Here is a 115,343-nt window from a genome sequence, read left to right as displayed (position 1 = left end):
TCGGCTTAAGCACATATAGTCTGTCCCAGGCAATCAAGGCCGGGGATATGGATGTACTCGATGCCATCCAGTGGATCGCCGACAACGGCGGGGAGCACGTGGAGATTTCGACGTTCGGTTCTGATCTGGCTGACACTCCTGAGCTGATCCCCGCCATCGTGCAGAAGGCGAAGGATGCGGGTATCGATATTTCCAACTACTGCATCAGCGCCAATTTCATCAGTCCGGCCAGCGGCAATTACGCGCAGGAAATCGAACGAGTCAAGAAGCATGTTGACATTGCTGAGCAGTTGGGCGTAAAAACAATGCGCCATGATGTCGCGTTCCGGCCGAAAGAGGAAAGCACCGAGCGCCAATATACGGAAGACTTTGAAAAATTGGTGAATGCAGTCCGAATCGTCGCGGATCATGCTATGCAATATGGCATAACGACCAGCATTGAGAATCACGGCTTTTATATCCAGTCCAGCGACCGGGTTCAACGCTTGATAAATGCAGTTGACAGGCCCAATTATAAGACAACACTGGATATCGGGAACTTTATGTGCGTGGACGAGGATCCCGCAGCCGCAGTAAAGAAAAATCTTCCTTATGCATCCATTGTCCATCTCAAGGATTTTTATCTTCGTCCGGCGTATAAGAATCCCGGCGAGGGCTGGTTCCAGACATTGAGCGGCAATTATCTCCGTGGTGCAATCGTTGGTCAAGGCGACATCGATATGTTTGAGGTGATCAGGCTACTGAAAGCTTCTGGCTATGACGGTTATATCTCCATCGAGTTCGAAGGTATGGAGGATTGTCGGAAAGGCTCGAGAATCGGCATCGAAAACGCAAAGCGGTTATGGGCGGAAGCCTAGAATTTTATAGGAGAGGATGTTTACAAGATGGCGGTTAAAGTAGCAGTAGTAGGCGTAGGCGGTATCGGCGCGGATCATTTGCAGCATCTGTACGACAGCAAGAAGGCGGACCTTGTTGCGATTTGTGACATTGCGAAGGCCAATGCCGACAAAGCGGCCGGGAAATACGGCGTAAAGGCATATACGAATGTTGACGAAATGCTTGAGAAAGAACCGCTTGACGCAGTCTTTCTCTGCATTCCGCCTTTTGCGCATGGAGATATGGAAGAGAAGGTTGCGGCAAAGGGGATCAACCTGTTTGTTGAAAAGCCGGTTGGCCTTGACTTGAATACCGTAAGAAGAAAGCAGCAGGTTTTAGAGAAATCCGGTATTATCGTGGGTACTGGCTATTGTCTTCGCTACCTGGACACCGTTGCCCAAGCAAGGGAATATTTGAAGGACAAAAAAATTGCGATGGTTCGCGCACATCGTTTCGGCGGTCTCGTGCCTGTCCCTTGGTGGATCGATATCACAAAGTCGGGCGGCCAGCTGGTTGAGCAAACGACGCATAACCTTGACCTGATTCGCTATATTGCGGGCGACATCGTTAAGGTATCAGCCGATATGGCATTGCGCGTAATGGATGACGTCGCGAACATCAGCATACCTGACGTGTATTCCGTCAATTTCGTTCTGGAATCCGGTGCGATAGGCCATCTCGATACGTCTTTCGTTGACCAGCCTGACGGACGCTCAAGCCTTGAAGTCATTGGCCGTGGCTGGCGCGTGATTATCGACTGGTCGGCGCTCACGATTATGGAGAACGGCAAAACCATGACAATAAAAAGCACTACGAACTTCTATAAGGCACAGGATGAAGCATTCCTGGAAGCGATTATCACTGGCGACCGCAGCCTCATTCTGGCTCCTTACGAGGAGGGCATCAAGACGCTTGCGGTAACGCTTGCAGCCCATCAATCTGCCGATTCCGGAGAGTCTGTAAGAATTGGATCACAAGCTGGATGACAATATCACTTCTTATATAGCAGTGATTCTAGCTTGCAGAGAAAGCCTATGTTTTTCCGGGCTTTCTTTTTTTTATTATAGGGGCTTGATTTATAAAGCTAAGAGGATCGAAACCAATGTGAGGAAGAATTTATCTTGTCCTTTATCGTGATCAATGACATTTCGCATAAGGAAACGGTCCGGAGAGCTTGGAGGAGTCCGCTGAAATCGACGGCAGCAGCCATTTTCGGACGCTGCTCGGTATTATGCTGCCTTTATCGCTCCCGGTTATCACGACACTCAGCCTGTTCTATGCGGTGGGCCGCTGGAACGGATTTACTGACACGCTGTTGTATATCAACAGCCCGGAGCTTTATCCACTGCAGCTGAAGCTGTATCAGCTCATCCAGAACAATATGATATCAGACCTTCTGCAGATTGGAAGGGGCTCAGATGGCGACCGTCGTGCCGGAAAGTCTGAAGGCGGCCAGCGTCATTTTTGCCACGGTGCCGATTTTGCTGGTTTACCCGTGGCTGCAGCGTTACTTCGTAAGCGGTGTGATGCTCGGCGCCGTGAAGGGGTAAAGACGGGGATGCGTGCAGGTTTTAAGCAAGGGGGCGCTTGCAGTCCGGAGAAATTTCAGATACTCTTAAAAATTGTAGCATTCTAGTATCGCCTAAGGGCGGAAAATGATGGCTGAGGAAAGATAGGGAGGACTAATGAACATTTACGATAAGCTGGTCTCCATCAATGACCATTGGGTACAAGACGGAATGGATCATCAAGTGCTCGACGGCGAAAGCCGGTTTTACGGGGGAGTCACCGATCCCGTGAACGGCATCGCTTGGCCGAGTCACGGCGGAACGCCGATGGTCATGGCTATTTGGGCATCCGCACTCATTAATGAGCAATCCCGGTTCTATCATGATCGCGGGCTGTTGTTGCGGCTGGAGCTTAGTGCCCGGTACATGCTGAGTTTCCAGCATGAGGACGGAACGATTTCGCCGCCATGGACGAATATGCACTCGCCTCCGGATACCGCATTCGTCGTGAGCGGCCTGGCACAGGTCTACGAGCTGCTTGCCGCCCATGCGTGGGAGCCTGCGCGCCAAGCGGCGGAGGATATCCGGACCTTTCTGGAGCGGACCATCCCGGCCCTGCTTACGGGAGGCTGCCACACTCCGAATCACCGCTGGGTCATTACCGCTGCTCTGGGATTTATGTACAAGCTGACGGGGCAGCCCGAACTGAAGGAGAGGGCGGAGCAGTGGCTCGCGGAAGGGATCGACTGCACGGAAGACGGGGAGTGGACGGAGCGGAGCAACGGCATTTATAACGCCGTAAGCGATATCGTCCTTTTTTATGCGGCGGAGCTATTCAACCTGCCGGATCTGCTGGAACCCGTGCGGAAGAATTTACGGATGATGGCGCATATGATTCATCCCGACGGCGAAGTTGTGACGGATTTTTCCGGCCGTCAGGATTTTGGCAGCATATACAGCATGGGAACCTATTTTCTAATCGCCAAGCTGATGGCGAACCGCGACGGCGATCCGTTGTTTGCCGCAATAGCCGGGCTTGCGGGCGAAGCGCTGACGCATCCCGGGGGACTGCCCAATAACGCACTGATCGGTTTTCTGCGTTACCCGGAGCTTCGCAATTGTCCGGTCCAGCCTGCAGAGATGCCGGACAACTACCGGGTCGTCATAAATGGCAGCTTTCCACGCGAGCTTTACCTAAGCAGGATGGATGGGGCAGGACACGGCGGCCGAATCTATCACAGCCGGCTGCATCCCGACTTCGGCGCTCCCGTCGCCAGACATCGGAGCGGAGCGACAAGTGCGACGGTTATGACCGAAACGAACTCGTTTTTTGCGCTGCGGCATGGGGCGGCGCGGCTGCTTGCCGTGCAAATTGCAGCGTCCTTCGAGCCGGGCTTCGTCAAGCTGAAGCGGATGGAGTATCTGGAGCGCGGCTACCGGTTAACGGCGACCGAGAAGAAGGGGTATTACGGCCCCGTTGCGAAACAGCATTTGCCGGAAACCGCGCGCGGGCCAGTCAGTCCCTGGTATTTGCTGCCCCATCATTTACGGGAAGTTACGCACGAACAGCAGCATCATGTCGAGGTAGAGCTAACGGAAACCGAACAAGGCTGGCGCATTCGCATCCACTGCGGGCAGCCGGAAATTTTAATGACGCAAATCTCTTTCGTGTTCGGCAAGGAAGGCGTGTTATCCGGGGATAGTCTTTCGTCGGCAGCGACAGGAACCCTGTTTTGGGAAAAAGGTACGGCCCGTTTAACCGCCGGAAACGATTGGATCGAGGTGGATGGAGGGGCGCACGATCACCGGGCCAAGGTGCTTAGCAATACAAGTTATCCGACGGATTGCCAGACCCTGATCGTTAATCTATTGACGCCGTATGACAAGACGTTCGATATCCGGCTGTCGCCCGGTAACAGTCATGACGGCAAACGAGAGGAATGAGGACATGACAGCCTATATGGAGGCGCGCGAAAGCGCGCGGTACTGGTTCGGCGACGATGAGCGCCGCATCCTGGAGGTGCTGGCAGGACGTTACGCCGGCGCAAATCCTCCCGTGCCCTTCGCGCTGCGCGCTTTTGCCAAATCAGGCATGCTGCAAACGGAGGACGGGCTTTACGATATGGATTTTTCCGCCAAGCTGCCCGAAGCGGCTATCGGCGACTACGCATACGCATACGGGCTGGTATGGAGTGACGATGAACGATCGCTCGACGGTGTCATCGAACCGCTCGGTCCTGTAATGCTGTACGTCAATGAAGAGCGCCTGTACCGGTCCAGTGCGGTAGACGAGATGAAGCCGGGCGAGCAGGTCATTGTGCCGCTTGCGCTGCGCAAGGGCTGGAACGCCTTCCTGGTGGAGGCGCGCAAGACGGCTGCCGGCTTCGGCTGCCTCTTTGGGTCAGACGAGGCGAAGGTGCGCATTATGCAGGTGCTGGCTCCCTTTGCGGACAGGACCGGGAGTGCGGGCTGGGTTTTCACGGAAGCTGTGAAAAACCGATTATTCGGGAGCGAGAACGGTTTTCCCGATTTCAAGCGGGCCGAAGAAGAAACCGGCCTGTGCTGGCAGCCACGGACCAGGTGGACAGCGGAGGAAGCGGAGCGGCCGAACTTCGAGCGATTGTTCGGACTTCCCGTTCAACCTTCCGCGGCTTACGGCTGGAGCCGGTTGCAAGTGCCGGCTGCAGAAGAGTCGCTAATGCTGGAGGGCCATGCCCTGGGGCCGACCGTCATATGGCTGGACGATTTGAGGGTAGTCGAGCTGGAGTCGGGCGGCACTTACCGGGTCCGGGTGTCCGCTGTGTCCGGAGCGCACCGGCTGCTCGTGCGCAGCGTAAGCGGCCCGGACGGCTGGGGTTTTGAATGCAGCGCTTATGCCGGCGGGAGACTGCTGCCGCTGGCGCTGCCGGCCGTCGTCCACGGAAGCGAAGGCGCATGGCTGTATGCCGGACCGCTGGATCCTGCGGTGGAGCCGGATCCGGCGGCGCTTTGCACGATGTCCGGGCTTCATCCGGCTGTCGACTCCGAAGGCCGCGCTGCCGGTCATTCGTACTGGCTGGTCGATGCACCGCAAACAAGGGTGAGGCCTTATTATGAGAACGCCATGCTGAGCAACAAATGGACGACGGGCAGCGCAACCAATTACGGGCGCTGGGACTACCCGCTTGGGGTAACGATGTATGGGCTGCTACGGACCGCCCGCGAGCTTGACCGGAAGGATTTGTCTGATTACGCACTCGGCCATATCCGCAGCTGTACGGAAATGTATGACTATTCGATATGGGACAGGGACGAATACGGTTTTCCTTCCGTGAACCACCAGCTCGTCTTAATCCGAATGCTGGATAACTGCGGCTCGTTCGGGTCGGCGATGCTTGAGGCTTATCTGCAGACGGGAGAGGACAGCTTCCGCCGCATCGCCGACGTTATCGCCGATTTCATGCTCCGGAAGCTGGAACGCCGGCCGGATGGAGCGTTTTACCGGCAGTGCCCGGGAGAATACGCGGCCGATACGATGTGGGCGGACGACTTGTTCATGAGCGCCCCGTTCCTGACGCGTTATGCAATAACAACCGGCAAGCGCGAAGCGCTGGATGAAGCGGCCAGACAGTTCCTGCTGTATAAGAGCTACCTGTTCATGGAGCCGGAAGGCGTCATGTCGCATGTGTTCGACTTTAAATACGCCAAGGCGACGCGCGTGCCTTGGGGCCGCGGCAACGGCTGGTGCCTGTTCTCCCTGTCTGAGCTGTTGGAGAAGCTTCCCGACGATCACCAGAACCGGGGAGTGCTGCTTCTTATGTTCCGCGAGCTGTGCGCTGGCATTTCGGCGCTTCAGGCGGATTCGGGCTTATGGCATCAGGTGCTTAATTTGCCTGAAGCCTATGAGGAAGCCTCCTGTACCGCGATGTTCGCGTATGCGTTCGCCAGGGGCGTGCGTTTCGGCTGGCTGGAAGAGAAAGAGGTCTATGCGGCTGCCGCCCATAAAGCCTGGCATGGCCTGACCGGCGGAGTGATCGACCGGCAGGGCAACGTGCACGGGGTATGCAGCGGGTCGCGGTATTCGTTCTCCCCGGACTATTACATGCACGACTTGCGTACGGTCGTGAACGACAACCACGGCATCGGCATTATGATGCTGGCGGGGGTGGAGATCTGCAGGCTGAATAACGCTGCTGCGGATCAGTCCAGCTCTCCCGCGCAGGAATAGAATCCGCAGCAGAGTGGGGTTAGTAAAAAAAAAGGTTGCCGGAGAATCGGCAGCCTTTTTGCGTTGACGGGTCAGTACGTATAGGCAAGCCAATCCTCTCATCGTAAGCATCGAAAATTCCGACTGCGATCTCGTGCTGCAAACCCATTTTACCGGGGCGCCCGTTTTTGTTTAAACGCCAAATTATTCGTTTCACAGGAGGTTTATGGAAGGAAGGGTTCCTCGTCCAACTCTTTCAAAAGCTCCGGCCGCAGCCGATCTTTCCAATCGTTCAGAAACATTTGCTTGTTGAAACTGTCAGGTTTATCTTCCCAGTACGAGCATGTGTCGCGGGCCATTCTGGCAAAATTGAGCTCCATTTCACGGTTGGCGATCCGCTCCGAGGTGCGATAGTCGTCCATTAGCTCCTCGGCCCATTTTCTTCCGAACTGATGATGCGTCACTTCGTCGGCCCAGTCGAAATCCACACATTGCGCAAAAAGCTTCACGACCTCGTTGTCTGTTTTCTCCGCTGCCGCTTTCAGCATTCTCGCTTCCTTCGGCATCCCGTCTTTTCTCATGGCACTGCCTTCAATGCCGATCGACAGCCAAATGTAAGAATTGGCTACCGGCTTCATCATATGCGGGTCATAGTCGCCTTTGAACTGCGGCATCGAATACCAGTCGTATCCGCCCAGGTCAAGCACAGCCTGACCGAATAATGTGTGTCTGGTTTCATCCCAGCAATGACGCGCCAGATCCTCATAGAATGACCATGGCATGTTGTTTTGCAGCACCATCGTCGCTGCGCAAAGCTCAGCCGCCCCCAGCTCCTCCTGCCGCGTTCGTACATTTGCAATGATCCTCGCCAGCCCCGGCTCCGTCGGCGGGTTCGCCACGCCTGTTCTGCCAAGGGTATCCCCGCCCATTCGTGGATCTCTGACAGCCCGCAAGGGCATGTTGTACTTCTGCTGCGAACGTTTCCTGTCCGGCACGCTCTCGGCTTGCTTCAACGCCCGGCCTTCAAAACCACCGACTTGCGCCAGCAGCTTGCGCAGCTCATCGCAGAACACCGCAGCCGTACTTTCATCATCCGTTATTATGGAATAGGTCTCCCGATGCGCGGAGAAAAAGGCGGCATCCTCCAGAAGCGCCGGACGAATGGCCTCTCCCCATGCCGTCTGCTCGTCCAGATCAGAAAGCACCTGTTTAATTGCGCGAAGGGTAGGATAATCAACCAGCGGTTGGGTATCCTGCGCATACTGCCGCAGCAACCTGCTGAGCTCCGGCCTTACGACGGCGTATATGCCTGTCCACAGCTCGTAATCGGATCGTGCCATTAACAGCTCGTCGAAGAACAAGGCCAGCCACGGATCAGGATCCTTCAGCTGCTGAACATTGGGACTTCGCAGTTCAGAAGCCCGCTTCATAAATAACCCGGCTGCATGAGAGTCCTCGAACAGGTGCCGGGCAAGGCCAGCCTTAAAATGCCAATTCATCCGGGCAGGCATATGCGCAGCCCCAACCATCATTAAGCGTCGATAAATATAGGCCAGTCTCTTCATCAGGCGGGCGCTTTCATCCACACCATACTTTCCGATTTTTTGCGCTTCGCTTATTCCCGTATAGACATACATTTTACAACCTCCTTATAGAAACGAATCTTCAGCTTGATTTTAACAAGCGGCTTCTTATCCGGAAATAAGCTGTTTGTCGCCTGCTGTTCCAAAAGGAACTTCATACGCCAAGGCGGAGAAACCGTTCTCTGATCGAACTGATTTTATAACAAAAAGTTCATTATGATACGTTAAAACTATCGAAATGATCAAAAATTATTAAAAAAGTAATTGACTTGAACATTATACTGAGTATTATTAGTCGTATAAACACATTCACTAGCTGGAGCTTTAATTACGTGCGGAGTTGGATTATGACTGGCGAATCGAAAAAGGGGGAGGTGCATAGTTGATCATCGTCACGGCAAGAGGCGGTAAGGATACTTTTTCGCCGAAAGGTTAACGAGATTGGTCTGCCCATGTATCCCGATGAGGCGCGGAGCATCTGATATTTTTTTTCCGCTTTGATCATCCCTGTACGGGATGGCGTGCGGACCCATAAGCCGATGTACAATTAGAACGTTTACCGACAGTCGCAGCTGTCAGCATGACGAGCAATGCTCCTGAAAATGTAAGCGTTATTTCACATCTTTTATAAAATGGAGGTCTGTGAGAATGAAGCGTATCATCGGCGGATGTTTGACGGTATTGCTGGTTTGTATGTGCGTGTGGGGATGCGCGGGTTCCGGCTCCGGCACGAATGACGGCCCGACGGCTGACGGGGGAGGAAGCGACGCGGGAGCTGCGGCCAAAACCGTGCAGCTCACCTATTGGATGCATCAAAACGATGCCTTTGTACCCGCGAACAAGAAGCTTGTTGCGGATTTCGAGAAAGCCAATCCCGATATCTCGATCAAAGTGGAGGTATTCCCCTATGACGATTACGTTCAAAAAATCCGTACATCCTATATCGGCAACGCCGCACCGGATGTCGCTCAGGTATTCGGCACATGGGTTACTCCGCTTGCGAAGGCGGGATTACTGGCTGAAGTCCCGAATGGCGGCGATCTGTTGGCTAACTATTATCCGGCGGCAACCGGAGCCTATACGGTCGACGGAAAACTGTATGGCGTGCCGCAGGAGTTTAACCTCGGAAACGGCGGAATCCTGGTGAATACAGACTATATGCAGAAGGCTGGAGTTCAGGTACCTGCAACCTGGAGTGAGCTGGTCGATGCCGCCAGGAAAATGACAGAATATGATGCCAACAATGAGATTAAGGTACGGGGCTTCGATTTTGTATCGAGCGATTCCATCACGTTCCTGTTCCTGTCCATGATCCTCCAGCAGGGGGCAACGTATTGGACAGATGACGATATGATCAATTTTTCCACCCCGGAGGCAGTCCATGCATTTACCGAAATGCGCAATCTGATCACGGAAGACAAGGTTACCGATACGAAGCTGCTCGGCGGCAAGCTTTCGATCTTCGATTATTTTTTTAAAGGCCAGACAGCTATGGATTTTGACGGTCCATGGGTCATACCATCCGGGATCGCCACCTACGGCGATACTGTGAAATTCGATTATGTACCGATGCCTTCATTTACGGATCAACCCCCGTATTTTGCAGCTGAATCCGGCTGGGGGGAAGTGATTTCCGCCAAAAGTAAAAATATCGAAGCGGCCTCGAAATTCGTTCAATTCCTTACAACCAACGAGAACAATAATTATTGGAATACGCAAACCGGCACACTTCCCCCTTCGAAAGACCAGCTGACCGACCAGTTCATCCAAAGCAATCCCCTCGTCAAGCCTTCCCTGAATGCCATGCAGTTCGGGCAATGGATCGGACCTGTCGAGAATACTGATTATCTCAAAAAGGTATTGGTCGACGCATTGGTAGCCGTCGTCAAAGGCGATTCGGTGGAAACCACACTGAAAAAAGCGGAAACCGACGTCAACAAGAACATTGTCAAGGAAAGAAAATAAACAGGCGATGAGGGGATATGTCCATTTCGTCGGTCGTATTCCTTCATGAACCTGCCAGGGGGGAAGCAGTTGAATCCATTGAGAGCGGATGCGATGCCGGGCGTACAGCTACAAAAGAGGCCGAGTCTGCAGAAAAGAAAAATGAACCGTTTCGTGTGGACCACCCTTACGCCTATACTGATCTTGTTTCTCGTCTTTTCATTTTTTCCTATTCTATACGGGTTTTATTTATCTTTAAGCGAATACGATCCACTGGCAGGTACCGCAGATTTTATCGGACTCGAAAATTTCCGAAGCATATTCCACGATTCGCTTTTCTTGAAATCGATCGGGACCACGTTTATGTTTGTAGCCATTGCCGTACCTGCCAATATTGTCATAACGCTGCTTATTTCGCTGGCAATCAACAGCCTGAAGAATGGGAGTCTCCAGGGACTGTTCCGCTCGGTGTTTTTTATTCCGGTCATTTCTCCAATCGTAGGTTCGGCGCTCGTGTGGTCGATGATGTACAGTTACCCCAATGGCTTGTTCAACAAAATCGCCGGTCTGCTTGGCGGGCATGAACAGTATTGGCTGACAGGTGCGGGAACAGCTCTGATATCCGTGATTATTATGACATTGTGGTCGGACATCGGCTACAACACGATTCTGTTCATAGCGGGGCTGAATACCATTCCGGATATGTTCTACGACTCGGCGAAACTGGAAGGTGCCGGGAACATTCGTATTTTTTTTACGATTACTCTTCCTCTGCTCAGCAGAACGACCTTATTCGTCACCATCATGACGCTGTTTTCCTATTTTCAGGAGTTTACGCGATTTCAAATCATGACCGGAGGCGGACCGGAGAATAAGACAAGGCTGATTTCCCTGGAAATTTATGATACGGCTTTTAAATATTATGACATGTCCAGCGCTTCCGCGATGGCTGTCGTATTGTTTGCGATTATGCTCGTCGTGACCATTATCCAACTAAAAGTCGGCAAAAGCCGCTGGGAATATTGAGGGTGATACGATGAACCGGAAAAATACAAGATTCAATGCACGGGGGACGCTGACCGTTTGTGTAATGGGGGTATTATCCGCCATCATGCTGCTGCCATTCGTCTGGATGCTGTCGCTGGCCTTCAAGAGCAATACCGAAATTATATCCGGGTTTTCGATTATACCGCATCAATGGAGTTCAGATGGTTTCCGAAGCGTGCTTGAAAAGGGCAGCATGGTCTTGTACTGGTTCAGGAACAGCCTGATCGTTACAGTCTCGATTACTGCTCTTGCCGTCAGCACCAGCGCGATTGCCGGTTATTTGTTCGCAAAATTTCAATTTAAGGCGAAAACCGCCATCTTCTTGCTGTTACTGTCGGGGATGATGGTTCCTTTTCAGGTCACGATGATTCCCGTCTTTCTTCTAATGAAGGAGCTCAATTTGCTCAACAGCATTTGGGCGTTGATTTTGCCGGCGATTGTCAGTCCATTCGGTATATTTCTAAGCAGACAGTTCATCGAGGTCGTTCCCACGGAAGTGATGGAAGCGGCAAGAATCGACGGAGCGGGCGAATACCGGACCTTCTTCCGCATTATTATTCCGCAGATATTACCGATTCTGTCCGCTCTGTCTGTATTTCTGTTCATTCAGTACTGGAATGATTATTTATGGCCGCTGATCATATTAAATGAACAGAAGAAAATGACACTTTCACTCGGACTGCAATATTTCGGCAACATGAACGCCACTGATTATGCCGGAACGATGTTTATGGCACTGATTATTATGGCACCTATCATCATTCTGTTTCTGTGTTTCCAGAAGCAGTTTATTAAAGGCATAACACTCACGGGGATGAAATGACGATGATGCGATACAGCGAATAAGATAGGAGCGAGCAGATGAACAGAAAAAAAATGGTGCTGATCGGCGCGGGCAGTGCTGTCTTCACTCAGGGCCTTGTGGCCGATCTTATTATGACGGAGGGATTGGGCACTTGGGAGGTCGCTTTGGTTGATACGGATCCGGCAGCTCTAAAAGCTATAACGGGCCTCGTATCCCGGATGATTGCGGCCAAAGAGGCTGATATTTCCGTTCATTCCGCAAGCGACCGGCGGGATGTGCTTAAGGGAGCCGACGTTGTTGTAACGACAATTGCCGTTGGCGGCCGAAGAGCATGGGAGAAGGATGTCTTTATTCCTCGCAAATATGGAATTTATCAGCCGGTCGGAGATACGACGATGCCCGGAGGCATTTCCCGTGCCCTGCGGATGATTCCTGCAATGATACAAATTGCCGAGGATATCAAGAAATTGTGCCCGGATGCTTATTTCTTCAATTATTCCAATCCGATGACTCCGGTTTGTCAGGCGATACGCAGCGAACTGGACATTCCCGTAATCGGTTTATGCCATGGTGTGCTTCATGTGGAGCATCACATCGGACGCTTGCTTGGGCGCGAGCCCGGGACAATCCGTTCGCTTGGAGCGGGACTGAATCACTTGACGTTTCTATATGACCTGAGGGCCGGTGGGGAAGATTTGCACCCCGAATTGACTGCCAAAAGCAAAGAAGGCCTCAACAAACTGGCTCAAGGCCAGACGGGCGGCAAAGCATTAAAGGAGAGTGGTGGAAAGGAGCATCATGTGCCTGAAATCGCCGACAATCCTTTTACATGGTCTCTGTATTTAAAATATGGGGCCGTTCCTGCTGTTCTGGACCGCCATATTGCGGAGTTTTTTCCGGCTGCCTTTCCCCGAGGCTCCTATTACGGCGGGACACTGGGCGTAGACGCTATTTCTTTTGAAGGCGTTATCGCCCAGGGCGACGAAGTCTATCGGGAGATGACGGAACAGGCACAGGGAATAGTGCCGATAGACAATAAGCTATTCAACCGGTCTGAAGGCGAGCATGAGCAGCTGCTGGACATTTTGCGTTCCCTTTACCTGGACCAGCGCAAGCTGTTTTCCGTAAATTTGCCCAATTGCGGCGCGGTACCGGGTCTGCCTGATCACGCCGTGCTGGAACTCCCGGCCCTGGCAGCTGGACGGGGCTTTTTACCGGTAACTCTGCCGGATTTCCCCGCTGCGCTGGCAGACTTGCTGCAGAAGCGAATCGCCGTAGTGGACATGACGGTTGAGGCGGCACTGACGGGCAGCTCTAATGCTTTCAAACAGGCCTTGCTGCTTGACGGATCGGTGGAGGATGAGAGAATGGCGGATCAATTGGGAGAAGAACTGCTGGAGGCGCATCGTGCGTATTTGCCGCAGTTTTTTGGACAACGCGACAGTGTCTGATAGAGAAGGGGCGGCCTTATGCCGTCCCTTCGTTCTATAAGCTGAGGAGAAAATGTGATGCCAATCAGGATAAAGCGCTGAGGTCCCTTGGGGCCTTTCAGTCCTCCATATCACCAATTACATCCACCTTGTAATGATCCGTATCGCCGAGAAGCCGCCGGTTAAGGTAAGTCTGCCGAAAAGCAGTCGGCGAAGCGCCGACCAGACTGTGAAATACCTTGGTAAAGTGACTTGCATTGACAAAGCCCAGCCGCAGGGCAATATCCTTAATGCTGTCATTCGGATATTGAAGAATATCCATTTTGCTCTGAAGCACCTTAAGCCGCATATAGTATTCTTTTGCTGTCATCTGGAATCTCCGACGGAACAAGCGGCTTAGATGCTGTCTGGACACTCCCAGTTCTTCGGCGAATTTAGCGATTTCCACATTGTCGTATACGGCTGCTTTGAACGCTGCTGTTGCCTTGTCAATCAACCGGTTCCGACTGCAGTCATTGAGAAGCTGCTTATGCTTGAACTGCAGGAAGAACTCCACAACGATTCCATACAGGGCAACGGAAGACCGCTCTAATATAAACGGGGAATCAATATATTCCAGAATGGACATCACCCGCAGATGGATATCCGGGTAATTCCTGTCCTGAATTGCGGTATTGCTGTTGTGAGGCGGAAGCCCGTACAGCGCAGGGAGGCTGTCCATCAGGAAACCGTTGAAGGATATCCAGGAAACATGATATCCCTGTTCGGAAGCAACGTATTCGTGTTCCACATTCGGCTTTATATAGAAGACGGTGCCAGATATAAGCCGGCAGGGGAGCCTGTTAATGTTTACGATGCCTTCTCCCTGGGAACAGCACACGATTTGATGAAATGGCCAGCAGAATGACTCGGTCTGCATTATTTTCTGTGTTCCGCAATCCACAATAGCGAGCGGCATACGGGAATCGTCAACCGTCGAGGCAAGCCGGAGTATGATGGCTGACACCTCCTTTTTAATTGTAATTATAACGCACTTGATTGCTGGCGGTCTTTGATAATGTTTCTGAATTCAGGATAGGAATAACCATCCTATAAAAAAAATGGCACCATCAAACAGGCATGAATATGCAAGTTTAACGGTGCTTCTGGTTAATCGGACGATATTTCCGGTAAGACAGGGACGTCCAATCGTTAAGGTGATTAAATAAAGTGAATGCCCGCTTCCCGATAGTGGCGGGCGATTTCGGGCGCTACCCCGTCGTCCGTTATTATACCGTTTACATTGGTAAAATCGTTGATGACAAAGATCGAGTTGTTATTAAATTTGGTGTGGTCGGCCACGATATAGTTTTGCAGTGATTTTTGCATCATGACCCGGTTCGTTTCCGCCTCCATTTCGTTGAATGTGGTAATCCCCCTCGTGAGAGACACGCCATCGACTCCCACAAACGTTTTTTGAATGATGAGCCGGTTCAGCGTGCCATCGGCTAACGGTCCTGATAACTCGTAGCTTTGTGTATTAATTGTTCCACCTGTCACAATTAGCCGCAGCCCCTGAATTCCGATCAGCTCGTAGGCGATATTAATCGCGTTCGTTACGATGGTCAGGCCTTCAAATTGGCCCAGACGCTTTGCGATGAAGTAATTCGTCGTGCCGCCAGTCAAGCCGATGATATCATGATCCCGAATAAGACTCAGCGCTTTTTCGGCGATTTGTTTTTTTTCTTCCGTGTTGATCTCCAATTTTTTGAAGAATGGAGTTTCCATTTTCATAATTTCCAACACAGCTCCACCAAGTGTGCGGATACATTTTTTTTCATTTTCCAGCACCTCGAGGTCGCGGCGCACTGTCACTTCGGAAACGGAAAATTGCTTCACGACTTCGCCGACCTGGATCGAGCCCTTATCCTTTAACTGTTCCATTATCCAGCTACGTCTTGCATCTATTTTGCCCATATGATACCCCCATCTGAAAAATACGCAAAACACACATCACTATACATCCTACCACAATGGCAAGCGTTTTATAAAATTTATTTTTTCGCGACGAACTTTTTTTGTCCGTTAAGATCTAAAATATAAATAAAAACGATCAAATTGATAAAAAAATACGTATAAAACGATTTACACATTCATAAATAGGTGATATATTGACTTTGATGATCGTTTGAACTTACTGTCATCAGACATTACTTGGAGGTGAAGTCATGGAATCGAAGAAAGTAACGCAAGACCAGCAGGTGACGGAATCGTTGCTGCGGGCAGGGGATACCTTGACGTACAAGGAAATCGGCGAGCAGTCGGATGCCGTCGAAACGGCATACCACGCTGCTCTTCAATCCCGCGACTGGGTGGTGCGTTATCTTCAAGCAGATGTGGAACAGGCCATTTTCATCGGGTCTGGTTCCTCGTATTATCAGGCCCAGGCGATGGCGGCTGTTTATCGGGCATGGCTGAAGCGGCCTGCCAGCAGCCTCCCGTCCTCGGAATTGCTGCTAGTGAGGGATCAATCGGCGGTGGAAGGAAAATCTGCTATTGTATTCGGCGTTTCCCGTTCAGGTGAATCGACAGAGGTATTGCAGGCTTTGCAAGAGGCACAGTCGATAGCCGGCTGGGTTACGGCGGGTGTGACCTGTTATCAGGACAGCGGTATGGCACGGATGGCATCCTGCCTTGTCTCCGATAAAGGCAAGGAGCAGAGTACGGTCATGACCAAATCCTTAAGCAGCATGGTAATGGCAATGCAATCCGCGATTGCCGCCGCTTCGGGACAGCCGCTTTATGGGGAAGAATTGGAACGGACAGTCAGTGAGGTCAGTGGTGTCGTCGACAAGGCGAAGCGGCTGGCGTCAGATATCATTCAATCACAGATATTCAATAAAACGTTAATTCTCGGCATGGGAGCCTTGTCAGGGATTGCCCAGGAGGGCTGCCTCAAGCTGAAAGAGATGGCAAACGTATGGACGGAAAGCTTTGGGACGCTGGAGTTCCGGCACGGACCGAAGGCGATTGTGGATAAAGGAACCTGCGTGATCCTGCTGCTGTCCGAGCGGGCACGGGAACAGGAATTGAAGGTTGCCGCTGAAATGAAGGATTACGGTGCCTATATCATCCTTGTAACCGCATCTGCAGGGGCAGATACGGCATTCGCAGATCAAGTGCTGGAGATCGGTTTGCCGGATGTATCCGACGAATCCCGCATCATCCTGTATCTCCCCTTTCTTCAATACTACGGAACATTTACAGCCATAAAACTCGGACTCAATCCGGATTATCCCAAAAATCTGACGCAGGTTGTCATTCTCTAAACGAAAGGGGAGTTGATCCGTGCCGCTCGTATCATCGACAGCCCTTCTCCGCAAAGCGCGGGCGGAAGGGTACTGCATACCGGCCTTTAACGTTCATACTCTGGAAATGCTCCAGGCCGTGACGGAAGCAGCTGAAGAGCTCAATTCGCCGGTCATCCTGCAATCGACCACTGGAACCGTCAAGCATCTCGGGGCGGAATATATCGCTGCCGCCGCTAGGACCGCCGCAGAGCTTTCCGCGGTGCCGATCGTCCTTCATCTGGATCACTGCAGCGACTTCGGCATAATAGCCCGATGTGTAAGAGCGGGTTATACCTCCGTGATGATCGACGCTTCCATGCATCCATTCGAGGAAAATGTGCGGCAGACGCGCAAGGTCGTGGAATTGGCGGATGCTGTCGGCATTAATGTGGAGGCGGAGCTCGGCAAAATCGGCGGCGTGGAAGACCATATTTCTGTCGGGGAGGACGAGGCAATGCTGGCAGACCCCGAGGAATGCGTGCGATTCGTGGAACAGACGAGCGTTCATACGATCGCTCCGGCTATTGGAACAGCGCACGGTCTGTATAAAGGCGCTCCGAATATCGATTTTAACCGGATAAGCGCGATCGCCGGAAGCATTGGAGCCCCGCTCGTTCTTCATGGCGGATCCGGCATCCCGGATGATCAGGTGCGCAGATGCATCCAGTTGGGAATGGCTAAAATGAATATTGCTACCGAGCTTCGGATTGTGTTTACCAAAGCAATCAAGGCTGTATTGGACAGAGATCCGGGTGAAAACGATCCCCGGCAGTACATGAAGCCTGCCAAGGAAGCGACAAAGCTGTTTGTAAAGGAAAAAATCCTGTTATGCGGTTCTGACGGCAGAGCGGGAAGGTGAACAGGCATGCTAGTTACCGTAACGTTAAACCCGGCGGTAGACAGGAGATTGTATGTTCCGCAGCTGACGCACGGCCGCATCCAGCGTGCCGTTTCCGCGCATGCCAGTGCGGGGGGCAAAGGGCTGAATGTGGCCCGGGTCATCCGTCAATTGGGTGAGGACGTCGTGGCGACAGGATTTCTGGGAGGATGGAACGGCGAATGGATCAGGCGAAGACTCGAGCAGGACGGTATTTCCTGCTGCTTCACCCCGATAGCCGGAGAGACCAGGATCTGCCTGAATATGATCGATCAATCCGACGGCTCATCTACAGAAGTTCTGGAACCCGGACCCGAGGTGACGGAAGACGAAATGGCAGCACTCCTGGATCGAGTCGGACAGCTTTGTGCGCCGGACACGTGGTTGGTGGTATCGGGAAGCCTCCCCGGCCAGTGTCCGCCCGACTATTATGGTCGATTGATCGGCATTGCCGCATCCCGGGGGGCGCGGGTCATACTCGATTCGAGCGGAGCGGCACTGAAAGCGGGTATTCTTGCCGGTCCTTATGCGATTAAACCGAACGAAGAGGAATTTCTGCAGCTTACCGGAGCGGAACGTTTCTCGAAGGAGTCGCTGGCGTCATTGGCAGATGACCTGCAAAGGAGAGGCGTCCGGCATACGATTGTTTCCCTGGGTGCGGAAGGGTGCACGGCGGTGCTCGACGGCTGCCTATTCAAGGCGATGCCTCCGAAGGTCAAAGCCGTGAATCCCGTCGGCAGCGGCGACTCCTTCATTGCCGGTCTGGTCGTTGCCTGGCAGAGGGGAGCAAGCGACTCTGAAGCGCTGCGCTTTGCATCAGCCGTCGGAGCGGCCAACGCATTGTCGGAAGCGACAGGCGATGTCCTCTATCAGGATATCGAGAGGCTCTGTGAAAGGGTCTCAGTCAGCCGGTTGTAAATGAAAACTTCCGTGTCGCGGGCTGTTTGCGAGGAGATGGGAAAATGATCAGGACGGTCTTTGTATTGGGAGAATTGAATGTGGATGCCATTATATCCGGCAGCTCTGTTCAGCCGGAGCCGAACAAGGAAAAATTCGTGGATGATTTTTCGCTTACGCTTGGCTCATCATCGGCCATTACGGCATGCAGATTGGCCCAGTTGGGATTGAACGTTTATTTCGTATCCGTAGTTGGAAATGACGATTTCGGTATGTATTGCATCGAGCGTCTGAAATATTTTGGCGTAAATACGGAGTTTGTGAGGATCGATCCGCAGGAGAAAACGGGGGTGACCATTTCCCTCTCTACACCAACGGATCGCGCCCTGCTTACATTTATGGGATCCATCTGCAAGCTGGAGAAGACGCTGGTGCCCGATTCCATATTTGAACAGGCCGATCATCTGCATTTCGGCTCCTTATATCTGCAGCTTGGCATGCAGCGGGAATGGGCAGCCTTATTCGCGAAAGCGAAGGAGTGCGGCATCACGACGAGCTTCGACACCGGATGGGATCCGCAGGAGCAGTGGAAGCGGCCGCTTATCAACGAGCTGCTGTGCGTGACGGATCTGTTCCTTCCGAGCAAGGAAGAAGTGCTTCACATCTATGACTGCTCCGATCTGGCTGAACTGGCCGAAGCGATCCCGATACGGTACGGGAGCGTCGTGGTCAAGTGCGGCAGGCAGGGAGCGCGAATGCTGACGCCGGAAGGAGAGTGGCACCATGTGCCTGGCTTTGATGTTGCGGCTGTCGATATGACGGGAGCCGGGGACTCGTTCAATGCCGGAATTATTTTCAGTTTTCTGGAGGGAAAGCCGCCTCGCGAGCAGTTGATCTTCGGCAATGCATGCGGTGCACTCTCCACTCAAGGAATCGGAGGTACCGGAGGAATGGTGGACGTCCGGCAAGCCAGGGAGTTAATTACAAGTCAACGCATGGAATAAAACAGGGGAAGGGTGATGGAATATGATCAAGCTGTCGATTATAGGAGCGGGCAGTTTTTTTACAGAAAAGCTGGTTATCGACATTCTGAATATTGAAGGCCTCGACGACGGTGAAATCGCACTGGTTGATGTTGATGCGAAGCGGTTGGAGATGGCCCGGAAGCTTACGGAAAGGGCCGTTCAGTTAATGGGGAAGAGGTTCAAGGTGTCTGCTTCCGTTAACCGCAGAGAGGTTATTTCCGGCAGCAGATTTGTCATTAACCAGATTGAGGTTGCCGGTCTGCGGACCGTACGCAATGAGTTTGAAATTCCGTTGAAATACGGTGTCAAGCAGTGTATCGGGGATACGATGGGACCGGGAGGATTGTTCAAGATTTTACGGACGGTTCCGGCCTGGCTCGAAATCCTGAAGGATATCGAGGAACTTTGTCCGGAGGCGCTAATTTTAAATTATACGAACCCGATGTCCGCCGTCACGTTGTCCACTGTTAAAGCTGCTAATATTCCGGTTGTCGGGTTGTGCCATTCCATCCAGCATACATCAAGGCAACTGGCGGACTATCTGGAGGTACCGTATGAGGAGCTGAAGTGGAGGGCTGGCGGCATCAATCACATGTCCTGGTTCGTGGAATTAAGCCGGGACGGAAGGGACCTGTACCCTGAACTGAAGGAGCGGGCGGAGAAGCCGGAATTTCTGGCCAAGGATCCCGTAAGATTGGATTTCATGAAATACGGAGGGGCCTTTGTTTCGGAATCGAGCGGACATTTCTCCGAATACTTGCCGTATTATCGTAAACGTCAGGAATTGATTGATCGGCATTGTGGAGAGCGCTATCTGGGCGAGACCGGCTTCTACGCCAATAATTGGCCGGAGTGGCGGCGCAAATCCGACGAAGCGATCTTTAACAAGGTGGAAGGAAAGGAAGAGATGTCCCTCACCTCCAGCCACGAATATGCCGCTGTAATTATCGAAGCGATCCTGAAGCACGAGCCGAAAGTCATTTACGGAAACGTGTTGAACCGTTCGCTTATTGAGAATTTGCCAACAGACGGGATCGTCGAGGTCGCCTGCCTGGTCGACCGGAACGGTGTCCAGCCCGCCGTCTTCGGCAGGCTGCCCGAGCACCTGGCTGCTTTATGCCGCAGCAACATGGCTTTCTTCGATTTGGCGGTAGATGCGGTACTGAAGAACAGCAGGGAAATGGCCTATCATGCTTTGCTGATCGATCCGCTTACTGCGGCGGTTTGTTCGCCTTCCGAAATCAAGAGCATGTTTGATGAGCTGTATGAGGCCGATAAGCCTTATATCCCCAATCTTAAATAATCATTGAAGGCCTGGTGTGTTTCTGAATCGATTGGAGTAAATGCTTCCCGTTTGCGGTCTTGCAATGAAAACGCATGATGGAATGTTGACCTGCTTGTTACGCCCATATTCTACCGGGAAAGGCAGTGGCGTTATGAGGGATGTGTATATCGGAGTAGATATCGGCGGCACCAACACGGTCATCGGCTTGTTCGACCAGGATCTGAAATTGCAGGCAAGAAAATCGTTTCGGACCTCGCTGCCGCATTTTCCGAACAAAACGGACAATCCGAAAGCATTCATGGACGAACTTGCCGGGGAGATTCTCCGGTTGATTCGAGATACCGATTATGGAGCCAGATTGGCCGGGGCGGGCATGGGAGTGCCCGGCAGGGTCGATCCGGTGAACGGTATCGCCCTGGCTGCGTCAAATCTGGCCTGGTTCAATGTTCCTATCGCTGCGGAAATGTCAGAAAGGCTTGGCGCCCCCGTGCGGATCGATAATGACGTGCGTATCTACACGCTGGGAGAAATTATGGCGGGGGCCGCCAAAGGCAGCAGAAGCGTCATCGGTGTGACACTTGGCACAGGATTGGCGGCAGGTATTATGGTAGAAGGCAAAATGCTGGGAGGAAACGATTGGTTTGCAGGCGAGCTTGGCCATGATCCTGTCCCGGGTCAAAACGAACGCTGTAATTGCGGCGGGTACGGATGCCTTGAAACGATAGCATCGGCCACGGGAATTGCCCGTTTGGGCGCGGAGGCGGCGGAAAAAGGAAATACCTCGCTTCATTCGTTAAATCGTAAAATTACCGCAATTGATGTATACCAGGCCGCAGCCTCCGGAGATTCAGCAGCCGTTGACATCTTTCGGTTCGTTGGAACAACCCTCGGCAACAAATTAATGACTGCGATTTATCTGTTAAATCCGGAAACGATTATTATCGGCGGCGGAGCATCTGCGGCTGGTGAATTGCTGCTCAGGCCCATAAGAGAAACGATTAACGCAAAGTATAAGTTTAACATTAAGCCCCCGATCACTATCGCTGCCCTTGGGGATTCCGCCGGTTTGTACGGCGGCGTTCATTATGCACGGAGCTGGAGCGGCGAGTAAAGAAAGGAGGAGTATCTGTAATGGATAATTCGCTTGTGGTATGGATAAATGCCGAACTGTACACACCCGAAGGTGTCATTAAGCAGGGGAGAATGCTGATCGATGGGGAAGGGAGGATCAGGGCCACAGGAGGGCCTGAATTGAGTTACGGAGAAAATGTACGTATTTTTGATGCTGAAGGGTTAAAGATTGTACCGGGGTTTATCGATGTGCATATTCATGGAGGCAATGGCTTTCATGTGATGGGGGGAACGTACGAGGATCTGGACGGGATCAGCAAATTTCACGCCCGCCATGGAACGACTTCCTTCCTTGCGACGACCACAACGGCATCGAATGAAAGGCTTACAAAGGCGCTGGAGTGTTCGGCCGAAGCGGTGCAAAGAGGCGTATCGGGAGCCGAAATCCTCGGCATTCATCTGGAGGGGCCTTTCCTGAACGTGAAGAGGAGAGGGGCGCAAAGCAAAGATGAAATCCGCAATCCTGCCGTTTGGGAAATCGAGCATTATATAGGGTCCGCCAATCAGCTGATCAGGCTTGTCACGCTGGCGCCTGAAGTGGAGGGCGGGAAGGAAGCCGTCCGGCATTTTCTGGAGCGTGGAGTCACAGTATCCGCAGGCCATTCGGATGCGACTTATGAACAGACTGTGGCATTCATTGGTCAGGGCGTGAACCATACGACACACCATTTTAACGGCATGAGACCTTTCCATCACCGGGAGCCGGGTCTGGCTGGCGCGGGATTGATGTGTCCGGAGCTGACAACCGAGCTGATCGCGGATGGTATTCACGTACACCCTGCGGCGGTAAAATTGTTGTTTGACGTCAAATCTCCCATGAACGTGTGTATGATTACGGATGCGGTAACCTGCTGCGGATTGCCGGATGGCGAATACGGCGAGGTCGTCATGACCGCCGGCCAGATCTATTTGAAAGACGGCACGAGTCTGGCAGGAAGCTCGCTCACGATGATTCAAGCATTGAAAAATGTCATATCATACACCGGTTTGCCTATGGAACAAATATTGCCTTCCTTAACCCGTGTCCCCGCCCGTCAAATCCGTATGGATCACCGAAAAGGCACGTTGGAAAGCGGGAAAGACGCCGATTTCCTTGTCATGGACCATGAATTGAATATTGTATCGACGTTTGTTGTCGGCCGTGAAGTCTATCGGTCAAACGCCGGCGTATATAAGCATGGGAATTGAGATCATTAATATTTTCAGAAAAGTCAATTAACTTACATAAAAAATCGGCATAAATAAAAATTGACCATCCCAAAAAATGGAGGATGATAGAGCATGATTAAAGCAGCCTTGCTTGGTGCGGGCAGCAGAGGTATGTTCGCCTATGCTTCCTACGCGCTCAGAAGACCACTGGAAATCCAGTTTGTGGCGGTGGCGGAACCAAATGAAGAACGCAGAAAACGTTTTGCCGCCGAACATAATATTCCTGAAAATATGCAATTCGCTTCCTGGGAAGCTCTGCTGGCCCAACCGCAAATTTGCGATACACTTCTTATTTGCACGCAGGACAGAGATCATTTCCACCCGACTATGAAAGCGCTTGAAGCCGGATACCACATCCTGCTTGAAAAGCCGATGTCTCCTGATCCGTGGGAGGCGATTCAAATGGCGGAAGAAGCGAAGCGGCGGCAGCGCATCATGACGGTATGTCACATATCAAGATATTCGACCTTTTTCAGTGCGGTCAAGAAGCTGGTGGACGAGGGCAGGATCGGCAGAACGATGACGGTGCAATGGACTGAAAACGTAGGCTACTGGCATCAGGCGCACAGCTTTGTCAGAGGGAACTGGAGAAATTCGGTCGAATCGAGTCCGATGCTGCTGCAAAAATGCTGCCATGATATGGATATGCTTCAATGGTTGATCGGCGGTCATGTGAAAAGCGTGTCCTCTTACGGATCGCTCTCTTATTTCAAAGAAGAGAACGCGCCGGAGGGGTCCACGGCGAGATGCACGGACGGTTGCCGGGTTGAACATGAATGCGATTATTCCGCATTGAAATTGTATCTGACCGATAAGGATACATGGCCGGCGAGAGTCGTCAGTTTGACTAACAGCATGGAAGCGCGCTTGAAAGCGCTGCAGGATGGTCCTTACGGACGTTGCGTGTACAGGTGCGATAACGATGTAGTTGACCACCAGGTTGTCAATTTGTTGTTTGACAATGAAGTGACGGTTGCGTTCACAATGACGGCATTCACCCACGATGTCAGCCGCTCATTCAAAATTATGGGAACCAAAGGCGAACTTAGAGGCCACTCAGGGAAAAACGAAATTGAAATTATTTATTTTAACGGCAGAAAGGAAACGGTTCGCCCTGCTGAGGTCGAGGGCGGGCACGGCGGAGCGGATACGATGATCATGCAAGGCTTCATTCGGCAGGTAGAGGATAAACAAATCGAGGGAATGACCTCCGGTATGGAGTCCGCCAGAAGCCATCTCATCGTATTTGCGGCGGAAGAGTCAAGAAATACAGGCAAAACCGTCATTATGGATGACTATGTCAGCATGCTGAAGCAAAAAGGGGAGGCTGCAGCCTCGGGAGAGCTCCATAATGAAGTTTGATGCGATGCACCACCCCTATCCGTCCAAGCGGGTCACATTGTACGGAAAGCATGGAATGGTAGCAACCTCACAATCGCTGGCAGCCCAGGCAGGCCTTGATATATTGAAAAAAGGCGGGAACGCCGTCGATGCGGCGATTGCAACAGCTGCTTGTATGATCGTAGTGGAACCGACCTCCAATGGTTTAGGCGGAGATGCGTTTGCCATTATATACATGAATGGCAGGCTGCATGGGCTCAATTCAAGCGGGTTTGCACCTGCTGGAATATCGATCGACGCGGTAAAAGCGCTTGGACATGAACGCATGCCCGCCGTTGGTTGGCTGCCTGTAACCGTACCCGGAATTCCGGCATCTTGGGCTGAATTATCGAGAAAGTTCGGAAAACTCCCGTTCTCCGAGCTTCTCGAGCCTGCTATTGCCTATGCAGACGAAGGATATCCGGTTGCACCTGATCTTGCCCGGGAATGGCGGCGCTATTATGACAGGTATGTGGATCAATTGAAGGGTGAAGAGTTCAAGGAATGGTTCCGCATTTACTCACCGGAGGGTAGACCGCCGGGCGCCGGCGAAGTATGGAGGTCTCCCGATCATGCCAGATCGCTTGCGGCAATCGCGGAAACCGGAGCGCGGGCCTTCTACGAAGGAGACCTGGCCGATCAGATCGATTTTTATTCCCGCAAGCAGGGCGGCTTTATCCGGAAACAGGATCTGGAGGCATTTGCTCCGCAGTGGGTCGACCCCATTTCGATTAATTACCGTGGGTACGATATTTGGGAGCTCCCGCCAAACGGACAGGGTCTGATTCCTCTGATCGCCTTGAATATTCTAAAAGGCTTCGAATTCAGCGACCGGGATTCCATAGCCGTATACCACAAGCAAATCGAAGCGATCAAACTGGCATTCTCGGACGGTGTGGAGTATATTACCGATCCGGATAAAATGAAGGTTTCCGTTCAAGATTTATTGTCAGACTCGTATGCGGATGAAAGGAGAAAGTGGATTGGACGGGAAGCGCTGACACCGTTGCCAGGGCAGCTGCCGAAAGGCGGGACCATCTATTTGTGCACGGCGGATGGAGAAGGCAACATGGTGTCGTTCATTCAGAGCAACGCCGATGGATTCGGTTCCGGCGTGGTTGTCCCGGGAACGGGAATCGCCTTGCAGAACCGCGGTTCGAGTTATTCGCTTGACCCATCCAAAGCAAATTGTCTGGAGCCGGGCAAAAAATCGTTTCATACGATCATTCCCGGTTTTATCACGAAAAACAATGATGCGATTGGCCCTTTTGGCGTTATGGGAGGCTATATGCAGCCGCAGGGCCACGTACAGGTAGTATCGAGTCTTGTCGATTTCGGATTATCCCCTCAAGCGGCCTTGGACGCGCCAAGATGGCAATGGCTTCATGATAAGACGGTCAAGCTGGAACGCGGATTTCCCGAGCCAATCGCTCTTTCGCTGTTGCGAAAGGGACACGATATTCAATGGGCCGTCGACCAGTATTCTTTTGGCAAAGGGCAGATCATTCTCAGAAACAATGAAGGCGTGCTGGCCGGCGCCACGGAACCGCGTTCGGACGGCATTGTCGCAGCCTGGTAAATGAAATAAACAGTTTTACTGAAGAAGTGCATATGAGGCTTAGAGAAGCTATTCGAAAGTCTAGTTCGGTATTCATATTAAACTCGTATAGGAGGATATGTATGAAAAAGTTGTATTTCGTGCTGATAGCGGCTCTAATGGTATTTGTTACAGCTTGCTCCAGTGGTGGCAATGGCAATTCCGGCGGAACAGACGGCAATGCGGGGGGGACAGATGCGGACACTGGTAATGCAGATGCTTCAGGAACCCAGCCATCCGGTAAACAGGTAGAGCTTCGATATGCGATCTGGGATAAAAACCAGGAGCCTGCAATGCAGGAGATCATCAAGAAATTCAACGAGGCGAATCCGAATATTAAAGTAACGGTGGAGGTTACGCCCTTTGAGCAGTACTGGACGAAACTCGAAACCTCAGCAGCAGGCAAGAGCCTCCCCGATCTTTTCTGGATGAACCCGGCAAACTTCCTGAAATATGCGAGCAATGGCCAGCTTTCTCCAATCAGCGATAAAATCGAAGCCGATCAAATGGATATGACCAACTATCCGCAATCCTTGATCGATCTGTATACTTTCGATGGCAATGTATACTCGTTCCCCAAAGATTTGGACACCATTGGCTTATGGTACAACAAAGTAATGTTTGACGAAGCGGGCATTCCATACCCGGACGATACCTGGGACTGGAACAAATTGCTGGAAGCGGCGCAGAAGCTCACGGACCCTGCAAAGGGCGTTTACGGTTTTGCCGCTCCGAATGATCAACAACAGGTCATGTATAACTTCATTTTCCAAAATGAAGGGCATGTCATTTCCGGGGACAAAAAGTCGTTGGGCTACAACGAGCCTGAATCGATTGAGGCGATGCAATTCCTGAATGATCTTGTTCTGAAGTACAAGGTGTCCCCAACGCTTCAGCAGATGACGGACAATACGACAAATGTGCTTTTTGAGTCGGGTAAAGTGGCGATGATCACCGCCGGTTCCTGGAACCAGATCGAGTTCGCTCAGAATGAATATACAAAGGACAAAGTTGACGTTGCTCCACTGCCCAAAGGCAAGAAAAAAGCGACTGTCATCAACGGTTTGGGCAACGTAATAGCAGCGAACACCAAACATCCCGAGGAAGCATGGTTATTCTCGAAATTCCTCGGATCGAAAGAAGCGGCCGATATTCAAGCGGAGTCGGGGGCGGTAATTCCCGCATTTAATGGAACTCAGGGTCCGTTTGTGAGCTCAAATCCCAGCTTCAATCTGCAGGTCTTCGTCGATGCAATGGAGTACTCCGTTCCTTATCCGATATCTATCGAAACGCGCAAATGGCAGCAGTTTGAGATCGATTACTTCAAGCGGGCATGGGCTGGTGAAATTTCGGTCGAGGAAGCTGCTAAATTAGTGACGGAAGAAGGCAACAAAGTGCTTGCGGAAGAGCAGTAACCAAGCGCACCATGCCGCAGTATCGGCTGCAGCTGCAGCCGATACTGCCATTAGGAGGAATGTCAATGAGCGTGGCAGGATCGAGTGCTCCGATGCAATCGGCCGTCCCCCTTAAACAAACGAAGAGCAAGGGTATGAGCAGGATGCGCCGCAATGATTATTTCTGGGCTTATGTCATGATAGCCCCTACGATGATCGGTACAGGTATTTTCAGTATTTGGCCATTGATTCAAACCTTCTATCTCAGCTTTACAAAGTGGGACGCCTTTGGAACTTACAATTGGACGGGCACGGAGAACTATCAACGTATGGCGAGCGACCCGGAATTATGGTCTTCTCTGAAGAATACGCTGGTTTTCACCGTCTGTACGGTGCCGGTCAGTCTTATTATCTCGACGATTATTGCGATTCTATTAAACCAAAAGATCCGTGCGATACCATTATATAGAACGCTGTATTTCCTGCCAGTGGTAACGATGCCCGCTGCCGTAGCCATGGTGTGGAAATGGCTGTATAACGCGGACTTCGGATTGTTGAATTATGTGCTGGGCTTCTTTACCAGCGTGCATGTTGGATGGGTTTCCGATCCGTCGATCGCATTATATTCCATTGCGGTTGTTTCGGTTTGGGGGGGCATCGGGTATAATATGATCATTTTGATTTCCGGACTTCAGGGCATATCTTCTTCCTTTTACGAAGCGGCTTCCATAGACGGCGCAAGTACCATGACCAGATTGTTCCGCATCACGCTGCCTCTTTTGACGCCTACTTTTTTCTTTCTGACCATCACATCGCTGATCGGTTCGCTTCAGGTTTTTGAATTGATTTTCATGATGATCGGACCGAACAGCATCGCTATCGACGCGACGCAAACGATCGTGTATTACTTTTATGAAACAGCTTTCCTGGATAATGACAAAGGCTATGCAACGGCAGTCGCCTTGCTATTATTCATGATCATTTTATTGGTAACCGTCATTCAGTTTATCTTCCAAAAAAAATGGGTCCATTACGAATAGGAAGGGGGTCGAAAATGGTGCATACGAAAAAACGATTTAGTATGAGGCTCACCGCTGTTCATATTATCCTCGTGATCGGAGCGGTGATCATGATCACGCCGTTTGTCTGGATGGTGCTCACATCGGTGAAAACGATGGGAGAAGCTACTCGAGTTCCGCCGGTCATCTTTCCCAAGGCCATACAGTGGAAAAATTATCTCGGTGTTTTCGATACTCTTCCTTTTCTCTCTTTCTACTGGAATACCGTTGCTACGACGGTCGCAAAGACATTCGCACAGCTGGTATTCTGCTCTTTGGCCGCATACGCATTTGCGCGCATTGAATTTCCATTAAAAAATGTACTGTTTATCTTGTTATTGTCAATATTGATGGTGCCCAATCAAGCTTACTTGATTCCGCAATATTTGATCATGGTGAAATTTGATTGGCTTAATACATTAACCGCACTGATCGTTCCGGGATTGACAAGCGCCTTTGGAACCTTCCTGCTCCGCCAATTTTTTCAGGCAATGCCCAAAGAGCTGGAAGAGGCGGCAAAAATCGATGGATGCAGCCATTTTAGAATCTACTTAAAAATATTGCTGCCACTTGCAAAACCGGGCCTGATCGCGCTGGCCATCATGACCGCGCTCTGGTCCTGGAGCGATTTGATGTGGCCGCTTATCGTCAATAGCTCTCCGGGGAAAATGCCCCTTTCCGCCGGTCTGGCTTCGCTTCAAGGACAATATCTGACAGACTATCCGCTTCTCATGGCAGGATCATTGCTTGCGACACTGCCGATGATTCTCATGTTTATCTTCTTGCAGCGTTACTTCGTTGAAGGTATTGCACTTACAGGAACAAAAGGCTAATCAAAAACGTCTCAAAAAGCCATGATCTCATGATCATGGCTTTTTGAGATATGGAAGGAGTGATGATGCTTTCGATCTCCTATATCATAAATCTGTTCTTCTAATTAATTAGACGTAATGAACGATGTCTTCCATATACCACAAACTTCCATGGTCTCCATGATCGAATGAATGATGGAAACACTCTTTCTTAAACCGGACCACGATCCGTTTGAAATATAAACGGACTTTGGTCCGGATGTCAAGACTTATATTTGGCAATCCAAAATAGGCAACATGATCCCATTCCAGATAATATATTATGGGGAAGGGAAGGGAACACCTTTAAACGGAACTTAATTTGATCGGGAATAAGGCTGCCAGAAAATAAAGGATTAGCTCGTGTTAATTATAGTAACGTAAATAGAGTAAGGTTAGGGGCGTCCTTTTTCTTTTTCTTTTTCATGAGCACTTGCTCGAACGCGAATGAAGCATGATAAAATCAGGCCCCCAGCACAAACTGGCGGCCTGATTTTATTTTGGAAACATTTATGGGACCCATTGACATAGTTATAAACGTAATAGTAATATTATAACTATGAATAACAAATCCAATAAGTCCCAACGATCATCACTTGCGTTAGCCGTTCTTGCCCAGCTGGCCGAGGAGCCTATGCACCCCTACAGAATGCAGCAACTGATCAAAGAAAGAGGAAAGGATGAGGTTATTAACGTCCGTCAGCGTACGAGTATTTATCAGACCATTGAACGCCTGCTGAGGGATGGGCTCATTGCGGTTCGAGGAACCTTAAGTGATGGAGGACGTCCTGATCGAACCGTTTATGAATTGACCGAGGAGGGAAGGAAAGTATCGAAGGATTGGCTTCGGGAGATGCTTTCGGTTCAATCTCAAGAATATCTGGATTTTCCTGCAGCCATCTCTTTCCTCACCCTTCTGACACCGGAAGACGTTCAGCGGCAATTCGAGAAAAGGGAGGTCGCGCTTCAGGAAGCCATCCAACGCATAGATTCGCAGCTTCTGAAGTACAAGACGACCGTTCCTAGATTGTTCATGCTGGAGGTTGAGCATAACCGTGCCGTGCTCGGGGCTGAACTTGAATGGTTGCACGGAGTCATCGAAGATTTTCGCATAGGCGAACTTTTCTGGAACGAGGAATGGATACGCGAAATAGCGGAGCGGCTGAAGAATCAAGAATAACATCGTAGGGATAAACATACGAATTTATGCGTTGCAAATTAGACAATTTCTGAGGAGGCATTATGAATGATGAGTGCAGCCCCTATTCAATCGAGTCCAGCGACGATGGAGCCCCCCTATAAAGTCGGCTCGGTAACCTCCAGTGATGGAACCGCGATCGGTTATCGCCAATTTGGTCAAGGACCGGGCATAGTGGTGGTGCATGGCGCCAATTTATCTTCGCAAAACTTCATGCAGCTCGCGGAGCGGCTGGCCGATGCGTTCACGGTCTACGTACCTGACCGCCGAGGGCGGGGTCTTAGCGGACCCTTCAACGAAGATTACGATATCCGGAAGGAAGTCGAAGATGTGGAGGCGCTCTTTACTCGAACAGGCGCCTGCCATGTTTTCGGGATCAGCTCGGGGGGGCTCATCGCGCTCGAAGCAGCGCTCGCCTTGCCCGCTATTCGCAGGGTCGCCCTCTATGAACCCGCGCTGTTGATGAACACGGAGCGGACGGAATGGCTGACTCGTTATGACCAAGAGATCGCTCAAGGTAGGACTGCCGCCGCTCTCGTCACTTGCTTGAAAGGATTACAACTGGGCGGAGCGGTGCTTAATGCCATCCCTCGCTGGCTACTCGAGTCCATGACGAACAAAATGATGGATAACGAGGACAAGAAGGCGAAGAAAGGAGACGTAACGATGAGAATGCTGGCTCCTACGCTTCATTATGACGGACGGCTGCTCGTTGAGATGACCGGCAAGCTGGACCGATTTAAGGCTTTGAGCGCAGAAACGCTGTTACTCGGCGGTAGTAAAGGCTTGTCGTACCTAAAGCCTGCGCTCGACGCTTTGGAAAAAGTGCTGCCTCAGGCCAAACGGATGGAATTGTCCGGACTTGATCACGGCGGAGCGTGCGACGTCAGCAATACCAATCGAGGCGGCAAGCCGGAATTGGTGGCACAGGAGTTAAGGCGATTCTTTGCCTCATAAAGAATACGATGGTTTACGATTCTGAAATAGGAGCAGGCGCCACGGCGACCTGCTCCTTGTCATTGAAGTAACGGGCCGATAATAAAGTCATTAAACGAATATTTATAAGGATATTAATACATTAAAGCAGGTTAGAATTATATGAAAAAGAGTAGATGTTGCATATGTACTTCTCTACGATGAGATTGGCGAGCATATATTAATGGTAAAAAATAAAGGAGATAAATCTTCTTGCTACTCACTCCCTGGAGGAGCGGTGAAACAGGGCGAAACATTACAACAGGCTGCTATTCGGGAAGTTAAAGAAGAAACCGGATTAGAGGTTGAATTAGATGGTATCTTAACAGTTGCGTACTCCCATCGTACCGAGGGTGTTCGTTTTTTTGCAAAGTGGAAATTTAACGCTCTACAGAAATGCTAACGGGGACGATAGTTAAATATAAAGGGTTCCGCATATTAGACTTGACTAATATGCGGAAGCCTTTATTATGACTGAAATTTATAAATTTAGGTCTTGATAAACCGTGGGAATAAAGTTCTGCACCAGGCTCGGCGTTAAGCCAATTGGAAGAATAATGCAACAAATCGCTTCCAGTTTACGTCATTAATATGACTGGGGATCGATATGAAGGACATGTTTAGCGATGTTTAATTTAGTGTTGTTCAGTTTCTGGTTGTAATCCGAATTCGAGGAGGCGATCCAAGTGATGAAAATCCAAATAAGCAAGCTGGCAATTGTTCCGGCTTTGCTGGTGATTCTTACTGCCTGCAGCTCAGATCAGGCCGGAAACAAGGTTGTCACTCAAGAGCCCGGAAACACCACAACGGTCATTGACGATGCCGGCGAAGAAGCAGGCGTGAATGATGTTTCCGTGGAAAAAGTTGATCACTATGAGAATATAGCCATCTCCGACTGGATGGATGATGAAACGGTCGTTATTTCAAAAGAAAACGAAGACTTGGCCAAAATGAGCCTGGAAGAGCTGTCGGATTCCTATCCCAGAAGCCTGTATCTGTACCATCTGGATACCAAACAATACGAGTTGTTAAAAGAACAGGAAAATGTGTTCCTGGGTGAAGCTGTCTTATCGTCCGGCAAGAAGCATCTGCTGTATAGCGAATACTCATTAGGCGATCCCGTCTACCACGTGATGGACCTGGATACTTTGGAATCATACGGCATCACGGGCGATCCAATCGCAGGGGCCCTTAGCGCCAATTGGGCTGATGAGAAAACGGTTATTGGCCCTGCCTACAGCGGCGGTGCCTTTACGGCAAGCACCTCCGGGGAGATTGCGGCTGTGGCTGGGTTAAGCGGGGAAGCTTTGTTTATTGTCCAAAAAATGAAGGATAAGATTTATTACAATACCAATTCCGATGAATCTTTGCAGGCTCTGGATCTGAATACGAAGGAAAAGGCAAGTTTGAATCTTGATCATGTTTATGGCTTATTCCCGTCGCCGGAAGGAAATCAAATGCTGGTGCTGCAAAATAACGACCCCAAACAAACGATGATCCTTTGCGATGCAGACGGGGGAAATCGAACAATCATTGCGGAAGGTACGGAGCTTGGCGGCGTTTCATGGTCGCCGGATCAACGGATGATTGCCTACAGCCTGACAGCCAATGTGAACGGTACAGCCGTTAAAGGCCTGTATCTATATGATCTGTTAGCCGATAAGTCCACCCAGATCGCGGATAATATCGAAAATCTGACAACCTCTTGGAGCCCTTCAGGCAGAGAACTGGCATTTACCGAATGGAGCGGGGACCGGTATAGCAGCAGCATCGTCCATTTAACGTATTCGCTGCAGAATTAATGACAAACGAAGAAGGACTTAAAAGAGAGGGAGTGATATAAGCTTTGAAATTAAAAAAAATCACGATATTCCGTTTCATTTCATTGTCAACATTTTTACTTGCAGCTATTGGCTTTTTTGTAGATGCCTTTTTTATATTTGATAACCAGAAATTTAACAACTGGGGATTGAAATCGACTCTTATTTTACCTCCGGCAGGTATTGTTCTTTGTATTCTTTCGCTAAGAAAAACAACATCCAAATTAGACCGTATTTTATTGGTGCTTAATATAATTGCTTTCTTTCTTATTTTTATCACTTTGTATATTGGAAGTATGTTAGATTTTTTTATTCATGAATTTTAATAAAAATCCACGTTTATGTCTGGGTATGTATCGATCAAGATGAAGTGCGGCGGCGAATTGGAAATGTTTATACGAGGGATTGAAAACATTTATTTCGAAATTCGTTAAACATAAGGGTGAGAAAAACATATAATTTCCATTTGTTGGATCATCTCTCTTTGAATATATTACAATATTAGCATTTAAGTTATTAGTTGTATATAACAAATTGTTTGCTATATTACGCAGCAGGGCGGATGGGTCATTGTAATACATTATGGTGGAGAGAGGACGATCAAATAATCTGGATATAAATGTTATCTGTTCCACCAACTGCGTAAAGTTCAGATCATAATGCTGATGGGATGTGGCAGGATCTCTTGTTCATCGAACCGTGAACAGCCGGAAGCAGTTCTAGTTTGGAAGGACCGGGAATATAATCCTTTTCAAGACCAATGTCCTATTTTTGAATTGTTATAGGTCAAATATCCATATAGTCATGTCGAATTAAATCGTATATTGTCTAATATGTTAATACTTGACAGTAGTTTAATCAAGCATTAAGATATGGCATATGATTAAGGTAAATATGGAAGTTCTATGTTCTATTATCTACCATATTAATGTTAGATTTATATTTTTCAGATGTTTTGATGACTAATTATTTTATTTCCTTTACCGTTAGGGGGATTATAGTGAATGAAGAATTATTGAGAATTGAACATCTGACAACCTCCTTCCGCATTTCAGATGATTATTATGCAGCCGTAGACGATGTATCCCTGACGGTGAGGAAGAATGAAATTCTGGCGATTGTAGGCGAGTCCGGTTCAGGCAAGAGCGCGCTGGCCTTTTCGATTATGGGCCTGCATACGAGGGCGAGGATCGAGGGGAGTATTTTTTACAAAGGACAAGATATTGCTCATCTTCCTCCTTCCAAGCTGAATCAGCTGCGCGGCAATGAGCTGGGCATGATCTTTCAGGACCCCTTATCGGCCTTAAATCCGCTCATGGTTGTCGGCTCCCAGATCGACGAGGTCATTCTCCTCCATCATCCGAAATGTTCAGTTAAGGAAAGAAAACGCAAGGTTATTGACCTGCTGGCGAAAGTGGGCATCCCCCGTCCGGAGCATACCTACGGGCTGTTTCCCCATGAGTTGTCCGGCGGAATGCGGCAGCGGATCGTAATCGCCATCGCGATTGCGAACGAACCAAAGCTGCTGGTTGCCGATGAACCGACAACGGCCCTTGATGTCACCATACAATTACAAATTCTTGAGCTCATTAAACGGTTAAAAGAGGACAGTGAGGCAGGAGTAGTTCTGATTACCCATGATTTGGGCGTGGTTGCCGAAATGGCGGACCGCGTGGCGGTCATGTATGCCGGACAAATTGTCGAGATCGCCGATATTTACACCCTCCTTTCTGATGCCCGCCATCCTTATACAAGGTCGCTGCTCCAGTCTATACCTTCCGCTGGAGAAGCGAAATCGAAGCTCCATGTTATTCAAGGGATTGTTCCGCCCCTGCAAAATCTTCCCCGTCAGGGCTGCCGCTTTCGAACGCGAATCCCCTGGATCGCTGAATCTGCGCATGAGGAGCAGCCCGGCATGCATGAGATCGAGCCAGGTCATTTTGTAAGATGCACCTGCTACAAGAGCTTTCACTTCCCCAATCATAAAGAGGAGGGTTCTCATCATGCCATTACTTGAGGTAAGGGATTTAAAGGTCCATTTTCCGGTGCGCGGCGGGATTTTCAACCGAAAGCTTCGATCGATTAAAGCGGTGGACAGTATCCATCTGTCCATTGAACAGGGGAATACTTATGGCCTTGTCGGCGAGTCGGGCTCCGGGAAAACAACGACTGGCCGTGCGATTATCGGTTTAAATCCTATTACTTCAGGAACGGTTCTCTTCGAAGGACAACCCATCTTTGGGGGCGGGCTGCGAAGCCATCCCGGCTTCCGCAAGGACATTCAAATGATTTTTCAAGATCCTTACTCCTCTTTAAACCCCAGGAAGCGCGTTCTCGATATTGTCGCCGAGCCGCTGCGTAATTTTGAGAAGCTGTCTGCGCAGGAAGAGAAGCGCCAGGTGCAGCAGCTGTTGGAGCAGGTCGGCTTAAGCACGGAAATGATACATAAATATCCGCATCAATTCTCAGGAGGCCAACGGCAGCGAATCGGCATTGCAAGAGCGATCGCTTTGAAGCCAAAGCTCATTATAGCCGATGAACCGGTCTCGGCGCTTGACGTATCCGTACAGGCACAGGTGCTTAATTTTCTGCAGGATATTCAGAAGCAATTAAAGCTTACCTATTTATTGATAAGTCATGATCTGGGGATTATCAGGCATATGTGTGATCATATCGGAATTATGTACAAGGGCCGCTGCGTCGAGCAGGGCACGACGGCAGATATTTTTGAGAATCCGCAGCATATTTATACAAAACGCCTTATAACGGCAATACCGGATATGGATCCCTCGAAGCGGGAGCGGCTGTATCAGTTTCGTCAGGCCGTAAAGGCGGAATATGAGCAGGCCTATGACCAATATTTTGATGCGGACGGCTTGGCGTTCCCGTTACGGCCCATTTCAGATACGCATCTGGCGGCTTTGCCTGAGAAGGGGTGACGGCGATGTGGAAGACTACGGCGCGAAGATTGATCATTATGGTTCCCCAAATTTTATTGTTGAGCATTCTCGTCTTCCTGCTCGCGAAAGCGATGCCGGGAGATGCGCTGACAGGCTTACTTGATCCAAGTATCGATCCGGCGGCGCTGGATGCACAGAGGGAGAGGCTCGGCCTCAATAATCCATGGTATGTTCAGTATTGGGATTGGATCGTAAAGGCGCTGCAAGGCGATTTCGGACAGTCCTTCCGCTTTAAAATGCCGGTCTCCGACTTAATCGGGCAGCGGATGATGAACACGATTTGGTTATCTCTCCTTACCCTTGTGCTTACCTATCTAATTGCGATTCCGCTCGGCATTATAAGCGGCCGTTATCATGATACCTGGGCCGACCGTACGATTACGGGCTATACCTACTTGGGCTTTGCGGCTCCGCTTTTTATTTTCGGGCTATTGATGCTGTGGCTGTTCGGTTTTCATTTCGGCTGGTTCCCGACCGAAGGGAGCGTCACGCCCGGCACTGCTCCGGACACCCTTGCGTATGCGATGAGCAGAGTTTATCATATTCTGCTTCCGGCTTTATCCATGGCGTTAATTACAACGGTTGCGACCGTACAGTATTTGCGAAGCGAAATCATTGATACGAAGCAGAAGGATTTCATTATAACCGCCCGAGCGAAAGGGGCTTCGGAGTCCCGCGTCTATAACCGGCATATTTTACGCAACTCGTTATTGCCGATCGCCGCTTTTTTCGGCTATGAAATTACCGGTCTGATCGGAGGTACGGTGTTCATTGAAAGTATCTTCAGTTATCCGGGAATGGGGCAGCTGTTCTTAAGCTCTATTTCCTTGAGGGATTTCAGCGTAGTTACAGCTGTAGTGTTATTATACGGCGCGGCTTCCATTATTGGCGCTTTACTTTCGGACATCATCTTAAGTTTCGTAGATCCGCGCATTCGAATTAAATAAGAACTCGGGACCATGAGGTGAATGGAATGGAACAGGCATATGCGAACAAACCGGCGCCACAGTTGGCACCTGCGCCGCAGGAAGTGGATAAGAGCCCGTCCAGCTGGAAAATTCTGTGGCGGGAAATCGTTCGGGATAAGGTAGCTTTCGCTTCACTGATTTTTCTGGGCGCTGTCATCTTGATCGTCTACGGCGTTTCCATTGTATTGGATCAAGAGCAAATCGTTACCGTAGATCTGTTCGCGCTGAATCAGCCGCCTTCCGCGGAATTCTGGCTGGGCACCGATTATGGCGGACGCGACGTGTTCGGCCAACTCATTATCGGGACCCGGAATTCCTTATCGATTGGCATTATCGTAACGCTGCTTACCGGATTGATCGGCATTCTGATCGGGCTGGCATCCGGCTACTTTGGGGGTTTTATCGATAACCTTTTTATGCGATTTGTGGATTTCTTTATGATCCTTCCCACCTTAATGGTCGTCATTGCATTCGTTACAGCCGTCCCAAATTACGGCATCGTTTCGTTCTCCCTTATTATGACCTCCTTCCTCTGGATGGGTATCGCCAGATTAATCCGTTCCAAAGCGCTGCAGGAAAGAGAGCTGGAGTATGTGCAAGCTTCGCGAACGGTGGGATCCTCGCATCTGAAGATTATGTTTTTGCAAGTGCTGCCCAATCTGAGCTCCATTATTATCGTTACGATGACCTTGAATCTGGCGGCCAATATCGGCTTGGAATCCGGCTTGTCCTTCCTGGGGTTCGGCTTCCCCGAAAGCACGCCCAGCCTGGGTACGTTGGTCAGCTACGCCACAAACCCGCAGACGCTGGAATTCAGATGGTGGATTTGGTTACCTGCATCGATACTGATTCTGGTGCTGATGCTTTGCATAAACAATGTCGGTCAAGCGTTAAAGCGCGCGACGGACGCAAGACAGAGGAAAGGGTAAAGAGGCATTCAATTTATTAGGAGGAGATCGTTTGAAGAAGAAACCAGGATTGACATGGTCAGTATTTATGCCGCTGCTTCTTGTGTTTACGCTAATGCTCGGCGCCTGCTCCAACAACGGGAGCAGTAATGAGACGAACACCCCATCAATGACGGAAGAGGAGGCCAGCACGGCTCCAACTGAAGGGGAGGCCAGCACGACTCCTGCTGAGAGTGAAAAGCCGGCTGAAGACGACGGCCTGTATTCGATTGATGATTTCAGCAAGGTGAAGAAAAATGAGGGCGAACCGATTAAAGGGGGTTCCATCACATTCGGTCTCGTGTCCGATACGCCATTTGAAGGGACGCTGAACTGGAATTTCTATTCCGGCGACCCGGACGCGCAGGTACTCAGTTGGTTTGACGAAGGGCTGCTGACCTGGGATGAGAGCTATGTGTATACGAATGACGGCGCAGCTACATATGAAGCGTCGGAAGACGGACGCACGTTTACGTTCACCATCAAAGACAATGTCAATTGGCAGGACGGCAAGCCGGTTACCGCCGAGGATTGGCTGTTCGCGCACGAGGTGATCGGCAATCCGAAATACGATGGTCCGCGTTACGATTCCAGCTTCACCAATATCGTCGGCATGACGGAATACCATGAAGGCAAAGCGAAAACGATCTCCGGCATTGAAGTGCTTAATGAGAAGCAGCTGAAGATTACGTATGTTCAATCTACACCTTCCCTATTAACCGGAGGGATTTGGAGCTATCCGCTTGCGAAACATATTTTCGGCAATATACCTGTCGAGAAAATTTCCTCATCGCCTGAAGTGCGTGAGAAACCGATTGGCTTCGGACCGTATAAGATCGAAAGCATCGTACCTGGCGAATCGGTCGTTTTTACCAAAAATCCGGATTACTGGCGCGGCGAGCCTGGCCTGGATAAAGTAGTCCTCAAGGTCATTAATCCGACCACCGTCATTCAGCAGCTGGAAAGCGGCGGAGTTGATCTCGTCGATTCCTTCCCGGTTGACCAGTACCCGGACAATGCGGATATGACAAACGTAGAGTTTCTGGGTACAATCGATCGTGCCTATACGTACATCGGCTTTAAGCTGGGGAAATGGGATGCGGCGGCAGGGAAGGTCGCTCCGGATGATAAGGCGAAAATGGCCGATGTGAATTTGCGGAAAGCGATGTGGCTTGCCGTAGACAATGATCAGGTGGGCAAACAGTTCTATCATGGTCTGCGCTGGAACGCCACGACACTGATTCCGCCTTCCCATCCGGAGTATCACGATGCCACAAATCCAGGCGTCAAATACGATCCGGAAGCGGCCAAAAAACTATTGGACGATGCCGGGTACAAACTAAACGGCGATTACCGAACCAATCCGGACGGAAGTGAACTGGTCATTAACTTCATTTCCATGACCGGCGGCGATATCGCAGAACCGTTAGCGCGTTACTATGTGCAATCGTGGAAAGCAATCGGATTAAACGTTCAGCTTGAAATGGTCGAATTCAACACCTTCTATGACCGGGTCGGCGCGAACGGCGAAGACGATCCGAAGGTAGATGTATTCCAGGGCGCATGGTCAGTAGGCATCGACGTTGATCCTTCAGGACTTTATGGACGCGACGCCATCTATAACTTCCCTCGGTTTGCGAATGAAGAACAGGATAAATTGCTTGCCGAAGGCATTTCCAAAGAAGCGTTCGACGTGGAGGTTCGCCAGGATATTTACAAGAAATGGCAGCAGTTGATGGTTGAGGAGATTCCTGTATTCCCGACACTCTATCGTGCTATACTCGTGCCGGTGAATAAGCGGATTCTCAATTATGCGATCGGGGATGGAACAGATGTCTATCTCTACCAGCTGGCCGTCTCGCAGGATAAACCGTTTGTAGATGGAAAGTAACAGGATGAAAGCAGGAAGCTTCTCTGAAAGTAGATCCATCTACTTTCGGAGAACTTACCACGTCAAGCAGGCAATTATATAATGAAATCACAAACAAGCCTTAGTCCGGTATTCCATCGGACTAAGGCTTGTTTGACTTCTTCTGATATTGCTGGCGGCAATAAAAGTAAATGTATCGTTATCTCGTCGAGGAATGACAAGAGCGATTTTGTGAAACGTATTTAGGGTATGGAGAGTATAAACAGGTAGATGAACAGGAGTTGATGCCGAGATGAAAATGAAGCTTGCGCTCTTTCTGGTGGCCATTGCGAGCCTGACGGGTTGTTCGGTGGTGGAGCAGATCGACCAGTCCGTGAACTATACAAGCGAAGCGACAACGTATGTGGATCAGGCTGCCGAGTTTGCCCGGGAGCTGCCCGACATGGCGCAGCAGACAGCGAACGATCCGGAGGTAAAGGAAAGGCTGGTGGCAGAGCTGGAAGCCATGAAGCAGCGGGTGGCGGATTTCAACGCACTGGAAGCACCTGCTATTGCTGAGGACCTCCATCCCAAGCTGCAGAATTACAACGCTGCGCTCCAGCAAGAGATCGATCAGATTTTGAACAGCTTGTTGAACGACAACCCGGCTGTACAGGCGGTTAAAGATTCCCAGATTGTTCAGACGCTGACTGAGATTACGCGGTTGATGGAGCAGATCAACAATTTAGGCGGGTAAGGCGGCCGGTTGATCCGGCCTCCTAATGAAATAGCAGCAAATCGAAAGCTCATATACAAATCAAAGAGGTGCATGTATGGCAATAGTTCGATTGGCTACTTTAGTCGATGTTGATGAACTTGTTCAAATGCGTTGGGAATTCTCAGAAGATGAGCACAGTAGTGGTATAGCGAGCTTTGAAGAGTTTCATAAAATTTGTAGCGAATTTTTGATAAAAGCGATAAAAGGCGGAGATTGGTACATTTGGATTGCAGAGGTTGAAAAAAATATAGTATCGCATATGTATTTGCAGCTAATACATAAAGTTCCGAGGCCTGGTAAGACTCCGGACCCTTATTTCGGCTATGTTACCAACGTCTATACTCGCCCCGATTTTAGAAGTCAAGGTATCGGTACCAAGATTCATATCGCTATGGAACAATGGTCAAAAGAGAATTATATAGAGTTTCTTATCCTTTGGCCTAGTAGCGAAAGTGTGCCGTTTTATTCAAGAAACGGCTTTTTTCGATGTGAAGAAGCCATGGAAAAGCATTGGTGATCCTCTTCTTCTCATTGATTCCGGTCGTGTTGAAGGTATGCTGAGTTTGACGCTTATGCGAATTCGTCCGGTGTCCGTGATACTCTTGCTGCCAGCCACTCCAGGGGAGTGGTTTTTTTCGTTGTGCAGGAAATGGTGCGGTGTGTAGAAATGGGGACAACTTGGCGAATAGGAAGCCGACAAAGAGCGACAAATGCCGATAGCAATTCCGATCATCGATGATGCGATCGCTGAAGAAACTGAAAGCTTCAGGATTCAGCTGCAAGCGACCGGAGAAGGGGACAGCATCTATATTCCGCCCAGGTACGAACACGAAGTGCTGATTCGGGACAATGAGACCACAAGCGTGGAGTTTACTGCGTCTACCGTCTACGAATTGGAAGAATCCAAAATCGTCAAGATCAAGCTTGTGCGGATGGGTTCTGCCGCAGGAACCGCTATCATCGAATATAATACCAAATCCGGGACAATCGAAGAAGGCGCCGATTTTAAAGGTTCGCACGGAGTTGTAGCATTCGCGGACGGAAAACGAGCAAGCTCATACAAATCCCACTCGTTGATGATTCATTGGTTGAATACAGGGAGAACTTTACGGTCAAGCTCGTCGATCCGGATCCCGAAGGCGGTGTGACTCCGGGGTCCAATGCGAAGACGCAAGTGGTTATATTCAATCAGGATCATTTGAACAAGACGCCAATGAACATACAGTTTGCGTCCGCTGCCATCTACGCATTGGAGGAATTTTAATTCTTTTTGTTATCCGAATGCGTTTCTTATGGTAGATTATATTTGATCATTCTATAGGGCACGCATGAATAGGAGGCAAAGGAATGGATTTGAAAGTCATGACCTTTAATCTTCGCATCAACGTCAAACAGGACGGTGCAAATGCATGGCCGAACCGCGTTTCGGAAGTGGTTGAGGTCATACATGAATCTCGTGCATCGATTATTTGCACGCAAGAAGGATCCTACGCGATGCTGAAGGAACTGGAAAAGCTGCTGCCGGATTATGCTTGGGTAGGAGAAGGGCGGCAAGGCGGGCAAGAAGACGAGCACAACGCAATATTTTACCTCCGAAGCAGCCTGGAAGTTTTACAAAGCGGTACTTTCGGGTTATCGGAGCATCCCGAACAGCTGGGCTATAGGAGTTGGAATACAGCCTGTCCGCGGATCTGTACATGGGTACAGCTCGGAATGCAAGGCGGGAAGCGCTTATATATATTCAACACCCATTTGGATCATGTGAGTTCGGAGGCGAGAACGAAAGGCATCCAGCTTATTATGCAGCGGATAGGCGGCTTATGCAGCGAGAAAGGAATTCATGCCGTCCTGGCAGGTGACTTTAACAGTCATCCTGAAAGCGATGTCATTACGATCTTAAATGAGACGAATCTGATCAATGTATACGCTGCTTTGAATGAGAGGCAGGTTGGCAGCACCTATCATGGCTTTGAGGGCGGCGAAATCGGAGAACCCATCGATTATATTTATGTCACGGAAGAGGTTCAAATTGCATCCGTCCTTATTAATCGCAAGAAGTATGAGGGCCGCTATCCTTCAGATCATTATCCGGTGGTTGCATCGTTAAGGCTGAGTTGAGGCTTCTATTCCGGAAAAAGGATCGAAAAGATAGCTATAAAATTGTCGGATGATAATCCAATATGGCGATAAGAACTCTTCTAATCCAGAGTTCTTTTTGGCATGCTCTTCAAAGCTCTTGAATTAGCCCAAACCATATGATCGCTATTTTCATATATTGTCATATGATGTCTCAGCAAACGGGGGTGTTTATGGTGGGGGATTATTCAACAAAACGGAAAAAAGCATCTATTAATATGATTGCGGTACCAAGCTTAATACAAGCTGGCGAATCCTCGACTCTTTCGGGACAAGTACTCGTGAAAGGGCGGGCTGCTGCCGGAATCGTCGTCATCTTCTCCGTACTCGACAGCACGCTTGGCGCCGTTATTCCTGGCATTACGATTACGGATTCCAAGGGCAAATTCACAGCCATATTCAAATCAGCTGTCACCAGTAACCAAGCTGCGTTCAAAGTTGCTTTCGTTTCCGCTGCGCTTCCTTCGTTTCCAGGTGTTTTCACCTCCAGCTCTATCGGCATTCTCGGAGCACGGGATCTAAAGAACAAGACACGCCGGACATGGCGGTCCTCTTCTTCCAAGTAATATGAATTTATAAGAGGCACGTCAGTGAGGAGCTTGCCGCGCGGCAACTCCTTTTTTCGTTTGTTGAAAGCAACGGACAGTTGCGTTGAATGTATCCATTTCACATTACTATTGCTACAATATTTCGCCTGGGATAATATGAACTTATCCTTTTAGAAAGCGAGTGATTATAATGAGAACCAATAAATCCGCTGGCCATGCATTGACATTCGAGGTGCGGAAGGGATAATAGCTTGCACTGATCCCTTCCGTGCAAATACCAAAATACGGAGGGACCTATATGTCTTTTAGTGTTGACAAAATAAATACCGATTTAGTGCGCAGGTTAATAAGCAAGCAATTTCCTCAATGGGCAGACTTACCTGTCAAGCCTGTTGAAAAAGGTGGATATGACAACTTTACATTTCATTTGGGCGATGAGATGAGTGTGAGGCTGCCAAGAGACGAAGGTCACGCTCCGCAGGTTGAGAAAGAAGCGCAATGGCTGCCAGAACTAAGACCTCATCTTTCGCTGCCTATTCCTGTTCCTCTGGCAAAAGGAAGGCCCGGCGAAGATTACCCCTTTTACTGGTCAGTTAACAGGTGGATTGACGGAGAAACCTTAAGGCATGACAACATTTCAGATATGAATGAATTTGCCGTAGATCTTTCTATGTTTATAAAGGAGCTTCAAAGAATCGACGCATCGAAAGGTCCTGCAGGTGGGGAGCATAACTATTTTAGAGGTTGTTCTCTAACTGTACTCAACGATTGGACTTTATCAGCCCTTGAAACTCTGGGGGGGCTAGCAGATGCAGAAAAGTGCCTGAAAATATGGCATCAAGCAACAGCATCCGAATGGACCAAAAAGCCTGTTTGGATTCACGGTGACATCAATCCAGGAAATCTTCTTGTCAAGAACGGCAAATTATCAAGTGTAATTGACTTTGGCATAATGGCAGTTGGCGATCCTGCAGTAGAATTAACCATGGCATGGACATTTTTTGATGACAAGAGCAGGAAAGTATTCCTTCAATCTACAGGCCTTGACATTGAAACGGAAAACAGGGCAAGAGGCTGGGCGTTATGGAAGGCACTAATAACGTACGCATGGGAGGATAAGGAATCCGTATCTGTAAGAGAAGCGAAGAAGGTTATCGATATTTTACTGAATGAATAGCAGATAGGTGTTGTGCCGAACGATCGTTTATTACGATAACCGGGCACGATAGTGGAGGAGCCTTGCCTGATGGCAGCTCCTTTTTTTTTTGTTCATTAAGGGGTCGGGCAGTCAATCGCTAATACATTATCTTCGAGTGTCCAGGCTAAAACTAAACCGCTGGCTGTAAGGAATTTACACCTTTGCAATCTTGCTGTCTTATTCCATATCCGTATAACACTTGAAAGGATTGTGATACATTAATTAAAAATTGATCAGGGAGAAGTGAAGCTGTTATGCATAAGGTAATCGAACCCAAAATTCTGTACTTTGGCTCCTCTGTCGTGCTTATTAGTACGATCAATGAAGACGGGACGCCTAATTTGGCACCTATGTCCTCAGCCTGGTGGCTCAATCAATCGTGTATGCTCGGGCTCAGCAGCAAGTCACAGACAGTTCAGAATTTGATCCGTGAACATGAGTGTGTGCTTAATCTGCCATCCATTGACTTGATTCCCGCGGTTGATCGGCTGACTCTGTTAACAGGCCGCAATCCGGTGCCAGAATCCAAAGCAATGAGGGGCTATCAGCATGAAGCAGATAAATTCGGTGTCGCAGGGTTAACCCGGCTTCCGTCACAAATCGTTCGCGCACCGCGCGTCAAAGAATGTCCCGTCCATATGGAAGCCAAGTTTGTGAAGCTGCATCCCTTCGAAGAACCAAGTTCCCTTGTCGCCATTGAAGTACGCATCGAAAAAGTTCATATCGAAGATGATCTTCTAATAGACGCAAACTCAAACGATGTCGATCCTTCGAAATGGAACCCGATGATTATGAATTTCTGTGAGTATTTCGGTCTTGGCGAGCAGCTTTCAACATCAAAATTAGCTCCGGTTTTCGGACCGGTGAGCTCAGTGAAGCGTGAATAAGACAATTGGCGAAATCAATATGCCAACAACAGCAGAAGTAGATTTGAAAAGATGCGCTCCGGTTCAAGAGTCAGATTCTGCACACAGTTTGACGAATGAGCTGCTTCGGCACGCGAAATCGAACAGACAACTGACCTGCCGACGTTATCCGTTCTCTGCCTGCCGCCGGCCCTCATGGATAATTGTCCGAATATCTTGCAGCGGCGAAAGCCCGAACAGTCTTTTATATTCACGGCTGAATTGCGTTGAGCTTTGATAACCGACGCGCAGCGCCGTTTCTGTCACATTGACCCCGTCAAGCAGCAGCCTGCGCGCCTCCTGAAGCCGAAGCCGCTTTTGATACTGCAATGGGGCCATAGCGGTTACTTCTTTGAATTTATAGTGCAAATTCGAAGCGCTCATATTCCCCAGCTCGGCCAGTTCCTCAATCGTGAAGGGGTTGTCGAAGTTGGCCTTGATCCAGTCAATCACTTTGCTGATGCCGGAAGCTTCCTGATGCAATAACATGTTATTATAAAAAAGCGCTCCATTTTCGCCGTCTAATAAACGGTAAATAATCTCTCGTTTTACCGCTGGAGCAAGGTAATTGGCCGCTCTGGCGTCAGACGACAGCCGGAGGAGCTTTTCAAAACCTTCATATACCTCCACGCTAGGCTTCCCTATAAAGATACCCGGCTTCAATCCTGTTTGCGGACGGGGAACCAAATCGGCTTCCGCAGCGACGGCGGCTACTTCTCCCGGAGTTAGTTCAATCCGTAAAGCCATGTATGGCGAATCAGCCGCAGCTTCCGTCACCTGTCCGTTGACCGGCATATCTACGCTTGCGGCCAGAAAGTCTCCCGCTTCATATTCAATCACCTTTGGGCCAATCTGCAGTTTCTTTCTTCCTTGTAAAACAATACAAAGGGATGGCTTGAGGACTCCATGAGATAACAAGGTAGGGCTGTTTTCCTTTAAAACAGTCAAAAAAGGGACCGTCGTCTGCATAATCCTCCCGCTGAAAGGAATTTGCATGCCTGCGACAAGCAGCCGGTTAAGGATCACCTTCACATCTGCCTGATTGTTATTCATTCCTTTGTCCCTCTTTCGTTTGTATTCTTAGGCAATATTTAAACATGGGAGAATAAGAAAAGCAATGAGTCTGATCGCTCGTTCTATGAACGGCTTTCTGCTGCATGTCCCTCCTCGTTCGACATTTCTTAATCTGCGATTCAGGATGATTAGGCAGAAAATCCGTATGAATGAACTATCGTTCCAAACGGGAATGCTACTATAATAACTTGTGTCAGGGAAAGATTAAGCAGCTTTTGATGAATCTCTCCCCGGCTATGTACGTTACGCTTTTGAGAACAAGGAGGCTATTCCAAATGAAGTACAAGCAACTTGGCAATACAGGTTTACTGGTTTCACGGCTCGCGTTGGGCGCCATGACCTTCAGCAGCGGCCAGGGGATATATAAATTTGTCGGTTCAGTCGGGCAAGAAGAAGCGGAGCAGATGGTAAAAAAGAGTGTGGATGCCGGCATCAACTTCTTTGATACAGCAGATGTTTATAGCGATGGCGAAAGCGAAATCACGCTTGGCCAATCGTTTCGCAACCTGGGGATAACGCGGAAAGATGTCGTAGTGGCTACCAAAGCAGCTATGCGGGTCGGACAGGGCCGGAACGATGTGGGAGCTTCAAGAGGCCATATCATGGATGCCGTGGATGCCAGCTTGAAGCGGCTGCAAATGGATTATATCGACCTTTATCAAATCCATCTCGATGATTTCTTGACTCCTGTTGAAGAAACCTTGCGGGCGCTGGATGATTTGGTTACACAAGGGAAAGTCCGGTACATTGGAGTATCCAACTGGCAGGCCTGGAAAATTGCAGATGCGCTAAGTATTTCGAAACATAAAAACATGGCCCGTTTTGAAACGCTTCAGGCTTATTATTCCCTCGCCGGCCGTGATCTGGAACGTGAGCTGGCACCGATGCTGGAAGCGAAAAAAATGGGTTTGCTGGTCTGGAGTCCGCTTGCGGGCGGTCTGCTGTCAGGCCGTTACGACCGTCATAACCAAAAGGCGGAAGATTCACGGCGGTCGGCGGCCGATTTTCCGATTGTGGACAAGGAGCGCGCCTGGAACATTATTGACACCCTTAAACCCATTGCGGAGGCGCATGAAACAACCCCGGCCGTCGTCGCTTTGGCGTGGCTGTTGACCAGACCCATCGTAACCTCCGTTCTTGTTGGCGCGAAGCGGCTTGACCAGCTTGAGGCAAATCTGGCTGCCGAGAATCTGGAGCTGACCGATGAAGAAATTCGGCTTCTCAATGAGGTAAGCGCACTTCCGCCCGAATATCCGGGATGGATGGTTGAATTCCAAAAAAATGGCAGGCTGGAACCTGTCGAGAGGCGTTTTGGTCCGCGGTAGACGCAGGAGATACAGCAATTGGCCGACTCCCGCCGGTTTCATCATTCGTTTGGTCTTCTAACAAGCGGAGTGGCGGAATTAATATCTCAAGGATTTAGTCGCAGATGGATTGCTGTCCGTCAATAGCAGGTTAATGCGGAAACGACGGGGAGATTGATTTCAGTACGGGCAGTTATACCTTGTAAGCATTCCTTTGTAAAGAGGGATGCTTTTTTTATTTAAAAAGAATATTTAAAATGGTAAAGCCAAATTAAATTTAATGGTAATGAAACGGGGAACAACACAATTTTAAGGCGGCTGTAATTCTCATTGAAACCCCGGTTCTTGCTTTGTGCATATTTTGGTGCCTGGGATAGCGAATTATGCAGCATCAGCTTTTTATTTATCCTCCATGTTCAAATAGCTGTCCTTTTGTTCCCGCAAGCTTAGGGTATCAGCGCCTGTTTATCTAAAATCGATCCAAATAGTCGGATGACATAAGCATTATCTCTTTAAAAGCCGCGTAAATCGCGGATTTTTTGCGTTATGGGATAAAGTTTTTGTCAAATTTGAATGACAAGAGCTCCTTAGCGTGGTGGTAACCTCTGCTTGTATTGGATTATGGGGCAATAAACATGAACACCCTCACCTCTAGGCACTTGCCCGCATAGTTTAATTACATGATCATTATGAGGAGGATATAAGCTTGTACAACAATTATCGAGATACGAACCAGAATCCTATTCAAACCTGCAACAGCATAATAGATGGTTGCTCCAGAAGAACCGGGTATATATCGTTTATAAATAGAGTAAGAGGGGTTTCGGATGAAAGAAGGCAATCTTTAGATACCTGGGATTATGCATTTCGTCAATTGGAAACCCAGGTGAAACAATTTCTCGCTTCCAGCCATAACCCTGTAGTTTTGAATCAATTGCTCCAAAAGAGCCAGTATTTAAATTATGAATTCAACCGGTTTCTTCAAACTCAGTCTTTTCATGGGTCAATTGAGAATATACAGCAGCAATTCGATCCCAATCAAATGTATGATCACAGTGGGAATAAGGTAATCCATGGACGTGAGACGGTCAACGGAGTTCGCCTCCACTATGTGACCGCTGGCTCCGGTGAACCCTTGCTGCTTGTGCATGGTGCACCAAAGACTTCGTTTTACTGGTATAAGCTGATCCCCCTATTGACTGATCGCTATACTGTCATTGCACCCGATGTTCGCGGTTTTGGAGACTCTGGAAGACCAAAGAGCGGCTATAGTATGGATAATATTGCAGATGATCTTGCACAGCTCATGGAAAAATTGGGCTATAATACGTATAAAGTGCATGGCGAAGACTGGGGTGCAGCTTTCTCTTATGCACTGGCGGCAAAATATCCGGACAGGGTGGAAAAGCTTTCTTTTTCCGAAATGATGTTACCGGGTCTCGGATTGGAAGATTGGTCCGTTTTAAAGCCTGAGAACGTTTATTCCAATCACTGGTTTTGGCATATCATCTTTTTTGCTGTGCCTGATGTCCCTGAGTTTTTAATCTCGGGTAAGGAAAGAGAATTTTGGGACAGATTGATGAGGGACGAGTGTTTGGATCCAAGTGCGATTTCAGAGGAGCTCCTTAATGAAGTCGTTCGCGGTTCTGCCGGTCCGGGAGGTCTGCGTCCCATATTCGAAGTGTATCGCAATGATTTTGAAAACATTGCTTTCGTTAAAAAGAACATGCAGCGAAAACTCACGATGCCTGTGATCGCAATAGGAGGTGAGTATTTCATGGATGGGGAAGTTCATCGCGTAGCCGGACTTGTCGCAGAAAACGTAACGCTGGCATCATTAGATTGTGGACATTGTCTGGCCTTGGAGTGTCCTGAACAATTGGCTGGTCTGCTTCGCAATTTTATGGGCTAGTACAGGTCCGATTATAATTGATCTAAGTCCGTCTCGCTAACTGGACACGCCTGTGAATGTTTATTGGATGGATAAGTATTCTACCCTAAGCTTCGGCTCCCCGTCGGCCATACCGGACTCGTATGATCCACTGTTTTGGTACCTGCCGTTTGAGTATCGAACAGTTCCTCGGGGATGGCCTGCACCTGCTGCTGAACTTCCATCAGACCTATCCCGCCATCTCGCTGTCCCTTCTGGAAACCATGAAAGTAACAGAACAAATTCTGGATCGAAGCATCGATGTCGGCGTAACCATTGGACCTGTTATCGATGAACGACTCACGTCAATTTCCCTGTTTCACGAGGAGTTCTCGTTGGCGGTCAGCATGAATGATCCCCTTGCCACGGAGCGCTTCATCCCCTTGGACAGGCTGCATGCCTTGAAGATGGTCATGTTCCCACCCGATCATCAATACCGCAAGCTGATTGACCGCTTTTGTATGGACAGAGGGTTCACTCTGCAGCCGCATATGGTGACGACGACGTTATCCTCCCTGCTCCCAGATGGTACAGAGCGGAGCTGGTGCCTGTGTTCTGCCGCGAATGCTGCTGAATAATCTTCACAATACGGGCATCAAAGTCGTGCACCTGAGGAATCCGACGTCCTTCTCAGGACATTTGTCTGATCTACTGCAGCGACAGATATGTCGGATACGCCATGCGCACGTTCATCAAGACTTTGAGAGCCTACATCGAGACCGCTATTATAAACATGTGGAAGTGAAACTAACACTGCTGGGCATTGCGTAGGGCTGAAGAGAAACGACGATCAAAAATAGGTATACTGTACTCTTAGTACAGCGCGGATTTCCAGTTCCCCCGGTTGGATCGGCGTCGGAACGGCTGCACCTTCTGCGAGCAGCGAGGCTTGAAAGGGAATAGGCGGTTCATTAACCCGTGTTTCCTCGGTTATTTTTACTGGGGTTCTAACCAAGGTTACACCTAACGTTCTTGCAATGGTGTTCGCTTTGCTTTCAGCATTTTGAATGGCAGTCGACAGAGCTTTGTTATAGTATATTTCGAGATTGGTTATGGTGAATTGTATGCTTGAGACGAAGTTGGCTCCGCTCTTGACAGCCGTATCGACAACAACTCCCGTCTGCTCAACTCTATCTATCATGATCTGAAGCAGATGCGTCACCCGGTAGCCTCTAAAAATTTGAGTTCCATCCTCATAGTCATACTGAATTTCAATACTGTAAGTGACCGTCTGCATTTGTTCTCTCGGAATGCTTAAGCTTAACATGGCGTTAATTACATTTGTTACGGCAGCGGCATTTTCACTTTGAGCGGTTTCAAGACTCGGACTTTCCGTTATTACGCCTAGAACAATAATGGCTCTGTTCGGAGCCGTTGAAACCCTTCCTTCCCCCGTAACCTCAATCAATGGCCGGTTATTGTGAGATAAGGGAGCAGCCGTCATAGCAGGTGAAGTCAGCGGATGAGAATAATACATAAGCGCATCAACCTTTCCCGTTCATTGGTATATATGTATTTATCAACGGTCGCGATGATTCCATCCCTTTTGAAGTTTCACGACGTGACTTCAATTAAGGGAGGCACGACAGCACAATGCCGAATGGCAGCCGCGCGGCAGCTATTCGTTACGCTAAAGAGTTCAGCATGGTATTTATTGGAATAGTTAATTGCGGCGAGCTGGAAAAGTTTCTTTCTGCATGCTTTGCCAGTTGTGACTAACCTTCTGCTGAAATTTATGCTAATCTATTGAAAGTATGAAGCGAGAGAATCCAGAAAAGGCGGGCATATGTCATGAAGCTTATGTTTCCACATGTAAATACAGCGGAAGAAATCACAGAGGTGGCACGATTGGCGGCGATAATATGGCGCGAATATTATGTATCCATTATTACAATCGAGCAGATTGACTACATGATTGAAAAGTTCCAATCGGTCCCAGCGATTACGGATCAGATCCAATATCAGGGCTATGAATATTACTCGATCCATCACAATGGCTCCGTAGTCGGATATATGTCGGTCAGAGAAGAAGAGGGCAAGCTCTTCCTGAGCAAGTTTTATATAGCCAGGGAGCACCGGGGACGCGGCTATGCCAGTCAAGCGTTGGTATTCCTGGAGCAGCTCTGCAAAGCCCGGAACCTAAGCTATATTTGGCTGACGGTCAATCGACATAACGAATCCAGTATCGCAGTATATGAGAAAAAAGGCTTCCGGACCGTGCGGGAACAAATTGCGGATATCGGGAATGGATTCATCATGGATGATTATATTATGAAAAAAGTAATTATGGTTCCATAAGCGAAAAGAATGCGATGCGCGAGTACAATATAATCAGAATCGAAAATAAATCTCATCTGATAAGAGGTCGATAATGAATAATTGGAAAGCGACTTTACTTTTAGTGACGGGCATTGGATTTTCAAATTTGGGCAATTGGATATATTTTGTAGCCATTAACATCAAGATTCTGGATCTTACGGGATCAGCAGCGGCTGTTGCTGGGTTGTTTGTGATTAAGCCGATCGCTCAATTATTTACGAACCTTTGGTCAGGCAGTATTATAGATCGAGTTAATGTAAGAAAGTTGATGATTTTCGTTGACGTTGTACGGGGATGTCTCGTTTTTATTATTCCGTTTCTTTCTTCGCTTTGGATGATATACGTGATTATCTTCATGATTGGCCTGTTCGGTTCGTTTTTTGGTCCAAGTTCATCAGTTTATATAACAAAGATTATGCCTGCAGAGGATCGTCAAAGACTGAACTCAATAATGAGTATGGTAAACTCAGGTGCATTTCTGCTTGGACCAGCGATTTCTGGATTGTTAATCATGACAGTGGATGCCGATTTTTGTATTATCTTTAATGCAATAAGTTTTATTGTCTGTGCTTTAATCATCTTTGTCTTACCCAATGTCAAAAAAACTCGGAACCGGTTAAGCCAATGACTAAGAAACTTCTTATTGAGGATTGGAAAGTCGTAGGAAGGTTTATTAGTACGGCAAAACTTTTTTTTATAATTTACGCACTGTTTCAACTTGCTATGATAATTGGCTATTCAGTCGATTCACAGGAAGCAACTTATATCCGATTACATTTGCAATTGTCGGTAAGTAATTATGGAACGATTATTAGTCTGACAGGCCTTGGAGCATTGGCAGGTTCATCTGTTGCTGCAATAATGGCTAAGAAAATATCTTACCGCTGGTATATGAGTGCTGGCACAGTACTTTCAACACTGTTTTATATCACTTTTTATGCTTCGTTTAATTTTATTTCTGCTGCTGTTTCTTTTGTGTTATTAGGTTTTTTTATGTCTTTTGCCGGTGCAGGTTATACCACTTTTGTTCAAAACCATGTCCCCGTTACAATTATGGGCAGGTTCTCAAGCTTAGCCGATGTTGCACAGGGCTTAATTCAAATTGTGTTGACTCTTATTATTGGTTTTATTGCGGAAATGATTTCATTACAATTCGTGTGCCTTATGGTATGTGGTTTGGCGCTGATATTCGGAATTATACTATTATTAAAAGTTCTTTTTGCTTCAAAGTCCGACTATTTTCATACTCAACACAGCGAAACTTTATAATGCGTTCACTTGAATAGAGAAGCAGGCAACGCACTTATAGTTTCATGGAATAGCCGAAGGCGGCAGTTATCCATTTTTATACGAAATAAAACGGGTCAGTTGCATAGACGCAGCTGTCCCGTTTTCCATTCAAACATGTTATTCAAAAACTTCTTTGCAAAAAAATAAAAAATAAATTGACATTGGAGTTGGCTCCAATGGTATCTTGAGTTCATGGAAAAACTTTATTCTATACAAGAGGTTTCGCGGATGCTTGGGATGACAAAGGATACGCTTCGGTATTATGACCGGATAGGAATCGTCTCCCCGTACCGGGAAGACAATCGGTACCGCAGGTATTCGAAGAACGATCTCATCGATTTGATGAATATTCAGATCATGCAGTATGCAGATTTTACTCTTGACGAGATCAGGGGGAAGTTTAGTTTCCGCGACATGGACAATATCGACCATGCTTACTGTGAGGAGGTTGCCGCTTTCCTCGACGCCAAGAACGCAGAAACGCGCAAGAAGATTGCTCATCTGGAAAAGGTCAGTCGGCTGCTCGATCTCGCAGCCGAAACGCTAAGGGACTTTAACAACGAAAGTGACCAGCGTCTGGCCAAGACCGTACGCGAGATTTACAAGGATATCCACAAGAACGAACCGGGAATATCCAAGGAAGGTTGTGATGAATATCAAGGTTAGGAATTTATATTATCTGACTGCAGGCGTCCTTGCGATGCTGTTTGCCGTCACGCACGCATGGAACGGGCAATCCTCTGAGCTGCCGATGCTCGACATTGAGGCGATATCCGTGGAAACCCGGACAGTATTCACGTATGTCTGGCACGTCATCACCGCGGAGAATCTGGTCTTCGGCCTCGCTTTCCTTGTCATGTCATTCCAGAACGAGCGATCAAAAACCCGCTTTGCCGCATGGATGATCTCGGCGATCCTGATCGTCCGACTGATGGTAATTCTTGGTGTAACAGCGTTGATTGACATATCGGGGCTTACGGCTGCGCTTATAGATTCGATCGCCATCGTAATCTATGTCGCCCTTATCATACTGGGCACAAGGATGAAGAAAAAGCAGTACGAGGGTCAGCAACCCCAGTAACAGAGATGTCCGAATTTTGAGATTTTCAAGTATTGTACTATGATAAACTTGATTCCATTTATTTGATTTCAGCGATGGTATGGGACAGTGCCCGTTACTCTAACCGTATACCTAAGGAGTGGTAGAAATGGCGCGTGTTTTATTTATTAATGGTGGATCAGAGGGACATATCAATCCAACGATTGGAGTTGTGCAGGAGCTTGTTTCGCGGGGCGAAGAGGTCGTGTACTTTTCTATAGAAGCTTTTCGGGAGCGTATTGAGCAGACGGGTGCCTCTGTACGAACATTTGACGATCAAAAATTTATCAAAGCCTTTATCTCGGGTGGGAGAGATTATTTGCTTGAACGAATCAACGGTCTTTTGCTTACGTCAGATATAGTAGTGCCAAGCGTTCTTGAACAGATCAAAGGAGAACACTTTGATTACATCATCCATGATTCCATGTTTGGTTGTGGACGTTTACTTGCTCAAATTCTTAAGCTTCCTGCAATCAGCTCTTGTACTTCTTTTGCGCAGACAAAAGGTTCATTCGATAAAATGCTGGAACAATTATCTATAAAAATCCCTACAGAAATCGTTAAACCTATTAATGATAAATTTCAAAGCCTGACGGCAATGGTGAAGGAAAAATATGGTGTGGAAATCCATTCTTCTTACGAAGTATTTTGTAATCCAGCGCCGCTTACAATCGTTTATACAACAAGGGAGTTTCAACCATATGGAGAAGCATTCGACCAAAGTTATAAATTTGTAGGCCCATCCATCTCTTCGCGATTCACTCAAGAAAACTTCGATTTAACTGCAATCAAGGGAACAAACCCCATTTACATTTCACTGGGTACAGTCTTTAATCAAGCAATTGATTTCTATAAGCTTTGTTTTGAGGCGTTTGGGAGCACTGATCATACTATTGTCATGTCTATTGGGAATAGAACCCAAATTTCTGATTTAGGGGAAATTCCTAATAACTTCATCGTAAAAAATTACGTTCCACAAACTGATGTACTGCAACAAACTAAATTATTCATTACACATGGTGGAATGAACAGCACCAATGAAGGTCTCTATTATGGGGTTCCGCTAATTGTAATCCCACAAAGCGCGGATCAGCCGATGATTGCCGGGCGAGTCGCCAATATCGGAGCAGGCATTGCATTACAAATGCAAAGCGTGACTGCAAATCAACTGCGTGAAGCCGTTGATCAAGTGTTAAGCCTCTCGTCCTTCAAGAGAGCTGTTGCAAATATAAGGGAATCCTTTCGAAAATCAGGGGGATATCATCAAGCGGTTGATGAGATCTTCGAATTTAAAAGTCAAAATCATATCTAAATGAGTCAATTTCACAAATCTTTTTCTCAAACAACAAATCGTAATTGCAGATGATTTGCCTAATTGCCGACATAGCAATCCAAAAGAAACTATTATATTCATTACATGTTACCATAAGCCAGAAACATAAATTATTGCAGACAGGTAATCAACTGCTAATAACAATATCCAAGGTATAGAAAGGGGTAAGGCATGGCCAATATCGAGCACTTGCAAACCGTACATGTTCCAGCGTCGAAGGTGTATGAAACTTTAACCACCGCTGAGGGACTGTCGGAAATATGGACCAATGAACTCATTATCAATAATCAAATTGGCTTTATTAATGAATTTCGGTTCGGCAGCAATGACATAACCAAGATGAGAATAGAGGAATTGATCACTAATAAAAAAGTCATGTGGCAGTGTTTAGATTCAGATCCAGAATGGATTGGTACGATTATTTCCTTTGATATTGAAGAGAAGAACGGGAAGTCTTATATTACTTTACGTCAAATGAACTGGAGAGAAGTAACGCCATTTTTTCGCTCTTGCAACTACAACTGGGCTATTTTTCTTTATAGTCTCAAATCCTACTGTGAAGAGGGGCATGGTCTACCCTATCATAAACGTAAGTTTTAATTACCTGCCCTTCAATGAAAACAGAACCATTTTTTAAAATAGAATTAAGCAGCTGAGGATTATATGGCATTCATGTTAAATCCATAAATAAGGGGAGTGGGTCAGATGTTGGAGCTGGAAAGAATTAGAGAAAAAATTATTGCTTTAAGTGAGTCGGATGCTAAAAGCATTTTGATGCTTACAGCCGCTAATTTACAAATGGTAGAGGAGAACAAAGGGGAATTCAAATGTGAGGACTGTGTTACTCAATTGATAAAATTATATAGAAGTATTCCTGATGTTTAAATGAAGAAGCAGGATTTGCTAATGAGCTTTTCCGGCGAGAGCATGATGATTCTTAAAATCCCATTTGACAAACAAGAGAATTTAATCTATTTTATATGCTATAGCATATGTTAATCGCTTATAGAGAAGAGGAGCAAATATAGACAAAAATAATGTGGAATTATATAATCTCACTGGTTTCCTTGTTCATCGTACAGACGTGAAAATGAATAATTTTTTCACAAAAAAGCTTAAAGAATATGAAGTAACTCCTGACCAATGGGGAATTATCTGTGTTCTTGACGGGGAAAGAGCAACGAGTCAGAAAGAGCTTGCCGAAGCCATTGACAGAGATCAAACCACTGTTGTAAGGATGATCTACTCCCTTGAAAAAAAAGAAATCGTAAAAAGAATACAAAATGATTCTGACAGACGTTCCCACAACTTGTTCCTTAGCGACAAAGGAATGGGTCTCAAAACAAAGCTTTTGCCGATTGTAATGGCTGCTCATGATTATGTAACCAAAAATTTGAGTAATGAGGAACTTCTCTTGTTGCATGCGCTCCTTGACAAACTGTATTCAAGCGTAAAATATGAGTAAGTGTTTATCCTTTTATCCGAGAATCCGAATTTTAATATCAGGTTACGCAGTAAGAAGTCTCATATATATGCTATAGCATATAAAAAGCGAATATTGAAAACTGGAAAGAGAGTGATTACGGATATGTTATTGATTATTTTAAAAGTTATATTGGGCATTTTCTTCATGTTTACAGGAACGAAAATAGTCTCTGGAAAAATGGCAAATGAGTTTAGACGATTTGGCCTTCCCTCCATATTTAATTTCTTAACAGGGTCTATTGAGATTGTATGCGCTATTGGGATGATTGCGGGAATATGGTTTCCAATCGCGGCGCTGTTAGCCGGAGTTCTGTTGGGAGCGACAATGCTTGCTGCAGCCTTTGTTCTGCTTGTGATCGCACGTGATCCATTTAAAAAAGCTATTCCATCTATAATATTGTGCCTGCTGTCTATTACGATTGCACTTTATCACTTTGATTTCTGATATTGAATCGGGAGATGTGGACGGCGGTATCTTCCAAGTATTGCAATCAGGGGGCGACTTCCGGAAACGGCAGTATCCCCTTGTACATGCGTACTGTGCTTTGATAGGCGCGTTTCATCCGCGTCAGTTCTCCCGCGTGAAATTCGTCCCGCTTTCCAATCGCTTCTTGAAGCGGCACGATGAGGCATTTCGCGGGTTTGCCATGCTTTGCGATGCTTACCCAGGTCGGTATTCCCTCTACGCCGGCTAGCCGGACGGAGCCATTGGAGTTTTTGCGAAGCTTGAGGCGAACGATGATGCCGGTCAGGGCGGCGTCCTTACGGTGCAGCCGGGTGGAGATAAAGTTGCCGAGCGAGTAGATGGCGAACCGTTTTCTCGTCCGTCCCCAGACGTCCTTCACAGTTCTGATCACCGCCGGCTGAAGGACATGCGGGTGCGAGCCCAGCACCACGTCCGCGCCGTGCTGGAACAGGAATTGGACCCACTCCTTCTGATTGGCGGCAGGGCTATGTTCATACTCGAATCCAAAGTGCATGCACACGATGATAAAATCAGCGGCGGCCTGCAACCGTCTCAGGTCGTTTTTTATTCTCGCGCGGTTGAGCTTTTTGACGCCAGCGGGCTGCCCCTTCGGTATAGGCATGCCGTTCGTGTCCCGCGTATACGACAGAATGCCGATACGGATGCCTTTGACATTCCGCACGCAGAGCCCCCGCGATTCCTGCGCGGTTCGATAGGTTCCGGCGTGGGCGAGGCCGTACTTGTCGAGCACATCCAGCGTCCTTTTGAGCCCGCGAACGCCGTAGTCCGCGCAATGGTTGTTGGCTGTAGCAAGCACATCGAAGCCGGCAGCCGACAGCGACTGCGCGAAGGCGTCAGGGCTTTTGAACAGCGGATTGCCGTTCTTCGGATTGCGCATTGTCTTCCGAAAGCCTGCATCTGGACCTCCTGCGAAGGTAGTCTCCAGATTGCCGATCGTAAGATGGGCATCCTGCAAATAATGGGCGACCGGTTCGAACATCCGCTCGAACTTGTAGTTTGCCCCTCCCTGATCGTCCGTGCCGCCCCCATGCCCGCCGATACGAAGCAACCGGTTGAGCAGCGGCTTCATTAAGAGATCACCGACTGCCGCAACGACAACCTCCTTTGACATCCCATCGTCCCCCGATCGATTAGGCTAAAATCCGTTATGCCAACATATGCTGACCGGGATGACTTGGTGTTTGGGGCCGATTTGGGAACGTAAACGGGACTTCAGCCGCCCCGTCAGCTGACGTTGTATCTGAGGGTGGGCATATCAAGAATGAAGAATCCATAGTGTAACAATCAAATCCACCTTGAATTCAGGTGGTTTTTTTGATATGGCCTCACAGCAAAACAAATCGATTCGGTATTTTCCTAGTCTATGAATCTATCGGCGCCCCTTTTCAGATAGAGATGGTATATATCCAAACCGTTGTTCTCTCACCGCATAAGATAGAGTATCAAGTCCAAAGGAGGTTGATGAAAGATGTCAATTGTAACTTATTCAACAGGTCCGGTAGAAAATGCGATCAATATCAGTACACTGCCGGGTGAATCCAGAACGTTTTTAGTAAAAGCGGTAAACAATGGCCTTTCCAGCGCAAGGGTTAAAATTCAATTGTTCCGTTTGAACGGAAAGAAGGTTTTAGTTGCTACAAGAACATTTACACTTGCTGCAGGATCATCCGACTACCGTGTATTAAACGTTGCTCAACTGTTTCAATTCGAAGTTCAAATCAAGACAGACAGCAAAAAAGTGCTTGTATCCGGATGGGGAAAAAATGCATCCGGACGGCTGGTAGCCGCTCACCGTTATACGCCAGAAGAATTCGCCAAAAAAGTAAACTAATCACTCTGCCGCAGACTCAACTTTAAAATGTCCATGCCCGCTTGCGGGCATGGACATTTTAGCTATAGTGTTCTCCAAAACCGGAACAACACTGTGAACTTGCCCTGAAAAACAGACAATTCAGGCGGGAGTGCTCCAGGCACTTCCGTTTTGTGCGTTTTAATTGACTATGAAATAATTTAATCACCCATTAAGCTTGTGACCGTGTATGTGCTTTGAATTTCGGCATATGGGATAGCAGACAAGCTCTGACACACTTCTAAAGCTCCTTCTATAAGCTGACTTCCATTGCCCAATCTTGCGTTCAGGTAAGATAAGAAAGTCCCCAGGCCTGCCATTTGTTGAATGAGAGGATTGGGGACAACAGTAAATCGTTTTATTATTATTCCAAATGCAAAATTTCAAACTCATCCTGAGCGAATGATTTCTCTGCATAATTTCCACCCCAGGTGCAGAGCGATCTCAAAATTGGCTCAAGCGATTGACAAAGTTCTGTAGTTGAATATTCGACTTTCGGAGGTACTTGATTGTACATTTTCCTACTGATGAGTCCACTCGCTTCTAATTCTCTAAGCGTTTGAATGAGCATTTTTTGAGTAATATTGGGTATCAGTCTCTTTAGCTCGCTCGTCCGTTTTGGGCCTTTTATCACATGGTATAAAATAAGCCCCTTCCATTTCCCTCCGATTACCTCCAAAGTAACCTCCAGGTCACAGTAATATGTTTTCATTTTTGAAATAACATCTCCCGATTACAGTTATCACTTTTTAATTACTATATAACAAAAAAGTGTGTACTTTGTTTATTATTACGATTAATTCATAATATCATTCGCTGGCGTACATGAATAGCTCTTACTGCCGCAATCATGTCGTACGTCGTACTGAATGCTTAATTTGGGACACTTCGAAACCTCGAATTTGTCAATTTGATTATGGCGATTAATGCGATCAACTGCTGGAATCAAATAGGAATTTCAACGGGCATGGTACCTGGAGAATATCAGCCGGCCGAACGCAAATAGCCGCAGCCGAAATCCCACACTTCGGTTTGAAGGGGGACTTGTCATTTTATGTTGGAGGACAATGTATGAGGAAACGTAAAGAATCCTTATGAAGCTGCTTATATTACTCAATTATCACTTTTAGGTGACTATATAACAAAAAAGTGTGTACTTTTATTCAGGTTACTTTTGATCCATAATAGCAACTATAAGAAGTTCAGTACCTTACCTTTTTTCGAAGGATAATGGCAAGCAGGACTTCCTATACGAAACTAAAATTATTCTTAAAGGAGAGTCATAATATGGGTAAGTTTGATGGTAAAGTAGCGGTTGTAACAGGAGGCACCAGCGGTATTGGTCTTGCAACAGCACAGCAATTTGCAAAAGAAGGCGCGCATGTTTTTATTACAGGCCGCAGACAAAGTGAACTGGATGCAGCGGTGAAGCAGGTTGGGAAGAATGTAACGGGAATTCAAGGCGATATTTCCAAGTTGGAAGATTTGGACAAGCTGTACGAGACCGTGAAGCAAGAGAAAGGACACTTGGATATCCTCGTTGCAAATGCGGGGTTGGGATCCTTGCTGCCACTGGGCGAAATTACAGAAGAGCAATATTACAAAACATTTGACGTCAATGTAAAAGGAACCATATTCACGGTTCAAAAGGCACTTCCCTTGTTTCCGGATAAGACAGGTTCGATTATTCTGACGGGGTCCACTGCTGGCGCAGCGGGGATGCCGGCGTTTAGTATCTATGGCGCATCGAAGGCGGCAATAAGACAGCTGATCCGCAGCTGGATTCTGGATCTGAAAGGGACAGGAATTCGTGTCAACGTCCTTAGTCCAGGAACCGTTCATACACCGGCTTACGATGACTTATTCGGAGCCGAGTTAAATAACTTCCTTGAACAGGCCAAGAATGAGATACCGCTAGGCAGAGTGGGGAAAGCCGAAGAAATCTCGAATGCCGTCATGTTCCTGGCCTCTAATGAAAGCAGCTATATAAATGGGATTGAATTATTCGTAGATGGCGGAGTTGCACAAATTTAATTCGGAATTATACCCTAAGATCTTTAATTGATGAAATGATATGATGGCATCCAGCTTTATCTTGCCAACATATTTGTAACAAAACCATCGCCCAAATTGGACGATGGTTTTGTTTGCTATGGAGCTATGGAGATTCACGACTTGTGACAAGATCATCCCGTTCTCTAGGGAAGTGCCTGATCCGGACGCGCTGCACCTGACCCTGATAAGCATGCGTTCCCATGACAAAAGCTTCGCACCACGCTCCTGAATGGGCAATTCGCGGGCTTTTCTGGAAGAGAACGAGAAACGGACACATGTTATGATGTTCAATGTTCATTTTTGAGAGAGGTATTCGCATGAGTTGCAAAGAGATCGCGCATAATATTTGAACCGTACGATTGACCGCTGAACTCCCGGCGTCCGGAATGCATCGGCATGAAGGTTCATCGAAAAAAATCCCTCCCGTTATTATGCAGGGACGTATTTTGATAGTGGAGCGAAAGCTGGTGGGCCGTTCGTTTCGGGCGACTAGGCAGTATGCACGACGGGCGCATTTTCCTCATCCGTCTCCGGCTTCTTCTGCAGGCGCGCTTTACCGAGGGTAAGGGCGATGATTGCGCCGGCGGCCATTACGAATAAGGCAAGGATGAAGCCGTGGGAGATGGCGTTTCCGATCGCATTTCTCATGAAGGCGAGCAGATCTGCCGGCATTTCCGATGCGCCGCGGAGGACCGTCTCCGGATTGGTCAGCGTCGCTGCCTGCTGGTCTGGGATTTGGAATTTGGCGATTGCCTCCTGCGAGGAGTTCTTCAGACTCGCATTGACGAGCACGGCCATGATGGAAGCGCCCATCACGCCGCCAATATTGCGCCAGAAGCCGACGACGGAGGAGGAGATGCCGATGTATTTCGTATCTACGGCCATCGCAACCGCGCTCTGGCCCATGCTCATCAGCGGTCCGATTACGCCGAGACCCAGCAGAATCATAATGCTGATGACCTGCCAATACGGCATATCCGGCGAGAGATTCATGAGCAGGAGAGAGGCGACGACGCCGAGCGCCATATTCACGAACATCACCGACCGGAAACGAAACTTGGCCGAGACGAAACCAGCCGCGATCGCGCCCCCGATCAGCGAGGCCATCATAGGCGTCAGGACGCCGTTGGAATTGGCCTTGCCAAGCACGCTTGTCGCGTAGAGCGGCAGGTACGTGATGGCTGAGAACATGATGAATCCCTGGCAGAAGCAAAGCAGGCTTGTGCCGAGCACCAGTCGATGCTTGAAGATGGAGAGGGGGAGCATCGGCTCTTCGGCTTTGGATTCCACCCGCAGGAATGAGACCGCGCCGATCGCACCGATTGCGAATAGTCCGATGATCTGCCAGGAGCTCCAGGCATAATCCTTGCCGCCAAGTTCCAGCGCGAGCAGGACGGAGACGGTCGTCATGATCAGCAGCACTGCGCCGAGATAATCGATCTTTGGCTTGCGCTCGGCCTTCGATTCGCGAAGGGAGAAGAGGAGCACGAGCATCGACGCGATACCGATCGGCAGGTTGACGTAAAAGCACCAGCGCCAGCTGAAATGCTCCGAGATCAGCGTCCCGAGCTGAGGTCCGGCGACGGACGACAGGCCGAATACGGCGCCCATGACCCCGGACAGTTTGGCTGCCTGCTTGGGGTCGCCGAACAAGGTGAAGATAATGGAGAACGAAATCGGGAATACAGAGCCAGAGCCGATGCCCTGAATAACGCGGAACCAGATCAGCTGATCAATCGTTTGCGCCATGCCGCAAAGAGCAGAGCCGATAAGGAATAAGGATATGCCAATCAGGTAAAACTTCTTGCGACCGAACAAATCGGACAGCTTGCCGAAAATCAGCATGGTGCTGGTGGCCGCAAGCATGTAGGCGGTAAATACCCACGAGATTTTCTCGAAGCCCCCGATGTTCTCGATGACTTTGTTGACGCTGGCGGAAACGATCGTATTATCCAGTGAAGCCATCAACAATCCTAACGCCATGGACAGGACGATCAGTCCCGTATGTTTCGAAGCTGTTGACATAGCAGTGCCACTCCTTCCAAGATTTAAGTCTTATTCCGATTCCGTCAGTTTCCGCAGGGCCTCATGCAGGGTTCGGGTTTTGGCCGCATTCAACTGGAACCCGATCTCGAGACATAGCGTCTTCGACGGCGGCATGCCTGGCGCGATATTCTGCTTCATGTGTCCCAGCACCTCGCCGGACGCCTCGGACTTGCGGATCTCGTCGCGAACCCAATCGGTCAGCGTATCCGTGTCCATATATTCCCCGAAAAACATCCGCACGAGGAAATCCGAACGGAAGCTGTCCTTCTCCATCGGCGATTCTAGAAAAGCTTGAAACTGCTGGCGTCCGGCATCGGTCAGCGAATACACGTTTTTATTCGGCCTCCCGTCCTGAATGACGTTTTCCTTGATGATATACCCCTGCGCCTCCAGCTTCGCGAGAGTCGGGTAGATCGTGCCAAAGCTGGCATCGAAAAAGAAAGACAGCGGCATCTCGAGCATTTGCTTGATTTCGTACCCGGACAGCGGCTGGCGGTGAAGCAAGCCCAATATGACATCTTGACTGTTCATTTTAATAATGGCCTCCCGGGGTATAGTTTGATGATGGATTCAATATATCAGGTCAACATATATCGAGTCAATATATAATTTGGTTATTGGTCTGCCATCGTCGAGGAGACATGAACGAACGGTTTAAAGGTTTAATAACCATTCAGGATCGTAGCCTTTTAACAAAAATAAACGCCAGGCCGCATAAATCACATGCGGTTTGGCGTTTATTTATACTATCTGCAGCATCTATCATCTTCATCATGAGCCGCTCTTTCTCCTTCAGCACTGATTAACAAGTAGGCCGGGGGAGGCTGTCACTCGCACCTTGAAGGTTGGTCGGAAAGTTGGAAGGCGTGTTCTTGGGGCTCGTAGTTTTCTTTGGTGGCAGCCTATTTGGTTATTTGGAGCGTGTTTATATCCGTTCAATGATGTCATGACAACAGAGTTGAGTACTCCAGTTATTCGATTATTTTATCTGCGCAGGCAGCTTTCTAAGTTAAAGAAAGAGAACGGAATCATACAACTTATTTGTGGGATCAAGTTCCTGTCAATTGCCAATGACAAAAACTTGATCCCATTTCCGATTTTGACAAGAATCTGATCTCATTCGCGATGGACGTCATAAATGGTCGTACTGGAAAAACAAGAGTTCTCCGAAGCAGCCACGTTTATTGACGGGAATCAATAGTGGATTTCACTATAATAACGTGAAAATCCTCGACGCGCAGTCCTGCAACTGCGACATGTCCAGGATTCAAGGGAGCCATTTTAAAATAATGGTTAAATTCTTGATTTTAATAACAGCTGTGCGTATTTATTCAATAAGTGTCCCATTTAAAACCATTAAACATTGTTGCTGCTAGCAAAATATTCACGGGTATCTTTGCGCGATTGAGGGGTTAATACGCGATCAAGCTCTTCATTCAACCAAGTTAGTGACTTTTTGCGCAGAAGATTGCGCATGCTATCTTCTGCTTCGAGCATAGTCAAGTTTATCACACAGGAAGAAGCTCGAGTGCATGCTGCATAGTCTTCATCACGGCATAGATAGCTATTATCTTTGATATTTTTACATTGAAAAATGGGCGCTGCACCTTCAACCGCTTCAACTACATCCCAAAAAGAAATATCCGCAGGAGACCTGGCTAATTTATAGCCTCCTTTTACACCAGGGACTGAGCTTACGATACCAGCTTTTGTTAATTTACTGAAAATCTTCGAAAGATAGGTCTCTGAAACACCTTGAAAAGCGGAAAGCTCTTTAATCCCGATCGTTGAATCAGGAGGAATATCAATTAGATAGACCAAGCAATGAAGTCCATATTCAACGCCAATACTATACTGCATACAAACACCTGCTTTCTGGATGAAAAAGTTGTTATTAATCATCTTAGGTTGATTTAAAACCCTTGTCAAATGAGGGTATTTGGGTATTTTGTGCTAAATGACCCATGATTTTTGGTTGACAGCCACAAGTGAAAGGTTTATATTGTGGATGAGGTTAATCGACGATAAACATTGTCAGCGTTATACTTCATAAAGCAGGATAAAATTTGTTGTTCACGGAGGAGATTACTATGAAGGTTAGATTAAATCATATGAGTGCAAGCCCAGGTGCTGTGCAAGCAATGATGAAACTGGAAGGGTTTATTAAGACGAGTGGGTTGGATGCAAATCTTTATGAATTAATTAAGATCAGAGCATCACAAATTAACGGGTGTGCTTATTGTATTGACATGCATACACGGGATTCACGGAAAATGGGCGAAACGGAGCAGCGGATTTATTTGCTTAACGCGTGGCGCGAAGCCCCCTTTTATTCCGACAAAGAAAGAGTGGTGCTTGAGCTTACGGAAGCTGTAACCCGTATTTCCGAGCAAGGCGTGCCGCAGGAATTGTATGAAAGAGTTCGGGCACATGTAGATGAGGCAGAATATGTGGCAATCATTATGGCAATCAATACCATTAATTCATGGAACCGAATCGCCATCTCCACGGGGATGTTCCCTGAAAAGGAGTAAAAGAGAAGTTTACTGAGAGTAGTAAAAGCTTTATAAAAAGCTCTTACAATTGGTCGTCCATCGAAGATAACGGCCGGTCTTCATGGTATACCTATGCAGTGAGCTCCGCTGAATAACGAGGAGGGAGCAATCATGTCAACTGTTTTATACGTGACCGCACATCCGCTGGATAAGAGTGCATCCCATAGTTTGTCCGTAGGCCATGAGTTTATCCAAGCCTACCGTGAAGCAAACCCTAACGATGAAGTTATTCATCTGGATCTATATAAAATGGATATCCCGCAGCTGGACGCTGAAGTATTACTTGGCTGGGAGCAATTGAAAAGCGGCAGTTCTTTTGATCAATTGAGCTCGGATTCTCAGGCTAAAGTGGCCCGTTTGAATGTACTGGTTGATCAATTTCTCGCCGCAGATAAAATCGTTGTCGTCAATCCTGTCTGGAATTTCTTGTTTCCACCCGTATTGAAGGCTTATATTGACGCCATATGCATACCCGGAAAGACAGTTAAACATACGCCAGAGGGCAAAATTGGTTTAGCGTCTGACAAAAAAATGCTTCATATCCAGGCTTCCGGCAGCGTGCTCTCCGAGGGAGCAATGGCAAGCTTCGAATTCAGCCACCGATATTTGACTGCTGTATCCAATTTCATAGGAATACCTTCAATTGAAGTTATTTATATCGAGGGCACGGGAGCTGCACCGGATCAAGCGCCTGCTATTAAAGAAAAAGCGATTCAACAAGCGCTCGAACTAGCCAAAAGCTTCTAAGCTAGCAGATTCATTTCTAATATGAAGTAAAAAAATAAACCGGAATCGGGTGTGACGAATGGTTCAAGTATCTCCAGTATCATGCCTGAAAAAACGTGAATTGGAAATTGTATCAATCGTTCCGGAGAGCCAGTCAGCTCACACAGAGGCATCATGAAATACATTTTATTTGTTTTAGCCGGGGCATGCAGCTTTGGTTTATTATCTACTTTTGTAAAGAAAGCTTATGATGCTGGTTTCAATGTCGGTGATGTCGTTGGCAGTCAAAACCTGTTCGGTGTGATTATGCTGTGGATATTGGTATTCGTGACCGCGAAATCTGCCAAGCAACCCGCTGCGTTGCATACATTTAAAGCAACAAGGCGTCAAGCGCTCTCGCTCATGGCCGTAGGAACGACAACAGGCTTAACGGGGATGCTTTACTATTCAGCGCTCCAGCATATTTCGGCTTCATTCGCGATTATTTTGTTGTTTCAATTTACATGGATGGGTATCCTGCTGGAAGCAGCAGTTGAACGCAAACGTCCTGGAAAAGATAAAATTTTATCGCTCGTCATCTTGTTTGCCGGGATTATTATGGCAAGCGGATATTTGGGCGGGAGCAAGGAAGCAGTATCCTGGATAGGTGTTCTTCTTGGCCTGTTGGCTGCTGTTACCTATGCGCTCTTCATTTGGTTTAGCGGGAAAACAGCCCAACAAGTCGATCCGATCATACGAAGCGCGATCATGCTGTCAGGCTCATTTATTCTCGCTATGTTGGTGTTTCCGCCGCATTTTCTTATAAATGGATCTTTGCACGATGGGCTTGTACCTTGGGCGCTGCTGCTGGCTCTCTTCGGTATTGTCATCCCGCCGCTGTTCTATGCCATCGGCGTACCGCGTGTTGGCGGCGGACTGGCTACTATCTTGAGTGCGGCTGAACTGCCGACGGCCGTCATGATGTCGTACGTCGTACTGAATGAGTCTGTCAGCTGGCTGCAGTGGCTTGGTGTGGGGATCACGATGTTCGGCATTGCCCTGCCTGAGTTTATGAAGCGCAAGAAGGGTCAATCCAAACATGTCGGCGCAATTACAAGTTCGTAATTATCGGTCTTTTCTCAAGAGGCGGACGCGAAATCGTAAAGGAATATTTGCGATCTAAAGCTGGCAGAATATTTACGATCATGGAATTGCAGCGTAAAAAGCGATGGACTTGTAAGAAAGGAATAAAGTACTAACTACGTTTACCACAAAAAAATGAAGGGGTGTAATGACACGTGGAAATGAGACTGAATTATATGAAAGTGCAGCCCGGTTCTTTACAAACACTTTTACAATTGGAAGGGTATGTGAAGAAGAGCGGTCTTGACCTCAAGCTGTGGGAGCTGATTAAAATTCGGGCCTCGCAAATTAATGGCTGCGCCTACTGCCTGGATATGCATACGAAAGATGCGCGTGCGATGGGGGAGACGGAGCAGCGATTGTATTTGCTCAATGCATGGCGGGAAGCCCCGTTCTATACAGACGCGGAGCGGGCCGCATTGGCATTAACGGAAGCGGTGACCAAAATTTCGGAGGCTGGCGTGCCGCAGGAATTGTATGAGCAAGTCCGCAAGCATTTCGACGAGGGCGAATTTGTCAATTTGATTATGGCGATTAATGCGATCAACTGCTGGAATCGAATGGGAATTTCAACGGGCATGGTGCCTGGAGAATATCAGCCGGCCGTACGCAAATAGCCGCAGGCGAAATCCCCGTACATCGACTATGTACGGGGATTGACTTTAATCAAAGACCTGCATTAGCCATGGTCTCCATTGCTTTATAGACTAAAGTTCACCTTAGCAAGATGAGACGAAGTATAAATTATTTATATTTAAGGGGAGGAAAAATGAGGTATAAAATACTTCTGTTTGATTTAGATGATACCTTGTTAGATTTCGGCGCTAATGAAACGGATTCGTTAACCAAATTGTTTCAGCATTACGGCTATACTTTATCGGATGAGTTGTTTCGAATATATAATGCCGTCAACAAACAACTATGGGCTGAATATGAAAATGGAAATATTGTATTGGATGATGTGCTGAACGCAAGATTTTCAGAAACGATGTTAAGACTGGGTAAAGCTGTGGATGGCATGGAATGGGAAAATCTGTATCGGGAGCTTTTGGGCAATGGAAGTCAGCTTATAGAAGGAGCTTTAGAAGTGTGTCAGAGCTTGTCCATATCCCATAGACTGTTTGTTATCACGAATGGTATAACCCAAACTCAGATCAAGCGCTTGAAGCAGTCAGGTTTGCATGAGTTCTTTGAAGACATTTTTGATTCTCAAAGCATTGGATTTCAAAAGCCATCAAAAGCGTTTTTCGATTACGTGAGAAGTCATATTAAAGATTTTAATATAAAGGAAGCACTTATTATCGGGGATTCATTAAATACCGATATAAAAGGCGGTCTTCAGTACGGAATTGATACCTGCTGGATCAACACAACGTCACAAAAAGGCAATGCCGAAATTCAAAGCACATACACGGTTACAAGCTTAGTGGAATTATTCGACATCTGTAACCAAAGCTAAAGATAGACAAAGCGGGATACTGGTAAGTTGCCAATAGGCTTTTTTGATCTGGTCACTGGCGTGCATCAGGTCCGTTTCGAGGTAGTCCTGCATCATATATTGGGTCAAAAATGATTGAAATCCATGTAAATCATTCAAACATCACAATTTTAAACCTATATAACAAATAAGTAAGTGCTACTATATAACAACTTTATGAATTATAATATCACAAGCAAGTTCATTTACTTGAAAATATGAAATCCAGCAGAATCGAACTGGTTATATGGTTTTTTATAACCATAAGTTGGACGATGAGCCAGACGAAAGATAACGACCAGGAGGAACAACAAGAGATGCATACTAATAACTCTTATAAGGTAACACCCCAGGAGCCGATTCCATCGGGCTTCGGCAAGCAAACAACGGCGAAGGAGGCACTCGGCGGACGCGACTTGAGTGGGAAGGTTGCCATCGTGACCGGCGGATACTCCGGACTCGGACTCGAAACAACCCGCGTTCTGGCGGAAGCCGGAGCTTCGGTTATCGTGCCTGCGCGCACCGCGGAGAAGGCCCGGGTTTCAATCGCCGCCATTCCGCGGGTGGAGCTGGAGGAGATGGATCTAATGGATCCGGCTTCAATCGACGCATTCGCGCAGCGGTTTCTTGATTCTGGGCGGTCCTTGGATATCCTCGTCAATAGCGCTGGCATCATGGTGCCTCCGCTGGTGCGCGACGCACGCGGCTACGAATCCCAATTTGCCACGAATCATCTGGGGCATTTCCAATTGACGGCGCGGCTCTGGCCAGCCTTGAAACAATCGGGAAGCGCGAGAGTCGTTTCGCTCTCTTCAGGGGCAGTCTTCTTTGGAGGCGTCAATTTCGACGATCCGAACTTCGAGCGGCGAGAGTATGACAAATGGAAAGCATACGGTGAGTCCAAGTCCGCCAACGCGCTGTTTGCCGTTGAGCTGGACAGGCAGGGTCATGCGCATGGCGTCCGTGCCTTCGCCGTCCATCCCGGCGTAATCAAGACCGACTTGGCTCGTTTTTTGTCGGACGAGGAGCTGCGTGCCATGGGGATTATAGATGATCAAGGACAGCCTGTTAATAATCCGTCCCTGGGATACAAGACGGTCGAACAGGGCGCTGCGACTAGCGTCTGGTGTGCAACCAGTACGCAACTGGATGGAAGAGGTGGCGTTTACTGCGAGAACGTCGATATCGCAACGGCAGTCCTGACGGACACTCCGGTAAGTTCGACAGTCTCGGGCGTGCCGCCATGGGCTATCGATCCCGCTTCCGCGAAACGGCTCTGGCAGCTCAGTGAAGAGATGACTGGTGTGAAGTTCACGAGCTGAGGGGAAATGTACCGGACGCGGAAGTAATCTTTGTAGAGCGCACATGTAAAACAACGCAATCCTATGGTGGTCAAGCTGTCGAGGAATCCTCGACAGCTTTTTATTGTTGTAACGGCATAATCACATCTGGAAATTCTAACTCCCATTACAGGGCGGGGCCTTTGAATCCTCGGACCATACAGCTCTTGATTCGTGCCGGAATTTCCATACGTTTGACTGGTGCGAGTCGTTAAGGTTCCATTTGGGTACGGGTGGAGGGTTGGATCACCTCGCTTCGCGAAAAAAATAAAACGATTGGAATGCCTGACTATTTTTGTCAGGGATAGAGGATTATAATCATTATGAGGATGAAAAAAATCCCAAGAGGAATGGGGGAAACGGCGATTCCGGACGCTTCAGGGAAAGAAGATTTGCACCGATGACAAAGGCAGAATATATGTGATTGATCTTCTCGATGCTTCGCTCGGGCAAGCCGATGACCGCCAAGCGGCCAGCGTCCTATAGTGATGTTAGCTGATATCTCACAAGAAGAAAGGGAGATGAACGATGAGTAAATACGCCATGTTCGGAAAATTGACGGCCCACCCGGGGAAACGGGAAGAACTCGCGAAGATGATGCTTGAATCCGGAGAAACGCTGAACGATATGGAGGGCTGTATCTATTATATTCTACATGCGGCTGAAGAAGATCCGGACGATCTGTGGATCACCGAGCTGTGGGAGAGTCAGGAGGCGCATGCCTTGTCTCTGAAGAACGAGAACGTGCTTGCGCTCATCGGACGCTGCCGGCATTTAATCGCCGGGGGGAGCGCCGTTAAGGTTCGGCCGCTCGGGGGTAAAGGGTTTTAAATCACGAGGTGTACTAAAAAACTATCGATGACCTGACCGAAGCGCCCGATGAGTCGGTTGCCGCCGAGCTGTCACGGGCAGCCTCGGAAGGATGGGAGGCTGGGACCTCATCCTTCAGACGCCGGAGGGCTGCGGGATTGAAGCCGACCCTGCCTGGGTTTGGATCCGTTAAGCATGAGGCCAGCAGATCGCTTGGCCTCATGCTTGACCGCATCACCTGATTGATGCTCGACGGCTTGCCCTTCTTCGACGGCGAGACCGAGCCCTGTATCAATGGGCGTATCCTGGCAGTTGGCGCATACTTTGGCGAGGCGAGCGATCGGCTTCCCGAAGGTCGACGATCCCCGTTCCGAGAATGACGAATTCGTCCCGGACTGATGCTGAAGATGAAAGTACATATGCCGGTTTACAAAAACATTGTCCGAATGAAGTCCGCGTAAACCGCGGGATTTTTTTGCTGGCGGATCAAGTTCTTATCATTTGGTGATGATAAGAATTCGATCCTATTCCCGTTTTGTGACAAGAACATTCTCTTGATTGCCGACAGTAACGGGGCATTAAGTTAGCGGGCTGTTCTTGCTGACAGCTGGTCAGAGGCATGGATCAATCCCCATTAAAAGCGGCTTTAAACATTGGTATCGCAGGCATGTGAAAAAAAAATGAACTCCATCGGTGACTTGTTCCGTATACCTATTGCGGACTAATCTGACTTTGTCGGCTCATAATACTTACAATGGTTGAAAAGGGGAGAATGTAAATTGGATTCATTGTGGTTGGAGTATGCGTGGGCACTACTAATACTTATCGGTTTGGAAGGATTGCTATCTGCTGACAATGCGCTCGTATTGGCTGTTATCGCGAAGCATTTGCCGGAGGACCAGAAGAAGAAAGCGATTAACTATGGGATCATTATGGCTTTTGTTTTCCGCTTCGCCGCTCTCTTTGCGATATCATTTATTGCGAACGTCTGGCAAATACAGGCGATCGGAGCTGCTTACCTTCTGTACCTCGGGTTAAAGCACATCATCAAAGCGCGTTTTGGCAAGGAAAATGAGAACATTCGCGAGGACATAAAGACAGATGCCGCAGGAAAAGGCTTCTGGCCAACCGTTGGAAAAATCGCACTTGCGGATCTCGCCTTTGCGATTGATTCCATTCTTGCTGCAGTAGCTCTGGCACTTGGTCTTCCGGATTCACCGCTTGGTGATTTCGGTGGTATGGACGGAGGAAAATTCCTGATTGTCGTGCTTGGCGGAATTGCCGGGCTCATCCTGATCAAATTCGCAGCCACATGGTTTGTAAAGCTGCTTGGTCAACGGCCAGCACTCGAGACCACGGCTTATGCGATCGTGGCATGGGTCGGCGTGAAGCTCGCAGTAATTACCCTGGCCCATGAAGATATCGGCGTGTTAGAGCATCATTTTCCGCATAGTACGGTCTGGACATCCATCTTCTATGTAGTGTTGGTTGCGATAGCCCTTTTCGGTTGGTTTGCGCCTTCGGCTAAAAAACAATCGCAGGCTGATCAGATCTAGGTTCAACACCCAGACTTCCCTTTCTATGCTGACAGGTGGCTATCCCTTAAGGGATGGCCATTTTGCATTTTGACTCTGGAGACAAACTCATACGATGACGGATTATAAAAATAATGACCTTAAAGAATTAAATAAAATTTAATACATTTATATAAATATATGGAATTTAATTAAAGCGTATGGTACGCCGATGTCACAAAAGGAATCGCAGCATCGTTATATGTTTGAACGCGGAAGCACACTGCAGCGAGCTTTGTCGAAGCTTTTTTTCATTACCCCAAATTTATCAAAAGGACGTGTTTTTTCATGTTGAACAGATTGAACTCTCTTTTTTCCACTAATCCCGAAATACCAGGAAAAAAAGTATTGTACATCACAGCTAATCCAAGCAGTGTTGAAGGCTCCTCAGTCTTTCCGTTGGTAAAGAGTTCCTGGATGCTTACCATGCTGCAAATCCCAACGATGATATTTTTCATATTGACCTGTTTCAGTCGGAAATTCCTTTTCTTGACAGCGAAGTGTTCGGCGCTTGGGGCAAACTGCAATCAGGTACTGCATTTGATCAACTAAACGCTTCCGAGCAAGCCAAAGTCGGCCGTCTGGGTGAACTGGTCGATCAATTCCTGGAAGCAGACAAATACATCTTTGTGAACCCGGTTTGGAACTTCTCTTACCCGCCAGTGCTTAAAGCGTACATCGACTCCATCTTTGTAGCAGGAAAAACATTCCACTATACAGCTGATGGGCCAGTTGGTCTGCTCACTGAGAAAAAAGCATTCCAAATCCAGGCAAGCGGCAGCGTATTGTCCGAAGGCGGATACGCAGGTTTCGAAATGGCTCACCGCCACCTTGATGCTGCATTGAAATTCCTGGGCGTACCAAGCTTCGAGGCCGTTTATGTAGAAGGGATGGCCGCACACTCCGATAAAACGCAAGAAATTAAAGACAAAGCGGTTGCGAAAGCCCGCGAAGCCGCAAAACATTTCTAAGACCAATCTTCTTGCGGCTTGGGGCGCATTTCAAGAAGAAACGGCGGCTTGATCAAGGAGTTCTAATTTTTTCATAATTGGAGCTCCTTCGAGTATAAAGTTGTCCTTGAAGACTTACTGTTGCAGCAGCGCGAACAATCTAATCGATACACCTTGATCTCCAAGGAGGCTGTCATGAAGAAGATCAGCATTTTAGGTTCGAGCGGTTCAATTGGCAAGTCTACGTTGGACGTGGTTAGAAAGCATCCGGATAGATTCAAAATAATCGGATTAGCCGCAAACCAAAGGATTGATGATGTAATCGAGCAGGCTCATGAATTTCACCCGACAATCGTGTCCGTAGGAAATCGCGAACTGGCGCGAAAAGTTAAAGCTCAGGTAGATGACTCCGTAATTGTTTGTTATGGAGAGAAGGGGCTGATTGATGTTGCGTGCTGTGAAGAGGCGGACCTGGTGATGAACTCTGTCACGGGAGCAGCAGGTATTATACCGACGATCAAGGCCCTTCATGCAGGAAAAGACGTGGCTATTGCCAATAAAGAAACATTGGTAGCAGCAGGCTGTGTAGTAACCAAACTGGCCAAGGAAAAGGGCTGTAAGCTTATACCTGTTGATAGTGAGCATTCCGCCATATATCAATGTTTGAATGGAGAGGCGAGAGATCACCTGTCAAGGCTGATTATCACAGCGTCGGGAGGAGCCTTCAGAGATTTAACCAAGCAGGAAATGACGGGATTGAGGGCCAGTGATGCCCTTCAGCATCCAAATTGGAGCATGGGAGAAAAAATAACGATCGATTGCGCCACATTGATGAATAAGGGCTTTGAGGTCATCGAGGCGCATTGGTTGTTTGAAGTCCCGTATGAGCAAATCGAAGTGTTGATACATCGGCAAAGTGTTATCCACTCTATGGTGGAATTCGTTGACGGATCTATTATTGCTCAAATGGGCATGCCCGATATGCGAGTGCCGATTCAATATGCGCTTGAATATCCCAATCGTCTTATAAGCGATTATCCCAAACTTGATTTATCCTTGATTTCACAACTCAATTTTGAAAAACCGGATATGGCCCGCTTCCCATGTTTGAGTTACGCCTTCGAAGCGGGGAAACAAGGGGGAACGTTGCCGGCTGTCTTGAATGCCGCGAATGAGGTCGTCAATTTTTCTTACCGCAGAAACGAAGCGTGTTTTTCGGATTTTGAAAAAATATTGGATGAGGTAATGTCGAGTCATCATAATATTCAAAATCCTCAATTAGAAGATATTCTTCATGCAGATGCCTGGGCAAGAGAAAAGGCGGAATTATTAATCAAGCGGCAAAGTTGACCCTATGCAAGGGAGAATTCTATTCCCAAACATCTGATGAATAGATGAATAATTGAAGTCTAATGTTTTATTTTGAAGACTTAATCGATAGAAATGGAGGAAGCATAAATGAAATCCAAACCTAATATCAACTCCATTCATTCGGAATCCAATTTTCCCGCCTGGCTGCTTCTCCTGGGAGTTGTTTTGATTGCGGCCAATTTACGCGCCCCGTTAACTTCGGTAGGTCCCTTAATAGGGACCATCCAGGAGGATTTAGGCATATCGTATACGTTGGCGGGCTTAATTACCACTCTTCCTCTAATCGCATTCGCTTTGATGTCGCCGTTTGCGCCGAAGATGGCCCGCAGATATGGAATATCCTCTGTTCTGTTTGGATCGATGCTCCTGCTGATTCTTGGCATTGTGCTGCGTTCAGCGTGGAATATCGGTTTTATGCTGATCGGGACGGTCTTTTTAGGTCTGGCAATAGCCATTTGCAATGTATTAATGCCAAGTCTGATCAAGGAAAAGTATCCTTTGAAAATCGGAATAATGATTGGCGTTTATCTGGTGGCGATGAATCTTGGCGGCGCTATTGCATCTGGAATTAGTGTGCCGATGGCCAACCAGACAGGTTTAGGCTGGAAGGGAGCTTTGGGTCTATGGGGACTTCTTGCTGTGATAGCCATTCTCTTATGGATTCCTCAACTGGGGCGCCAGCAAGAAAAAGCGAGGATAGCGACGTCGAGCCAAAAGCGGACGAATTTGTGGAAGTCCACTCTCGCCTGGCATGTGACACTTTTTATGGGGCTGCAATCCATGCTATTCTTTATCTTTATTTCATGGTTGCCAGAGATTCTCACAACCCAAGGGATAAGCTCGGACTACGCAGGGTGGATACTTTCGATTATGCAGCTCGCTTTGCTTCCCGTTACTTTTTTCGTGCCTATTTTGGCTAGGCGTATGAACAATCAAATCGGCATTATTTTCCTGACGGCAATCTTCTTCTTCGTTGGTATTGGGGGGCTGCTTTCCGGAAATCATCTGGTCATGCTTTGGGCTATTTTTATAGGAATCGGTGCAGGCTCTGCATTTAGTCTGGCGATGACATTATTCGGATTGCGAACTACAAACATGCATGACGCAACTGAATTATCCGGGATGGCTCAATCGGTAGGATATCTGTTGGCCGCGGCAGGACCTATACTTTTCGGTTATCTGCATGATTTGACCAACGGATGGAAGGTTCCGCTTATCGTGCTGCTCGTCATAACCATTCTAATGCTTATTTTTGGTATTGCTTCCGGTCGCAGCCGAGTAATCGAAGAGGAAAATCCATGAGCAAACCAACAGCGTTTACGTATGCTGTGAGGTCCCATCCATTTAATCAACAGTCTGTTGTTCGAGAGGTTCTGTTATGTTATGATTCAAACAGGAGATGATTAGATGAATTCGAAAATTTCATTTCATACCATAAGCCGTCCGAAGCTGGTGGATGATGTTGTTAATCAGCTGCAAAAGAAAATTTCCGATGGGGAGATTCAGCAGGGTAGTAAAATTCCCACAGAACCCGAATTGATGGAACAATTTGGTGTAGGCCGATCTACTGTACGCGAAGCGGTAAGAGTGTTGGTCCATGCCGGTTTACTGGAGAAGAAGCAAGGCTTTGGTACGTATTTAACGACAAATTCGGGCATTCAGGAGCCTTTGTCAAACCGGTTGCGCAGAGCAGAGATTTTGGAGGTTTATGAAGTACGTAAAATGCTGGAATTGGAAATTTCAAAATTAGCTGCAGAGCGCCGTGACGACAACGATCTCGCAAACATGCGCAGCGCATTGGACCAACGGTTGCAAGCATTGCAAAAGAGCGATATGGACGCCTATATAAATGCTGACATTTCCTTTCATTTGTCGATAGCAAAGGCAAGTAAAAATAGCGTTGCTGCAGATTTGTTTCAATCCTTCTCTTCTGTGCTTTCAGATGCGCTTCAAAAATTGGCTAAGGATCCGAATATCCACGATCCGCAGCATCCTGTTCATGAGAATTTATACCAGGCTATCAAGGATAAAGATGTGACTGCAGCGGCACATTGGACATTAAAAAATTTAGATAAAACGGTATTGCAGCTAAAAGCTTTTCTTCAACAGGAGTAAGCCGTTCTCTTGTATCCTGAAACATCAGATGATATCATGAATTTGGAATGGGTGGAATGGCAAGCCAAATTCATAATGAACGGGGCGGATAGACATTGTTTTCGTTCCGGGAGAGGGTGAAATGAAATCAAAGGAACTGTTTCGAGCTTGAATCGACCGAAATTGGTTGATGAGGTGGTTAAACAGCTTGCAAAGGAAAATTTCTGAAGGTGAAATGCAATACGGGCAGAAAATTCCGACTGAGCCTAAACTGATGGAACAATTCGGTGTAGGACGTTCGACTATCCGGGAAGCGGTAAGGGTTTTGGTTCATGCCGGGCTGCTTGAGAAAAAACAAGGATTCGGTACCTATTTGATTGCCAGGCCAGTTGTTCAGGAGCCATTACTCAACCGGCTTAGAAGAGCGGAGATTCTGGACGTGTATGAGGTAAGGAGAATGCTGGAGCTGGAGATTTCCGGATTGGCAGCTCTAAGGCGAGAAGACAAGGATATTGCGCAGATGAGAAGCGCATTGGATCAATGTATTCTGGCGTTGCATGCAGGGGACATGCGAAGTTATCTGAATGCAGATATTGCCTTTCATCTCTCTGTAGCTGTTGCCAGTAAAAACAGTATAGCGGCTGATTTATTTCGATCGCTTGCATCCATCATCCTGGATGCAAATACAATGCTGTATAAGAAGCATTTCTTTCATGAAAACCTATACCAGGCCATTAAGGATAAAAATGTGGACGAGGCTTTAAAATGGACGTTGAAGAATTTGAATGAAACCATTGATCAGCAGAAATAACCATTTGTTTATCACGCCTTTAAACATCAGATGATATCATGAATATTATGTTGCTGGCTTTTAATCTAATGAACACATTGTGCTAACTGCAGTTCATGATGGATGAAAGGGGGAATGCTCATGATCATCAAAGGCATTTCGGCATCACCAGGTATTGAGATAGGAAAAAGCTATATGTTGAATAAGGCTAAGTTAGCCGTTCCTCAATATACAATTTCTATTTCACAGATTGAGAATGAAGCGGCGCGGCTGCAGCGTGCGATTGATGCTGCGGCCGAAGAAATAAGACAGGATAAGCAAAAGGTCTTTTCCGTAATGGGAGCTGAACAGGCGGCTATATTCGATGCTTATCTCTCTTTATTGTATGACCCGGCTATTATTGCTGAAGTTGAGCAGCGCTTATCGAAAGAGCTGATGAATGTTGAATGGACTTACGAGCATGTGACGAGAGAGTTTTCAAATATTTTTGAAAAATTGGATGACGATTATATGAAAGAACGTGCTCCAGACGTGAGGGATCTTGCACAACGTGTCATACGGAAGCTCCTGGGTATTATGCCTGCGGCTAGTCATCGCCTGACACACCCGGTGATATTAATTGCGGACGAATTGGCGCCTTCGGATGTCGCACAACTAACGATTGACAAAGTTATGGGAGTCATATTGGAAACCGGCGGACTGACCTCGCATACTGTCATCATGATGCGTTCAAAAGGAATCCCCGTTATCGTGGGGGTTGAGGGAAGCGCACTGTCACATATAAGAGATGATGAGATGATTATTGTAGACGGAGATAAGGGAGAGGTTTGTATTGAACCAACCCAAGAGGAATGGTGTAAGTATCTTGGCTACATTGATGGAAAACATGTGTTAGAACAACGATTAGACTTAACGAGAAAAAAACCGGCTCAAACCCTGGATGGGCAGGTCATCAAGCTTTCCGCAAATATTAGTATGCCTGATGAAATCGTGGAGGCTCTTGAATTGGGGGTAGACGGGATTGGGCTTTTTCGTACAGAGTATCTCTTCATGGATCGCTATGCCCCGCCATCTGAGGAAGAACAGTTTATCATATATCGCAATGCGATCCAATCTTTGCAAGGAAAGCCCCTTGTGTTCCGGATAATGGACATTGGCGGGGATAAGCAAGTCCGCTTTTATTCCTTTCCCCTGGAGGAAAACCCTTCACTTGGCTACCGTGGCATACGATTTTGTCTGGGGGAGCCTGATTTACTGGAGACCCAATTACGGGCGATCCTGCGGGCCAGCATGTATGGAAAAGTGAAGGTCTTATATCCGATGATCTCATCCTTACAACAAATACGCGCAGTTAAGGTATTCATGAAGGAAGTGGAGGCACAACTCCTGAAAGAGGGGATGGCATACGACCCGCATCTGGAAATTGGCATGATGATTGAAGTTCCTGCAGCAGCCCTGCTGGCTGATTTGTTCGCACATGAAGTGGATTTTTTCAGCATTGGGACGAATGATCTGATTCAATTCACATTAGCTGTGGATCGCATGAATGATAAAATAGCCACCTCGCATGATCCGTATCATCCGGCAGTCATCCGTCTGGTTAAACGAGCATTGGATACGGGAAAACAGTCTGGAATTCCTGTCAGTCTATGCGGTGAAATGGCAGGGGATCCAGCAGCGGTTCCTTTATTGCTAGGGCTTGGGCTGCGAGAGTTTAGCGTGGGGAATAGTTCGGTTCTAAAAGTGAAAGACAGAATTGGTGAGATATCCATTGCAGATGCTGAAGCAACTGTGAATCATATTCTTGGTCTCACCGATAGTGAGCAGGTTATGCAGCAATTGACAAGCTATATGACTAATCCTATTCCTATTGGGAGGAAATAAAGATGAGCAATCAGGTTTTTGTATTCGATACTACGCTTCGTGATGGAACGCAGGGTGAAGGTGTCAGCTTTACTGCAGAGGATAAAATAAAAATTGCGCGCAAGCTTGATGAGCTTGGCGTTCATTATATTGAGGGCGGCAATCCTGGAAGCAACAAAAAGGATATCGAATTTTTTGAACGTGCGAGGAACTTGAAGCTGCGGGCAAAAGTAACGGCTTTTGGCAGTACGCGGCGTAAGGACACAATAGCGGAGCATGATGTTAATTTAAATCGAATTATGGAATCCGGGGTCAGTACGGCAGCCTTGGTGGGCAAATCATGGGATTATCAAGTGACAACGGCTCTGCAAACCACATTGGAAGAGAATCTGGCCATGATCTATGATTCATTTCGCTATTTGAAGCATAAAGGAATGGAAACCATTTACGATGCCGAGCACTTTTTCGACGGATTTAAACGGAACCCGGAATACGCCATCGCTGCGATCCGCAAAGCCGAAGAAGCCGGTGCGGATTGGATTGTGTTATGTGACACAAATGGCGGCAGTCTTCCTGGCGAAATCGCGGAGATTGTGGCTCATGTCCGGACGCTTGTTCACACGCCACTTGGCTTGCATCCTCATAATGATTGCGATCTGGCTGTAGCGAATACGATGGCAGCTGTGCAGGCCGGAGTCCGTCAGGTTCAGGGCACCATTAACGGATACGGAGAGCGATGCGGCAACGTGAATTTATGCTCGCTTGTACCCAACCTGCAGCTCAAGCTGGGATATGAGTGTTTCAGTGATGAACAGCTCGCCTTATTAACCGGGAGTGCACGATTTGTGAGCGAGATCGCCAATGTACACATGCCTGTCAATCAGCCGTACGTCGGAGCTGCCGCTTTTGCGCATAAGGGTGGCATTCATGTATCTGCCATTATGAAGGATCCGAAAACGTACGAGCATATCGCTCCTGAGCTGGTGGGCAACAAACAGCGAATTCTTGTATCCGAGCTATCGGGGCAAAGCAATATCATTGTAAAGGCCCAGGAGATGAAATTGAACATCAATTTGGAGAGCAGCGAAACGCGGTTGATTATGAATAAAATCAAAGATTTGGAGCATCAAGGTTATCAATTTGAAGGAGCGGATGCATCCCTGGAATTGTTGCTCAGAGAGGGCAGCGGCGAAATTGAAGAAATGTTCACATTAGAATCGTTTAAAGTCCTCGTTGAAAAGGCTTCCTCCAATGGCGTCAAATCGGAGGCGATAGTGAAATTGAAAGTTCGAGGACAAACCGTTTATATGGCTGCGGAAGGTAACGGCCCGGTCAACGCGCTCGATCGTGCTCTTCGTAAAGCATTACACCAGTTCTATCCGCAAATCGAGCAGATGCACATGTCCGATTACAAAGTACGTGTGCTGGATGAGAAGGATGCTACTGCGGCTAAAGTGCGTGTATTGGTCGAATCCTCAGGTTTCGGAAGTACGTGGAGCACAGTGGGCGTATCCGGGAATGTCATCGAGGCAAGCTGGAATGCTCTGGTTGACAGCATCCGTTATGCACTGATTGGAAGAGCGTCAGCCAGTCATTTAAATAACAATCCTAATCAAGATAGGGGTTTGGTTAACCATTAATCCCATAGGAATTAAACAGGAGGGAGCAAGAATATTCATGACAAAATTGATCATAAACGGTTTGAAGGCATCGATCGAAGGCAAACAAATTTTGAAAGGCATTAATCTCGAGATCAATGGAGGTGAAGTCCACGCCGTAATGGGCCCGAATGGGACTGGTAAAAGCACGCTGGCTTCTGTTCTCATGGGACATCCGAAATATGATGGAACCGATGGATTCGCGAGTCTCGATGGGGTCGATTTGCTTGAAATAGATGTGGACGAACGTGCAGGGGCCGGATTGTTCCTTGCGATGCAATATCCGAGTGAGATTACCGGCGTAACCAATGCCGATTTTTTGCGAAGTGCAATGAATGCTCGCCGCGGCGAGGGTAAGGAACTATCACTTATAAAATTCATTCGTCTAATGGAAGCCCGGATGAAAAATCTGGAGATGAATCCGGAGTTTGCCCACCGCTATTTGAATGAGGGATTCTCGGGCGGCGAAAAGAAACGAAATGAAATTCTCCAAATGATGCTGCTGGAGCCCAAAGTCGCCATTTTGGATGAAATTGATTCCGGTCTGGATATTGATGCACTCCGCATTGTGGCCGATGGTGTGAATGCAATGCGAACAGAGGAACGGTCTTTCTTGATTATTACTCATTATCAGCGTTTGCTGACCTATATTAAACCCGACTATGTACACGTCATGATGCAGGGACGCATCGTTAAATCCGGCGGCCCGGAGCTTGCTCATAAGGTGGAAGCGGAGGGTTATGACTGGATTAAGGAAGAACTGGGCATCACAGATGAAACAGTTGGGCAGGTGGAATAGCGATGAAGACTTCCGTTGTCCTTCCTACAACTTCCAATGCAGCAGCCGAGTTATCCCGAAATCGGGGAGAGCCGTCCTGGATGACCGATCTTCGCCTTCGTGCCCTTGAATTGGCGGGCGAACTGGAACTTCCGAAACTGGAAAAGACACGAATAGACCGTTGGAGCCTGGATTCGTATGGTCTTTACCATACACCTGAGTTATTGGACAATTACAATGATTTGCCTGAAAAAGTAAAGGAACTAATAGGTGGAAATCCGAATTCGAATCCTGTCATGGTGCACCGTGATTCCGGACTCCTCTGGAAGAACCAAACCGGTACATTGGAAGAACAAGGCGTTATCTTTACAGATATGGAGACGGCTCTTCGTGAACACGAAGCTCTTGTGCACACTCATTTCATGTCTGTGGTGAAGGCAGATGAGAATCGCCTTACTGCCCTGCATGCGGCATTATGGAGTGGCGGGGTATTCCTTTATGTTCCGCGAAATGTTGAGGTAACGGTGCCGCTGCAAGCGATATTCCAGTCGGAACATTCGGATGCGACCTTTGCGCCTCATATATTGATCATTGCAGAGGACAATAGCTCGGTTGTTTATGTTGATCATTATTTATCCGGCCGGAATAACAATGCCGTTCATAATGGAGTTGTCGAGGTGGTCGTCAAACCGGGCGCGCGCGTGCATGTTGCTTCCGTGCACAACTTGAGCGGAGAAACAACCGCTCTGATCTATCGCCGGGCCAGGCTGGACAATGACGCCATTATGCAATGGACGATTGGAGAATTGAATGCAGGCAATACGATGTCAGATACAAGCTCCATACTGAAGGGAAATGGTTCGCGTTCAGATGCCAAGGTGATTTCAATCGGCACCGGAGCCCAGAAGCTGAATTTGACGACGCGCGCGATTCATTACGGAAGAAATACGCCAAGCGACATGCTGGTGAAGGCAGTGGTCCAAGATGAGGCCACGGCGATTATTAATGGGTATACGAGGATTGAGAAAGGGGCATCCGGAGCAGATGCGGGACAAACTGAGCGGGTGCTTATGCTCAGTGATCTGGCACGCGGCGATGCGAATCCGATTTTGCTCATCGATGAGAATGACGTTTACGCTGGCCATGGGGCAAGCATTGGGAAAATAGATGCCGAACAAATTTATTATATGATGAGTCGCGGTGTAACAAGGCGTGATTCGGAACAACTGATCATCTTAGGTTTTTTGCTTTCCATTGTTCAGGAGATACCGCTCAAGCACATCGAAGAGCAACTATACGACTGGATTGAACGGAAACTGCGCAATTGAAAGTATCCCGGGGTTTAATTAAGGCTTTATCATCTAAAGGAGTGTGCTCATGATGGCTAAAAAAATGCCTGAAATGGAAGAATACCAATACGGATTTCGAGACGAACACAAGAATATTTTTCAAAGCGGTAAAGGATTGACCGAAGAAATCGTTGAAGAAATTTCGCGTATGAAGAACGAGCCGCAGTGGATGCTCGATTTTCGTTTGAAGTCGTTGAAGCAGTTTTTCAAAATGCCATTGCCCCGTTGGGGAGGGCGCTTGGATGATCTGGATTTCGACGATATTCAGTATTATGTCAAGCCTTCAGAGAACCAAGGGAAAACCTGGGAAGAGGTTCCGATTGAAATTAAGCAGACTTTTGATAAGCTGGGTATCCCTGAAGCGGAGCAGAAGTTCCTGGCCGGCGTATCCGCTCAATATGAATCCGAAGTTGTCTACCATAGCATGCAGGAGGACCTGGTGAAGCAAGGCGTAATCTTCACGGATACAGATACGGCACTGCGCGAGCATCCGGATATTTTTAAGGAGTATTTCGGCACCATTATCCCCTATACGGACAATAAGTTCGCCGCACTGAACAGCGCGGTTTGGTCTGGAGGCAGCTTTATCTATGTGCCAAAGGGGGTTAAATGTGAAATCCCCGTTCAAGCGTATTTCCGCATAAATTCGGAAAACATGGGCCAGTTCGAACGGACTTTGATTATTGCAGACGAGGACAGCTTTGTCCATTATGTAGAAGGCTGCACGGCACCCATTTATAGTACGAATTCGCTCCATAGTGCCGTCGTGGAAATTATTTGCAAGAAGAACTCGCGAGTCCGGTACACCACGATTCAAAACTGGGCGCCCAATATTTATAATTTGGTGACAAAGAGGGCAGTTGCGGAAGAGAATGCAAATATGGAATGGGTGGATGGCAATATTGGTTCCAAGCTGACTATGAAATACCCGGCCGTTATTCTTAAGGGCCGCGGTGCAAAAGGCTCGGTGTTATCGATAGCTGTCGCTGGACGCAATCAGCATCAGGACACCGGAGCCAAAATGATTCATCTAGCCCCGGACACAACGTCCACCATCATCTCGAAGTCGATCAGCAAGCATGGCGGTAAGGTGAATTACCGCGGTCTTACTTCATTAGGGCGTAATTCCCAGGGCTCAAAATCAAATATTAAATGCGATACGCTGATCATGGACAATGAATCAACCTCGGACACGATTCCATACAATGAAGTCATGAATGACAACATCACATTGGAACATGAAGCGACAGTTTCCCGGGTTTCCGAGGAGCAGCTTTTCTACTTGATGAGCAGGGGATTAACCGATGCTGAGGCTACGCAGATGATCGTGATGGGCTTTATCGAGCCGTTTACGAAGGAATTGCCTATGGAATATGCAGTTGAGATGAATCGACTGATCAAATTCGAGATGGAGGGAAGCATCGGATAATGATCATCAGATCCGCTTTTATAGCGGATTTTTTTTTGCCTAATTGATCATAAAGCTTCGGCATTATTGAACGGTAGATTTTATTATGTAATCAAGGAGCCAAATGACATGAAACCAACTGCTGACATACATGCTGACTGACAGATTTTCTGAAGCTGAAAAATGGTGTTGACACGACACCAAATGGTGACCTATAATTAAATAGACACCAAATAGTGTCCAATCAGGAGTTGGTCTTTTGAAAATTTGAAATTATTATGAGGAGGAAACAATCGAGTACGCAATATTTAGGAGAGGGTGTTGTGAACGGGGACAACCAGTTGCGGGATGTGTTTGACGCGATTGCAGATCCAACCAGGCGCCGGCTGATTCGTCTGTTGGCAGAGGCGGAGGAGATACCGCTTCATGAATTAACGGCACAGTTTCAAATGGGCCGCACAGCGGTATCCAAGCATTTGACAATCCTTAAAGAGGCCGGATTGGCGCTTGACCGAAAAGTCGGTAGAGAAACGCGATTCAGGCTGAACGCCTCTCCGCTCAGAGAAATTCAAGACTGGGTGGCTTTCTACAGCAAGTTCTGGAGTACGAATATGCTCCGCTTGAGCCAACTATTAGAGGAGGAAGAAGAATGAGTTTAGCATTATCCATGGATTTTCAGTACACGACATCGATCGGGAAGGCCTGGTCCGCTTTAACTGATTCAAGCAAGCTTGCCAAGTGGATCATGGAAAATGATTTTGAGCCCGTCGTCGGACACCGTTTTCAGTTTCGCACTGAGCCGTCCGAATATTGGGATGGCATTATAGACGGCGAAGTGCTGGTCGTGGACGAACCAAACCGGTTGTCCTATACCTGGGCCAGCGGAGGGGAGCAGCACACGGTCGCCTGGACGCTGAAGGATTTAGGAGACGGAAAGGTTAACCTTCATCTCGATCAAACCGGGTTCACAAATGAGCAAGGACTCGAAGGCGCCAGATATGGCTGGGGTAATTGGTTCGGCGGGTTTGAAAACGCGCTGGAGCAATAAACGCATTCGGCACCAATCCTAATCCTTCACCATGCTAAATGAATCGGGACGATTGTTGAACCCTGCTTGATCCGAATCAATATAAACCGGCTGCATGTCGTCTGCAGCCGGTTTATGTCTAATTCCAAGAGCCGAAGTGCGTATGGATAAAACTGGTGTGTGATCGTCCTACTGTCCAAGCCGAGAGAAGCTATCGCATCACCTCCCTGATTAGAACAATATCAAGCAAGTTCGGACTGGCCGGCTTTCTATGCAGGATGAATGGTACAATGTGAATAATAAGTAGAAATTCACGCTATCGGAGGGATGTTAAGCATGAGCGAATCCAATCAGGAGTATATCGTCATCTCGGGTGCGAGGGAAAACAATCTCAAGAACGTATCCTTGCGCATTCCCAAGCGGAAGATCACGATCTTCACCGGGGTATCCGGTTCCGGCAAGTCATCGATCGTCTTCGATACGATCGCCGCAGAATCCACGCGATTGCTGAATGAGAACTTCAGCTTGTTCGTGCGCAATTTCCTGCCCCGCTATCCGCAGCCGGATACGGACGCGATCGAGAACCTGAGCATGGCTGTTATTGTGGATCAGAAGCGGCTGGGCGGCGGCTCCCATTCCACGATGGGCACGATTACCGATATCTCTCCCATTCTCCGTCTTCTCTTCTCCCGTGTAGGTCAGCCCTATGTTGGACAAGCAAACATGTTCTCGTTCAACGATCCGCAAGGCATGTGTACCGAGTGCAACGGGATCGGCCGCAGGCTGGGCGTCGACATGAGCAAGGCGATCGACAAATCAAGGTCGTTGAATGAAGGGGCAATCATGCTGCCGGACTATGCGGTAAACGGTTGGGAATGGAACATGATCGTACAGTCGGGGTCCTACGATCTCGACAAGAAGCTGAGCGATTATTCGGAAGAGGAGCTGGATAAGCTGCTGTTTGCCAAGGCGAGGAAAGTGGAGATGGATTTCGCCGGGAAGGCAATGAATATTACAGTGGAAGGCATCATCGAGAAGTTCACCAACAAGTACATCAAGCAGGATGTGAAGACGAAGTCCGAGCGCACGCAAAAAACTGTTGCGCCCTACATCTCCGAGGGCCCGTGCTCCAGCTGCCGCGGCGCGAGACTCAGCCAGGCTGCGCTCAGCTGCAGGATCAATGGACTCAACATTGCGGAGATGTCATCCATGGAGGTCGGACAGCTCATCCGCGTCATTCGGGAGATTGACGATCGCGCAGCCGCGCCTGTCGCCAAATCGCTGACAGAGCGGCTGCAGCATCTGGTGGATATCGGACTCGACTACTTGACGCTTGACCGCGAGACGGATACGTTGTCCGGCGGCGAGTCGCAGCGCGTCAAGATGGTGAAGCATCTGAGCGGCAGTCTGGTGGATGTCACTTACATCTTCGATGAGCCCAGCATTGGCTTGCACCCCCGTGATGTACACCGGCTGGTTGGGCTGCTTCAGAAGCTGCGCGACAAGGGTAATACCGTGATTGTCGTCGAGCATGATCCCGATGTGATCAAGGTGGCGGATCATATCGTTGATGTCGGGCCTCACGCCGGCAGCCGCGGCGGTACCATCGTGTATGAAGGAAGCTTCCAAGGCTTGCTTGAAGCGGGTTCGCTTACAGGCACCCATATGAATCGGCAGCTCCGCCTGAAGGAAGATTGCAGGCAGCCGTCCGGCAAGCTGTCCATCAAAAATGCCACGCTGCACAACCTGCGAAACGTAAGTGCAAATATTCCCGTCGGAGTGCTGACAGTCGTTACAGGCGTCGCCGGCTCGGGCAAGAGTACGCTGATTAGCGACGTATTTCTCAGTCAGCATCCGGATGCGATCGTTATCGACCAATCGGCGGTAGGGGTATCAACACGTTCGAATCCCGCGACCTACACGGGCATTATGGATGATGTGCGCAAGGCGTTTGCTTCCGCGAATAAGGTGGGCCAAGGCTTGTTCAGCTTCAACTCCAAGGGGGCTTGCGAGAACTGCCAAGGGCTGGGTGTTGTGTATACAGATCTTGCATTCCTCGACAGCGTGAAGCTGCCATGCGAAGTATGCGGAGGCAGACGCTTCAAGGAAGAGGTGCTCGCGTACAAGCTGAACGGCAGGTCAATTGCAGAAGTACTGGAGATGACTGTGGAGCAGGCATTGGATTTTTTTCAGCTAAAAGAGGTTGTGCGCAAGCTCCAGGCGATGAGTGATGTGGGGCTGAACTATATTACACTCGGCCAGCCGCTCAGCACGCTCTCGGGCGGGGAATGCCAGCGCATCAAGCTGGCAAGCGAGCTTCACAAGAAGGGCAGCATCTACGTGATGGACGAGCCGACGACCGGTCTGCATATGTCGGATATCGGTCACCTTCTGGAAATCATGAACCGCCTCGTGGATGCCGGCAATACGGTGATCGTCATCGAGCACAACCTCGATGTGATCAGCCAGGCGGATTGGATCATCGATATGGGACCGGACGGAGGCAGCAAGGGCGGCCAGGTGGTGTTCGAGGGCACACCTCCGCAGATCATCCATGCGGAGCAGTCGATCACGGGAAGATACTTGATGTAATCGGGTCAAGGGATACGAATGAGAATTCATAGATGTCAAGCCAGATAAAAAGGTACATTCCCTCCAGTTTCTATGGAGAGAATATACCTTTTTTCTGTAGATCAGGGCTAGCCGCGCAAATCTTAAACAGCATTCAGCGCAATATCTTCGTCTTCGTCACGGTTAAATGCTTCGCGGTCGAACTCGCCTTCAGAGGTTGCCACGAGCAGGGAGGTAACCGTCGTCCCGGTCGCGTTAACGGCTGTGCGGCCCATGTCGATGAGCGCTTCCACGCCTGCGACGATCGCGATTCCTTCAAGAGGCAGGCCAAGTGCCGTGAGCACAACGGTCGTGGAAATAACGGCCGGACCGGGGACGCCGGCAACGCCGATTGAAGAGATGATGCTGACCAGCACGAGAATGATATAGTCGGTCGCCGTCAAATCAATGCCGAATACTTGAGCGGTGAATACCGCCACGATAGCTGGCCACACGCCGCCGCAGCCGTTGAAGTTGACCGATGCACCAAGCGGAGCAACGAAGCTGGCGATGCGCGGGGAGACATGAAGCCGCTTCGTAATGACTTCCAGATTGACCGGAAGCGTTGCATAGCTGCTGCGGGTGGTGAAAGCGACAGCGATGGTCGGGTAAATTTTGCGGAAAAATTTAAAAGGATTCACTTTGGCGACAAGCAGCACGAGACCGCCGAATACAAGCACGAAATGAATGATTAGAGCGACATAAGAGCTGACGATAACGCTGCCGAGCTCCTGCAGGGTGTCCCATCCGTAACGCGCCGCAACTCCCGCTATTAGGGCGAATACGCCATACGGAGTCAAGCGAATAACAAATTTGACGACCTGGTGCAGCACCTGCGTCAACGATGAAATCAGATCCCGGACGGGTTTTACGGCCTCCGCGTTTTTGGAACCGACTTTAATGATTGCAACAGCGAGGAAAATCGCAAAGATCAGAATCGGGACAACTTTGCCTTCCGCAGCCTCGTTGAACGGATTGGACGGTATAAGCTGCAGAATAACTTCCGAGAAGGTCGGAATCTCGCGGGCGGCAAAATCTGCCGGTACAGTCTGCTCAATACCGGCTCCCGGATTGAACAGCAGGGCAACCAACAGGCCGATTACCGAAGCGATACCGGTTGTTCCGAGAAACCAGGCGAACGTCTTGAAGCCGATTTTACGCAAATAGTCGAGGCTGGTCAGCGACGCGATACTGTTGAGCACGAGGACGAATACAAGCGGAATAACGAGCATGCGGATTAAGCTGACATAGATGCTGCCGAACGTGCTGATCCCTTTGATTTCGAAGCCTTCCAGGTTTTGAAACAGAATGCCTGCAAGCAATCCGAGCCCGAGTCCGACCAGCACCCGTGTGCCGAAGCTTACCCGTCTTCGCGCCAGGAAGAACAGAAAACCGAATACAATAAGGGATATAACGAAGCTGTACCCGTTTGTTTCGATGGCAGAGAGCAAGTTATTTTCAACGTTGTTCATCTTTAAACCCTCCTAAACCCAGTGATATTATATGAATTAAGATTTGCAAATTCAATGTACAAAGTTCCAATCAGAAAGTCAAATGTTTTTTTATTTTACTGACATATGTTACGGAAAAGTACTAAAAATTAATTCTGCTAAAATTACTGGGTAAAATCCTTTTAGCGCGTTGTGGTATCAAAATAATATCAAGACGATTCCAGCTCTGACATTTCAGGATTAGCCTGCATGAAAATATCGGTTCTTGGGCTGGAGGTTGATCGAATCGTTTCGAAGAAAATGGATCAGATAATTTAAACCGCAATATTTTGAAGAAAATTAAGCCAAAAACGGTATTGAAATCGCTTTATTATTCGGTTATAGTAAAAAAGTGATTCGAAACGATTCGATGAAAGATAAAATAATTTCGAAAGGGGGGTGTAAATGGCCACCATCAAGGATGTTGCGAAGCAAGCGGGAGTCGCCGTTTCAACGGTTTCGTACGTATTGAATAACGACTCTCGGGTCAGCGAACAAACCAGACTGAAAGTGCTGTCCGTTGTCGATGCGCTCAACTATCGGCCGAACGCGACGGCACGGAATTTGAAGCGCAGAAAGACCGAGACGATCGCATTGTTCGTGACCGGTTTCGGCGGACCGTTCTTCAGTTCGGTTATTGAAGGGCTTCAAGAAGTCGTCGAGTCCAACGGATATGATCTCATCGCTTGCAGCACGGGGATTGACCGGAATTCGTCCAGCCGCTTCCTTCAGGAAAAGCTTTTTGATGCTGCGGTTATCTTCGGTCCTACGATTCCGGATGAGCTGCTCGTGCAAATAGCATCCAAGTCCTTTCCGATCGCAGTTATGGACCGGGAGCTTAAAGCGGATCACGTGCATCAGGTTTTGATCAATAACGTTCAAGGCGCATACAACGCAACCATGCATTTGGCCGCTCAAGGCTACCGGAATATCGGATATTTAAGCGGCGGCGTCAGTTCTTACAATAACCAAAAGCGATTCGAAGGGTATAAGAGCGCGCTTGCGGATGCGGGGCTTTCTTTTCAGGTCTCCTATACGGCCCAGGGGCATTTCACTGAACAGGGCGGGTATCAGGCTGCCAAGGCGTTGATCATGAGCGGCAAAGTTCCTGAGGCGATTTTTTCGGCAAACGATGAGATGGCGATCGGCTGCATCCAGGCGTTGACGGAAGCCGGCTACCGCGTCCCCGAGGATGTAGCCATCGTGGGATTTGACGATATTCAACTGTCCTCCTATGTTCGTCCGGCTCTGACGACGATCAAGCATCCGATGCGCGAGTGGGGTTCGCTCGTGACGCATACGATATTCCAAGCGCTTCATGACGGCATGGAAGAATCCAAGAAGATCATGCTGGATACTGAACTGGTCGTTAGGGAATCTTGTGGAATGCAACTGAAAAATACGATATCCACTTGATACTATCGTCATAGGCGCCAGCTTCGGCGGCGCGCTATTACCGGATTTGGATGCGCTTACATACGCAACCCGGACTCCGTTCCGGGAAGCCATACCATTAAAGCGAGGCTGAGAGGCTCGTTATTTTGTAGGGGGAAAAGTCGATGAGAAAAACGGTTGGCGCAATCCTGATTTCAATCATGCTGGTTAGTCTGCTTGCCGGCTGCGGCAGCAATAATGCAAACAATGGCGGAACCAGTACCGCGAATGGCGGAACCAACGCAACGAATGGCGGAGTCAATGCCGCGGACGGCGGAACCAACGCAACGAATGGCGGAGTCAATGCCGCGGACGGCGGAACCAACGCAACGAATGGCGGCAGCAATGCCGCAAATGGCGGAACCAATGCCGCAGACGCGGGGACGCAGACCAATACCGGCGAGGCAGCCAATGCGGGCGATTCTTTCTCGAACGAGCTCGTAACGCTCAAGTTTGCGACTTGGAGCGATCCCGTGATGGAGCAGAAGAAGATTGACGCTTTTATGAAATCCCATCCGAACATCAAAATCGAAATCGACAAATCCGTTACCTGGCCGTGGGACGAGAAGCTTGGCGCAGCGGCCGCAGCGGGCAAGCTTCCGGACGTTTTCTTCGTATTTAACGGGCCGGCGAACGTGGCCAACGGCTGGCTTGGCGACTTGGGACCTTATTTGGAGACCGATCCCGATTACAGTCCGGATAAGATTTTCAGCAATCTGAGCGAAACGGGCCAGTATAACGGCAAGCAGTATATGCTGCCGCATCAAATGTTCATGACGGGCGTTCTGATCAATGTGGATCTCTTCAATAAAGAGAACATTCCGCTGCCGAAGAAGAATTGGACGACGAATGAATTTGAGGACATCGCGAAGAAGCTGACGAAAGTAAGCGACCACCAATTCGGCGTGGAAAACATCGTCGGCGCCCGGGAGTCGTTCGTCCCGCAGTTCGATCCGTCTCTCGGCTGGCTCACCTATGACGGCACGAAGTTCAATTTCGACAATCCTGCGTTTTCCGACACGATCCACTGGATCAACAACATCGTATACAATGACAAAACCTCGGTGGATCTGTACGAGCGCATAGAGCAGGACAAATGGTACGGCAAGGACAAGAGCGGCTTCGTGGCCGGCAAAGTGGGCATGAAAATCGACGCGAATTGGGCTTTCGCCGACTTGGCCAAAAACGCGAAGTTCAAATGGGACTTCATGCCGCTGCCGGCCGACAAGGGCCAGCGCGTTCCGATCATCACGGACTATATCGGCATGGCGGCGAATACCAAGCATCCGAAAGAAGCCTATGAATTCATTAAATGGCTGACCTTCTCCAAGGATGGCTGGCTGCAGCGCATCAATGAGATCGAAAAACCGATCTCGACGATGCCGCTGGTCAGCGACCGCGACGTTTGGGACGCTTACCTGAAAACGACGTTCACGGCGCCGGGAATCAAAGACGTTATCTCGATGATCGGCGACGGCTTCGTCGACGGCTTCAAATGGCTGCCGGGCGATGCGGAAATCATCGATAAAGTGCTCAATCCTTACGATACGAAAAAGGACCTCGTTACGCTAAAAGTGAAGCCGGAAGATGTTGCAAAGGATATTCAGCAAAAAGCGATGGATATTTTCGACAAAAACAAAACGCAAATCGACGCGGCAACCAAGTAACCGCTTAAGCTGGCTCCTTTTCTTCGCATGGAAGGGAAGGAGCCTATCATTTGGCAGTAAAGGAGCAAGGACATGATGAGAAGGCTTGTAGCCGTCATTTTGACCGTGGCGATGCTATTGGGCGTCGTCTGTCTGTCCGAAGCGCCGGCGACCGTGTCCAAGGCTTACGCGGAAGACGGGGGCGGCGGCAATACGGATACTGACAACTCGGATGTGCTGGATGCGCTTTTCGGCAGCCCGGATAAAAACGATTCCGAAACCAAGCCCGACAGCGAGCATGGCGCGGGGCAAAAGCAGGAAGAAGGCGTCAAGGAGGTCGTAGGGGATGATTACTTCGACGTCCTGCAGCAATGGGAGAAGGATGGCATTCAAGCAATATCCGGCTTCCATACGGCGGTTGCGCCGTCGGCGTTCACCGTCGACGGACGCGAGGCGCAGCTGACGACAGCGGCGGACAGCAGCGATTACGGCTCGCCGGTCTTCCGGTGGGACGAGAAGACGTCCACGATTTCTTTCCATGTCCGGATTCCGCAAGACGGACTCTATCAAGTGAAGCTGGATTACTATCCGCTTACGGATAAAGTCATCGCCATACAGCGCGGAATTCAAATCGGCGGCAAGTACCCGTATTTTCAAGCGCGCCAATTCGAGCTTCCGAAGTATTGGAAGAACAGCCGCTATCCGTTCGCGCAAGATTTGCTCGGCAATGACGTGCTGCCCGACCAGGAGATGCTGCCGGGCTGGCGTACCCAGTACGTGGAAGCCCCGGCATCCGCGGACGATCTTCCGCTGTTGTTTCATTTTGAGGCGGGCGACAATGTTGTTACGCTTCCGTTCGTCAGCGAGCCGGTTTTACTCGGCAATGTCGTCATCGCAAGTCCGGCAGAGCTGCCAAATTACGCCGATTATCATCGCTCATCGGGTTCCGACTCCCCATCCTACATAGCTGCCGTAGAGGCGGAAGACATCGTCATGAAAAACGAGCCGTTCATACGCGCTCAAGCGGACGGCAATCCCTCCGCGGTTCCGTTCAGCAGCAAAATGCTTCGTCTCAATGCGCTCGGCGGCGACTCGTGGCAGGTCAGCGGGCAGAGCGTAACCTGGAAGTTCCAGGTGCCGCAGGAGGGCAATTACCGCATCGCCTTCAAATACAAGCAGGGGCCGATTACAAGCGACACGGGAACCGACATGCCGGTGTTTCGTTCGATGCGCATAGATGATGATCTTCCGTTTCAGGAAGCGCTGGAAGTAGCGTTTCCCTATGTCTCCGACTGGACCAACCGCGACGCGTCGGACAAGCGGGAGCAGCCGTTTCTCTTTCATTTGACGGCAGGCGAGCACACCTTGACGCTCACAGCCAACGATACGCCGTACCGCGAGACGATCCGCGCGATTCAGGAAGCGATGAAAGGCGTCAACGACTTCATCATCGAGCTGAAGATGGCGACGGGCAACACCCAGGATACGAATCGGGACTGGGATTTGACGGATCAGATTCCGGATGCGGCATCGCGGCTTACGCAATATGCCGAAATGCTGGAGAAGCGCAACGCCGGGCTGATGGCCGCCATCGGCAAAACGACGGAAGCGTCCAAGTCGCTCGTCATTTCGGCACGGATCCTGCGTGCGCTCGCGGCGAATCCGAACGCGATTCCCTACAAGACCGACCAGCTGACAGGCGGCTCCAATTCCGTCATGCAGCTGCTGGGAAAAACGCTGGCGAAGCTGCCCAATCAACCGCTGATGCTTGACCGGTTCTATGTCTATACGGACAAGGGCTTGCCGCACGCGAAAGCTAGTTTCTTCAGCCGGATGAATTCGTATCTCTCGGTCTTTTTCGGGTCCTTCACCAAGGACTATGGCAAAATCAACGACAACGGGGACGATGCGCTGCAAATTTGGGTCAATCGTCCGCGCCAATACGTAATGGCGATGCAGCAGCTGGCGAACGAGGAGTTCACGAAGAAGACGGGCATCAAAGTCTCGTTCTCCCTGATGCCCGACGAGACCAAGCTCGTTCTCGCCAATGCCGCGGGCAATTCGCCGGATGCCGCGTTGTCGATCAACACGACGACGCCGTTCAACCTGGCGGTACGCGGGACGCTGACCGATTTGAGGCAATTTCCGGACTACGATCAGGTCATGAAGCGGTTCGCTCCGGGGACGATGCTTCCCTACCAATTCAACGGCGGCACGTATGCGTTGCCGGAAACCCAGGATTTCTGGGTGCTGTACTATCGCAAGGATATTATGGACGCCCTTCATCTGCCGATCCCCGATACGATGGAGGATGTGAAGAAGCTGCTGCCGGAATTGCAGCGGTATGGACTGAATTTCTATGATCCGCTGGCGCAAACGGGCGGCAACAAGCAAATTTGGCTGACGTCTCCGTTTATTTATCAGCATGGCGGCGAGCTGTTTACGAAGGACGGCGCCAAGACGGCGATCGACAGCGAGCAGGCAATCGCGGGGATCAAGGAAATGACGGATCTGTTCACGGTGTACAACCTGCCGCTCAACGTGCCGAATTTCTATAATCACTTCCGCGACGGCAGCCTGCCGATCGGGATCTCGAATTTCACGACCTACATCCAGCTGATGTCGGCAGCGCCCGAAATCAGCGGTCTCTGGAAAATCGCGCCGATGCCCGGCGTGGCCGGCAAAGACGATACGGTCGAACGCTGGGCAGCGGGAACGGCGCAGACGTCGATTATTTTCAAAAACAGCAAACGGCAGCAGGATGCGTGGGAATTGCTTCAATGGTGGACTTCCACCGACACGCAGGTGAAATTCGGCAACCGGATGCAGACGATTTACGGTCCGACCTTCATGTGGAATACGGCGAATCTGGAAGCCTTCCAGCAGATGGCGTGGCCTTCCTCGGACATCAAGGTCGTGCAGGAGCAGTGGAAATGGCTCAAGGATACGCCGCATATTCCGGGGGATTACATGCTGGAGCGGCAGCTCAGCGATGCATGGAACAAAATCGTGTTCGACGGCGTCAATCCGCGGCGCGCGATCGAGGACGCGACGATATTGACCAACCGCGAGCTCGCGAAAAAACTGGAGGAGTTCGGTTTTATGAAGAACGGCGCCTGGGTTAAGCCGCTCAAGGTACCGGCGCTCCCCGGTGCGGAAAGGCAGGGCAATGATAAATGAGTGAAATGACCGTCCTGAAGGCGGAAGCACGGCCTGCCGTGAAAAAGAAAATGAAGCATTCGCTGCGGGAAGAGCTGTCGGCTTATCTGTTCCTGAGTCCGTTCCTGATCCTGTTCTCGCTCTTTATCATCATTCCGGTCGGTGCAGCGATTGCGTTATCGTTCACCTACTTTAACACGGTGCAGCGTCCGGCATTCATCGGATTGCAGAATTACGTGAATCTGTTGACACAGGACAGCGAGTTCATGATGTACGTCCTGCCGAATACGATCAAGTTCGCCCTGCTCGTCGGTCCTGGCGGCTACATCCTGTCCTTCTTCCTGGCATGGCTGCTTTCCCAAATCTCGCGGAAGCCGCGGACCGTGCTGGCGCTGGTGCTCTACTCGCCGTCGATGACGGCCGGCGTGGCGATGACGGTCATCTGGCTGACGTTATTCAGCGGCGACAGCGCCGGCTATCTGAATTCGGTTCTGCTCAAGCTGAATCTGATTCAACAACCGATCCAATGGACGCAGTCGCCGCACTATCTCATGCCGATCATGGTGATCGTCACACTGTGGAACAGCATGGGCGTCGGATTTCTCGCGATGCTGGCCGGCATTCTGAATATCAACAAGGAAATGTACGAGGCAGGCTACATCGACGGAATCCGCAACCGGCTGCAGGAGATCTGGTATATTACAATCCCTTCCATGAAACCGCAAATGCTGTTCGGTGCGGTCATGGCGGTCGTCGGCACGTTCCAGGCAGGGGAGATCGGCGTGCAGCTGTCGGGCACGAACCCGACGCCCCAATATTCGGGGCAGCTGCTGATCAACCATATCGCGGATTACGGCTTTATCCGGTATGACATGGGGTACGCTTCAGCCGTCTCGGTCGTCCTTCTGCTGATCATATACGGATTCTCGAAGCTCGCTTGGCGTTTGTTCGGCGAGAAAGATTAGGGGCGCACATGAACGCCTGTCTACAAAAACGAGTAAGAAGGTGGTCTGGTGGCTTCATTTCACGGCAATAAAATCAATCCGAGCCGAATCGGCTTCGGACAGCTGAAATTTTATCTGTTTCTCGTTCCGCTCGGCTTCATCATGGTCCTGCCGATTGTCTTCATGTTCTCGCAAGCGCTGAAGCCGCTGGACGAGCTGTTCCTGTTCCCGCCGACGTTCCTCGTACACAAGCCGACCTTCGAGAATCTGCTCTCGCTGCTCAGCTTGAAGGATATGAGCGTCATTCCGGTGACCAAGTACTTATTCAACAGCGTCGTCGTTTCGGCGGTCGTGGTGATCTTATCGCTGCTGACCAGCGCGATGGCGGGGTATGCGCTGTCGAAGAAGAAATTCAGGATGCGCAAAGTCATCTTCGAAATCAATACAATCGCGCTCATGTTCGTGCCGGCGGCGGTGACGATCCCCCGCTACCTGATCATCGAGAAGCTCGGCCTGATCAATACGTACTGGGGCCATATGCTGCCCCTGATGGCGCTCCCGGTCGGCGTGTTTCTGGTCAAGCAGTTCGTGGACCAGATTCCGAACGAGCTGCTGGAAGCGGCGGAGATGGACGGGGCGAAGGACCGCTATATTTTCACGAGAATCGTCATGCCGCTCATCTCGCCCGCCATGGCGACCGTGGCGATTCTGGCGTTCCAAACGGTGTGGAACAACGCGGAGACGTCCAGCCTGTACATGAGCAAAGAGACGCTCAAGACGTTCGCGTTCTATATGACGACGCTCAGCACGACGGTCGGCAACAACGTGGCCGGCCAAGGGGTGGCTGCAGCTGCCGCGCTTATAATGTTCATTCCCAATTTGATCATCTTTATCTTCATGCAAAGCAAGGTCATGGATACGATGGCGCACTCGGGTCTGAAGTAAAGGAGGGGACGCACATGGTGAAATGGAAATCCGTTATTTACGCAATCGTCATCCTCTCCTTGCTGCTCGCCGCTGCGCCCGGCGTCGCCAGCGCCCGGTACGATGCCTTCACGTTTAAGCAGAACGGACAGCCAAGATTGACGCAAACCGCTTATGTGCCGATGGGCGCCATCGACGGTTACAGCATGTTCGGCGCGGAAGCGGCGGAGCGGGAAGACAAGCTGACGGTATCGCTCGATCAGCCGCAGGATTTATTCATCGATGCGAGCAATCATATTTTCATCGCGGATACCGGCAACAGCCGCGTGCTGGAGCTGGACGAACGCGGAAGCCTGGTCCGCATCATCGGAGCCGGCGAGCTGGATGAGCCGACGGGCATCTATGTCGACGGCGCCGGCAAGCTGTATGTGGCCGATCACGGGGCGGAGCAGATCTTTGTTTATGACAAGAGCGGCAAGAAAACAACGGCGATCGGCAAGCCGGAATCGCTGCTGTTCGGGAAGAGCAACACCTTCAAGCCGAGAAAAATCACCGTCGACCTGCGGGGTAATCTGTACATTGTCGGCGAGGGTCTCGTGCAAGGGCTTGCCCAGATGAGCGCGGACGGCAGCTTCCTGGGCTATTTCGGGGCGAATCGGGTGGGCTTCAGCCTCGAGCGCTCGCTTCAGAAAACGTTCTTCACGCGGAAGCAGCTGAGCCAGCTGTCGCAGAAGCTTCCGCCCTCGCCGAGCAACGTGGCCATCGGCGAGGACGGACTCGTCTTCACTGCGACGGTCGGGCTTGACGGCGGCAGCATTAAGAAGCTGAACGTGGCCGGCGATAATTTGCTCCGTTCGTCTTCTTATATGAGCGGGAATATCGCGGACGTAACGATCGACCGGATGGGCAATATTTACGCCGCGGACTCCGTGGAAGGCTTCATCTATGTCTACGACAAGGACGGCAGCCTGCTCTTCGGCTTCGGCGGCATGGATGCGGGCTACCAGAGCCTCGGGTATTTTACGTCCCCTTCGGGCATCGCAGTCAATAGCAACGGCTTGCTGTACGTACTGGACAAGGAGCGCGGCAACATTCAGATTTTCAAGCCTACGCCTTTCGCGACGCTCGTAGGCAAGGCGGTGTCGCTGTATTTGGACGGCAAATACGTCGAAAGCCTGGAGCCGTGGCGCGAGGTGCTGCGTCTGGACAGCCTGTTCGATTTGGCCCATCTGGGCATCGGGCTCGCCTATTACAAGCAAGGCCTTTTCGATCAGGCATTCGATGAGCTGAAATTCGCCAAGAACGCGGGGGAATACTCCAACACGTATTGGGAGTTGCGGCGGGAATGGCTGATGAAGCATGTTTCGACGGTGCTCCTTATTCTGGCGGGGCTGGTCGCCGCTTGGATGGTATTGAAGCGGCTCCATCGCAAATTTGGTCTCGGCGCGCCCGTCGTGGATGCGGTGCGAATACTGGGACGGGTTCGGATCGTCAGTCAGCTGCTTCACGTATTCCGCATGCTGCGGCATCCGATCGACGGCTTCGAGGAATTGACGAACGGGAAGGCATCCGTCCTGTCGGCGGCTATCCTGCTCGTGCTGCTCGCGGCGGTCCGGCTGTTCGAGGTCTTCCAGACGAGCTTTATCTTCGGCGGCGCCGATCCGCTGCAGGTGAGCATCGCATCCGAGCTGCTGAAGGTGTTCGTGCCGCTCCTTGCATGGATTGTATGCAATTATATGGTCAGCGTCATCAACGACGGCGAAGGGAAGTTCAAGGATGTTTTCAAAGGCTCCGTGTATGCGCTCAGTCCCTACCTGTTGTTCGGCGTACCCCTGGCCATCCTGTCCAAAGGACTGACCCTGATGGAGTCGGTCGTGTACGATTACTCCCGCATTATTATTCTGGCTTGGTGCGTATTGTTGTTCATCATCATGGTGAAGGAAATCCATGGCTACGAGTTCAGGGAATCGTTCAGGAACATTGCGATCACCCTGTCCGGCATGGTCATTATGGCGGTTATCGCCTTCATTTTCTTCGGATTATCGAGTCAGCTGTGGGATTTCGTGCGGAGCATAGCAGAAGAGGTGAAATACCGTGGCTAAACGAAAGCAAGCCGTTCGATTCGTCCTTGGCCTGGCGGCAGCCGTGCTCGCGGGCTCCATCGCGCACGTCTTTGGCGAGACGGCGGAGCCCGCGAATATCGTCTTGGACAGCGCGCTGAACCGGCAGGAGGAGCAAGCCTTTTACAAGTCCAACCGCTTTACGATGCCCGAGCCTGCGCAGACCGGCGTACCTCCGCGTCCTGTCGGTCAAGGGTACGAGCGCATCGGGGAAAACGGCAGTCTCGAGCTGTACATGAATAGGAGCACTTACGCCATCGAGGTCAAGAATAAGGAGACCGGTTATGTGTGGTCCTCCGTGCCCGACCCGCAGACGATGCAGCAGGAAGAGCTGAACGAGGATTGGATCAATGCCATGCAGTCGCCGTTCATGCTGGATTATTTCCAGGCGGACGACGCGACGGTCGCGACGAGCAACCTCCGCTCCCAGCAAGGCAAGGCGGTATTGGCCAAACCGGTCGAGGGCGGCATGGAAGTAACCTACGAGCTTCCCGATCTGGGGATCAGGCTGACGGTGCGGACGGCGCTGGACGAGACCGGTCTCGTCGTCACGCTGCCGAATGATTCGATCGTGGAGGAGGGCAGCGGCCGGCTGGCTACCATCCAGCTTTATCCGTTCCTCGGCGCCGTACGCCAAGCGGATGTGCCGGGTTATCTGTTCATCCCCGACGGCAGCGGGGCGCTGATCCGTTTCCGCGATCAGCAGTCGCGCTTCGACGAGCCGTATGTCGGGGAAATTTACGGCAGCGACGTGACCACGACAGGCTTCGACGCGTCTAACGCCGTTTCGTATCCCGTATTCGGCATCGTACACGGCGCAGGCCAAAATGCGCTGATGGGCGTCGTCGAGCAGGGGAAAGCCAATGCGGAAATCGTGGCTTATCCGAGCGGCGTCAATACGAATTATTACTGGGTATCGACGCGCTTCAAGGTGAGATCCGCGTATTTTCAACCGACCAGCCAGTCGATGGGCGGAATCAATACGTTCACAAAAGCAAAGACCGAAGGCGACAAGGCAACGCGGTATCTCTTCTTGAACGGCAGCCAGGCGGATTATATCGGCATGGCCGGGGCGTACCGCGCCTATTTGCAGCGCAGCGGCATGCTGGCGAAGAAGCCGGCGGAAACCGGCGAAGCCAGTGACATTCCCGTAGAGATCGATTTCCTTGGCGGCGACATCGAGCCTGGTCTCCTCGGCAAGCATGTGCTGAAGCTGACTTCCTTCGAAGAAGCCCAAGGCATTTTGGAAGATTTGCGCAAGCAGGGCGTCACCCGGGTGACGGCCGTGCTCAAGGGATGGAATGCCGGGGGCTTGAACGGCGCCCGTCCCGCCAAGCCGTCGTTTGCCGGCGAGCTGGGCGGCCGCTCCGGTTTCGAGGCGCTGCGCGATTACGCGAAGGAGCAGGGGATCACGCTCAGCCTGGAAACCGATTACACCGATTTGCTCAAAGGCAGTCCGCGGACCAATGTCCGTTCGGATGCCGCCCGGATGATTACCGACCGGCTGCTGGAGTATCCGTTCGTAAGCAAATTCGTGAGCAGCCTGTACAAGGATTTGAACGGCTATTTCCTTCGTCCGCAGTCCGCGCTCCGCTTGGCGAAGGACGACTTCGGCGCCTTCCGCGGGGACGGGCTGACGAACCTGACGCTGAACGGCACAGGTTATATGCTGTTCTCGGACTATAGCGGCAAGGAGGCGGTTACCCGCACCGATGCGATGCAAATGTACGGCACACTGCTGGAGGAAGCGAATAAGCAATCGCTGAACCTGGCGGTGAACCAGCCCAACGACTACATGCTGAAAGGGACGGCCTCGTACTTGGGCATAGCGATGGAATCGTCGCAGTTCATGTACACGACGGACACGGTTCCCTTTATCCAAATGACGCTTCATGGCGTCATGGATTATTATGCGAAGGATTCCAACCATCAAGCCGATCCGTCGGAGGACGTGCTCCGCATGATCGAATACGGCGCTTACCCGTCCTTCGTCATTACGAAGGAGCCGTCCTGGAAGCTGCAAAATACGCCGTCGAGCGACCAGTTCTCCACCGCCTATGCAGATTGGGCGCCGGAGATCAAACGCCAGTACGAGATGGCGAACGAGGCGCTGAAGCCGGTGCGGCACGCGTTCATGACGGGGCGCGAGGTGCCCGATTACGGGGTGGTCAAGGTAAGCTACTCCAACGGCGCCGCGATATGGGTGAACTATACCGGCGAGGATTACCGCAGCGGATCGGTTGACGTGAAAGCGCGCGATTTCGCCGTGACGGGAGGCGACCGGTCATGAAGAAGATGAAGATGCCCAAGGCAAGGCGCGAGGCGCTGATCGGGTATACGCTCGTGCTGCCGTGGATCGTCGGCTTCCTGCTCTTTATGGCGTATCCGCTCTATTTCTCGCTCTTCATGAGCTTTCACAAGGTCGCGGTAACGCCGGAAGGTATCAAAACGCAGTATTTGGGCTGGGGCAATTATAAGGAAGCGTTCCTGACGGACCCGGAATTCATTCAACAGCTGCTGCTGTTCGTCAAATCGACCGTGCTGATGATTCCGATCGTCATCGTCTTTTCCCTGTTCGTCGCGCTGCTGATCAATCAGCCGATCCGGGGACGGCAGCTGTTCCGCGCGATTTTCTTCCTTCCGGTCGTGATCACGAGCGGCGAAGTGGTGCAGGAGCTGTTCTCGCAGGGCGCGGCGACGATTCCTTTGATGGATCAATCCGGCGTCATCGATTATTTGCAAAACTCGCTTCCCCATGCATGGGGAGGCCCGCTGATCGACGTCATCAACAAGTTCATTCTGATCCTGTGGTACTCAGGCGTCCAAATTCTTATCTTCCTGGCGGCGCTCCAGAAGGTGAACCCGCAGGTCTACGAGGCGGCCGCCATCGACGGCGCCTCGCCGTGGGTAAGCTTCTGGAAGGTGACGCTGCCGGAGGTCAAGCCGTTCATTCTGGTCAATCTCATTTACACGACGGTGGATCTGTTCACGAATACGTTCGGGGACGTGATCAAGCTCATTCAAGACAAAATGTTTCAAGTGAACTCGGGCTTTGGCTATTCGAGCGCGATGGCCTGGATTTTCTTCGCGGTCATCCTTGCCGTGCTGCTGATCATCGCCTGGTTTTTCCGGAACCGCGACAACGCGGACAGAAGATAGGAGGAAGACAGATATGAGAGACGTGGCCTCAGAGCCGCAAGTGACGCAGAAAGCGGCGAGCCGGCGGACGGAGCTGCGCCGCTGGATCGATAAAGCGACCCATCTGCTGTGGGGCAGGCAGGGCAATGACGGACTGCTGCTCAAAACCATGGTGTACGCGCTGCTCGTCATCGTCGGGTTCGTATACGTATATCCGCTGCTGTTCATGGTTTCGCAGAGCTTCAAAAGCTTGCCGGATCTGCTCGATCCGACGGTCGGCTGGATCCCGCGGCAGCTGGAATGGAACAATTACGTCCAGGCATGGCATGTGCTTCACTATATGAAGGCGCTTGGGGTTTCGCTGCTGAATTCGGTTTTGCCGGCCATTGCCCAGACGATATCATGCGCTGTCGTGGGCTACGGCTTCGCCAAATATAAATTCCCGGGCAAGCCCGTGCTGTTCGCGCTGATGCTCATTACGTTCGTGGTGCCGAAGCAGGTCATCATGATCCCCATGTTCCTATTGTTCAAGGAATACCACATGCTTGAGACCCCGCTGCCGTTCATCGTCCCGGGGATCTTCGCCCAAGGGCTGCGCGGGGCGTTGTTCATTCTGATCTATGTGCAATTTTTCCGCACGATTCCGGTTGCGCTTGAGGAGGCAGCCGCGATCGACGGGGCAGGCGCGTTCAAAACCTTCATCCGCATCATTCTGCCCATTTCCGTGCCGGCGATCGTCGTGGTCTATCTGTTCTCCATGGTGTGGCACTGGAATGAAACGTACCTGGCTTCGCTGTACCTGGGCAATGCCATGACGACGCTGCCGCAGGAGCTGAAGACATTCAACGATGCGTTCAAGGCGATGTACACGGGCGGGGCGAAGGTGACGGACGTCAACGAAGCGATTCGAATGGCGGGCACGCTGCTCATCGTCCTGCCGCTTCTGGCGCTCTACTTGTTCGCGCAGAAGTATTTCACCCAAGTGGTCGACAAAACGGGATTAACCGGAGAGTAAGGCCGTGACCATCGGATAACCGTTTCGGCTGCGGCCGGGCCATTCATTTTCAGGAGGAGCGTGTTCGAGAATGATCGAAATCATCGATAAACAGATTCGCATAGACGGCAGGCCGCAAATGATCCTGTGCGGCGAGATTCATTATTACCGGCTGCGCCGCGAGGAATGGCAGGACCGCATCGACAAGCTGAAGCTGGCCGGCTGCAACGCGGTTGCGTCCTATGTGCCGTGGATGTGCCATGAAGAGACGGAGGGAGAAATCGACCTGCGAGGAACGAATCGCCCGGAGTATGATTTGGCGGGTTTTATCGATCTGTGCCGCGACAACGGGCTGTACTTCTTCCTGCGTCCCGGACCGTTCATTATGGCGGAGATGAAGAACGAGGGGCTTCCTTACTGGATTTACGACAAGTATCCGGAAATCGTGCCGCTCGGTTGGGACAACCGCCCTGCCACGACCAGGACGGTCGATTACCTGGCGCCGAACTACCTGAAGGAAGTGCGCCGTTGGTATCAAGCCGTAATGGAGATCGCCGCGCCAAGACAGCAGCCGAGCGGCGGGAACATCATAGCGATCCAGCTGGATAACGAAATCGGCATGCTGTCCTGGGTAAGCAACGGACCGGATTTGACGCCGCTTGTCATGGACGATTTTGCAGGCTGGCTGGCCAAGGCGTATTCGGCCGAAGCGCTCTCCGAACGCTATCCGTTCGACCTCTCGGATCCGGCTGCGCGCTCGGCGGCGCTTCGCTCGCCGGAGGAAGCGTACGCGCCGGCGCTGCATCTGGATTTGGGCCATTATATGCGCAGCCGCTTCTCGCGGTATGTGGATACGCTCCGCCAATATGCCGAAGAATTCGGCGCTTCCGGGGTTCCGTTCGTGGTGAATATTCACGGCACCGGGGGAGGACGCGGCTTTACGTTCCCGATCGGCATCAGCCAGCTGTACGAGTCTTACGAAGGCAAGCCGGGTTTTCTGTCCGGCTCCGATATCTACTTCGGCGACCTGGACATGAATACGTTCCAGGATCTGTACTTGATCAACGGGTTCATGGACGCGGTTCACGACGAGCACCAGCCGCTCACCTCGGTAGAGTTCAACTGCGGCGACGGCAATTTCGGCGAGCTGCTCGCCGCGCGCTACGACGTCTCGGCTGCGGATTTCAAAATGCGCATGTGCGTCGCCCAAGGAAACCGGCTCATCAACTATTACTTGTTCTGCGGCGGCCGCAACGGCAGGCTGGAGCATGGGCGCGGCGACGGCAACGACCGCGTCGCCTTCACGGGCGAGCGTCATGGATTCGCCGCACCCGTCGGGCCGGAAGGGCAGCTGAACTATACGTTTTCGCGGATGGCGCGCGGGATTCAGGCCATCATGGCTGTTGCCGATAAAGTCGCCGTCATGAACGAAGAGCGCGACGGGGTCGCATTTGCGTTTATTCCCGACTACTACATGACGGAATACCGGTATGCGGGCAGCCCGGCCATGAAGGCGTTGTACGACAATATCGAAGCAAACCGCGCGCACTGGGGATGGGAGACGATGGCCCGCGCCATGTTGATCGCCGGCTACCGGTTCGGCGCGGCCGATATCCAGAACAGGCCGCTTCGCGTTTCCGAGACGCCCGTGCTGGCGCTGCTTTCCGCCAGCTATATGGATGAAGCGCTGCAGCGCAAGCTGGGGGATTACCTTATGGAAGGCGGCAATGTGCTTCTGTACGGCGAAGTGCCGCAATACGACATGGAAGCTCGTCCGTGTACGATTCTGGCGGATTGTCTGGGCCTGCGCCTGCTTGAAGAGCATCGCGATTCATCCGGTTACTTTCCCTCCGTCGTGGCCGAAGGCTGGGCGTCCCCGCGTCCGGAAGTGCGCACGCATTTCGCGCAAACGTTCGAGGCCGTACGCGGGGCTGCGCCGTTCTTCCGCTTGTACGGCAGCGGGCAGCCCTGCGGCTTCGAATGCATGGTCGGCCGCGGGCGGGCTATCGTCATGACGGCGAGATATCGAACGGATATCGATCTGTTCCGCACCGCCCTCGAGCGGCTTGGGGCCAAAGCCGGCCTGACGCATGACTGCCCGCATCACGGCATCTTCATGACGTCGACGCGTTCGGCAGCCGGCGAGCGGTTTATTCATCTGTTAAATCTTGACGGCTTCGACAAGACGCTGCGTCTTTACGATGCCGGAGCGCCGCTGTTCGAAGGCCGCGAGCTGATGCTGGCCGGTAAGGACGGCGTCATGCTGCCGGTCGGCGTCGCTGCGGGCGGCGCGAACATCGCCGCGTCCACCGCGGAGATCATGGAGGTCGGGGAAGCGCAAATTGTATTCCGGCTCACGCAGGCGGAGGATTGGATCGATCTCGAGACAACGCGCGGTATCGTGCCGAGCGAGAATTACCGGATTGAGAGGCATGGCGGAGTACAGCGGATTATTTCTCATCAGCATGCAAAAATCGACGACCGGTTAATCGTGCGTTTCGGCGCCTAGTGATGGGAAGGGAGAGAACAAGATGGCCTTATCGGATGAGTCTTTGTTGGAGCTCGAGAGCAAGCGAAGCTTTCTGTTTTTCTGGGAGGAAGCGAATACGGACCCTGCAAGCCCGGGTTACGGACTGATCCGCGACCGGGCGCCGGGGCGTCCGGATATGGCGAGCATCGCCTCGGTCGGTTACGGCTTGACCGCGATCGCGATCGGTGCCGAACGGGGATGGGTGACGCGCGAGGAAGCATCCGAGCGCGCGCTTGGAACGCTCCATACCTGCTGGAAGAATGCCGAGCATCGGCACGGCTTCTTCTTCCACTTCCTGGATACGGATTCCGCGAAGCAATACCGCAATTGCGAAGTATCCGTCATCGACACGGCGATTTGCATTTGCGGCGCGCTCACGGCCGGCGAATATTTCGGCGGCGAAGTCAAGCGCCTGGCGCAGGCGATCTACGAACGGGTGGAGTGGAATTGGTATCGCAATCCGGAGACGGACCAGTTCTATATGGGCTACAGCGACGAGAAAGGCCAACATTTCGGGACGTGGGATCATTACGCGGAGCAATTCATGATGTATTTCCTCGGCGCCGCGTCTCCGACGCACCCGGTGCCTGCCCATATGTTCGACGATTTCGTGCGTTATGTCGGCTATTACGGCGGACACGGGCCGGTCATTCATAGTACGGGCGGCGCCTTGTTCGTGTACCAGTTCTCGCATGCCTGGTTCGATTTCCGCGGACGCAGGGACCGCTACGGCGTAGACTGGTTCGAGAATTCCGTGCAGGCATCGCTCGCGAACCGGCAGTTCTGTATCGATCATGCAGACCGTTCGAAGACGTTTGGTCCCGACGCGTGGGGGCTTACCGCCTGCGATGGCCCGCGCGGCTACAGCGGCGGTTACGGAGCCGATCCGAACACGACGAAGCGGGATTACGCGGACGGGACGATTCCGCCCTGCGGAGCTGCGGGCTCGATTGTCTTCACCCCGAAGGAGTCCATTGCGGCGCTTCGCAACTATTACGAGAACCATCCGCAGCTGTGGGGAAAATACGGCTTCAAGGATGCCTTTAACCTGGACGAGACGCCGGCTTGGTACGCGGAGGACGTCATCGGCATCGACAAAGGCATTACGCTGCTCATGATCGAGAATTACCGCTCCGGCTTCGTCTGGCGGCAGTTCATGAAAGCCGCTCCGGCACGAATCGGCATGGATATTTGCATGGGTGCAGACAATGACATGAACACAGATACAGACACAGATACAGACACAGATTCTATTGCTTAAACAGAGAGAAAAGAGGAGAAACGGGTGAGCACCATATCACAGACGACCGATACGAAGATTCACGTGGAAGAAGGCCTTTACCGGTTTACGTTTTTAAGCAGCGGCGATCTGTTCGAGGCCTCACACAACGGGCAAACGCTGATTAATCAATTGCAGGCAAATCCGATCGACGGCGCCTTGAATAATCTCTATTTGCGCCGGTTTACGGCGGATGGTATCGAAGCGGTCCCGCTGCTCGGCATCCGTTCGTCCAGCCGTCTGCGCCGGTCGGAGCGGGCGCTGATCTGGGAAGGCTCCGCATGGGGTATTTCCTACCAAGTCGCTTTTCAGCTGACGGAGATGGGCGTTTGGTTTTGGGAGGTTTCGCTTGGTGGCGCAAAGATCGAGCTCGATGTGATCTACGGCCAGGACATCGGTCTTGCCGACCGGGGAGCCGTGCGTTCCAATGAGGCTTACGTATCGCAATATATCGGGCATTCCGTCTTCAAGGATTCCGCCAAAGGTTATGTCATCTGCTCGCGCCAGAACCAGCCGCAGGGCGGAAGGTTTCCGTACATGCAGCAGGGTTCGCTGACCGGCGCGGCCGGCTATTCGACGGACGGCTTCCAATTCTTCGGCTTGTCCTACAAGGAAACCGATGTCCCTGACCGGTTGTCGCAGGCGTCGCTGGCGAACGAAATCTACCAGTACGAGTTTGCCTATGCGGCGCTGCAGTCCGAACGCATCCTGCTGGACGGCACCGCCCGGATCGTTTTCTATGGAATGCTGAGGGACGATCATCCTCATGCGGCTGAAACGCTTGAATTTGGCGAAGACGTGGCCGAGGCCTGGAGGCAGGTTGGTGAACGCCGGCTGGAGCCGGGCGATTATTTGGAGATGCCGGCACTCAAGGAAACGATCGGCAAGCCGCTTCGCGCACTCTCCATGACGCGCGGGGAAATCGAACGCCATTTTCCCGTGCGCTTGCAGGAGGAACGGGACGGCGAGACTCTGCTGTCGTTCTTCACTCCGACTTACGAGCATATCGTGCTGAAGGAGAAGGAGCTGCGGGTGGAGCGTCCGCACGGGCATATCCTGATGACCGGCGGCAACGACCGCTTGAACGACCAGGTCCTGACGACAACGGCTTACATGTACGGCATGTTCAACTCGCAGCTCGTCGTGGGCAATACGTCGTTTCATAAAATGATATCCAACGCCCGCAGCGCCTTGAACGTCTTGAAAGCATCCGGTCAACGGATTTATGTCGAGCTTGACGGAAGCTACCGGTTGCTCACGCTGCCTTCAATGTTCGAAATGGGCTTCAATTACGCGCGTTGGTCCTATAAGCTCGAAGATGATATCGTGACGATCACGTGCTTCACGGCCGTGGATGCGCCGGAGATCTGCCTGCAGGCAGCGTCGGAGAAAGGGATCGCGTACCGGTATTTGGTCACGAATCAAGTGATTATGAACGTGAACGAGTATGAACGGCCTTTCCGCTTGGGGCGTAGCGGGGACACCGTCACCTTCAGAGCCGCGGAAGGAACACTCAGTGCTTCGGCTTACCCGGACTTGCATTATTGCCTGCGCGTGACGGGCGCGGCTATGAACGTCGGCGACGAACGCATGCTTGCGGCCAACGTACGGACGGGCGATGCTTCGCTTGTAGTGCTGGAACTGTCCGCAAGCCCGTCCTGGAATCTAACTATTCAAGGCTCGCTGCACGGTCAGCCGCTGCCATTCGAAGACCGCTCGCTGGAAACGGAGAAGGAGCGGTACACGCGGTTTTTAAGCAAGGTCATGAACGAGTTTCGCCTGTCCATGGAGGAGGGCATTCCCGCCGAGCTGGACAAAATGAATGCGCTGGCATGGTGGTACACCCACAACATGCTCGTACACTTCTCCGCTCCGCATGGGCTTGAGCAGTACGGCGGGGCGGCTTGGGGAACACGCGACGTCTGCCAAGGGCCAGTCGAGTATTTTCTGGCGATGCACAACTACGGCACGGTCCGGGATATTCTGCTGAAAGTATATGCGCATCAATACGAGGATACGGGGAACTGGCCGCAGTGGTTCATGTTCGACCGCTACTTCAATATCCAAGCCGCCGAGAGCCATGGCGATATTGTCGTCTGGCCGCTTAAAGTGCTGGGCGATTACCTGCGGGCGACGAAGGATTTTGGAATTCTGGAGGAGCTTGTTCCGTTCATGAACCGACAGACCTTCGATTTCGCGGAAACGGGTTCCTCCGTGCTGCTGCATGTCCGCAAGGAAATTGAATACATCCGGGAACACTTCGTGCATGGCACGCATCTGTCCGCTTATGGAGACGGCGATTGGGACGACACCCTGCAGCCCGCGAACGCCCTGCTCAAACGATTCATGGTGAGCAGCTGGACGGTTGCGCTGACTTTTCAGACGATCAGGGGATTTGCGACGGCCGTCGAAGAGTACGATGCGGCGCTCTCCGAAGAGTTGAAGGAGCTGGCTGCCGGCATTCAAGCGGATTTCAACCGCTTCATGCTTGCGAAGGACGTCATTCCGGGCTTTCTCTATATGGAAGAGCCGGGCGCTGCCGAGTTGATGCTTCATCCGGAGGATACATCGACGGGCATCCGCTATCGCTTGCTTCCAATGACCCGGAGCATGATCGGCGAGCTGCTGACGAAGGAACAAGCGGAGGCGCACTATGCCATCATTAAAGAGAAGCTCTATTTCCCTGACGGCGTCAGGTTAATGGACAGGCCGGCACCCTATGCGGGCGGCGTCAGCACGCGCTTCAAGCGCGCGGAGCAGGCGGCCAACTTCGGCCGCGAAATCGGCTTGCAGTACGTCCATGCGCATATTCGCTTCGTTGAGGCGATGGCCAAGCTGGGTTACCGCGATGAGGCGTGGAAGGCGCTGCAGATGATCAACCCGGTCGGGCTGACGGATGAGGTGCCGAATGCCGAGCTTCGTCAGAGCAATGCCTATTTCAGCAGCTCCGACGGGAAGTTTAACGACCGCTACGCAGCCCAGGAGCGGTTCGAAGCGCTCAGAGACGGCCAAGCGCCGGTCAAGGGAGGCTGGCGGATCTATTCCAGCGGTCCCGGAATTTATATGAACCAGCTCATCTCGGGCTGCCTGGGCATCCGTCAGGAAGGCGGCGATTTGGTGGTGGATCCCGTGCTTCCCGCCGAGCTGTCCGGCTTGCGGTTTGCCTTCCGGTTCATGGACCGGCCGGTCGAGTTTGTCTACCGCCTTGCAGGCGGCGAGGGCAATCGGGTCGCGGTGAACGGCGCGGATGTACCGGTTCGGGAAACGCATAATCGCTATCGGCCGGGCGGAATGCGCATTGGCCGGGAGCTTCTGGCTGCCGCTCTGACATCCGAACGTAACGTAATCGAGATCTTTATTTAAGGGAAGAGGGGCGTACGAAGCAGAACGCCCATCCCAATAGCGAAGCTTTCGGAATCGGCTGAGTTAACAAGCGAGCAGATTTTACTAACTAACAGAAATGGCGGAGATAAAAGGTGAGAGTTAGCGCAGAAGAACTAGCCTCAGGCAAATTATTGCCGGAGACGATTGAACTGGCGGTTCAACTTATTAAAGTGAACGGGTACGTGTTGTTTGAAGAAGTGCTGCCCAGAGCGCAAGTGGACGAGTTATACGATAAGATCGGCCGCCTTCTGGACGGATTTATGGACAAGAACCATTTCGACGTAAACGAGGGATTCCATGACGGCACGAATCATATCGGTCTGCATTTGCCGTTCGAGCAGCCATTTTGCAACGAAAACATCATTGCCCATCCTTTCGTAACCGATGTCATCGACCAAATTTTGGGTTCGGACTGTCTATTGACTTACTTTGCCTCGAATACCTCTATGCCCGGCGGGACGAAGGCGCAGCATGTTCATGCCGACATGGGAGCAAGATTCGGTGACCGCTGTACGGTGAATTTGCCGATCACCCATCTTGTCGTCAACTATCCGCTTGTCGATGTAACGGAGCGGAACGGTCCTATGGAGGTATGGCCGGGGGGGACGCATTTGCACCCGGATAATTGGTACAGCCCGAAGGTGCTTGACAAATCCAGGCTTGCCGAGCATATGCTTTCCTTCAAAGCCACCATGCCGGCTGGTTCCATTATGATAAGAGATGACCGGATGTGGCATCGCGGCACGCCGAATCAATCGGATCATCCCAGACCGAACATTGCCCTGATTTATACGGCAGCGGAAAACGGACCGCAGCAGGGCAGCATTCAAATTCCGCAGGAGACCTACAATGGGTTCTCCGACAAAACGAAACAACTGGTCCGCAAAGAGAAAATTGGCTTTCCGGCAGCTCAGCCCTACTAAGCGAGCCCTCCTCACCTGACCGCACGGTCAGGTGTTTTTTTATACTGGCACGCTGTGAGCCGACCATAGTCACTGAGGCTCAACCGTCAGTTGAATCGACTTGTTCAAATGACTATTAAAGGAAGAACCAAACACCATCCCCTCCAAGTAGGATAATGTTGGCCAATCAGAAATTTGGTCCAACTGCTCTTAACGCAGTCACGCTGATTGATGCTTTCAAACGGCCCTCCGCGTCAAAAATCGGAGCACCGATGCATCGCCATGATTCTCAAGCTTCTCAATGAATAGTGCGATACATTGCATTAATGAATATATATATTGAAAAGTATCGAGTAACTAGGGGAAAATAGAGGAAAGTTAATCCGGGCACACACATTTGCGCGAATCCTATGGAGTCCGCCAGAAGGAGGATGAATATGGCAAGGAAACGAAAGGCCAAAAAATCCTTGATCAAGGAGTTAAAAGAAACCCTTTATTCTCTCACGAAGCCAAAGCGCATTTCCAAGAAAACCAAGAGTCGGAAAGCCGCCACAACAAAGAAGACAATTAAAACCAGGGCTGAAAGCACCCTGGAATTGCAAAAGAAATTGGAGCAGGATTTAACCCTGAAAATGACGCAGGGAATGCAAAAGATAAAGCGGGAAATGGAACAAGAACTCTTGGAAAAATTAACAAGCAAGAGGCCTGTAACGAATAGTGATGAAGAAGGTTCTTCCGAAATTAAGAAAACGAAAGTGCGAAAAGTCTCCAAAAGCGTGACTATAGGAAAGTCATCCACTAAAACTACAAAAGGAAAATTTAAGCTGAAAACGGATTGTACACTACTTAAATTACTTACATTATCTGATAGTTTAGGACGCAGAGTAGTAGTCGGTTACGAGGTTTTAGACAATAGCAGCCAGGAGATCTGGGGCATTGACATCCATGAGGGTGCCAAATTAGGCAGGTCTAAAAAGATTTTGAATACAAAAGTAAAGAGCCGTAAAGTTGGTCCGGATCGACAATACTATTTGGTACATATATCAGATGATGCTCTGTATTACTCTGAAGAGTACGCTAAAGCGATCCTGGAGCGTGGAAAATTGACAACCGCGAACTATACGCCTGAATTGGCAGACGCAATCAAGACCGCTCACGATTCAGGATATAAAAACAATAGTAAATTGCCTAAACTGGGTTAATGCCATGCCCTACAATTTTTGAGAGTTTTATTTGGAGATCTCAAGTGATTACTGAAAAGATAAATTTCTAATGATATAGAGGAATTAATGACAGGGGCACAGAAGAATAACATTTGAGAGAGTCAAAGCGAGTACATATTAGTTCAAAGTCCAGTTACTAACATTTATTTTCAGGTATTAGCCTATGTTTCCCGAATACCCTAGTGTGGACAGAGACTGGGGAAAATTGAACTGGAAAAGGATGGTATCCAACCATGGGATTGTATGGGAAATTGGAAATCCGGGATGTCAAAACGATTCTAACCGCTCCTGAGGGGATTAATCTGATCGTAGTGAAGATCGAGACGAACGAACCTGAATTATACGGATTGGGCTGCGCTACGTTTACCCAGCGGTATTTAGCTGTAGCTACGGCGATTGATGAATATTTGAAACCGTTTCTGATTGGAAAAGATCCCTCCCGCATAGAGGATATTTGGAGTACAGCGATGGTTAGCTCATATTGGCGCAACGGTCCCGTGCTCAACAACGCCATCTCGGGCATCGATATGGCTCTTTGGGATATTAAGGGGAAAATAGCGGGCATGCCGGTCTATGACCTGCTGGGAGGCAAATGCAGAGAGGCAGCCGCGGTTTACCGGCATGCAGACGGCACGAGCTTGCAGCAGGTTGAAGAGAACGTCATTCGGTTTAAAGAGCAGGGTTACAAATATATTCGCTGCCAATGGGG

General features: G+C 49.8%; 99 protein-coding genes and 4 pseudogenes (2 of these 103 cut by a window edge). 91 read left to right on the top strand and 12 right to left on the bottom strand.

Annotated features, from left to right (window positions below; translation table 11 throughout):
* From AC0YOB_RS07290 to AC0YOB_RS07270, 5 genes and pseudogenes are all read left to right on the top strand, one after another.
* Positions 1 to 857: the 3' portion of a sugar phosphate isomerase/epimerase family protein gene (locus tag AC0YOB_RS07290; protein WP_475792199.1), read on the top strand. Its footprint begins 7 nt before the window's first position; the window shows 857 of its 864 coding nt (coding positions 8-864); its start codon lies beyond the left edge, outside the window; the stop codon is at positions 855 to 857.
* Positions 858 to 884: 27 nt separating this feature from the next.
* Positions 885 to 1,862 carry a Gfo/Idh/MocA family protein gene (locus tag AC0YOB_RS07285; RefSeq protein WP_475792198.1) on the top strand — a complete coding sequence of 326 codons (978 nt, stop codon included), beginning with the start codon at positions 885 to 887 and terminating at the stop codon, positions 1,860 to 1,862.
* Between the two features lie 179 nt (positions 1,863 to 2,041).
* Positions 2,042 to 2,426: pseudogene (locus tag AC0YOB_RS07280) on the top strand (carbohydrate ABC transporter permease); the annotation flags it as partial.
* Positions 2,427 to 2,561: 135 nt separating this feature from the next.
* Positions 2,562 to 4,328: a hypothetical protein gene (locus AC0YOB_RS07275; protein WP_475792197.1), complete on the top strand. Its 1,767-nt coding sequence runs from the start codon at positions 2,562 to 2,564 to the stop codon at positions 4,326 to 4,328.
* A gap of 4 nt (positions 4,329 to 4,332) precedes the next feature.
* A complete protein-coding gene (locus tag AC0YOB_RS07270) occupies positions 4,333 to 6,591 on the top strand; it encodes a glycoside hydrolase family 88/105 protein (RefSeq protein ID WP_475792196.1) in 2,259 nt (752 codons plus the stop codon).
* A gap of 203 nt (positions 6,592 to 6,794) precedes the next feature.
* On the opposite strand, the gene AC0YOB_RS07265 is transcribed toward AC0YOB_RS07270, so the two are convergent.
* Complete coding sequence (locus tag AC0YOB_RS07265) at positions 6,795 to 8,207, bottom strand: hypothetical protein (RefSeq protein WP_475792195.1); 1,413 nt, start codon at positions 8,205 to 8,207, stop codon at positions 6,795 to 6,797.
* A gap of 594 nt (positions 8,208 to 8,801) precedes the next feature.
* Here AC0YOB_RS07265 and AC0YOB_RS07260 point away from each other — a divergent pair.
* The 4 genes from AC0YOB_RS07260 to AC0YOB_RS07245 all read left to right on the top strand — a co-directional run bounded on the left by AC0YOB_RS07260 (position 8,802) and on the right by AC0YOB_RS07245 (position 13,400).
* Positions 8,802 to 10,118, top strand: a complete 1,317-nt coding sequence (locus tag AC0YOB_RS07260; RefSeq protein WP_475792194.1) for an ABC transporter substrate-binding protein — start codon at positions 8,802 to 8,804, stop codon at positions 10,116 to 10,118.
* Positions 10,119 to 10,187: 69 nt separating this feature from the next.
* Positions 10,188 to 11,123: a carbohydrate ABC transporter permease gene (locus AC0YOB_RS07255; RefSeq protein WP_475792193.1), complete on the top strand. Its 936-nt coding sequence runs from the start codon at positions 10,188 to 10,190 to the stop codon at positions 11,121 to 11,123.
* 10 nt (positions 11,124 to 11,133) lie between these two features.
* Positions 11,134 to 11,967 carry a carbohydrate ABC transporter permease gene (locus AC0YOB_RS07250; protein ID WP_475792192.1) on the top strand — a complete coding sequence of 278 codons (834 nt, stop codon included), beginning with the start codon at positions 11,134 to 11,136 and terminating at the stop codon, positions 11,965 to 11,967.
* A 38-nt stretch (positions 11,968 to 12,005) separates the two neighbouring features.
* A complete protein-coding gene (locus tag AC0YOB_RS07245; protein WP_475792191.1) occupies positions 12,006 to 13,400 on the top strand; it encodes a family 4 glycosyl hydrolase in 1,395 nt (464 codons plus the stop codon).
* A gap of 97 nt (positions 13,401 to 13,497) precedes the next feature.
* Here the strand turns inward: AC0YOB_RS07245 and AC0YOB_RS07240 are convergent, their stop codons facing one another.
* Both AC0YOB_RS07240 and AC0YOB_RS07235 read right to left on the bottom strand, forming a co-directional pair.
* Entirely contained in the window at positions 13,498 to 14,298 is an 801-nt protein-coding gene (locus AC0YOB_RS07240) for a helix-turn-helix domain-containing protein (protein WP_475792339.1), read from the bottom strand.
* Between the two features lie 281 nt (positions 14,299 to 14,579).
* Complete coding sequence (locus AC0YOB_RS07235; protein ID WP_475788589.1) at positions 14,580 to 15,335, bottom strand: DeoR/GlpR family DNA-binding transcription regulator; 756 nt, start codon at positions 15,333 to 15,335, stop codon at positions 14,580 to 14,582.
* A 251-nt stretch (positions 15,336 to 15,586) separates the two neighbouring features.
* On the opposite strand from AC0YOB_RS07235, the gene AC0YOB_RS07230 reads away from it, so the two are divergent.
* The 29 genes and pseudogenes from AC0YOB_RS07230 to AC0YOB_RS07090 all read left to right on the top strand — a co-directional run bounded on the left by AC0YOB_RS07230 (position 15,587) and on the right by AC0YOB_RS07090 (position 45,676).
* A complete protein-coding gene (locus AC0YOB_RS07230) occupies positions 15,587 to 16,687 on the top strand; it encodes an SIS domain-containing protein (protein WP_475792190.1) in 1,101 nt (366 codons plus the stop codon).
* 19 nt (positions 16,688 to 16,706) lie between these two features.
* Positions 16,707 to 17,567, top strand: coding sequence for a class II fructose-bisphosphate aldolase (locus tag AC0YOB_RS07225; RefSeq protein ID WP_475792189.1), 861 nt, complete (start codon positions 16,707 to 16,709; stop codon positions 17,565 to 17,567).
* A gap of 6 nt (positions 17,568 to 17,573) precedes the next feature.
* A complete protein-coding gene (gene pfkB / locus AC0YOB_RS07220) occupies positions 17,574 to 18,503 on the top strand; it encodes a 1-phosphofructokinase (RefSeq protein ID WP_475792188.1) in 930 nt (309 codons plus the stop codon).
* Positions 18,504 to 18,547: 44 nt separating this feature from the next.
* Positions 18,548 to 19,486: a carbohydrate kinase family protein gene (locus AC0YOB_RS07215; protein ID WP_475792187.1), complete on the top strand. Its 939-nt coding sequence runs from the start codon at positions 18,548 to 18,550 to the stop codon at positions 19,484 to 19,486.
* Between the two features lie 22 nt (positions 19,487 to 19,508).
* The gene (gene melA, locus AC0YOB_RS07210) at positions 19,509 to 20,810 is read left to right on the top strand and encodes an alpha-galactosidase (protein ID WP_475792186.1); all 1,302 of its coding nucleotides are present in this window, start codon (positions 19,509 to 19,511) and stop codon (positions 20,808 to 20,810) included.
* Positions 20,811 to 20,943: 133 nt separating this feature from the next.
* The gene (locus AC0YOB_RS07205; protein WP_475792185.1) at positions 20,944 to 21,903 is read left to right on the top strand and encodes an ROK family protein; all 960 of its coding nucleotides are present in this window, start codon (positions 20,944 to 20,946) and stop codon (positions 21,901 to 21,903) included.
* A gap of 20 nt (positions 21,904 to 21,923) precedes the next feature.
* Positions 21,924 to 23,111 (top strand): N-acetylglucosamine-6-phosphate deacetylase, encoded by a 1,188-nt coding sequence (gene nagA, locus AC0YOB_RS07200; RefSeq protein WP_475792184.1) that lies wholly within the window; start codon positions 21,924 to 21,926, stop codon positions 23,109 to 23,111.
* A gap of 93 nt (positions 23,112 to 23,204) precedes the next feature.
* Positions 23,205 to 24,494 carry a Gfo/Idh/MocA family protein gene (locus AC0YOB_RS07195; protein ID WP_475792183.1) on the top strand — a complete coding sequence of 430 codons (1,290 nt, stop codon included), beginning with the start codon at positions 23,205 to 23,207 and terminating at the stop codon, positions 24,492 to 24,494.
* A complete protein-coding gene (locus AC0YOB_RS07190; RefSeq protein WP_475792338.1) occupies positions 24,481 to 26,091 on the top strand; it encodes a gamma-glutamyltransferase family protein in 1,611 nt (536 codons plus the stop codon). Before AC0YOB_RS07195 ends, AC0YOB_RS07190 begins: the two co-directional genes overlap by 14 nt.
* 101 nt (positions 26,092 to 26,192) lie before the next feature.
* On the top strand, positions 26,193 to 27,524 hold the full coding sequence (locus AC0YOB_RS07185) for an ABC transporter substrate-binding protein (protein ID WP_475792182.1): 1,332 nt from the start codon (positions 26,193 to 26,195) through the stop codon (positions 27,522 to 27,524).
* Positions 27,525 to 27,616: 92 nt separating this feature from the next.
* Positions 27,617 to 28,543 (top strand): carbohydrate ABC transporter permease, encoded by a 927-nt coding sequence (locus tag AC0YOB_RS07180; protein WP_475792337.1) that lies wholly within the window; start codon positions 27,617 to 27,619, stop codon positions 28,541 to 28,543.
* Positions 28,544 to 28,557: 14 nt separating this feature from the next.
* Positions 28,558 to 29,394: a carbohydrate ABC transporter permease gene (locus tag AC0YOB_RS07175; protein WP_475788578.1), complete on the top strand. Its 837-nt coding sequence runs from the start codon at positions 28,558 to 28,560 to the stop codon at positions 29,392 to 29,394.
* A gap of 577 nt (positions 29,395 to 29,971) precedes the next feature.
* Positions 29,972 to 30,592, top strand: a complete 621-nt coding sequence (locus AC0YOB_RS07170; protein WP_475792181.1) for a PadR family transcriptional regulator — start codon at positions 29,972 to 29,974, stop codon at positions 30,590 to 30,592.
* 66 nt (positions 30,593 to 30,658) lie between these two features.
* Entirely contained in the window at positions 30,659 to 31,567 is a 909-nt protein-coding gene (locus AC0YOB_RS07165) for an alpha/beta fold hydrolase (RefSeq protein ID WP_475792180.1), read from the top strand.
* 145 nt (positions 31,568 to 31,712) lie between these two features.
* Positions 31,713 to 31,988: pseudogene (locus AC0YOB_RS07160) on the top strand (NUDIX hydrolase); the annotation flags it as partial.
* 286 nt (positions 31,989 to 32,274) lie between these two features.
* Positions 32,275 to 33,387 carry a TolB family protein gene (locus tag AC0YOB_RS07155; protein ID WP_475792179.1) on the top strand — a complete coding sequence of 371 codons (1,113 nt, stop codon included), beginning with the start codon at positions 32,275 to 32,277 and terminating at the stop codon, positions 33,385 to 33,387.
* A gap of 44 nt (positions 33,388 to 33,431) precedes the next feature.
* On the top strand, positions 33,432 to 33,731 hold the full coding sequence (locus AC0YOB_RS07150; protein ID WP_475792178.1) for a hypothetical protein: 300 nt from the start codon (positions 33,432 to 33,434) through the stop codon (positions 33,729 to 33,731).
* A 674-nt stretch (positions 33,732 to 34,405) separates the two neighbouring features.
* Entirely contained in the window at positions 34,406 to 35,422 is a 1,017-nt protein-coding gene (locus AC0YOB_RS07145) for an ABC transporter ATP-binding protein (protein ID WP_475792177.1), read from the top strand.
* The gene (locus AC0YOB_RS07140) at positions 35,409 to 36,344 is read left to right on the top strand and encodes an ABC transporter ATP-binding protein (RefSeq protein ID WP_475792176.1); all 936 of its coding nucleotides are present in this window, start codon (positions 35,409 to 35,411) and stop codon (positions 36,342 to 36,344) included. The genes AC0YOB_RS07145 and AC0YOB_RS07140 overlap by 14 nt, the downstream gene beginning before the upstream one ends.
* 5 nt (positions 36,345 to 36,349) lie before the next feature.
* Positions 36,350 to 37,312 (top strand): oligopeptide ABC transporter permease, encoded by a 963-nt coding sequence (gene opp4B / locus AC0YOB_RS07135; RefSeq protein ID WP_475792175.1) that lies wholly within the window; start codon positions 36,350 to 36,352, stop codon positions 37,310 to 37,312.
* A 26-nt stretch (positions 37,313 to 37,338) separates the two neighbouring features.
* A complete protein-coding gene (locus tag AC0YOB_RS07130; protein WP_475792174.1) occupies positions 37,339 to 38,262 on the top strand; it encodes an ABC transporter permease in 924 nt (307 codons plus the stop codon).
* Positions 38,263 to 38,329: 67 nt separating this feature from the next.
* Complete coding sequence (locus AC0YOB_RS07125) at positions 38,330 to 40,171, top strand: oligopeptide ABC transporter substrate-binding protein (protein WP_475792336.1); 1,842 nt, start codon at positions 38,330 to 38,332, stop codon at positions 40,169 to 40,171.
* 271 nt (positions 40,172 to 40,442) lie between these two features.
* A complete protein-coding gene (locus AC0YOB_RS07120) occupies positions 40,443 to 40,886 on the top strand; it encodes a DUF6376 family protein (RefSeq protein ID WP_475792173.1) in 444 nt (147 codons plus the stop codon).
* Between the two features lie 76 nt (positions 40,887 to 40,962).
* Entirely contained in the window at positions 40,963 to 41,424 is a 462-nt protein-coding gene (locus AC0YOB_RS07115; protein ID WP_475792172.1) for a GNAT family N-acetyltransferase, read from the top strand.
* A gap of 193 nt (positions 41,425 to 41,617) precedes the next feature.
* The gene (locus tag AC0YOB_RS07110) at positions 41,618 to 42,055 is read left to right on the top strand and encodes a Calx-beta domain-containing protein (RefSeq protein WP_475792171.1); all 438 of its coding nucleotides are present in this window, start codon (positions 41,618 to 41,620) and stop codon (positions 42,053 to 42,055) included.
* A 199-nt stretch (positions 42,056 to 42,254) separates the two neighbouring features.
* Positions 42,255 to 43,025 carry an endonuclease/exonuclease/phosphatase family protein gene (locus AC0YOB_RS07105; protein WP_475792170.1) on the top strand — a complete coding sequence of 257 codons (771 nt, stop codon included), beginning with the start codon at positions 42,255 to 42,257 and terminating at the stop codon, positions 43,023 to 43,025.
* A 299-nt stretch (positions 43,026 to 43,324) separates the two neighbouring features.
* Positions 43,325 to 43,609 (top strand): hypothetical protein, encoded by a 285-nt coding sequence (locus tag AC0YOB_RS07100; protein WP_475792169.1) that lies wholly within the window; start codon positions 43,325 to 43,327, stop codon positions 43,607 to 43,609.
* Positions 43,610 to 43,889: 280 nt separating this feature from the next.
* Positions 43,890 to 44,768: an aminoglycoside phosphotransferase family protein gene (locus tag AC0YOB_RS07095; RefSeq protein WP_475792168.1), complete on the top strand. Its 879-nt coding sequence runs from the start codon at positions 43,890 to 43,892 to the stop codon at positions 44,766 to 44,768.
* Positions 44,769 to 45,043: 275 nt separating this feature from the next.
* Positions 45,044 to 45,676: a flavin reductase family protein gene (locus tag AC0YOB_RS07090; protein ID WP_475792167.1), complete on the top strand. Its 633-nt coding sequence runs from the start codon at positions 45,044 to 45,046 to the stop codon at positions 45,674 to 45,676.
* Positions 45,677 to 45,820: 144 nt separating this feature from the next.
* On the opposite strand, the gene AC0YOB_RS07085 is transcribed toward AC0YOB_RS07090, so the two are convergent.
* Positions 45,821 to 46,747, bottom strand: coding sequence for an AraC family transcriptional regulator (locus AC0YOB_RS07085; protein WP_475792166.1), 927 nt, complete (start codon positions 46,745 to 46,747; stop codon positions 45,821 to 45,823).
* A 296-nt stretch (positions 46,748 to 47,043) separates the two neighbouring features.
* Here AC0YOB_RS07085 and AC0YOB_RS07080 point away from each other — a divergent pair, with 296 nt between their 5' ends.
* The 3 genes from AC0YOB_RS07080 to AC0YOB_RS07070 all read left to right on the top strand — a co-directional run bounded on the left by AC0YOB_RS07080 (position 47,044) and on the right by AC0YOB_RS07070 (position 50,580).
* The gene (locus AC0YOB_RS07080) at positions 47,044 to 48,093 is read left to right on the top strand and encodes an aldo/keto reductase (RefSeq protein WP_475792165.1); all 1,050 of its coding nucleotides are present in this window, start codon (positions 47,044 to 47,046) and stop codon (positions 48,091 to 48,093) included.
* 685 nt (positions 48,094 to 48,778) lie between these two features.
* Positions 48,779 to 49,984 (top strand): alpha/beta fold hydrolase, encoded by a 1,206-nt coding sequence (locus AC0YOB_RS07075; protein ID WP_475792164.1) that lies wholly within the window; start codon positions 48,779 to 48,781, stop codon positions 49,982 to 49,984.
* 149 nt (positions 49,985 to 50,133) lie between these two features.
* Positions 50,134 to 50,580, top strand: coding sequence for a LysR family transcriptional regulator substrate-binding protein (locus AC0YOB_RS07070; protein WP_475792163.1), 447 nt, complete (start codon positions 50,134 to 50,136; stop codon positions 50,578 to 50,580).
* Between the two features lie 212 nt (positions 50,581 to 50,792).
* On the opposite strand, the gene AC0YOB_RS07065 is transcribed toward AC0YOB_RS07070, so the two are convergent.
* Positions 50,793 to 51,479, bottom strand: coding sequence for an SIMPL domain-containing protein (locus AC0YOB_RS07065; protein WP_475792162.1), 687 nt, complete (start codon positions 51,477 to 51,479; stop codon positions 50,793 to 50,795).
* Between the two features lie 116 nt (positions 51,480 to 51,595).
* On the opposite strand from AC0YOB_RS07065, the gene AC0YOB_RS07060 reads away from it, so the two are divergent.
* From AC0YOB_RS07060 to AC0YOB_RS07010, 11 genes are all read left to right on the top strand, one after another.
* Positions 51,596 to 51,721 (top strand): hypothetical protein, encoded by a 126-nt coding sequence (locus tag AC0YOB_RS07060; RefSeq protein ID WP_475792161.1) that lies wholly within the window; start codon positions 51,596 to 51,598, stop codon positions 51,719 to 51,721.
* A 72-nt stretch (positions 51,722 to 51,793) separates the two neighbouring features.
* Complete coding sequence (locus AC0YOB_RS07055) at positions 51,794 to 52,300, top strand: GNAT family N-acetyltransferase (RefSeq protein WP_475792160.1); 507 nt, start codon at positions 51,794 to 51,796, stop codon at positions 52,298 to 52,300.
* Positions 52,301 to 52,373: 73 nt separating this feature from the next.
* Complete coding sequence (locus AC0YOB_RS07050) at positions 52,374 to 52,949, top strand: MFS transporter (RefSeq protein WP_475792159.1); 576 nt, start codon at positions 52,374 to 52,376, stop codon at positions 52,947 to 52,949.
* A complete protein-coding gene (locus tag AC0YOB_RS07045) occupies positions 52,946 to 53,590 on the top strand; it encodes an MFS transporter (protein ID WP_475792158.1) in 645 nt (214 codons plus the stop codon). The genes AC0YOB_RS07050 and AC0YOB_RS07045 overlap by 4 nt, the downstream gene beginning before the upstream one ends.
* 213 nt (positions 53,591 to 53,803) lie before the next feature.
* On the top strand, positions 53,804 to 54,277 hold the full coding sequence (locus AC0YOB_RS07040) for a MerR family transcriptional regulator (protein WP_475792157.1): 474 nt from the start codon (positions 53,804 to 53,806) through the stop codon (positions 54,275 to 54,277).
* Positions 54,261 to 54,692, top strand: a complete 432-nt coding sequence (locus tag AC0YOB_RS07035) for a hypothetical protein (protein WP_475792156.1) — start codon at positions 54,261 to 54,263, stop codon at positions 54,690 to 54,692. Before AC0YOB_RS07040 ends, AC0YOB_RS07035 begins: the two co-directional genes overlap by 17 nt.
* 127 nt (positions 54,693 to 54,819) lie before the next feature.
* Positions 54,820 to 56,022, top strand: a complete 1,203-nt coding sequence (locus AC0YOB_RS07030; RefSeq protein WP_475792155.1) for a macrolide family glycosyltransferase — start codon at positions 54,820 to 54,822, stop codon at positions 56,020 to 56,022.
* 192 nt (positions 56,023 to 56,214) lie between these two features.
* Positions 56,215 to 56,643 (top strand): SRPBCC domain-containing protein, encoded by a 429-nt coding sequence (locus tag AC0YOB_RS07025; RefSeq protein ID WP_475792154.1) that lies wholly within the window; start codon positions 56,215 to 56,217, stop codon positions 56,641 to 56,643.
* A gap of 105 nt (positions 56,644 to 56,748) precedes the next feature.
* Entirely contained in the window at positions 56,749 to 56,928 is a 180-nt protein-coding gene (locus tag AC0YOB_RS07020) for a hypothetical protein (protein WP_475792153.1), read from the top strand.
* Positions 56,929 to 57,133: 205 nt separating this feature from the next.
* Positions 57,134 to 57,508, top strand: a complete 375-nt coding sequence (locus AC0YOB_RS07015) for a MarR family winged helix-turn-helix transcriptional regulator (RefSeq protein WP_475792152.1) — start codon at positions 57,134 to 57,136, stop codon at positions 57,506 to 57,508.
* A 123-nt stretch (positions 57,509 to 57,631) separates the two neighbouring features.
* Complete coding sequence (locus AC0YOB_RS07010; protein ID WP_475792151.1) at positions 57,632 to 57,973, top strand: DoxX family protein; 342 nt, start codon at positions 57,632 to 57,634, stop codon at positions 57,971 to 57,973.
* Positions 57,974 to 58,019: 46 nt separating this feature from the next.
* Here the strand turns inward: AC0YOB_RS07010 and AC0YOB_RS07005 are convergent, their stop codons facing one another.
* A complete protein-coding gene (locus tag AC0YOB_RS07005) occupies positions 58,020 to 59,126 on the bottom strand; it encodes a CapA family protein (protein ID WP_475792150.1) in 1,107 nt (368 codons plus the stop codon).
* Positions 59,127 to 59,483: 357 nt separating this feature from the next.
* On the opposite strand from AC0YOB_RS07005, the gene AC0YOB_RS07000 reads away from it, so the two are divergent.
* Positions 59,484 to 59,846 carry a hypothetical protein gene (locus tag AC0YOB_RS07000; RefSeq protein WP_475770791.1) on the top strand — a complete coding sequence of 121 codons (363 nt, stop codon included), beginning with the start codon at positions 59,484 to 59,486 and terminating at the stop codon, positions 59,844 to 59,846.
* A 382-nt stretch (positions 59,847 to 60,228) separates the two neighbouring features.
* Here the strand turns inward: AC0YOB_RS07000 and AC0YOB_RS06995 are convergent, their stop codons facing one another.
* On the bottom strand, positions 60,229 to 60,576 hold the full coding sequence (locus tag AC0YOB_RS06995) for a winged helix-turn-helix transcriptional regulator (RefSeq protein ID WP_210047002.1): 348 nt from the start codon (positions 60,574 to 60,576) through the stop codon (positions 60,229 to 60,231).
* A gap of 575 nt (positions 60,577 to 61,151) precedes the next feature.
* On the opposite strand from AC0YOB_RS06995, the gene AC0YOB_RS06990 reads away from it, so the two are divergent.
* Entirely contained in the window at positions 61,152 to 61,898 is a 747-nt protein-coding gene (locus tag AC0YOB_RS06990; RefSeq protein ID WP_475792335.1) for an SDR family NAD(P)-dependent oxidoreductase, read from the top strand.
* Between the two features lie 510 nt (positions 61,899 to 62,408).
* Here AC0YOB_RS06990 and AC0YOB_RS06985 read toward each other — a convergent pair.
* The 3 genes from AC0YOB_RS06985 to AC0YOB_RS06975 form a co-directional block, all read right to left on the bottom strand.
* Entirely contained in the window at positions 62,409 to 63,944 is a 1,536-nt protein-coding gene (locus tag AC0YOB_RS06985; protein WP_475792149.1) for a DHA2 family efflux MFS transporter permease subunit, read from the bottom strand.
* Between the two features lie 30 nt (positions 63,945 to 63,974).
* Positions 63,975 to 64,496, bottom strand: a complete 522-nt coding sequence (locus tag AC0YOB_RS06980; RefSeq protein ID WP_475792148.1) for a PadR family transcriptional regulator — start codon at positions 64,494 to 64,496, stop codon at positions 63,975 to 63,977.
* Between the two features lie 825 nt (positions 64,497 to 65,321).
* Positions 65,322 to 65,825 (bottom strand): Rrf2 family transcriptional regulator, encoded by a 504-nt coding sequence (locus tag AC0YOB_RS06975; protein ID WP_475792147.1) that lies wholly within the window; start codon positions 65,823 to 65,825, stop codon positions 65,322 to 65,324.
* A gap of 230 nt (positions 65,826 to 66,055) precedes the next feature.
* On the opposite strand from AC0YOB_RS06975, the gene AC0YOB_RS06970 reads away from it, so the two are divergent.
* The 7 genes from AC0YOB_RS06970 (at position 66,056) to AC0YOB_RS06940 (ending at position 72,016) form a co-directional block, all read left to right on the top strand.
* On the top strand, positions 66,056 to 66,499 hold the full coding sequence (locus tag AC0YOB_RS06970) for a carboxymuconolactone decarboxylase family protein (RefSeq protein WP_475792146.1): 444 nt from the start codon (positions 66,056 to 66,058) through the stop codon (positions 66,497 to 66,499).
* A 132-nt stretch (positions 66,500 to 66,631) separates the two neighbouring features.
* Positions 66,632 to 67,267 carry an FMN-dependent NADH-azoreductase gene (locus AC0YOB_RS06965; protein ID WP_475792145.1) on the top strand — a complete coding sequence of 212 codons (636 nt, stop codon included), beginning with the start codon at positions 66,632 to 66,634 and terminating at the stop codon, positions 67,265 to 67,267.
* 153 nt (positions 67,268 to 67,420) lie between these two features.
* Complete coding sequence (locus AC0YOB_RS06960) at positions 67,421 to 68,350, top strand: EamA family transporter (RefSeq protein ID WP_475792144.1); 930 nt, start codon at positions 67,421 to 67,423, stop codon at positions 68,348 to 68,350.
* A 179-nt stretch (positions 68,351 to 68,529) separates the two neighbouring features.
* Complete coding sequence (locus AC0YOB_RS06955) at positions 68,530 to 68,985, top strand: carboxymuconolactone decarboxylase family protein (RefSeq protein WP_475792334.1); 456 nt, start codon at positions 68,530 to 68,532, stop codon at positions 68,983 to 68,985.
* A 152-nt stretch (positions 68,986 to 69,137) separates the two neighbouring features.
* Positions 69,138 to 69,827, top strand: a complete 690-nt coding sequence (locus AC0YOB_RS06950; protein WP_475792143.1) for a YjjG family noncanonical pyrimidine nucleotidase — start codon at positions 69,138 to 69,140, stop codon at positions 69,825 to 69,827.
* Positions 69,828 to 70,162: 335 nt separating this feature from the next.
* Positions 70,163 to 71,167 carry an oxidoreductase gene (locus AC0YOB_RS06945; protein ID WP_475792142.1) on the top strand — a complete coding sequence of 335 codons (1,005 nt, stop codon included), beginning with the start codon at positions 70,163 to 70,165 and terminating at the stop codon, positions 71,165 to 71,167.
* A 546-nt stretch (positions 71,168 to 71,713) separates the two neighbouring features.
* Entirely contained in the window at positions 71,714 to 72,016 is a 303-nt protein-coding gene (locus tag AC0YOB_RS06940; protein ID WP_475792141.1) for a putative quinol monooxygenase, read from the top strand.
* Positions 72,017 to 72,029: 13 nt separating this feature from the next.
* Here AC0YOB_RS06940 and AC0YOB_RS06935 read toward each other — a convergent pair whose 3' ends face one another.
* Positions 72,030 to 72,290, bottom strand: a complete 261-nt coding sequence (locus AC0YOB_RS06935; RefSeq protein ID WP_475792140.1) for a hypothetical protein — start codon at positions 72,288 to 72,290, stop codon at positions 72,030 to 72,032.
* A gap of 484 nt (positions 72,291 to 72,774) precedes the next feature.
* Between AC0YOB_RS06935 and AC0YOB_RS06930 the strand changes: the two genes are divergently transcribed.
* From AC0YOB_RS06930 to AC0YOB_RS06860, 15 genes and pseudogenes are all read left to right on the top strand, one after another.
* On the top strand, positions 72,775 to 73,551 hold the full coding sequence (locus tag AC0YOB_RS06930) for a TerC family protein (protein ID WP_475792139.1): 777 nt from the start codon (positions 72,775 to 72,777) through the stop codon (positions 73,549 to 73,551).
* A 306-nt stretch (positions 73,552 to 73,857) separates the two neighbouring features.
* Positions 73,858 to 74,540: pseudogene (locus tag AC0YOB_RS06925) on the top strand (FMN-dependent NADH-azoreductase).
* A 174-nt stretch (positions 74,541 to 74,714) separates the two neighbouring features.
* Positions 74,715 to 75,869: a 1-deoxy-D-xylulose-5-phosphate reductoisomerase gene (locus AC0YOB_RS06920; RefSeq protein ID WP_475792138.1), complete on the top strand. Its 1,155-nt coding sequence runs from the start codon at positions 74,715 to 74,717 to the stop codon at positions 75,867 to 75,869.
* Between the two features lie 108 nt (positions 75,870 to 75,977).
* On the top strand, positions 75,978 to 77,192 hold the full coding sequence (locus AC0YOB_RS06915) for a CynX/NimT family MFS transporter (RefSeq protein ID WP_475792137.1): 1,215 nt from the start codon (positions 75,978 to 75,980) through the stop codon (positions 77,190 to 77,192).
* A 105-nt stretch (positions 77,193 to 77,297) separates the two neighbouring features.
* Positions 77,298 to 78,005 carry a FadR/GntR family transcriptional regulator gene (locus AC0YOB_RS06910; RefSeq protein WP_475792136.1) on the top strand — a complete coding sequence of 236 codons (708 nt, stop codon included), beginning with the start codon at positions 77,298 to 77,300 and terminating at the stop codon, positions 78,003 to 78,005.
* Positions 78,006 to 78,174: 169 nt separating this feature from the next.
* A pseudogene (locus tag AC0YOB_RS06905) lies at positions 78,175 to 78,297 on the top strand (GntR family transcriptional regulator); the annotation flags it as partial.
* Positions 78,298 to 78,441: 144 nt separating this feature from the next.
* On the top strand, positions 78,442 to 78,795 hold the full coding sequence (locus tag AC0YOB_RS06900; protein WP_475792333.1) for a FadR/GntR family transcriptional regulator: 354 nt from the start codon (positions 78,442 to 78,444) through the stop codon (positions 78,793 to 78,795).
* Between the two features lie 120 nt (positions 78,796 to 78,915).
* Entirely contained in the window at positions 78,916 to 80,658 is a 1,743-nt protein-coding gene (ptsP, locus tag AC0YOB_RS06895) for a phosphoenolpyruvate--protein phosphotransferase (RefSeq protein ID WP_475792135.1), read from the top strand.
* Between the two features lie 2 nt (positions 80,659 to 80,660).
* Positions 80,661 to 82,277, top strand: a complete 1,617-nt coding sequence (gene cimA, locus AC0YOB_RS06890) for a citramalate synthase (protein ID WP_475792134.1) — start codon at positions 80,661 to 80,663, stop codon at positions 82,275 to 82,277.
* A gap of 37 nt (positions 82,278 to 82,314) precedes the next feature.
* Positions 82,315 to 83,094, top strand: a complete 780-nt coding sequence (gene sufC / locus AC0YOB_RS06885; RefSeq protein ID WP_475788529.1) for a Fe-S cluster assembly ATPase SufC — start codon at positions 82,315 to 82,317, stop codon at positions 83,092 to 83,094.
* A 2-nt stretch (positions 83,095 to 83,096) separates the two neighbouring features.
* Positions 83,097 to 84,401: a Fe-S cluster assembly protein SufD gene (sufD, locus tag AC0YOB_RS06880; protein ID WP_475792133.1), complete on the top strand. Its 1,305-nt coding sequence runs from the start codon at positions 83,097 to 83,099 to the stop codon at positions 84,399 to 84,401.
* A 52-nt stretch (positions 84,402 to 84,453) separates the two neighbouring features.
* The gene (gene sufB, locus AC0YOB_RS06875) at positions 84,454 to 85,851 is read left to right on the top strand and encodes a Fe-S cluster assembly protein SufB (protein WP_475792332.1); all 1,398 of its coding nucleotides are present in this window, start codon (positions 84,454 to 84,456) and stop codon (positions 85,849 to 85,851) included.
* A 257-nt stretch (positions 85,852 to 86,108) separates the two neighbouring features.
* The gene (locus AC0YOB_RS06870) at positions 86,109 to 86,483 is read left to right on the top strand and encodes an ArsR/SmtB family transcription factor (RefSeq protein ID WP_475792132.1); all 375 of its coding nucleotides are present in this window, start codon (positions 86,109 to 86,111) and stop codon (positions 86,481 to 86,483) included.
* The gene (locus AC0YOB_RS06865; RefSeq protein ID WP_475792131.1) at positions 86,480 to 86,878 is read left to right on the top strand and encodes an SRPBCC family protein; all 399 of its coding nucleotides are present in this window, start codon (positions 86,480 to 86,482) and stop codon (positions 86,876 to 86,878) included. The genes AC0YOB_RS06870 and AC0YOB_RS06865 overlap by 4 nt, the downstream gene beginning before the upstream one ends.
* 315 nt (positions 86,879 to 87,193) lie before the next feature.
* On the top strand, positions 87,194 to 89,449 hold the full coding sequence (locus AC0YOB_RS06860) for an ATP-binding cassette domain-containing protein (RefSeq protein WP_475792130.1): 2,256 nt from the start codon (positions 87,194 to 87,196) through the stop codon (positions 89,447 to 89,449).
* Between the two features lie 122 nt (positions 89,450 to 89,571).
* Here the strand turns inward: AC0YOB_RS06860 and AC0YOB_RS06855 are convergent, their stop codons facing one another.
* Complete coding sequence (locus tag AC0YOB_RS06855) at positions 89,572 to 90,939, bottom strand: dicarboxylate/amino acid:cation symporter (RefSeq protein ID WP_475792129.1); 1,368 nt, start codon at positions 90,937 to 90,939, stop codon at positions 89,572 to 89,574.
* A gap of 423 nt (positions 90,940 to 91,362) precedes the next feature.
* Between AC0YOB_RS06855 and AC0YOB_RS06850 the strand changes: the two genes are divergently transcribed.
* From AC0YOB_RS06850 to AC0YOB_RS06780, 15 genes are all read left to right on the top strand, one after another.
* Positions 91,363 to 92,373 (top strand): LacI family DNA-binding transcriptional regulator, encoded by a 1,011-nt coding sequence (locus AC0YOB_RS06850; protein ID WP_475770768.1) that lies wholly within the window; start codon positions 91,363 to 91,365, stop codon positions 92,371 to 92,373.
* A 143-nt stretch (positions 92,374 to 92,516) separates the two neighbouring features.
* Positions 92,517 to 94,058: an extracellular solute-binding protein gene (locus AC0YOB_RS06845; RefSeq protein WP_475792128.1), complete on the top strand. Its 1,542-nt coding sequence runs from the start codon at positions 92,517 to 92,519 to the stop codon at positions 94,056 to 94,058.
* Positions 94,059 to 94,130: 72 nt separating this feature from the next.
* On the top strand, positions 94,131 to 97,217 hold the full coding sequence (locus tag AC0YOB_RS06840) for an extracellular solute-binding protein (RefSeq protein WP_475792127.1): 3,087 nt from the start codon (positions 94,131 to 94,133) through the stop codon (positions 97,215 to 97,217).
* The gene (locus tag AC0YOB_RS06835) at positions 97,214 to 98,161 is read left to right on the top strand and encodes a carbohydrate ABC transporter permease (RefSeq protein ID WP_475792126.1); all 948 of its coding nucleotides are present in this window, start codon (positions 97,214 to 97,216) and stop codon (positions 98,159 to 98,161) included. The genes AC0YOB_RS06840 and AC0YOB_RS06835 overlap by 4 nt, the downstream gene beginning before the upstream one ends.
* Positions 98,162 to 98,209: 48 nt before the next feature.
* Complete coding sequence (locus AC0YOB_RS06830) at positions 98,210 to 99,085, top strand: carbohydrate ABC transporter permease (RefSeq protein WP_475792125.1); 876 nt, start codon at positions 98,210 to 98,212, stop codon at positions 99,083 to 99,085.
* Between the two features lie 14 nt (positions 99,086 to 99,099).
* Positions 99,100 to 101,166 (top strand): YIP1 family protein, encoded by a 2,067-nt coding sequence (locus tag AC0YOB_RS06825; RefSeq protein WP_475792124.1) that lies wholly within the window; start codon positions 99,100 to 99,102, stop codon positions 101,164 to 101,166.
* Positions 101,159 to 103,474, top strand: coding sequence for a DUF5696 domain-containing protein (locus AC0YOB_RS06820; RefSeq protein ID WP_475792123.1), 2,316 nt, complete (start codon positions 101,159 to 101,161; stop codon positions 103,472 to 103,474). The genes AC0YOB_RS06825 and AC0YOB_RS06820 overlap by 8 nt, the downstream gene beginning before the upstream one ends.
* Positions 103,471 to 104,343: a carbohydrate ABC transporter permease gene (locus AC0YOB_RS06815; RefSeq protein ID WP_475792122.1), complete on the top strand. Its 873-nt coding sequence runs from the start codon at positions 103,471 to 103,473 to the stop codon at positions 104,341 to 104,343. Before AC0YOB_RS06820 ends, AC0YOB_RS06815 begins: the two co-directional genes overlap by 4 nt.
* A 13-nt stretch (positions 104,344 to 104,356) precedes the next feature.
* Positions 104,357 to 105,337, top strand: a complete 981-nt coding sequence (locus tag AC0YOB_RS06810; protein WP_475792121.1) for a carbohydrate ABC transporter permease — start codon at positions 104,357 to 104,359, stop codon at positions 105,335 to 105,337.
* Between the two features lie 70 nt (positions 105,338 to 105,407).
* On the top strand, positions 105,408 to 107,825 hold the full coding sequence (locus AC0YOB_RS06805) for a beta-galactosidase (protein ID WP_475792120.1): 2,418 nt from the start codon (positions 105,408 to 105,410) through the stop codon (positions 107,823 to 107,825).
* Between the two features lie 22 nt (positions 107,826 to 107,847).
* On the top strand, positions 107,848 to 109,107 hold the full coding sequence (locus tag AC0YOB_RS06800) for a glucoamylase family protein (RefSeq protein ID WP_475792119.1): 1,260 nt from the start codon (positions 107,848 to 107,850) through the stop codon (positions 109,105 to 109,107).
* Between the two features lie 33 nt (positions 109,108 to 109,140).
* A complete protein-coding gene (locus tag AC0YOB_RS06795) occupies positions 109,141 to 112,488 on the top strand; it encodes a GH36-type glycosyl hydrolase domain-containing protein (RefSeq protein ID WP_475792331.1) in 3,348 nt (1,115 codons plus the stop codon).
* Between the two features lie 113 nt (positions 112,489 to 112,601).
* Positions 112,602 to 113,432: a phytanoyl-CoA dioxygenase family protein gene (locus AC0YOB_RS06790; RefSeq protein ID WP_475792118.1), complete on the top strand. Its 831-nt coding sequence runs from the start codon at positions 112,602 to 112,604 to the stop codon at positions 113,430 to 113,432.
* Between the two features lie 416 nt (positions 113,433 to 113,848).
* Complete coding sequence (locus AC0YOB_RS06785) at positions 113,849 to 114,613, top strand: hypothetical protein (protein WP_475792117.1); 765 nt, start codon at positions 113,849 to 113,851, stop codon at positions 114,611 to 114,613.
* A gap of 254 nt (positions 114,614 to 114,867) precedes the next feature.
* Positions 114,868 to 115,343, top strand: partial view of an enolase C-terminal domain-like protein gene (locus tag AC0YOB_RS06780; protein WP_475770753.1) — the beginning only. Its footprint extends 736 nt past the window's final position; 476 of the gene's 1,212 nt are visible here — the first part of the coding sequence; the start codon lies at positions 114,868 to 114,870; its stop codon lies beyond the right edge, outside the window.

Source organism: Paenibacillus sp. JT31N17 (genome assembly GCF_056269255.1).
The sequence above is the reverse complement of the archived record's forward strand: the minus strand, read 5'-3'. Positions and strand labels throughout refer to the sequence as shown.

Bases quoted from the DNA above. Each gene is read 5' to 3' on its own strand.
- AC0YOB_RS07285 (WP_475792198.1), top strand. From the start codon at position 885: ATGGCGGTTAAAGTAGCAGTAGTAGGCGTAGGCGGTATCGGCGCGGAT.
- AC0YOB_RS07275 (WP_475792197.1), top strand. From the start codon at position 2,562: ATGAACATTTACGATAAGCTGGTCTCCATCAATGACCATTGGGTACAA.
- AC0YOB_RS07270 (WP_475792196.1), top strand. From the start codon at position 4,333: ATGACAGCCTATATGGAGGCGCGCGAAAGCGCGCGGTACTGGTTCGGC.
- AC0YOB_RS07265 (WP_475792195.1), bottom strand. From the start codon at position 8,207: ATGTATGTCTATACGGGAATAAGCGAAGCGCAAAAAATCGGAAAGTAT.
- AC0YOB_RS07260 (WP_475792194.1), top strand. From the start codon at position 8,802: ATGAAGCGTATCATCGGCGGATGTTTGACGGTATTGCTGGTTTGTATG.
- AC0YOB_RS07250 (WP_475792192.1), top strand. From the start codon at position 11,134: ATGAACCGGAAAAATACAAGATTCAATGCACGGGGGACGCTGACCGTT.
- AC0YOB_RS07245 (WP_475792191.1), top strand. From the start codon at position 12,006: ATGAACAGAAAAAAAATGGTGCTGATCGGCGCGGGCAGTGCTGTCTTC.
- AC0YOB_RS07240 (WP_475792339.1), bottom strand. From the start codon at position 14,298: ATGCAGACCGAGTCATTCTGCTGGCCATTTCATCAAATCGTGTGCTGT.
- AC0YOB_RS07235 (WP_475788589.1), bottom strand. From the start codon at position 15,335: ATGGGCAAAATAGATGCAAGACGTAGCTGGATAATGGAACAGTTAAAG.
- AC0YOB_RS07230 (WP_475792190.1), top strand. From the start codon at position 15,587: ATGGAATCGAAGAAAGTAACGCAAGACCAGCAGGTGACGGAATCGTTG.
- pfkB (WP_475792188.1), top strand. From the start codon at position 17,574: ATGCTAGTTACCGTAACGTTAAACCCGGCGGTAGACAGGAGATTGTAT.
- AC0YOB_RS07215 (WP_475792187.1), top strand. From the start codon at position 18,548: ATGATCAGGACGGTCTTTGTATTGGGAGAATTGAATGTGGATGCCATT.
- melA (WP_475792186.1), top strand. From the start codon at position 19,509: ATGATCAAGCTGTCGATTATAGGAGCGGGCAGTTTTTTTACAGAAAAG.
- AC0YOB_RS07205 (WP_475792185.1), top strand. From the start codon at position 20,944: ATGAGGGATGTGTATATCGGAGTAGATATCGGCGGCACCAACACGGTC.
- nagA (WP_475792184.1), top strand. From the start codon at position 21,924: ATGGATAATTCGCTTGTGGTATGGATAAATGCCGAACTGTACACACCC.
- AC0YOB_RS07195 (WP_475792183.1), top strand. From the start codon at position 23,205: ATGATTAAAGCAGCCTTGCTTGGTGCGGGCAGCAGAGGTATGTTCGCC.
- AC0YOB_RS07185 (WP_475792182.1), top strand. From the start codon at position 26,193: ATGAAAAAGTTGTATTTCGTGCTGATAGCGGCTCTAATGGTATTTGTT.
- AC0YOB_RS07180 (WP_475792337.1), top strand. From the start codon at position 27,617: ATGCAATCGGCCGTCCCCCTTAAACAAACGAAGAGCAAGGGTATGAGC.
- AC0YOB_RS07175 (WP_475788578.1), top strand. From the start codon at position 28,558: ATGGTGCATACGAAAAAACGATTTAGTATGAGGCTCACCGCTGTTCAT.
- AC0YOB_RS07170 (WP_475792181.1), top strand. From the start codon at position 29,972: ATGAATAACAAATCCAATAAGTCCCAACGATCATCACTTGCGTTAGCC.
- AC0YOB_RS07165 (WP_475792180.1), top strand. From the start codon at position 30,659: ATGATGAGTGCAGCCCCTATTCAATCGAGTCCAGCGACGATGGAGCCC.
- AC0YOB_RS07155 (WP_475792179.1), top strand. From the start codon at position 32,275: ATGAAAATCCAAATAAGCAAGCTGGCAATTGTTCCGGCTTTGCTGGTG.
- AC0YOB_RS07140 (WP_475792176.1), top strand. From the start codon at position 35,409: ATGCCATTACTTGAGGTAAGGGATTTAAAGGTCCATTTTCCGGTGCGC.
- opp4B (WP_475792175.1), top strand. From the start codon at position 36,350: ATGTGGAAGACTACGGCGCGAAGATTGATCATTATGGTTCCCCAAATT.
- AC0YOB_RS07130 (WP_475792174.1), top strand. From the start codon at position 37,339: ATGGAACAGGCATATGCGAACAAACCGGCGCCACAGTTGGCACCTGCG.
- AC0YOB_RS07125 (WP_475792336.1), top strand. From the start codon at position 38,330: ATGCCGCTGCTTCTTGTGTTTACGCTAATGCTCGGCGCCTGCTCCAAC.
- AC0YOB_RS07120 (WP_475792173.1), top strand. From the start codon at position 40,443: ATGAAAATGAAGCTTGCGCTCTTTCTGGTGGCCATTGCGAGCCTGACG.
- AC0YOB_RS07115 (WP_475792172.1), top strand. From the start codon at position 40,963: ATGGCAATAGTTCGATTGGCTACTTTAGTCGATGTTGATGAACTTGTT.
- AC0YOB_RS07110 (WP_475792171.1), top strand. From the start codon at position 41,618: ATGCCGATAGCAATTCCGATCATCGATGATGCGATCGCTGAAGAAACT.
- AC0YOB_RS07105 (WP_475792170.1), top strand. From the start codon at position 42,255: ATGGATTTGAAAGTCATGACCTTTAATCTTCGCATCAACGTCAAACAG.
- AC0YOB_RS07095 (WP_475792168.1), top strand. From the start codon at position 43,890: ATGTCTTTTAGTGTTGACAAAATAAATACCGATTTAGTGCGCAGGTTA.
- AC0YOB_RS07090 (WP_475792167.1), top strand. From the start codon at position 45,044: ATGCATAAGGTAATCGAACCCAAAATTCTGTACTTTGGCTCCTCTGTC.
- AC0YOB_RS07085 (WP_475792166.1), bottom strand. From the start codon at position 46,747: ATGAATAACAATCAGGCAGATGTGAAGGTGATCCTTAACCGGCTGCTT.
- AC0YOB_RS07080 (WP_475792165.1), top strand. From the start codon at position 47,044: ATGAAGTACAAGCAACTTGGCAATACAGGTTTACTGGTTTCACGGCTC.
- AC0YOB_RS07065 (WP_475792162.1), bottom strand. From the start codon at position 51,479: ATGTATTATTCTCATCCGCTGACTTCACCTGCTATGACGGCTGCTCCC.
- AC0YOB_RS07060 (WP_475792161.1), top strand. From the start codon at position 51,596: ATGCCGAATGGCAGCCGCGCGGCAGCTATTCGTTACGCTAAAGAGTTC.
- AC0YOB_RS07055 (WP_475792160.1), top strand. From the start codon at position 51,794: ATGAAGCTTATGTTTCCACATGTAAATACAGCGGAAGAAATCACAGAG.
- AC0YOB_RS07050 (WP_475792159.1), top strand. From the start codon at position 52,374: ATGAATAATTGGAAAGCGACTTTACTTTTAGTGACGGGCATTGGATTT.
- AC0YOB_RS07045 (WP_475792158.1), top strand. From the start codon at position 52,946: ATGACTAAGAAACTTCTTATTGAGGATTGGAAAGTCGTAGGAAGGTTT.
- AC0YOB_RS07040 (WP_475792157.1), top strand. From the start codon at position 53,804: ATGGAAAAACTTTATTCTATACAAGAGGTTTCGCGGATGCTTGGGATG.
- AC0YOB_RS07035 (WP_475792156.1), top strand. From the start codon at position 54,261: ATGAATATCAAGGTTAGGAATTTATATTATCTGACTGCAGGCGTCCTT.
- AC0YOB_RS07030 (WP_475792155.1), top strand. From the start codon at position 54,820: ATGGCGCGTGTTTTATTTATTAATGGTGGATCAGAGGGACATATCAAT.
- AC0YOB_RS07025 (WP_475792154.1), top strand. From the start codon at position 56,215: ATGGCCAATATCGAGCACTTGCAAACCGTACATGTTCCAGCGTCGAAG.
- AC0YOB_RS07020 (WP_475792153.1), top strand. From the start codon at position 56,749: ATGTTGGAGCTGGAAAGAATTAGAGAAAAAATTATTGCTTTAAGTGAG.
- AC0YOB_RS07015 (WP_475792152.1), top strand. From the start codon at position 57,134: ATGAATAATTTTTTCACAAAAAAGCTTAAAGAATATGAAGTAACTCCT.
- AC0YOB_RS07010 (WP_475792151.1), top strand. From the start codon at position 57,632: ATGTTATTGATTATTTTAAAAGTTATATTGGGCATTTTCTTCATGTTT.
- AC0YOB_RS07005 (WP_475792150.1), bottom strand. From the start codon at position 59,126: ATGTCAAAGGAGGTTGTCGTTGCGGCAGTCGGTGATCTCTTAATGAAG.
- AC0YOB_RS07000 (WP_475770791.1), top strand. From the start codon at position 59,484: ATGTCAATTGTAACTTATTCAACAGGTCCGGTAGAAAATGCGATCAAT.
- AC0YOB_RS06995 (WP_210047002.1), bottom strand. From the start codon at position 60,576: ATGAAAACATATTACTGTGACCTGGAGGTTACTTTGGAGGTAATCGGA.
- AC0YOB_RS06990 (WP_475792335.1), top strand. From the start codon at position 61,152: ATGGGTAAGTTTGATGGTAAAGTAGCGGTTGTAACAGGAGGCACCAGC.
- AC0YOB_RS06985 (WP_475792149.1), bottom strand. From the start codon at position 63,944: ATGTCAACAGCTTCGAAACATACGGGACTGATCGTCCTGTCCATGGCG.
- AC0YOB_RS06980 (WP_475792148.1), bottom strand. From the start codon at position 64,496: ATGAACAGTCAAGATGTCATATTGGGCTTGCTTCACCGCCAGCCGCTG.
- AC0YOB_RS06975 (WP_475792147.1), bottom strand. From the start codon at position 65,825: ATGCAGTATAGTATTGGCGTTGAATATGGACTTCATTGCTTGGTCTAT.
- AC0YOB_RS06970 (WP_475792146.1), top strand. From the start codon at position 66,056: ATGAAGGTTAGATTAAATCATATGAGTGCAAGCCCAGGTGCTGTGCAA.
- AC0YOB_RS06965 (WP_475792145.1), top strand. From the start codon at position 66,632: ATGTCAACTGTTTTATACGTGACCGCACATCCGCTGGATAAGAGTGCA.
- AC0YOB_RS06960 (WP_475792144.1), top strand. From the start codon at position 67,421: ATGAAATACATTTTATTTGTTTTAGCCGGGGCATGCAGCTTTGGTTTA.
- AC0YOB_RS06955 (WP_475792334.1), top strand. From the start codon at position 68,530: ATGAGACTGAATTATATGAAAGTGCAGCCCGGTTCTTTACAAACACTT.
- AC0YOB_RS06950 (WP_475792143.1), top strand. From the start codon at position 69,138: ATGAGGTATAAAATACTTCTGTTTGATTTAGATGATACCTTGTTAGAT.
- AC0YOB_RS06945 (WP_475792142.1), top strand. From the start codon at position 70,163: ATGCATACTAATAACTCTTATAAGGTAACACCCCAGGAGCCGATTCCA.
- AC0YOB_RS06940 (WP_475792141.1), top strand. From the start codon at position 71,714: ATGAGTAAATACGCCATGTTCGGAAAATTGACGGCCCACCCGGGGAAA.
- AC0YOB_RS06920 (WP_475792138.1), top strand. From the start codon at position 74,715: ATGAAGAAGATCAGCATTTTAGGTTCGAGCGGTTCAATTGGCAAGTCT.
- AC0YOB_RS06915 (WP_475792137.1), top strand. From the start codon at position 75,978: ATGAAATCCAAACCTAATATCAACTCCATTCATTCGGAATCCAATTTT.
- AC0YOB_RS06910 (WP_475792136.1), top strand. From the start codon at position 77,298: ATGAATTCGAAAATTTCATTTCATACCATAAGCCGTCCGAAGCTGGTG.
- AC0YOB_RS06900 (WP_475792333.1), top strand. From the start codon at position 78,442: ATGCTGGAGCTGGAGATTTCCGGATTGGCAGCTCTAAGGCGAGAAGAC.
- ptsP (WP_475792135.1), top strand. From the start codon at position 78,916: ATGATCATCAAAGGCATTTCGGCATCACCAGGTATTGAGATAGGAAAA.
- cimA (WP_475792134.1), top strand. From the start codon at position 80,661: ATGAGCAATCAGGTTTTTGTATTCGATACTACGCTTCGTGATGGAACG.
- sufC (WP_475788529.1), top strand. From the start codon at position 82,315: ATGACAAAATTGATCATAAACGGTTTGAAGGCATCGATCGAAGGCAAA.
- sufD (WP_475792133.1), top strand. From the start codon at position 83,097: ATGAAGACTTCCGTTGTCCTTCCTACAACTTCCAATGCAGCAGCCGAG.
- sufB (WP_475792332.1), top strand. From the start codon at position 84,454: ATGGCTAAAAAAATGCCTGAAATGGAAGAATACCAATACGGATTTCGA.
- AC0YOB_RS06870 (WP_475792132.1), top strand. From the start codon at position 86,109: ATGAGGAGGAAACAATCGAGTACGCAATATTTAGGAGAGGGTGTTGTG.
- AC0YOB_RS06865 (WP_475792131.1), top strand. From the start codon at position 86,480: ATGAGTTTAGCATTATCCATGGATTTTCAGTACACGACATCGATCGGG.
- AC0YOB_RS06860 (WP_475792130.1), top strand. From the start codon at position 87,194: ATGAGCGAATCCAATCAGGAGTATATCGTCATCTCGGGTGCGAGGGAA.
- AC0YOB_RS06855 (WP_475792129.1), bottom strand. From the start codon at position 90,939: ATGAACAACGTTGAAAATAACTTGCTCTCTGCCATCGAAACAAACGGG.
- AC0YOB_RS06850 (WP_475770768.1), top strand. From the start codon at position 91,363: ATGGCCACCATCAAGGATGTTGCGAAGCAAGCGGGAGTCGCCGTTTCA.
- AC0YOB_RS06845 (WP_475792128.1), top strand. From the start codon at position 92,517: ATGAGAAAAACGGTTGGCGCAATCCTGATTTCAATCATGCTGGTTAGT.
- AC0YOB_RS06840 (WP_475792127.1), top strand. From the start codon at position 94,131: ATGATGAGAAGGCTTGTAGCCGTCATTTTGACCGTGGCGATGCTATTG.
- AC0YOB_RS06835 (WP_475792126.1), top strand. From the start codon at position 97,214: ATGAGTGAAATGACCGTCCTGAAGGCGGAAGCACGGCCTGCCGTGAAA.
- AC0YOB_RS06825 (WP_475792124.1), top strand. From the start codon at position 99,100: ATGGTGAAATGGAAATCCGTTATTTACGCAATCGTCATCCTCTCCTTG.
- AC0YOB_RS06815 (WP_475792122.1), top strand. From the start codon at position 103,471: ATGAAGAAGATGAAGATGCCCAAGGCAAGGCGCGAGGCGCTGATCGGG.
- AC0YOB_RS06810 (WP_475792121.1), top strand. From the start codon at position 104,357: ATGAGAGACGTGGCCTCAGAGCCGCAAGTGACGCAGAAAGCGGCGAGC.
- AC0YOB_RS06805 (WP_475792120.1), top strand. From the start codon at position 105,408: ATGATCGAAATCATCGATAAACAGATTCGCATAGACGGCAGGCCGCAA.
- AC0YOB_RS06800 (WP_475792119.1), top strand. From the start codon at position 107,848: ATGGCCTTATCGGATGAGTCTTTGTTGGAGCTCGAGAGCAAGCGAAGC.
- AC0YOB_RS06785 (WP_475792117.1), top strand. From the start codon at position 113,849: ATGGCAAGGAAACGAAAGGCCAAAAAATCCTTGATCAAGGAGTTAAAA.